General features: G+C 73.3%; 103 protein-coding genes and 1 tRNA gene (2 of these 104 running past the window's edge). 66 read left to right on the top strand and 38 right to left on the bottom strand.

What is annotated here, in order from left to right:
* The 4 genes from J3R08_RS29590 to eccCa all read right to left on the bottom strand — a co-directional run.
* On the bottom strand, positions 1-658 hold the 5' portion of the coding sequence (locus J3R08_RS29590) for a phosphatase PAP2 family protein (protein ID WP_209963585.1). Its footprint begins 68 nt before the window's first position; the window shows 658 of its 726 coding nt (coding positions 1-658); its start codon is at positions 656-658; its stop codon lies off the left edge, out of view.
* A 30-nt stretch (positions 659-688) separates the two neighbouring features.
* Positions 689-1483 (bottom strand): phosphatase PAP2 family protein, encoded by a 795-nt coding sequence (locus tag J3R08_RS29585; RefSeq protein ID WP_209963582.1) that lies wholly within the window; start codon positions 1481-1483, stop codon positions 689-691.
* Between the two features lie 47 nt (positions 1484-1530).
* Positions 1531-2832 (bottom strand): type VII secretion-associated serine protease mycosin, encoded by a 1302-nt coding sequence (mycP, locus tag J3R08_RS29580; protein ID WP_374102414.1) that lies wholly within the window; start codon positions 2830-2832, stop codon positions 1531-1533.
* A 109-nt stretch (positions 2833-2941) separates the two neighbouring features.
* The gene (gene eccCa, locus J3R08_RS29575) at positions 2942-6880 is read right to left on the bottom strand and encodes a type VII secretion protein EccCa (protein ID WP_209963576.1); all 3939 of its coding nucleotides are present in this window, start codon (positions 6878-6880) and stop codon (positions 2942-2944) included.
* Positions 6881-6985: 105 nt separating this feature from the next.
* Here eccCa and eccD point away from each other — a divergent pair, with 105 nt between their 5' ends.
* Entirely contained in the window at positions 6986-8368 is a 1383-nt protein-coding gene (gene eccD, locus J3R08_RS29570; protein WP_209963573.1) for a type VII secretion integral membrane protein EccD, read from the top strand.
* A gap of 57 nt (positions 8369-8425) precedes the next feature.
* On the opposite strand, the gene J3R08_RS29565 is transcribed toward eccD, so the two are convergent.
* On the bottom strand, positions 8426-8932 hold the full coding sequence (locus J3R08_RS29565) for an inorganic diphosphatase (protein ID WP_013288994.1): 507 nt from the start codon (positions 8930-8932) through the stop codon (positions 8426-8428).
* Positions 8933-9226: 294 nt separating this feature from the next.
* On the opposite strand from J3R08_RS29565, the gene dacB reads away from it, so the two are divergent.
* The 3 genes from dacB (at position 9227) to tilS (ending at position 12995) form a co-directional block, all read left to right on the top strand.
* Positions 9227-10732, top strand: coding sequence for a D-alanyl-D-alanine carboxypeptidase/D-alanyl-D-alanine-endopeptidase (dacB, locus tag J3R08_RS29560; protein WP_374102393.1), 1506 nt, complete (start codon positions 9227-9229; stop codon positions 10730-10732).
* Positions 10733-10798: 66 nt separating this feature from the next.
* A complete protein-coding gene (locus J3R08_RS29555; RefSeq protein ID WP_043330860.1) occupies positions 10799-11866 on the top strand; it encodes a zinc-dependent metalloprotease in 1068 nt (355 codons plus the stop codon).
* Between the two features lie 178 nt (positions 11867-12044).
* The gene (tilS, locus tag J3R08_RS29550; protein ID WP_209963570.1) at positions 12045-12995 is read left to right on the top strand and encodes a tRNA lysidine(34) synthetase TilS; all 951 of its coding nucleotides are present in this window, start codon (positions 12045-12047) and stop codon (positions 12993-12995) included.
* A 297-nt stretch (positions 12996-13292) separates the two neighbouring features.
* On the opposite strand, the gene J3R08_RS29545 is transcribed toward tilS, so the two are convergent.
* Complete coding sequence (locus J3R08_RS29545) at positions 13293-14252, bottom strand: GlxA family transcriptional regulator (RefSeq protein ID WP_209963567.1); 960 nt, start codon at positions 14250-14252, stop codon at positions 13293-13295.
* Positions 14253-14402: 150 nt separating this feature from the next.
* Between J3R08_RS29545 and J3R08_RS29540 the strand changes: the two genes are divergently transcribed.
* From J3R08_RS29540 to folE, 4 genes are all read left to right on the top strand, one after another.
* Complete coding sequence (locus J3R08_RS29540; protein ID WP_181373729.1) at positions 14403-14540, top strand: hypothetical protein; 138 nt, start codon at positions 14403-14405, stop codon at positions 14538-14540.
* Between the two features lie 99 nt (positions 14541-14639).
* Entirely contained in the window at positions 14640-15215 is a 576-nt protein-coding gene (gene hpt / locus J3R08_RS29535) for a hypoxanthine phosphoribosyltransferase (protein WP_013288988.1), read from the top strand.
* 377 nt (positions 15216-15592) lie between these two features.
* The gene (ftsH, locus tag J3R08_RS29530; RefSeq protein WP_043327886.1) at positions 15593-17623 is read left to right on the top strand and encodes an ATP-dependent zinc metalloprotease FtsH; all 2031 of its coding nucleotides are present in this window, start codon (positions 15593-15595) and stop codon (positions 17621-17623) included.
* Between the two features lie 86 nt (positions 17624-17709).
* Complete coding sequence (gene folE / locus J3R08_RS29525; RefSeq protein ID WP_013288986.1) at positions 17710-18327, top strand: GTP cyclohydrolase I FolE; 618 nt, start codon at positions 17710-17712, stop codon at positions 18325-18327.
* Positions 18328-18380: 53 nt separating this feature from the next.
* Here the strand turns inward: folE and J3R08_RS29520 are convergent, their stop codons facing one another.
* Together J3R08_RS29520 and J3R08_RS29515 are read right to left on the bottom strand one after the other, a co-directional pair.
* On the bottom strand, positions 18381-19082 hold the full coding sequence (locus tag J3R08_RS29520) for a hypothetical protein (RefSeq protein WP_166457513.1): 702 nt from the start codon (positions 19080-19082) through the stop codon (positions 18381-18383).
* On the bottom strand, positions 19079-21607 hold the full coding sequence (locus J3R08_RS29515) for an FtsK/SpoIIIE domain-containing protein (protein ID WP_209963563.1): 2529 nt from the start codon (positions 21605-21607) through the stop codon (positions 19079-19081). The genes J3R08_RS29520 and J3R08_RS29515 overlap by 4 nt, the downstream gene beginning before the upstream one ends.
* A 213-nt stretch (positions 21608-21820) precedes the next feature.
* Between J3R08_RS29515 and J3R08_RS29510 the strand changes: the two genes are divergently transcribed.
* Positions 21821-22378, top strand: coding sequence for a hypothetical protein (locus J3R08_RS29510; protein WP_113973588.1), 558 nt, complete (start codon positions 21821-21823; stop codon positions 22376-22378).
* Positions 22379-22385: 7 nt separating this feature from the next.
* On the opposite strand, the gene J3R08_RS29505 is transcribed toward J3R08_RS29510, so the two are convergent.
* From J3R08_RS29505 to J3R08_RS29475, 7 genes are read right to left on the bottom strand one after another with little or no spacing between them, the layout of a single operon-like run.
* Positions 22386-22985, bottom strand: a complete 600-nt coding sequence (locus tag J3R08_RS29505; RefSeq protein ID WP_113973587.1) for a hypothetical protein — start codon at positions 22983-22985, stop codon at positions 22386-22388.
* A 10-nt stretch (positions 22986-22995) separates the two neighbouring features.
* On the bottom strand, positions 22996-24171 hold the full coding sequence (locus J3R08_RS29500; RefSeq protein WP_113973586.1) for a M23 family metallopeptidase: 1176 nt from the start codon (positions 24169-24171) through the stop codon (positions 22996-22998).
* Positions 24168-24728 (bottom strand): hypothetical protein, encoded by a 561-nt coding sequence (locus J3R08_RS29495; protein ID WP_113973585.1) that lies wholly within the window; start codon positions 24726-24728, stop codon positions 24168-24170. The genes J3R08_RS29500 and J3R08_RS29495 overlap by 4 nt, the downstream gene beginning before the upstream one ends.
* Positions 24725-26662, bottom strand: coding sequence for an MFS transporter (locus tag J3R08_RS29490; RefSeq protein ID WP_113973584.1), 1938 nt, complete (start codon positions 26660-26662; stop codon positions 24725-24727). The genes J3R08_RS29495 and J3R08_RS29490 overlap by 4 nt, the downstream gene beginning before the upstream one ends.
* Position 26663: 1 nt before the next feature.
* Complete coding sequence (locus tag J3R08_RS29485) at positions 26664-30041, bottom strand: ATP-binding protein (protein ID WP_064446783.1); 3378 nt, start codon at positions 30039-30041, stop codon at positions 26664-26666.
* A gap of 49 nt (positions 30042-30090) precedes the next feature.
* On the bottom strand, positions 30091-30453 hold the full coding sequence (locus J3R08_RS29480) for a hypothetical protein (protein WP_013288977.1): 363 nt from the start codon (positions 30451-30453) through the stop codon (positions 30091-30093).
* Between the two features lie 14 nt (positions 30454-30467).
* Positions 30468-30782, bottom strand: a complete 315-nt coding sequence (locus J3R08_RS29475) for a hypothetical protein (RefSeq protein WP_043327895.1) — start codon at positions 30780-30782, stop codon at positions 30468-30470.
* Positions 30783-31141: 359 nt separating this feature from the next.
* Between J3R08_RS29475 and folP the strand changes: the two genes are divergently transcribed.
* The 7 genes from folP (at position 31142) to J3R08_RS29440 (ending at position 35820) form a co-directional block, all read left to right on the top strand.
* Entirely contained in the window at positions 31142-32080 is a 939-nt protein-coding gene (gene folP / locus J3R08_RS29470; protein WP_280841888.1) for a dihydropteroate synthase, read from the top strand.
* Positions 32077-32436 (top strand): dihydroneopterin aldolase, encoded by a 360-nt coding sequence (folB, locus tag J3R08_RS29465; protein ID WP_043327897.1) that lies wholly within the window; start codon positions 32077-32079, stop codon positions 32434-32436. Before folP ends, folB begins: the two co-directional genes overlap by 4 nt.
* Positions 32433-32960, top strand: a complete 528-nt coding sequence (gene folK / locus J3R08_RS29460; protein WP_064446781.1) for a 2-amino-4-hydroxy-6-hydroxymethyldihydropteridine diphosphokinase — start codon at positions 32433-32435, stop codon at positions 32958-32960. The genes folB and folK overlap by 4 nt, the downstream gene beginning before the upstream one ends.
* Before the next feature lie 85 nt (positions 32961-33045).
* A complete protein-coding gene (locus J3R08_RS29455; protein WP_104114026.1) occupies positions 33046-33534 on the top strand; it encodes a DUF3180 domain-containing protein in 489 nt (162 codons plus the stop codon).
* Positions 33535-33649: 115 nt separating this feature from the next.
* The gene (locus J3R08_RS29450) at positions 33650-34882 is read left to right on the top strand and encodes an ABC transporter permease (RefSeq protein ID WP_043327900.1); all 1233 of its coding nucleotides are present in this window, start codon (positions 33650-33652) and stop codon (positions 34880-34882) included.
* Between the two features lie 60 nt (positions 34883-34942).
* Positions 34943-35245: a hypothetical protein gene (locus J3R08_RS29445; RefSeq protein WP_030502043.1), complete on the top strand. Its 303-nt coding sequence runs from the start codon at positions 34943-34945 to the stop codon at positions 35243-35245.
* Between the two features lie 83 nt (positions 35246-35328).
* Positions 35329-35820, top strand: a complete 492-nt coding sequence (locus tag J3R08_RS29440) for a hypothetical protein (RefSeq protein ID WP_064446780.1) — start codon at positions 35329-35331, stop codon at positions 35818-35820.
* A gap of 2 nt (positions 35821-35822) precedes the next feature.
* On the opposite strand, the gene J3R08_RS29435 is transcribed toward J3R08_RS29440, so the two are convergent.
* On the bottom strand, positions 35823-36815 hold the full coding sequence (locus tag J3R08_RS29435; protein ID WP_043327902.1) for an ABC transporter ATP-binding protein: 993 nt from the start codon (positions 36813-36815) through the stop codon (positions 35823-35825).
* A 2-nt stretch (positions 36816-36817) separates the two neighbouring features.
* On the opposite strand from J3R08_RS29435, the gene J3R08_RS29430 reads away from it, so the two are divergent.
* From J3R08_RS29430 to J3R08_RS29415, 4 genes are all read left to right on the top strand, one after another.
* Positions 36818-37507 carry an ABC transporter permease gene (locus J3R08_RS29430; RefSeq protein ID WP_043327903.1) on the top strand — a complete coding sequence of 230 codons (690 nt, stop codon included), beginning with the start codon at positions 36818-36820 and terminating at the stop codon, positions 37505-37507.
* Complete coding sequence (locus J3R08_RS29425; protein WP_051611574.1) at positions 37504-38226, top strand: ABC transporter permease; 723 nt, start codon at positions 37504-37506, stop codon at positions 38224-38226. Before J3R08_RS29430 ends, J3R08_RS29425 begins: the two co-directional genes overlap by 4 nt.
* Positions 38227-38378: 152 nt before the next feature.
* Positions 38379-39383 carry a glycine betaine ABC transporter substrate-binding protein gene (locus J3R08_RS29420; RefSeq protein ID WP_043327905.1) on the top strand — a complete coding sequence of 335 codons (1005 nt, stop codon included), beginning with the start codon at positions 38379-38381 and terminating at the stop codon, positions 39381-39383.
* A 133-nt stretch (positions 39384-39516) separates the two neighbouring features.
* Positions 39517-41403 carry a hypothetical protein gene (locus tag J3R08_RS29415; protein ID WP_209963558.1) on the top strand — a complete coding sequence of 629 codons (1887 nt, stop codon included), beginning with the start codon at positions 39517-39519 and terminating at the stop codon, positions 41401-41403.
* Positions 41404-41413: 10 nt separating this feature from the next.
* Here J3R08_RS29415 and J3R08_RS29410 read toward each other — a convergent pair whose 3' ends face one another.
* Positions 41414-42583 (bottom strand): NADH-quinone oxidoreductase subunit D, encoded by a 1170-nt coding sequence (locus J3R08_RS29410; RefSeq protein WP_176722867.1) that lies wholly within the window; start codon positions 42581-42583, stop codon positions 41414-41416.
* Entirely contained in the window at positions 42580-43647 is a 1068-nt protein-coding gene (locus tag J3R08_RS29405) for an SAM-dependent methyltransferase (RefSeq protein ID WP_209964491.1), read from the bottom strand. The genes J3R08_RS29410 and J3R08_RS29405 overlap by 4 nt, the downstream gene beginning before the upstream one ends.
* A 192-nt stretch (positions 43648-43839) precedes the next feature.
* Between J3R08_RS29405 and J3R08_RS29400 the strand changes: the two genes are divergently transcribed.
* The 7 genes from J3R08_RS29400 (at position 43840) to J3R08_RS29370 (ending at position 50547) form a co-directional block, all read left to right on the top strand.
* Positions 43840-44769, top strand: a complete 930-nt coding sequence (locus J3R08_RS29400; RefSeq protein WP_140946557.1) for a Rossmann-like and DUF2520 domain-containing protein — start codon at positions 43840-43842, stop codon at positions 44767-44769.
* The gene (gene panC, locus J3R08_RS29395; RefSeq protein ID WP_043327909.1) at positions 44769-45611 is read left to right on the top strand and encodes a pantoate--beta-alanine ligase; all 843 of its coding nucleotides are present in this window, start codon (positions 44769-44771) and stop codon (positions 45609-45611) included. Before J3R08_RS29400 ends, panC begins: the two co-directional genes overlap by 1 nt.
* Positions 45612-45640: 29 nt before the next feature.
* On the top strand, positions 45641-46069 hold the full coding sequence (gene panD, locus J3R08_RS29390) for an aspartate 1-decarboxylase (RefSeq protein WP_043327910.1): 429 nt from the start codon (positions 45641-45643) through the stop codon (positions 46067-46069).
* Positions 46070-46239: 170 nt separating this feature from the next.
* Complete coding sequence (locus J3R08_RS29385) at positions 46240-47133, top strand: septum formation family protein (RefSeq protein WP_043327911.1); 894 nt, start codon at positions 46240-46242, stop codon at positions 47131-47133.
* Positions 47134-47194: 61 nt separating this feature from the next.
* Positions 47195-48886, top strand: a complete 1692-nt coding sequence (locus tag J3R08_RS29380) for an L-aspartate oxidase (RefSeq protein WP_043327912.1) — start codon at positions 47195-47197, stop codon at positions 48884-48886.
* Entirely contained in the window at positions 48883-49779 is an 897-nt protein-coding gene (gene nadC, locus J3R08_RS29375) for a carboxylating nicotinate-nucleotide diphosphorylase (protein WP_043327913.1), read from the top strand. Before J3R08_RS29380 ends, nadC begins: the two co-directional genes overlap by 4 nt.
* Before the next feature lie 9 nt (positions 49780-49788).
* Positions 49789-50547, top strand: a complete 759-nt coding sequence (locus J3R08_RS29370; protein WP_030504826.1) for a type III pantothenate kinase — start codon at positions 49789-49791, stop codon at positions 50545-50547.
* A gap of 52 nt (positions 50548-50599) precedes the next feature.
* On the opposite strand, the gene J3R08_RS29365 is transcribed toward J3R08_RS29370, so the two are convergent.
* Positions 50600-51352: a class I SAM-dependent methyltransferase gene (locus J3R08_RS29365; protein WP_209963554.1), complete on the bottom strand. Its 753-nt coding sequence runs from the start codon at positions 51350-51352 to the stop codon at positions 50600-50602.
* Positions 51353-51445: 93 nt separating this feature from the next.
* On the opposite strand from J3R08_RS29365, the gene lysS reads away from it, so the two are divergent.
* The 3 genes from lysS (at position 51446) to J3R08_RS29350 (ending at position 56462) form a co-directional block, all read left to right on the top strand.
* Positions 51446-52954, top strand: a complete 1509-nt coding sequence (gene lysS / locus J3R08_RS29360; protein WP_209963549.1) for a lysine--tRNA ligase — start codon at positions 51446-51448, stop codon at positions 52952-52954.
* Positions 52955-53076: 122 nt separating this feature from the next.
* Positions 53077-53427: an Lsr2 family protein gene (locus J3R08_RS29355; RefSeq protein WP_166457523.1), complete on the top strand. Its 351-nt coding sequence runs from the start codon at positions 53077-53079 to the stop codon at positions 53425-53427.
* Between the two features lie 497 nt (positions 53428-53924).
* Complete coding sequence (locus tag J3R08_RS29350; RefSeq protein ID WP_064446770.1) at positions 53925-56462, top strand: ATP-dependent Clp protease ATP-binding subunit; 2538 nt, start codon at positions 53925-53927, stop codon at positions 56460-56462.
* Between the two features lie 245 nt (positions 56463-56707).
* On the opposite strand, the gene J3R08_RS29345 is transcribed toward J3R08_RS29350, so the two are convergent.
* A complete protein-coding gene (locus J3R08_RS29345; RefSeq protein WP_064446859.1) occupies positions 56708-57607 on the bottom strand; it encodes an A/G-specific adenine glycosylase in 900 nt (299 codons plus the stop codon).
* 96 nt (positions 57608-57703) lie between these two features.
* On the opposite strand from J3R08_RS29345, the gene J3R08_RS29340 reads away from it, so the two are divergent.
* From J3R08_RS29340 to J3R08_RS29330, 3 genes are all read left to right on the top strand, one after another.
* Entirely contained in the window at positions 57704-58216 is a 513-nt protein-coding gene (locus J3R08_RS29340) for a glycine cleavage system protein R (protein WP_209963533.1), read from the top strand.
* Entirely contained in the window at positions 58213-58776 is a 564-nt protein-coding gene (locus J3R08_RS29335) for a peptide deformylase (protein WP_043327917.1), read from the top strand. Before J3R08_RS29340 ends, J3R08_RS29335 begins: the two co-directional genes overlap by 4 nt.
* A 91-nt stretch (positions 58777-58867) precedes the next feature.
* Positions 58868-59620, top strand: a complete 753-nt coding sequence (locus J3R08_RS29330; protein ID WP_064446769.1) for a hypothetical protein — start codon at positions 58868-58870, stop codon at positions 59618-59620.
* A gap of 8 nt (positions 59621-59628) precedes the next feature.
* On the opposite strand, the gene disA is transcribed toward J3R08_RS29330, so the two are convergent.
* From disA to J3R08_RS29310, 4 genes are all read right to left on the bottom strand, one after another.
* On the bottom strand, positions 59629-60819 hold the full coding sequence (gene disA, locus J3R08_RS29325; RefSeq protein ID WP_030502855.1) for a DNA integrity scanning diadenylate cyclase DisA: 1191 nt from the start codon (positions 60817-60819) through the stop codon (positions 59629-59631).
* Between the two features lie 129 nt (positions 60820-60948).
* Complete coding sequence (radA, locus tag J3R08_RS29320) at positions 60949-62394, bottom strand: DNA repair protein RadA (protein ID WP_069089200.1); 1446 nt, start codon at positions 62392-62394, stop codon at positions 60949-60951.
* Between the two features lie 104 nt (positions 62395-62498).
* Entirely contained in the window at positions 62499-63248 is a 750-nt protein-coding gene (locus J3R08_RS29315) for a hypothetical protein (RefSeq protein ID WP_043330867.1), read from the bottom strand.
* A 142-nt stretch (positions 63249-63390) separates the two neighbouring features.
* Positions 63391-64221 carry a UbiA family prenyltransferase gene (locus tag J3R08_RS29310; protein ID WP_245254834.1) on the bottom strand — a complete coding sequence of 277 codons (831 nt, stop codon included), beginning with the start codon at positions 64219-64221 and terminating at the stop codon, positions 63391-63393.
* A 45-nt stretch (positions 64222-64266) separates the two neighbouring features.
* Here J3R08_RS29310 and J3R08_RS29305 point away from each other — a divergent pair, with 45 nt between their 5' ends.
* The 4 genes from J3R08_RS29305 to J3R08_RS29290 all read left to right on the top strand — a co-directional run bounded on the left by J3R08_RS29305 (position 64267) and on the right by J3R08_RS29290 (position 68022).
* The gene (locus tag J3R08_RS29305) at positions 64267-65022 is read left to right on the top strand and encodes a methyltransferase domain-containing protein (RefSeq protein ID WP_209963525.1); all 756 of its coding nucleotides are present in this window, start codon (positions 64267-64269) and stop codon (positions 65020-65022) included.
* A gap of 42 nt (positions 65023-65064) precedes the next feature.
* Positions 65065-66231, top strand: coding sequence for an acyl-CoA dehydrogenase family protein (locus J3R08_RS29300; RefSeq protein WP_209963522.1), 1167 nt, complete (start codon positions 65065-65067; stop codon positions 66229-66231).
* 105 nt (positions 66232-66336) lie between these two features.
* Entirely contained in the window at positions 66337-67383 is a 1047-nt protein-coding gene (locus tag J3R08_RS29295; protein ID WP_205798899.1) for a type III polyketide synthase, read from the top strand.
* A 39-nt stretch (positions 67384-67422) separates the two neighbouring features.
* A complete protein-coding gene (locus J3R08_RS29290; RefSeq protein ID WP_209963519.1) occupies positions 67423-68022 on the top strand; it encodes a hypothetical protein in 600 nt (199 codons plus the stop codon).
* Between the two features lie 7 nt (positions 68023-68029).
* Here J3R08_RS29290 and J3R08_RS29285 read toward each other — a convergent pair whose 3' ends face one another.
* Positions 68030-68725 carry a hypothetical protein gene (locus J3R08_RS29285; RefSeq protein WP_209963516.1) on the bottom strand — a complete coding sequence of 232 codons (696 nt, stop codon included), beginning with the start codon at positions 68723-68725 and terminating at the stop codon, positions 68030-68032.
* Positions 68726-69053: 328 nt separating this feature from the next.
* Between J3R08_RS29285 and J3R08_RS29280 the strand changes: the two genes are divergently transcribed.
* On the top strand, positions 69054-69539 hold the full coding sequence (locus tag J3R08_RS29280; RefSeq protein ID WP_007073334.1) for a CarD family transcriptional regulator: 486 nt from the start codon (positions 69054-69056) through the stop codon (positions 69537-69539).
* A gap of 53 nt (positions 69540-69592) precedes the next feature.
* Entirely contained in the window at positions 69593-70288 is a 696-nt protein-coding gene (gene ispD, locus J3R08_RS29275) for a 2-C-methyl-D-erythritol 4-phosphate cytidylyltransferase (protein WP_209963513.1), read from the top strand.
* An 8-nt stretch (positions 70289-70296) separates the two neighbouring features.
* Here the strand turns inward: ispD and J3R08_RS29270 are convergent, their stop codons facing one another.
* Complete coding sequence (locus J3R08_RS29270) at positions 70297-71403, bottom strand: hypothetical protein (protein ID WP_197494894.1); 1107 nt, start codon at positions 71401-71403, stop codon at positions 70297-70299.
* Positions 71404-71566: 163 nt separating this feature from the next.
* Here J3R08_RS29270 and ispF point away from each other — a divergent pair, with 163 nt between their 5' ends.
* A complete protein-coding gene (gene ispF / locus J3R08_RS29265) occupies positions 71567-72049 on the top strand; it encodes a 2-C-methyl-D-erythritol 2,4-cyclodiphosphate synthase (RefSeq protein WP_104114853.1) in 483 nt (160 codons plus the stop codon).
* 38 nt (positions 72050-72087) lie between these two features.
* Here the strand turns inward: ispF and J3R08_RS29260 are convergent, their stop codons facing one another.
* Positions 72088-72618, bottom strand: coding sequence for a hypothetical protein (locus J3R08_RS29260; RefSeq protein WP_043327926.1), 531 nt, complete (start codon positions 72616-72618; stop codon positions 72088-72090).
* Positions 72619-72794: 176 nt separating this feature from the next.
* Here J3R08_RS29260 and J3R08_RS29255 point away from each other — a divergent pair, with 176 nt between their 5' ends.
* From J3R08_RS29255 to J3R08_RS29245, 3 genes are read left to right on the top strand one after another with little or no spacing between them, the layout of a single operon-like run.
* Entirely contained in the window at positions 72795-74147 is a 1353-nt protein-coding gene (locus tag J3R08_RS29255) for a BTAD domain-containing putative transcriptional regulator (protein WP_209963511.1), read from the top strand.
* A 50-nt stretch (positions 74148-74197) separates the two neighbouring features.
* The gene (locus J3R08_RS29250; RefSeq protein ID WP_209963509.1) at positions 74198-75286 is read left to right on the top strand and encodes a lipopolysaccharide assembly protein LapB; all 1089 of its coding nucleotides are present in this window, start codon (positions 74198-74200) and stop codon (positions 75284-75286) included.
* A gap of 46 nt (positions 75287-75332) precedes the next feature.
* On the top strand, positions 75333-76373 hold the full coding sequence (locus J3R08_RS29245) for an NAD(P)-dependent alcohol dehydrogenase (RefSeq protein ID WP_280841808.1): 1041 nt from the start codon (positions 75333-75335) through the stop codon (positions 76371-76373).
* A 55-nt stretch (positions 76374-76428) separates the two neighbouring features.
* On the opposite strand, the gene J3R08_RS29240 is transcribed toward J3R08_RS29245, so the two are convergent.
* Positions 76429-77595: a homogentisate 1,2-dioxygenase gene (locus tag J3R08_RS29240; protein WP_043327929.1), complete on the bottom strand. Its 1167-nt coding sequence runs from the start codon at positions 77593-77595 to the stop codon at positions 76429-76431.
* A gap of 94 nt (positions 77596-77689) precedes the next feature.
* Between J3R08_RS29240 and J3R08_RS29235 the strand changes: the two genes are divergently transcribed.
* From J3R08_RS29235 to J3R08_RS29210, 5 genes are all read left to right on the top strand, one after another.
* Positions 77690-78556, top strand: a complete 867-nt coding sequence (locus J3R08_RS29235; protein WP_069089189.1) for a hypothetical protein — start codon at positions 77690-77692, stop codon at positions 78554-78556.
* A 110-nt stretch (positions 78557-78666) separates the two neighbouring features.
* Entirely contained in the window at positions 78667-79866 is a 1200-nt protein-coding gene (gene fahA, locus J3R08_RS29225) for a fumarylacetoacetase (protein WP_209964488.1), read from the top strand.
* A gap of 174 nt (positions 79867-80040) precedes the next feature.
* A complete protein-coding gene (locus J3R08_RS29220; RefSeq protein WP_043327931.1) occupies positions 80041-80250 on the top strand; it encodes a DUF397 domain-containing protein in 210 nt (69 codons plus the stop codon).
* A 114-nt stretch (positions 80251-80364) separates the two neighbouring features.
* Positions 80365-80847, top strand: a complete 483-nt coding sequence (locus J3R08_RS29215; protein WP_209963502.1) for an SRPBCC family protein — start codon at positions 80365-80367, stop codon at positions 80845-80847.
* 67 nt (positions 80848-80914) lie between these two features.
* The gene (locus J3R08_RS29210) at positions 80915-82165 is read left to right on the top strand and encodes a PQQ-binding-like beta-propeller repeat protein (protein WP_187693741.1); all 1251 of its coding nucleotides are present in this window, start codon (positions 80915-80917) and stop codon (positions 82163-82165) included.
* A gap of 106 nt (positions 82166-82271) precedes the next feature.
* Here J3R08_RS29210 and hisC read toward each other — a convergent pair whose 3' ends face one another.
* From hisC to hppD, 4 genes are all read right to left on the bottom strand, one after another.
* Complete coding sequence (gene hisC / locus J3R08_RS29205; RefSeq protein ID WP_043327934.1) at positions 82272-83375, bottom strand: histidinol-phosphate transaminase; 1104 nt, start codon at positions 83373-83375, stop codon at positions 82272-82274.
* Entirely contained in the window at positions 83372-84418 is a 1047-nt protein-coding gene (locus tag J3R08_RS29200) for an RDD family protein (protein ID WP_209963500.1), read from the bottom strand. The genes hisC and J3R08_RS29200 overlap by 4 nt, the downstream gene beginning before the upstream one ends.
* Positions 84419-84533: 115 nt before the next feature.
* Positions 84534-85238 carry an RDD family protein gene (locus J3R08_RS32305; protein ID WP_043327936.1) on the bottom strand — a complete coding sequence of 235 codons (705 nt, stop codon included), beginning with the start codon at positions 85236-85238 and terminating at the stop codon, positions 84534-84536.
* A gap of 10 nt (positions 85239-85248) precedes the next feature.
* Entirely contained in the window at positions 85249-86454 is a 1206-nt protein-coding gene (gene hppD, locus J3R08_RS29190; RefSeq protein WP_043327937.1) for a 4-hydroxyphenylpyruvate dioxygenase, read from the bottom strand.
* Between the two features lie 140 nt (positions 86455-86594).
* Here hppD and J3R08_RS29185 point away from each other — a divergent pair, with 140 nt between their 5' ends.
* The 6 genes from J3R08_RS29185 to J3R08_RS29160 all read left to right on the top strand — a co-directional run bounded on the left by J3R08_RS29185 (position 86595) and on the right by J3R08_RS29160 (position 95664).
* Complete coding sequence (locus J3R08_RS29185; RefSeq protein ID WP_013288920.1) at positions 86595-87083, top strand: Lrp/AsnC family transcriptional regulator; 489 nt, start codon at positions 86595-86597, stop codon at positions 87081-87083.
* Between the two features lie 155 nt (positions 87084-87238).
* A complete protein-coding gene (locus tag J3R08_RS29180; RefSeq protein WP_222949306.1) occupies positions 87239-88639 on the top strand; it encodes a PQQ-binding-like beta-propeller repeat protein in 1401 nt (466 codons plus the stop codon).
* Between the two features lie 76 nt (positions 88640-88715).
* Positions 88716-90383, top strand: a complete 1668-nt coding sequence (locus J3R08_RS29175; RefSeq protein ID WP_030502831.1) for a fumarate hydratase — start codon at positions 88716-88718, stop codon at positions 90381-90383.
* 196 nt (positions 90384-90579) lie between these two features.
* On the top strand, positions 90580-93558 hold the full coding sequence (locus J3R08_RS29170) for an AfsR/SARP family transcriptional regulator (RefSeq protein ID WP_209963496.1): 2979 nt from the start codon (positions 90580-90582) through the stop codon (positions 93556-93558).
* A gap of 44 nt (positions 93559-93602) precedes the next feature.
* Positions 93603-95012: a class II fumarate hydratase gene (locus J3R08_RS29165; protein ID WP_176722885.1), complete on the top strand. Its 1410-nt coding sequence runs from the start codon at positions 93603-93605 to the stop codon at positions 95010-95012.
* A gap of 55 nt (positions 95013-95067) precedes the next feature.
* Complete coding sequence (locus tag J3R08_RS29160) at positions 95068-95664, top strand: GNAT family N-acetyltransferase (protein ID WP_043327941.1); 597 nt, start codon at positions 95068-95070, stop codon at positions 95662-95664.
* On the opposite strand, the gene J3R08_RS29155 is transcribed toward J3R08_RS29160, so the two are convergent.
* Positions 95631-96176 (bottom strand): CGNR zinc finger domain-containing protein, encoded by a 546-nt coding sequence (locus tag J3R08_RS29155; protein WP_069089593.1) that lies wholly within the window; start codon positions 96174-96176, stop codon positions 95631-95633. The two genes, J3R08_RS29160 and J3R08_RS29155, sit on opposite strands and share 34 nt — an antisense overlap.
* A 72-nt stretch (positions 96177-96248) precedes the next feature.
* On the opposite strand from J3R08_RS29155, the gene J3R08_RS29150 reads away from it, so the two are divergent.
* The 3 genes from J3R08_RS29150 (at position 96249) to J3R08_RS29140 (ending at position 99677) form a co-directional block, all read left to right on the top strand.
* A complete protein-coding gene (locus tag J3R08_RS29150; RefSeq protein WP_209963494.1) occupies positions 96249-97205 on the top strand; it encodes a DMT family transporter in 957 nt (318 codons plus the stop codon).
* Positions 97202-97900, top strand: coding sequence for an HAD family hydrolase (locus J3R08_RS29145; RefSeq protein WP_043327944.1), 699 nt, complete (start codon positions 97202-97204; stop codon positions 97898-97900). The genes J3R08_RS29150 and J3R08_RS29145 overlap by 4 nt, the downstream gene beginning before the upstream one ends.
* A gap of 88 nt (positions 97901-97988) precedes the next feature.
* Entirely contained in the window at positions 97989-99677 is a 1689-nt protein-coding gene (locus J3R08_RS29140) for a S8 family serine peptidase (RefSeq protein WP_209963492.1), read from the top strand.
* A gap of 68 nt (positions 99678-99745) precedes the next feature.
* On the opposite strand, the gene J3R08_RS29135 is transcribed toward J3R08_RS29140, so the two are convergent.
* Together J3R08_RS29135 and J3R08_RS29130 are read right to left on the bottom strand one after the other, a co-directional pair.
* Complete coding sequence (locus tag J3R08_RS29135; RefSeq protein ID WP_245254831.1) at positions 99746-100951, bottom strand: hypothetical protein; 1206 nt, start codon at positions 100949-100951, stop codon at positions 99746-99748.
* A gap of 214 nt (positions 100952-101165) precedes the next feature.
* Complete coding sequence (locus J3R08_RS29130; RefSeq protein WP_043327947.1) at positions 101166-101813, bottom strand: IclR family transcriptional regulator; 648 nt, start codon at positions 101811-101813, stop codon at positions 101166-101168.
* 63 nt (positions 101814-101876) lie between these two features.
* Between J3R08_RS29130 and cysS the strand changes: the two genes are divergently transcribed.
* Positions 101877-103292, top strand: coding sequence for a cysteine--tRNA ligase (gene cysS, locus J3R08_RS29125; protein WP_209963490.1), 1416 nt, complete (start codon positions 101877-101879; stop codon positions 103290-103292).
* Complete coding sequence (rlmB, locus tag J3R08_RS29120) at positions 103292-104410, top strand: 23S rRNA (guanosine(2251)-2'-O)-methyltransferase RlmB (protein WP_043327949.1); 1119 nt, start codon at positions 103292-103294, stop codon at positions 104408-104410. The genes cysS and rlmB overlap by 1 nt, the downstream gene beginning before the upstream one ends.
* Before the next feature lie 58 nt (positions 104411-104468).
* Here the strand turns inward: rlmB and J3R08_RS29115 are convergent, their stop codons facing one another.
* Complete coding sequence (locus J3R08_RS29115) at positions 104469-105560, bottom strand: ABC transporter ATP-binding protein (RefSeq protein ID WP_043327950.1); 1092 nt, start codon at positions 105558-105560, stop codon at positions 104469-104471.
* A gap of 364 nt (positions 105561-105924) precedes the next feature.
* Here J3R08_RS29115 and J3R08_RS29110 point away from each other — a divergent pair.
* The 6 genes from J3R08_RS29110 to J3R08_RS29085 all read left to right on the top strand — a co-directional run bounded on the left by J3R08_RS29110 (position 105925) and on the right by J3R08_RS29085 (position 109564).
* Positions 105925-106001, top strand: a tRNA-Thr gene (locus tag J3R08_RS29110).
* Between the two features lie 97 nt (positions 106002-106098).
* Complete coding sequence (locus tag J3R08_RS29105; protein WP_209963487.1) at positions 106099-106926, top strand: hypothetical protein; 828 nt, start codon at positions 106099-106101, stop codon at positions 106924-106926.
* Positions 106927-107208: 282 nt separating this feature from the next.
* The gene (locus J3R08_RS29100) at positions 107209-107880 is read left to right on the top strand and encodes an HNH endonuclease family protein (RefSeq protein WP_209963484.1); all 672 of its coding nucleotides are present in this window, start codon (positions 107209-107211) and stop codon (positions 107878-107880) included.
* Positions 107881-108046: 166 nt separating this feature from the next.
* Positions 108047-108448, top strand: coding sequence for a helix-turn-helix domain-containing protein (locus tag J3R08_RS29095; RefSeq protein ID WP_209963481.1), 402 nt, complete (start codon positions 108047-108049; stop codon positions 108446-108448).
* 35 nt (positions 108449-108483) lie between these two features.
* The gene (locus J3R08_RS29090) at positions 108484-108903 is read left to right on the top strand and encodes a VOC family protein (RefSeq protein ID WP_043327953.1); all 420 of its coding nucleotides are present in this window, start codon (positions 108484-108486) and stop codon (positions 108901-108903) included.
* Between the two features lie 49 nt (positions 108904-108952).
* The gene (locus tag J3R08_RS29085) at positions 108953-109564 is read left to right on the top strand and encodes a histidine phosphatase family protein (protein ID WP_069088749.1); all 612 of its coding nucleotides are present in this window, start codon (positions 108953-108955) and stop codon (positions 109562-109564) included.
* An 8-nt stretch (positions 109565-109572) separates the two neighbouring features.
* Here J3R08_RS29085 and J3R08_RS29080 read toward each other — a convergent pair whose 3' ends face one another.
* Both J3R08_RS29080 and J3R08_RS29075 read right to left on the bottom strand, forming a co-directional pair.
* On the bottom strand, positions 109573-110229 hold the full coding sequence (locus J3R08_RS29080; RefSeq protein ID WP_245254830.1) for a type 1 glutamine amidotransferase domain-containing protein: 657 nt from the start codon (positions 110227-110229) through the stop codon (positions 109573-109575).
* 80 nt (positions 110230-110309) lie between these two features.
* On the bottom strand, positions 110310-110759 hold the full coding sequence (locus tag J3R08_RS29075; protein WP_140946391.1) for a protealysin inhibitor emfourin: 450 nt from the start codon (positions 110757-110759) through the stop codon (positions 110310-110312).
* Between the two features lie 171 nt (positions 110760-110930).
* On the opposite strand from J3R08_RS29075, the gene J3R08_RS29070 reads away from it, so the two are divergent.
* On the top strand, positions 110931-113231 hold the 5' portion of the coding sequence (locus tag J3R08_RS29070) for a M4 family metallopeptidase (RefSeq protein WP_043327955.1). The gene runs 99 nt beyond the window's last position; 2301 of the gene's 2400 nt are visible here — the first part of the coding sequence; its start codon is at positions 110931-110933; the stop codon falls past the right edge of the window.

The following is a 113231-nucleotide window of genomic DNA, read 5'->3' as shown; positions in this document are numbered from 1 at the left end:
GAACCCAGGTGAGCGTGCGGTCGAGCACCGCCCGCGCCATGATTGCCACGCAGGCGCCGCCGTTGAGGAACGAGGCGACCACGTCGCTGGGGTGGTGCATGCCCCGGTACATCCGGGTGAGCGCCACGCCCACCGGCACCAGCACCAGCAGCGCCCACCAGCCCACCTTCACGGGGGTGCTGCGCGCCCGCAGCGCCAGCAGCACCGCGAGACCCACGTAGAGCGCGGTGGCCGCCGACGTGTGCCCGGACGGGAAGCTCGAAGTCGGCGGGGAGGCGTCCATGTGCTCGACGGCCGGACGGTTCCGGTCGATCACCATCGTGGTGAACAGGAAGATCAGTGCCTGCGCGGTCACCGCCGCGCAGAGGAACAGCGGCTCCCGCCAGCGGTGCAGCACCAGCCGCAGCACCAGCGCCGCCAGCACCGTGACCACGACGATCATCTGGGTGCTGGCGAGCGTGCTGAACACCAGCGAGACGTCGTTCCAGCCCGGCGTGCGATCGCCGGCCAGCTCCCGGTTGACCGTGTCCTCCACGGTGAACGGCCAGGTACGCGCCAGCACCCGGGTCACCAGCAGGCCCAGACCCACCATCAGCGCGAAGAGCAGGGCCAGCGGCAGCAGGACACGCCGGGTGACTCGGATCACGACATCGGACATGGGCTCGCCTGTACCCCGTGGTGGCTCCGGCTACGCCCGGCCGTCCTCCGGCCGCTGATCGGCCAGCTCCGGCTCGACGCCCTCGCGGAGCGGACGGGCGGACGGTCGCCCGGATCCGCTGCGCCAGGTGGCGAACGCGGCCGAGGTCGCGGCCACCACCGCCGCCCCGAGCACCCAGCCACCCACCACGTCGCTGGTCCAGTGCACGCCCAGCGCGATCCGGCTGAGCCCGGTCACCACAGTCACCAGCAGCGCGGCGGCCCACAGCATGATCCGGCCGGCGCGGCTGTCCCGGGCGAACGGCAGGAACACCAGCAACAGCACCGCGGCCGCCAGCGCCGCGTTGAGCGCGTGACCGGACGGGAACGAGTAACCGGCCGCCCGGGCCACCGGTTCGAGCAGGTCCGGCCGGTCCCGCCCGACCAGGAGCTTGAGCAGCGCGCCGAGCAGCCCACCGGCGATCATGGTGACGACCACCCAGGCCGCGAGCCGGGACGCGCCGCGCCGGAACAGCCACACCGCCACCACTGCCGCGGCCACCCGCAGCGGGCCGGGCCCGAAGACGTGCGTCCAGACCGTCATCGCCGCGACCCAGGCGGGATGGTCCTGCGCGTACCCGTGGAACGCGTCGGTGATCGAGGCGTCCAGCCGGAGCAGCGGCGACCAGGCGCCGAGCACCAGCAGCGCGAGCAGGGCGAACGGGATCAGCACCAGGAACGCGGCGGCGGTGGCCAGGGAGAGCCGCAGACCCAGTGAGTGGTCCCGGTCGAGGCGGCGGCTCCGCCACGACCGGCGGCGCGTGACAGTCGCCCCGGTGGTGTCCATGGGGGCTTCCCTACCCAGGAACGGGCGCGGTCAGACCGCCGCGTCGGTCAGCGGCGGATCTGCCGGAACCGGCGCACCATCAGCGCGCTGCCGGTGATCAGCGCCACGAACAGCGCCAGGCCGCTCCAGAGCCGCTCCGGGGCGCCCACGACGGTCTGCCCCGCCGGCAGCGCCGACCAGCCCTCCGGCCTACGCCCCAGCGGGTCGCCGCCGCGGCCCGCCGCCGCGGCCCGGGTGTCGCGTCCGTCCTCCGGGGCCGGCCCGAAGCCCACCACGCCGGGAGAGTCGTTGTCGTCCAGCGGGTTGTGACCCACCGACGGCACGTCGGCGGTGAGCGCCGCCACCGGGTCCACCAGGCCGTAGCCGAACCGGTCGTCGCGTCCGGTCGGGCCGAGGTCCCGGGCGGTGCTGATCAGCCGGTTGACCACGTCCCCGGCGGACATCTTCGGGTACCGCGAGCGGACCAGCGCGGCGGTCGCGGCCACCAGCGGCGCGGCGAAGCTCGTCCCCTGCACCCGCCAGTAGCCCCCCTCCGGCCGCGCGCCGTAGAGCGCGGTGGCGGGTGCGCTGAGGACCGTCTCGTGGCCGGTGATCGAGCCGGACCAGAGGTTCTCGCCGGAGCGTTCCAGCCCGGCGACGGCCAGCACGCCGGGCTCCCGGGCCGGATACCAGACCTTGGTGGTCGTCGAGGTGGCCAGGTTGCCGGTGCAGGCGACCACCACCACGTCCCGGGCGAAGGCGTAGTCGAGCGCTGCGGCCAGGGCCGCGCTGTCGCTGCTGCCGCCCAGCGACAGGTTGACCACTCCGGCGCCGTTGTCCACCGCCCAGCGCACCGCCTTGGCGATGATGAGCGCGTCGTCGTAGCGGTTATCGGCGTCGAGCACCCGGACCGGGAGGATCTTGGCGTCCGGCGCCAGCCCCACCACGCCCCGGTCGTCGTCGGCCCGCCCGGCGATCAGCCCGGCCACGGTGGTGCCGTGCCCCACCGGATCAGGCCCGTCCGAACCGTCCGGAGTCACCAGGTCGAGGCCGGGCAGGACCTGGCCGGCCAGGTCGGGATGCGATCCGTCCACACCGGAATCGATCACCGCGACCACCACGCCGCGCCCGGTCGAGGTGCGCCAGGCGGTCTTCGCCCGCAGCTTCTCCAACTGCCACTGCTCGTCGCGGACGTGGTCGCCGCGGAGCACCCGGTCGGGAGCCGCCAACTGCCGCTGAGAGGCGGCGACCGGTCCGCTGACGCCGCCGGCCTGTGCCGGCGGCGTCAGCGGACCGGCGACGACGACCAGCGCCGACGCGACGGCCAGCAACGCGCGCCGGGCGACGCGCCGGGGCGGCCCACCGGGCAGGCCCTGCCGATCCCTGGTCACATTCCCCAGCCGTTCCGTCGCGTCAGACACATGCCGCTCGGAGATTACCGGTTGTCCCGGCCGTCACGGGCCAACTCGGCACTTCGGATCACCCGGGCGGAAGATGCGCCAACTGCACCAGGCGCACCCCCTCACGACGGGTGACCAGACGGGCCCGGCCCGGCGGCAGCGGCCCGGCCTTCACCTGACCGACGAGCGCGCCCTCCTCCGGGCCGCCCGACATCACCAGCCCGGCCGTGGACAACTCCCGCAGTCGCTGCACGATCGGCTCGTACGCGGTCCGTCCCGCCCCGCCGGTCCGCCGCGCCAGCACCAGATGCAGCCCGACGTCCCGGGCGTGCGGCAGGTGCTCCTCCAGCGCGCGCAGCGGGTTCGTCGGGCCGCCGGCCACCAGGTCGTAGTCGTCCACCAACACGAACAGCTCCGGCCCCTGCCACCAGGACCGGCTGCGCAGTTGAGCCGGGGTCACCTCCGGTCCGGGCTGCCGCCCCGCGAGGTAGCCGGCGGCCGACTCGATCAGCTCGGCGGTGTGCGGCGCCGCCGTGCCGTACCCGATCAGGTGTGGAGTGTCGATCACGCCCATCAGGCTGCGCCGGTAGTCCACGAGCATCACCCGGGCCTGCTCCGGGGTGAACCGGTTGACGATCGACGTGGCGAGCGCGCGCAGGAACGACGACTTGCCGCACTCGGCGTCGCCGAAGACCATGAAGTTCGGCTCGGTGGCGAAGTCCAGCACCACCGGGGCGAGGTCCGCCTCCGCCACGCCGATCGGGAACGCCAGCCCGGTTGTCGCGCTCTGGTCCAGCTCGGCGTAGGGCAGCACCGGCGGCAGCAGCCGCACCCGGGGCGCGGGCGGACCGGTCCACGCCCCGGCGACCGCCTTCACCAGGTCGGCGGTCTCGCCGCCGAGCGCGTCGACCCGGGGCACGGCGGTGAGGAAGTGCAACCCGCCGGCGGTGATGCCCCGCCCCGGCCGCTCCTCCGGCACCGTCGCCGCCAGCGCCCGCTTGACCACCACCGAGTCGGCCGGGTCGCCCAGGCGCAGCTCCAGGCGGGAGCCGAACAGGTCGCGGATCGCCGGGCGGAAGTCCGACCAGCGCAGCGCGGTCGCCACCACGTGCACCCCGTACGCCAGGCCGCGGGTGGCCAGTTCGGTGACCAGCGGTTCCAGGTCCTCGTACTCGCCGCGCAGGGTGTTCCAGCCGTCCACCACCAGGAACACGTCGCCGAAGGCGTCGGTCGCGCCCGCCGCCCGGCGCTGTCGCCACGCGGCCATCGACTCCACGCCCGCCTCGGCGAAGCGCCGCTCCCGCTCCGCGAGCAGGCCGGCGACCTCGCCGACGGTACGGCGCACCGCGGTGCCGTCGGAGCGCCCGGTGACACCGCCCACGTGTGGCAGGTCGCGCAACGTGCCCAGCGTGCCGCTGCCGAAGTCGAGGCAGTAGACCTGCACCTCGGCCGGGGTGTGGGTGAGCGCCAGCGCGCAGACCAGGGTGCGCAGCAGGCTGGACCGGCCGCTGCGGGTGGTGCCGACCACCGCGACGTGCCCGGCCGCGCCGTCCAGCGCCAGCCAGAGCAGGTCACGCCGCTGCTCGAACGGCTTGTCCACCACCGCCACCGGCACCTGCAGCGCCCCGTGCAGCTCCGGATTCGCCACCGTGAGCCCGCGTGCCGGGTCGGCGCCGACCGGGCCGAGCAGCTCGTCCAGGGCGGGCGAGGCGTCCAGCGGCGGCAGCCACACCTGGTGCGCCGGCGGGCCCTGCCCGGACAGCCGGTCCACCAGCAGGTCCAGCAGCGTCTCGCCGCTGTCGTCCTCGGCGGGGAGGGCGGCGGGCGTGGCCGGCTCGGGCACCGGCACCAGATGGGTGGAGAAGGCGAGCACCCGCGACTCACCAGCGTCGGGCGCGCCCGCCGGCCCGCCGCGCCGGTGGACCGCGCCGGAGACGTACGCGGCCTTGAACCGCACCAGCGGGTCGGTGCCGGAACGCAGGTAGCCGTGCCCCGGGCTGCGCGGCAGTTCGTGCGCGTCCGGCACGCCCAGCACCGTCCGCGACTCCAGCGCCGAGAACGTCCGCAACCCGATCCGGTACGACAGGTGCGTGTCCAGCCCGCGCAACCGCCCCTCCTCCAGCCGCTGGCTGGCCAGCAGCAGGTGCACCCCGAGCGACCGGCCCAGGCGGCCGATCTGCACGAACAGGTCGATGAAGTCGGGCTTGGCGGACAGCAGCTCGGAGAACTCGTCGCAGATCAGCAGCAGTGACGGCAGCGGCGCCAGCGGCGAGCCGGCCGCCCGGGCGCGCTCGTAGTCGCGCACGCTCGCGAAGTTGCCCGCCCGGCGCAGCAGTTCCTGCCGGCGCATCAGCTCACCGTTTATCGCGTCCACCATCCGGTCCACCAGTGGCAGCGCGTCAGCCAGGTTGGTGATCACGGCGGCGGTGTGCGGCAGCCGCTCGAACGGCGCGAACGTGGCGCCGCCCTTGAAGTCGACGAGCACGAAGTTGAGCTGCTCCGAGCTGTGCGTGGCGGCCAGCCCGAGCACGAGCGTGCGCAGCAGCTCCGACTTGCCGGAGCCGGTCGCGCCGATCAGCAGGCCGTGCGGGCCCATGCCGTCCTGCGCCGACTCCTTCAGGTCGAGGTCGATCGCGCCGCCGTCCGCGCCCACCCCGATCGGCACCCGCAGCCGGTCCCGCGCGGCCCGGGGCGCCCAGCCCTGCTCTGCGGTGAAGCCGTCCGGGTCACCGAGCCCGAGCAGCTCGGGCAGGCCGGGTTCGGCGCCGGGCGGCGCGTCCGGCCCGCGTACCGTGCCGGCGAGCCGCAGCGGCGCGAGCCGCCGGGCCACCGCCTCGGCGTCGGCGGTCGCCAGCGCGTCGGCGGCGCCCACCTCGGCGTGCCCCTCGGCGGAGTGCGAGTGCAGCCGGCCGTCGACCAGGTCGAGCAGGAGGGCGTACCGGTCGAGCAGCCGGGGCGGCGGGGTGTCCAGGTCGAGCACGGTGACCGCGTCGATGCCGCCGTCGCCGGCCAGGTCGGTGGCCCCGGTCAGGTCGCCGCCGTCGAGCACCACCACGACGTGCGGCCCGTCCGTGGCCACGCCGTGCGGACTGAACCGCGACCGGGCGCCGAGCACGTCGTGCAGCAGCCGTTCCAGGTCGGCGGCGGAACTGGTGACCAGCCGCACCGGGCCGAGCGCGTCGGTACGGCTCGGGTGGTGGGCGTGCGGCAGCCACTTGACCCACTCCCAGGCGGCCCGGCGTTCCGGCCCGGAGCAGACCGCGATCAGCAGCTCGTCCGGCGCGTGGAAGACGGCGAGCTGGGTGAGCACCGCCCGGGCCAGCGCCTGCGCGGCGGGCGATCCGGCGCCGCGTACCGGGCCGGCCGGCCCGCGCACGAAGACCCGGGCGAAACTGCGCAGCGACAGCGCCACCGGCAGGTCCGGCACCACCGAGTACGCGTCCAGGAAGCGCCGCAGCGCCCCGGCCGTCATCGGCTCCAGCTCCTCCAGCGGGCGGGTGACCGGCGGAACCAGCGGGGTGGCCAGCGTCTGCGGCCCGACACCGACCCGGACCACGGCGAAGTCCCCGTCGCCGGGCCGCCGTTCCCAGACCCGGTGGCTGTCGACAGTCGACCAGAGTCGCCCCGGATCGGGATGGCGGTAGGACAGGCCGGCCCGCTGCGCGCCGGCGGTCTCCCGTACGCGGCGGCGCAGCGTGGCCAGGTGCCGCAGGTACTCCCGGCGGGCGGCCATCAGCTCGGACTTCTTCGGCCCGGCGCTGCCCCAGGTGGTCACCAGCATCGCCAGCGAGGAGAGGCCGAACATGCCGCCCACCACGTACGAGTAGGCCCCGCCGCCCCGGCCGAACATCATCGCCATGGCCACCGTCCCGCCGAGCATCGGCAGCACCATAAGCGCCTGCTGCCAGCGCCCGCCGGCAGCCACCGGGATCTCCGGCGGCGCCTCGACCGGCAGCTCGCCGACCGGAATCTCCGGCGCCGGGCGGCGTGGCGGCCGCTTGATGACGACAGTGGACACTCACCCTCCCCGGAAGTGGCTCTGGGTAACCCGAGCCTGGCTCATCGTAGGTAAAGTCCTCTCGTCCGTCAGCCCACTGTTCCCGCTCGATATGGAGGTGCCTCGATGACAAGCGGGCTCGCCCGGGTCACCATCAGCGCGCCCCGGCGGCGGGTCGACGTGGCCCTACCGGAGCAGGTCCCCCTGGCCGAGCTGCTGCCCGAGGTGCTCCGGCACGCCGGGGAAGGCCTGGCCGACGACGGGGAACGGCACGGCGGCTGGGTGCTGCGCCGCACCGACGGCGGGGTGCTCGCCACCGCGCAGGCGCTCCTGCCGCAGGGCGTCCGCGACGGCGAGGTGCTGCACCTGGTGCCGGCCCGTGCCGAGTGGCCCGAGCTGGAGTACGACGACGTGGTCGAGGCGATAGTCGACGGGGCCCGGCGCCGGGGCGCCGCCTGGTCGGGCCGCGCCACAAGGGCCGCCGCGCTCGGCGGCGCCGCCGTACCCCTGGCCGTCGGGCTGGTCGCCGTGGTCGCGGCCGGTCCCGGTGAGCGCGGCTGGCCGGTGGCCGCCGCGATCGCCCTGATCCTGGTGCTCACCGCCACCGCGGCCTCCCGGGCGTACGCCGACGGCGCCGTCGGCGCCACGCTCGGCGGGTACGCGCTGCCCTGGGCGGCGACGGCCGGTGCGCTCGCCGTCGCCTCCGGCGATCCGGTCGGCCCGATTCCCGGCCTGCGCTGGGTGGGCGCTCCGGAACTGCTCGTCGGCTCGGTGGCGCTGCTGCTGGTGGCGGTGCTCGGGCTGCTCGGCGTGGCCAGCCGGTCCCGGGTCTTCGTGGCCGGGGTGACGGCGGGCGTGACCGGCGTGGCGTCCGCGTTCGGCGGGCTGCTGCTCGACCCGGCCGGCGCCGCGGCCGTCCTGCTCGCCGTGCTGGTGTTCGCGCTCGGCGGGCTGCCGTTGCTGGCCATCCGGGTCGGCAAGCTGCCGCTGCCGCCGCTCACCCTGCCCAGCCCGGCCGGCACCCGGGACCTGCCGGACCGGGGCCGGGTGCACGCGGCGGTGGCCCGCGCCGAGGAGGTGCTGACCGGGATGCTGCTCGGCCACGCGCTGCTCGCGGTCGGCGCGGTCGCGGTGCTCGTCGCCACCGGCCGGACCGCCGGGCTGCTGCTCGCCGCCGTCGCCTGCGGGGTGCTGCTGCTGCGCTCCCGGCTGTTCGTCGCGGTACGCCACCGGGTGCCCGCCGTCGTCGCCGGGCTGGCCGGGTACGCCCTGCTCGGCGCGGTGCTGGCCGAACGCGCCGGTCCGGCCGGCCGGTTCGCGCTGGCCGTGGGCGGGCTGGCGCTGGCCCTGGCCGCGGTCACCGCGGGCGCCACGTACGCCCGGCGACCCGTCTCCCCGTACCTCGGCCGGCTGGCCGACCTGACCGACACCGCGCTGGTGGTCGCGGTCGTGCCGGTGGCCTGCGCGGTGCTGGGCCTCTACGACCGGGCCCGCGACCTGCTCGCCTGAACACGCGGAGGCCCGGGTCGCGAAGCGCGACCCGGGCCTCCGGCGAAAGCGTGAGCGTCAGTGCAGCGTCTCGCCGCGCTCCTCGGCCTCCTTGGCCCGCCGGTACGAGGCGGCGATCTCCGCCTCGGCCTCGACCCGGCCGACCCAGGTCGCGCCCTCGACCGACTTGCCCGGCTCCAGGTCCTTGTAGACCTCGAAGAAGTGCTGGATCTCCAGCCGGTCGAACTCGCCCAGGTGGTGGATGTCGCGCAGGTGCTCCTGGCGCGGGTCCTCGTAGGGCACGCAGAGGACCTTGTCGTCGCCGCCCTTCTCGTCCGTCATCCGGAACATGCCGATGGTGCGGCAGCGGATCAGGCAGCCGGGGAAGGTCGGCTCGGGCACCAGCACCAGCGCGTCCAGCGGGTCGCCGTCCTCGCCGAGGGTGCCCTCGATGAAGCCGTAGTCGGCCGGGTACTGCGTGGAGGTGAAGAGGGTACGGTCCAGCCGGATGCGGCCGGTCGCGTGGTCTACCTCGTACTTGTTGCGGTGACCCTTGGGGATCTCAACCGTGACGTCGAAATCCATCTCCCACGCTCCCTCGTTTGCCCACGCTGGCTAACGGAACCAGCGGTTCGCCCCCGGCGCGGGGGAACGCCCCCCGTCGGCCTCGGCCGCCGCATAGTGTTCGGACCGAAGTAGTGTCGCCCAAGGCGATTTCGAGCGGGGGAGGAGGGGGCCGTGGGGAGGGAAGATTCACACTACCGCCCCGAGAGGGTTGACGGGTCCGCTTCCGGGGGTTCCGGTTCCGGTGGCGCCACCGGCCGGGTGTCCGTACCGGGTGCGAACGTCCCCCACCGTCCGGCTCCGGGTCCGATCCCGGTGAGCCCGCCGGTCCCGCCGGCCGGCGCCGCGCCGCCCCCGCCCTCCCCGCCTCCGGCCGCGCCGCGTCGCCGCTCCCGGCTGGTCGCGGCGCTCGCGTGCGTACTCGTGCTGGCCCTGGCGGTCGCCGGGCTGGCCGTGTTCCGGCCCGGTCCGGTCGCGGGCTGGCTGGGCGACGACAGTTCTTCGGGTACGGCGGTCGCCGCGCCGCCCGAGCCCACCCCGCCGGCCGTGCTGGCCGGGCCGGACGGCAACGCCCCGCTGCCCACCGAGGCCGGAATCCGCGCCGCCCTGGACCCGCTGGTGCGCGCCGCCGCGCTCGGCGACCGGGTGCACCTGTCGGTGGCCGACGTGAGCACCGGCCAGGCGCTCTACGGCAGCGGCCAGGACACCCCGACGGTGCCCGCCTCGGTGACCAAGCTGGCGACCGGCGTGGCGGTGCTCGCGGCGCGCGGCCCGGCCTACCGGATCCCGACGAGGGCGGTGGCCGGCCCGAACCCGGGCGAGGTGGTCCTGGTCGGCGGCGGTGACCCCACGCTCGCCGTGGACAAGGACGGCTTCTACCCGGGCGCGGCCCGGCTGGACGACCTCGCCGCCCAGGTGCGCAACGCGCTCGGCGGCACCGCGCCGACCAAGGTGATCGTCGACTCGTCGCTGTTCACCGGCCCGGTCTTCGAACCCGGCTGGGACTCCGACATCCCCACCGGCGGGTTCGGCGCGGCGATCACCGCGCTGATGACCGACGGCGCCCGGAAGAACCCGGTGGAGGCGCGCCGCACCGCCGAGCAGACCAACCACGCCGCCGAACGGGTGCCCCAGCCGGACCTGACCGCCGGCCGGCAGTTCGCCAAGCTGCTCGGGCTCACCGGCGGCGCGGCCCAGGTGACCCGGGGCACCGCGCCGGCCGCGTCCGGCGCCACCGGTACGGCGCCCGGCGCCGAACTGGGCACCGTCGAGTCCCTGCCGATGATCCGGCTGGTCGACATCATGATCAGCGACAGCGACAACGTGATCGCCGAGGCGATGGCCCGCCAGGTGGCGCTCGCCAAGGGCAAGCCCGGCTCGTTCGCCGGCGGCGCCGCGGCCACCGGCCAGGTGCTCGGCGAACTGGGCCTGCCGGCGGGCGAGATCAGCCTGGCCGACGGCAGCGGGCTGTCCCGCACCAACCGGATCAGCCCCTCGCTGCTCACCGACCTGATCACGCTCGCCGGCAACGGCAGCCACCCCGAACTCGCCGCCATCTTCGGCGGCCTGCCGGTCGGCGGCTGGTCCGGCACGCTCGACGAGCGCTACCGGGCGGCGGCGACGAGCGCCGGCGCGGGCGTGGTGCGTGCCAAGACCGGCACGCTCAGCGGGGTCAACGCCATCGCCGGCACGGTCACCACCGCCGACGGCCGGCTGCTCACGTTCGCCGTGCTCACCGACCGGACGCAGGGCTCGCTGGACGAGACCCGGGCGGCGCTGGACCGGATCACCTCCGCGCTGGCCGGGTGCGGCTGCCGCTGACCGACGGGCGTCGATCGGCGGGCGCGAGCCCGGGTGGGGGTGTTCCGGCGCGGGTACGGTGGGTTCATGGCGCAGTTCGTGGACTGGGATCTGGCCGCCGCGACAGCGGGGGCGCTGAGCAAGTCGGGCCCCCGGGTGTCGTACGCCGAGGCCACCGACGTGGTCGGCGACCTGCGCCGGCTGACCGAGGAGGCGGCCGGGCACGTCGCCGACTACACCGGCCTGCGGCCGCAGGTCGCCCACCCGCCGGTACGCGTGGTCGACCGCCGGGACTGGGCCGCGGCGAACATCGCCGGGCTGCGTGAGGTGGTGTCCCCGCTCGTGGAGCGCCTCTCCGGCGACAAGCGGCCGGGCGCGCTCACCGAGGCGATCGGCTCCCGCGTGACGGGTGTGCAGGCCGGCACCGTGCTGGCGTACCTCAGCGGCCGCGTGCTCGGCCAGTACGAGGTGTTCGCCGGTGACCCCGGCCAGCTGCTGCTGGTGGCCCCGAACATCCTCGAGGTGGAGCGGAAGCTCGGCGCGAACTCGCGCGACTTCCGGCTCTGGGTGTGCCTGCACGAGGTCACCCACCGCACCCAGTTCACCGCCGTGCCGTGGATGCGCGCGTACTTCCTCGGCGAGGTGCAGGCGTTCGTGGACGCCTCCCAGGGCGGCGAGCACCTGCTGGAACGGCTCCGCCGCGGCGTGGCCACGCTCTCCGACGCGGTCAAGGACCCGGAGAGCCGGGCCAGCGTGCTGGACATCGTGCAGACCCCGGCCCAGCGCGCCGTGCTGGACCGGCTGACCGCGCTGATGACGCTGCTGGAGGGGCACGCCGAGTTCGTGATGGACGGCGTCGGTCCGCAGGTCATCCCCAGCGTCGAGTCGATCCGGGCGGCGTTCAACCGCCGCCGCGAGTCCGGCAACCCGCTGGAGAAGGCGATCCGGCGGCTGCTCGGCATCGAGGTCAAGATGCGCCAGTACGCCGAGGGTCGCAAGTTCGTGCACGGCGTGGTCGACCGGGTGGGGATGCCGGGCTTCAACAAGATCTTCTCGTCGCCACTGACGCTGCCGCGCCTGGACGAGCTGGGCGACCCGGACGCCTGGGTGAACCGCGTACACGGGCCCGCCGGTGCCACCCCGCCCCTCGGCTGACCCGCCCGGCCCGGGTAGTTCGCCCAGTTCGGTCGGTGCGCTGAGTTCGGCTGGCTCGGTCGTGCCGGGCGGTCCCGCCGGCTCGGCGGATCCGGCTGGCTCGGTGGATCGCCCCGGCCGGGCTGATTCCGGCGCGCGATCGCGCCGCTCTCCGTCGCCCGCTCCCGCCGTCGCCGCCGTGCGGCTCGCCGTACGCCGGACGCTGACCGGCCTGCCCGGCGCCGGACCGGTGCTGGTGGCCTGCTCCGGCGGCGCCGACTCGCTCGCGCTCGCCGCCGCCACCGCGTTCGTGGCTCCCCGCCTCGGCCGCCCGGCGGGCCTGGTGACAGTCGACCACGGCTTGCAGCCCGGCTCCGCCGAGCGGGCCGAGGCGGTCGCCGCCTGGGCCCGCTCGGCCGGGCTCGACCCGGTCGAGGTGCTTCCGGTACGGGTGGACGGCCGGCCCGGCGGCCCCGAGGCGGCCGCCCGCGAGGCCCGGTACGAGGCGCTGGTCGCGGCGGCCCACCGGCACCACGCGGCCGGGGTGCTGCTCGGGCACACCCGGGACGACCAGGCCGAGACGGTCCTGCTCGCGCTGGCCCGGGGCGCCGGGCCACGAGGGCTGTCCGGGATGCCGGAAAGTCGTGATCTCGACGGGGTAACCCTGCTGCGCCCACTGCTCGACATCCCACGTGCCGACACCCGGGACGCCTGCGCCGCGCTCGGGCTCGACCCGTGGGCGGACCCGCACAACGCCGACCCCGCGTACGCCCGGGCCCGGGTCCGGTCCGACGCGCTGCCGGCACTCGTCGACGCGCTCGGGCCGGGGGTGGTGGCGAACCTGGCCCGTACCGCCCGCCTGCTCGCCGCGGACAACGCCGCGCTCGACGCGCTCGCGGACGCCGCGCTGGCCGACGTCCGGGCCGACGGCCGTGCGCTCTCCGTCGACGGGCTGGCCGGGTTGCCGGCCGCAGTGCGTACCCGGGTGCTGCACACCTGGGCCCGCGAGCTGGGCGCCGCGCCGGCCGCGCTGTCCCACAGTCACGTGGCAGCGCTGGACGCCCTGGTCACCGATTGGCGCGGCCAGGGCCCGGTGCACCTGCCCGGCGGCCACCAGGTACGCCGCCAGGCCGGTCACCTCCTGCCCTGACCGGTGATCCAGCCGGGTTCGCGCCGCCACTCCGGCGGCCTGGCGCCCCGCGGCGTCTCGCCCCTCCCGCCTCGCCTCGCCTGGCAGTGATCAAGGACTTTGTGTCCACTTCACGCCTCCGGCAGCCCGCAAACTCCTTGATCACGGGTGCGGCGCGGGAAGCGGGCCCACCCGGGGGCGGTGATCATGAGGTTGACGGGGAGGAAACGGACGAAATCCACGGTCAACTTCATGATCGCCGGGCCGGGCCGGGCCGGGCCGGGGTGGGCCGGGGTGGGCCGGGTGGAGCGGGGAACGTCAGGCGGTGGTGCGTTCGCGGAAGGTGGTGCGGTAGGCGAGCGGGGTGGTGCCGACGCGGCGGGTGAAGTGGTGCCGCAGCGCCGCCGCGTCGCCGAAGCCGGCCTGCTCGGCGACGCCTTCCACGCTCAGCGTGGTGTCCTCCAGCAGGTGCCGGGCCAGCAGCACCCGCTGGTTGGTCAGCCAGTCGTGCGGGGTGGTGCCGGTCTCGGCGCGGAACCGGCGGGCGAACGTGCGCGGGGCCATGCCGGCGCGCGCGGCCAGCTCGTCCACTGTCACCGGGCGGCGGAGTTGGCCCATCAGCCACTCCAGCACCGGTTCCAGGGTGGGCGCCTCGGGGGCCTTCGGGATGGGCGCCTCGACGTACTGGGACTGGCCGCCGTCGCGGTGCGGTGGGACGACCATCCGGCGGGCCAGCCGGGTCGCCACGGCGGAGCCGTGCTCCTGGCGTACCAGGTGCAGGCAGGCGTCGATGCCGGCGGCGGTGCCGGCGCTGGTGAGCAGCCGGCCGTCCTGCACGTAGAGCGAGTCGCACTGCACCTGGGCGGCCGGGAAGCGTCGCTGGAGCTCGTCGGTGTAGCGCCAGTGGGTGGTGCAGGCGCGCTCGTCGAGCACGCCGGCTTCGCCGAGGACGAACGCGCCGGCGCAGACGCTGAGCAGCCAGGCTCCGCGGTCGGCGGCGCGGCGCAGCGCGGCGAGCACCGGTTCGGGCACCGGGGCGCCGTCGGCGTGCGCGGGCACCGCCACCAGGTCGGCGTCCTCGACCACTTTGAGGTCGGCGGTGGGGGCGAGCAGGAATCCGGAGCGGCTGCGGACCGGGCCGCCGTCGGCGGTGCAGACATCGAACCGGTAGCTGGGGAAGCCGTCGGCGGTGCGGTCGGTGCCGAAGACCTCGGCGAGCACGCCGAGCTCGAATGCGGCGACCTGGTCCATGACGATGACGGCGACCGAGCGGAGCATGTGACGAGGGTAACCCGACCGGTGGCAGTAAATCGATGCCCAATGACATTCCTGCCACTGTCCGTATCGGTCGGTGGCTCGCAGAATCAATGGTGTCCGGTGCGCACCGGCGGCGAAAACCGTCTCAACCATGCGAAAGCGAGCGCCGCCATGACCGTTCTGACGTTCCTGCTCTTCCTGCTTCTCCTCGTCGGGGCCAGCGCCTTCGGGCTCACCGCCGACACCCGCGACTCGGCCGACTGGAAGCCGAGCGACGACGGGCAGCGCTGGCGCTCCCGTACCTGCTGAGGTGATTAATCCAGATCGCGCCGAAAATCCCCGGCGGGACCGCGCCAAAAGGAGCGGCCCCGCCGACGGCCGCCGTGGGGCGTACGGCAGGCTAGGAGCATGGCTGACGGCTCCTGGTACGACGCCGACATCGACCACGTGATCATCTCGGAGGCCCAGATCCGCGACAAGACCGCGGAGCTGGCCAAGCAGGTCTCGGCGGACTACGCGCACGTCGAGGACGGCCTCCTGCTCGTCTGCGTGCTCAAGGGCGCGGTCATGTTCATGGCCGACTTCGCCCGCGCGCTGGGCCGCCAGGGCCCGCCCGCCGAGCTGGAGTTCATGGCCGTCTCCTCCTACGGCCAGGGCACCACCTCGTCCGGCGTGGTCCGCATCCTCAAGGACCTGGACCGGGACATCGCCGGCCGGCACGTGGTGGTGGTCGAGGACATCGTCGACTCCGGTTTGACCCTGTCCTGGCTGCTGCGCTACCTGGAGTCGCGCTCCGCGGCCAGCGTCGAGGTGGTCGCGCTGTTCCGCAAGCCGGACGCGGTCAAGGTGCAGGTTCCGGTCAAGTACGTCGGATTCGACATCCCCACCGAGTTCGTCGTGGGCTACGGCCTCGACTTCGGCGAGCGCTACCGCGAGGTGCCCTACGTCGGGGTGCTCAAGCCCGAGGTGTACGCCCGGGCGTGAGTTCCGCCGAGCCCTTCGTCAGCGGACATTCAGCGGGCTCTCAGCCTTCCGGTCTACGGTAGGGGCCGGTGACGTGGAGGCACCCTCCACGCCCGACCCCTCGAACCGCTGACCGTGCGGTATGGGTGGGCCGGGTGCGGAGCTCCCCGCCACGCCGGCCCAAACCCGGGTTCGCCCTGCGCGTAAGTGACGGGCTCGCAAGCTCGCTCGTCGCGCGTACGGTGTACCGTCGAATGACCGTGGTGCGGCAGTTTGCGTGCCCCGGGGGTCGGGCCGGCCCGCACGGCGGCCCCGGCCGCCGCTCAAGGCGGCGACACCATTCAGACGGTCAGGACGTCGATCAGGAGGATGCGGGCGCCTCGGCACCCGACAACAGCATGGAACGTACGCGTTTCTTCCGCCGACCGGTGGTCTGGATCATCCTGGTCATCCTCGGCGCCGTTGTGCTCAGTCAACTGTTCACCGCTGGTCCCAGCTACCACCGGGTGGACACGTCCGTCGCGCTCGACCAGCTCAACAAGGGCGGCATCGAGAAGGTCGTCTTCCAGGACAAGGAGCAGACGCTCCAGCTCGACCTGAAGGACAAGGCCAAGTTCGGCGACGACACCACCACCGACAAGATCGAGGCGCAGTTCCCGTACGAGGTCGGCGGCCAGGTCTGGAACCAGGTCCGCGAGGCCGAGGCGGCGGACCGGATCACCGGCCCGGTCGACACCAAGGTGTCGTCGGACAGCATCTGGGTCAGCCTGCTGGTCAACCTGCTTCCCATCGCGCTTCTCGTGCTCCTGCTGCTGTTCTTCATGTCGCAGATGCAGGGTGGCGGCTCGCGGGTGCTCAACTTCGGCAAGTCCAAGGCGAAGATGATCACCAAGGACACGCCGAAGACCACCTTCGCGGACGTGGCCGGGGCCGAGGAGGCCGTCGAGGAACTGCACGAGATCAAGGACTTCCTGCAGAACCCGGCGAAGTACCAGGCCCTCGGCGCCAAGATCCCGAAGGGCGTGCTGCTGTTCGGCCCGCCCGGAACCGGCAAGACGCTGCTGGCCCGCGCGGTCGCCGGCGAGGCCGGGGTGCCCTTCTACTCCATCTCCGGCTCCGACTTCGTCGAGATGTTCGTCGGCGTCGGCGCCAGCCGTGTCCGCGACCTGTTCGAGCAGGCCAAGTCGAACGCCCCGGCGATCGTCTTCGTCGACGAGATCGACGCGGTCGGCCGCCACCGTGGCGCCGGCATGGGCGGCGGCCACGACGAGCGGGAGCAGACGCTCAACCAGCTTCTGGTCGAGATGGACGGCTTCGACACCAAGGGCGGCGTGATCCTGATCGCCGCCACCAACCGGCCGGACATCCTCGACCCGGCGCTGCTGCGCCCGGGCCGGTTCGACAGGCAGATCCCGGTCGACGCCCCCGACATGGAGGGCCGCAAGGCCATCCTGCGGGTGCACGCCAAGGGCAAGCCGTTCACGCCCGACGTCGACCTCGACGCGGTCGCCCGGCGTACCCCGGGCTTCAGCGGCGCCGACCTGGCCAACGTGATCAACGAGGCCGCGCTGCTCACCGCCCGTAAGGAGCAGCGGGCGATCACCAACGACTCCCTGGAGGAGTCGATCGACCGGGTGATTGCCGGTCCGCAGCGCCGGACCCGGGTGATGAGCGACCAGGAGAAGAAGATCACCGCGTACCACGAGGGTGGGCACGCGCTGGTCGCCTGGGCGCTGCCGCACGCCGCGCCGGTGCACAAGGTGACCATCCTGTCCCGGGGTCGCTCGCTGGGTCACACGCTCGTCCTCCCGACGGAGGACAAGTACACCCAGACCCGGGCCGAGATGATCGACACCCTGGCGTACGCGCTCGGTGGCCGGGCGGCGGAGGAGCTGGTCTTCCACGAGCCGACCACCGGCGCCGGCAACGACATCGAGAAGGCCACCCAGCTGGCCCGCGCGATGATCACGCAGTACGGCATGAGCTCCAAGCTCGGTGCGATCAAGTACGGCACCAGCGGCGACGAGCCGTTCCTCGGCCGCAACATGGGCCACGAGCGGGACTACTCCGACGCGGTGGCCGCCGAGATCGACGGCGAGATGCGCGCGCTGATCGAGCTGGCCCACGACGAGGCCTGGGAGATCCTGGTGGAATACCGGGACGTCCTGGACAACATGGTCCTGGAGCTGATGGAGAAGGAGACCCTCTCCACCGCCGACATGGCCCGCATCTGCGCCCGGGTGGTCAAGCGCCCGCCGATGGCCCCGTACCACGGCTTCGGCAAGCGTCAGCCCTCCACCGAGCCGCCGGTGCTCACCCCGGCCGAGAAGGAGGCGCTGGCGACGCAGGCCCGCGCCGACGCGGCCGCCTCGATCGGTGGTTCCAGCTCGATCGGTGGTTCCAGCAACAACTCGGACGGTACGCACTGAACAGCGATCCGACGACGGCCGGCTCCCCGCACAGGGAGTCGGCCGTCTCCGCGACCGAGCCCGACGGCGACGACGCGCTCGACTACGTGGCCGCACGCCTGATCAGCGGAAAGCTGACAGGCGGCCCGGTGGAGGACAGCGTCGACCTCGCCCGGATCGAGAAGGCGGTACGCGAGATCCTCATCGCGGTCGGCGAGGACCCGGACCGCGACGGCCTCCAGCAGACCCCGGCCCGGGTCGCCCGCGCGTACGCCGAGCTCTTCGCCGGCCTGCGGGTCGACCCAGCGCAGGTGCTGCGCACCACGTTCGAGGCCAACCACGAGGAACTGGTGCTCGTCCGGGACATCGACGTGATGAGCCTCTGCGAACACCACCTGCTGCCGTTCCGGGGCAGCGCGCACATCGGCTACATCCCCGGCCCGGACGGCCGCATCACCGGCCTGTCCAAGCTGGCCCGGCTGGTCGAGGTGTTCGCCCGGCGGCCGCAGGTGCAGGAGCGGCTCACCTCGCAGATCGCCGACCTGCTGATGTCCAGCCTCGCCCCGCGCGGCGTGATCGTGGTGCTGGAGTGCGAGCACATGTGCATGGCGATGCGCGGCATCCAGAAGTCCGGCGCGAAGACGATCACGTCCGCGGTGCGCGGCGGCCTGCAGAACGACGCGAAGTCGCGGGCCGAGGCGATGGCGCTGATCATGGCCCGCTGACCCTCGACCGACACCGACGGCCGCGTACTCCCGCCCGGGAGACGCGGCCGTCGTCAGCTCGGCAGCATGGCCAGCAGCAGGCCGGCGGCGGTGAGCACCGCCGGGATCAGGCAGACCAGAGCCCCGAACCGGGGCGTGCGGTCCACCCGGTCGGTCGGACGCGGACGGAAGAGCCGCCCCACAGCGAGCCACCCCAGCATGAACGCGACAGCCGGCAGCGGCAGCCCCACCAGCAGCGCCAGCACCGTCACCGCCCCCGGCCCGGCCACCGCGTACAGCACGAGCTGGAGCAGCGGCACCACGAGCGCCAGCGGCCCGTACACCAGCAGGTTGCGCGGCCGGGACGGCCACCGCGCCAGCCGGGGCAGGCCCCGCGCGGCTAGCGTGTCGTCCGCCGCGTCCGCCCAGTCCCCGGCGGCGCGCAACGCCGCCAGCACCGCCGACGGCCCACCCGCCATCGACCGGGCCGCCTCGGTCACCTCCGGCGGCGTCGGTACCAGCGACAACGCCGGTACGCCCAGCTCACGCAGCCGGGACTGCTGCGGCGCCAGCCGTTCGCGTACCGCTGTCAGCTCCTCGCGGGCCGCCGCCACCGACCGCGCCTGCTCCCCGGCGGCGGTGGCCGCCGCCCGGCGTACGCCGTCGAGCGCCCGTGCGGCCGCGACGTACTCCGTCCAGGCCGACTCGGCGGGTTCCGCCACTGTTGTCGGTCCGCCGTTGCGGGGCCCGGGCACGGTCGTGCCGGTCTCGCTCATGCCGAACCCTCCCCGGCGCCGAACGGCACGAAAACGGTGCCCTGCTCGTCCGGGCCGTCCCAGAGCATCGCGCGGCCCGGCCGGGGCCGCCACCAGACCGGACGGTCGAAGAGCTGCTCCAGCCGCCCGCCCGGCACGTCGGTGACCGCCACGGCGGTGAGCTTGTCCAACTCGCCCTCCGGGCCGAGCAGCCCGGCCAGCGGCGCCGGCGTCCGCCACCAGCCGAGCAGGTGCCGCCCGGCCGGCGGGCCCTCCAGCAGCAGCGACCGCAGCAACTCCGGCGGCAACTCGGTGGCGTCCGGCACGTCCACCCCGAACACCACCAGGTAGCCGGGCTCGTCCGACGCCATCGCGGTCCGCAGCCCGGCCGCGTCGACGGTCTCCACCCGATGCCGCCCGGCCAGTTCGGCGGCCAGCACCCCGGCCGGCTCGGCCGACCCGTTCGCCAGCGGCGCCAGCACGAACCGGGCCGCGCCCGGATGCGCCGCCGCCGCGCTGCGGACCGCCGTCACCAACAGCCGCTCGGCCTCCTCGTCCCGGCCCAGGACGGCCAGGTTGCGCCCGGCGCCCGGCCCGAGCGGCACCGTCACTGTGGAGCGCCGCACGTCCACCCCCCGGCCCAGCAGGGCGGCGGGAGCGTGGGCCCGGCCGGCCAGCGCGGCCCGGTGCCGCGGGTCGTTGGCGAGCAGCGGGCGGGCGTACCCGGCGAACACCACCGGCGGCGTCGCCGACTCGCCCCGCGCCTCCCAGAGGCGTCGCCGCAGGCCGGCCAGGACCTCCGGATCCTCGTACGGGTCCGGGAAGCGGATCATCCGCTCATGCCCGCGGGTCGCGCCGCGCGGACCGCCCAGACCGCCCGCCGTGTTCACCACCGCGCTGCCCACCGGCAGCCCGGCCGCCGAGTCGTTCGCCGGCTCCAGCACCGCCGAGCCGCCGGGCAGTGCCACCCGCACCGGGAACTGGCCGAGCAGCGGATCCCGCGGGCCGCCGATGCCCAGGTCACCCTCGCCCGCGAGGACCAGGTGGATGCCGTACGACCGGCCGGCGCGGGCCAGCGCGTCCAGCCGGGCCAGCAGGTCGGCGGCGAGCCGGTCCCGCTCGCGCAGCACCAGCGGGAAGTTGTCGATCACGCAGACGATCCGGGGCAACGGCTGGTGCTGCCGCAGCTCGGCGTAGCGCTGCCCGCCGGCCCGCCGGGACGCCTCTTCGCGGCGGCGCAACTCCGCCTCCAGCTCGCCGAACAGGTCGGCCACGTACTCCCGGTCGGCCGCCATCGCGGCGGCGCGCACCTGCGGCACCCAGGAACGGTCCCGCTCGGTCTGCAGGAACTCCACGAAGGACTCGCCGTCGGCCAGGTCGGCCAGGTAGAGCGCCAGCTCGTCCGGGCCGTACCGGGCGGCGAGCCCGAACAGCGCGTCGGTCAGGAACGCCGACCGGCCGGCCTGGCCCCGGCCACTGACCAGCCAGTGCGGGGTCAGCTCGGTGAAGCCGAGGCTGACCGGGCGCCCGGCGGCGTCACCCACGGTGGTGCTCAACCCGTCCGCCGAGCCGTCGGTCCAGAAACCGTCCGCCGGGAGCAGGTCACCCAGCGAGAGGCGGGAGCCGTCCTCGATCTGCCGGACCAGCCGCGCGCACACAGCGGCGACCAGTTCGGCGGGCGGGTCGTCGTCCAGGAACACCGGCGAGTTCAGCCCGCCCGGCGGCTCCGCGCCGGGACTGCTGAACCCGGCGCCGGGCGGGTCGCCGACGAGCGCGTACGCGGTGCGGACCGTGATCGCCGTGGCGCGCGGCAGCGGACCGCCGTCCGGCCAGCCGGCGACCACCAGATGCAGCCCGGCCCGGGGCCCGCCCTCGGCCAGGCCGGCGAGCCGGTCCAGGTCGGCAGTGGTAGTACCCTCCGGCAGCGCGGCCACCACGAGCAGCAGCGTCCGGTCGTGCGCCCGCTGCCGGGCCGTGCCCGCGGCCACCCACTGCTCCGCCTCGGCCAGCACCGCGCGCATCCCCGCGAGGTCGGTGGCGGGCGGGGGCAGCAGGCCGGCGTCGGCGAGCGGCGCGTACCCGGCGAAGGTATCACCGGAACCGCCGTCCACCGCGCGAGCCAGCAGCGCTCCCGCCGGCGTCGCCGCGAACACGCGCAGCAGCAGCGCGCGGAGCAGCCCCGCCACCCGAGGGTCCGAGGCGTCGGCGTCGAGGCTCACGTGACCGCTGCCGAACAGGGGCGCGAGCGCGGGGAACCGGGCGTCGTCGAGCGGCGCGGCGGTGCCCATCCGGACCAGCGGCGGCGGGCCGTCACCGGGTGGCGTCGCCGCGGTCAGCGTCTCCAGCGGACCGCCGGCCCAGCCCGGCGCGGCCAGTTCAGCAGCCGCCCGCAGGCGCTCGGCCAGCTCGTACTGCCGGTGATGGTCGGCCGGCGCGGGCCGGATCTCGTCGAGGATGCCCGCCGCCGCCGTCGCGGCGGCCTCGGCCCGGCGGTGCAGCGCGGCGGCCCGGCCGGCGCGCGCCTTCGGAGTCGCCACCGCGTCCACCTCTCTTCCCGAGGCCGACATGTCCTCCCCGAGGTGTGACGGTAACCCAGCCGGGGGCCGTCCACCGGGATGTCGGTCGGCGCGGTGAGCTGGTCGGCGGTGAGCAGCCTCACCCCGCCGCCGGGCGGCCTCCGCCCGGCGGTTCGCCACGATCCGCCGGTTCCAGGCATTGGGTACGCGACGCGCAGCCGATAGCCTCAGGAGGTGGAATCAGTGCAGCCCCCCGCCGGTTCCCAGGTGTCCCGAGTACCGGCGCAGCGGACCCCGCCGGAGCAGTTGGCGCCTCCCGCGCCCGCTCCCGCGCCGGTACGCCCCAAGCGGTCGCTGCGGACGGTCGTCGGCGTCGTCGCGGGGGTGCTGGCGCTGCTGTGCACGGGTGGAGCGGTGGCCGGATTCGTGCTGTACGACCGCGCGACAGCGCCGGACCGAAGCGCCCCCGACGTGGTCGTGGCCAACTATATTCAGGCATTTCTGGATGACCGGAACGACACAAAGGCACAAGAGTTCACCTGCGCAAGGCAGACCGGGCTGGATGGACTACGAGCGCTTCGCGACGACCTCGTATCCCGGGAACAGCGCTTCAACACGACGATCTCGGTGAGCTGGGGCCCGCTGGCCATCCAGGAGTCCGGCGAGGTCGCCATGGTCGAGGTCGAGCTGATCATCTCCGCCTCAGTCGAGGGCATTTCGCAGAGTGAGCGGCAGAAGTGGCGGTTCGAGACGCGGCGCGACGATGGCTGGGGCGTCTGCTCTGCGCAGCGTGCCGACTGACTTCCGGCTACTCCAGCCATAGCAGGTGCACCGGCACCTCCAACGTGGTCGGTGCCTGACCGCGCCAGGCCCACCGGTACCACTCCAGTTCCGGCGTGACCCGCACGCAGATGTCGCCGTCCGCCCCGGAGTAGGTCTCGGTGACGGCGCGCAGGTCACGCCGTTCCACGCCGTTGTCCACGTGCACCACGCGCCGGCCGGTCACCGCGTCGGCCTCGAACACCGGGGTGGGCGGCCGGCGGTTCGGGGCGTCCAGCGAGACCAGCCGGATTCCCGAGGGGGCTGGTGAGGTCGGCGGGGGTCGCTCGCCGATCGTCTCCACCCAGACCCGTTCCACGGGCACCAGCGGGGCGAACACCTCCACCTGCTCGGATTCGGCCCGGTACCACTCGTGTTCCGGGATCACAGGTACGTAGGTGCGGCTGCCCTGCACGACGCGCTCGTCAGCCCGCAGGTCCCCGCGCCAGCCGAGGCCGGGAAGGCCGACGAGTACCCGCCGGCCGCGCAGCTCGGTTCCGCTCGTGGCGGGCACCGTCTCGACCGGCCGGGGCGGCAGTGGTGCCCAGTCCGGCCGGTCGGCGAACGGGTCGGGCAGGGGGTTGCTCATCCGCCCGGCCTCACCCGGTCTCGCCGAGGGGCGCGCCCCGCTTGCGCATGAAGGGCACCGGGTTCTCCGCCCCGTTGCTGGACCGGTCGCCATTGCGGTGCACCTCGAAGTGCAGGTGCGGGCCGGACGAGTTGCCGCTGCTGCCGGAGAGCCCGATGACCTCGCCCGCCGCGACCGACTGACCCGGCACCACGCGGGGTCGCTCGACCATGTGGCAGTAGCGGGTGATGAATCCGCCGGCGTGCAGGATGTCCACGAACCATCCGCATCCGCCCTTGTTCGGCCAGCCGTCCCGGTCGCAGTCCTTCCGCCCGGCGCTGTCGGGATCGCAACGGGCCACCAGCACCCGGCCCGCCGAGGCGGCGTGGATCGGCGTGCCCTTCGAGGCAGCCAGGTCCACGCCGTGGTGGCTGGGACGGGCGGTGGTCCGGAAGCCGGAGACCACGCCGCCGGGCAGCGGCGCGGTCCAGCCGGAGGCGGCGATCCGGTCTCCGGCCGCCGCGTCGCACACGGCCTTGCCGGCGATCTCCACGGTCCGGGCGGCGCCGCCGGCCAGCGCGTCGACGATGCGTCCGGCCAGTTCCTCGTGTTTGGCGTACGCGTCGGGGTAGGCGCTCACCTGGACCTGCTGGGCCACGACGGTGAGCGGGCGCTGCTGCCAGTTCGGCACCTTCTCCATCTTCTGGTAGAACTTGCGGGCCGCGTACGAGGGCGTCATCCGCTGCTCGACGCTGCCCCATCCGGGCCGCTGCTGGAACAGGCCGAGCGAGTCGTGGTCGGCGCCGACCCCTTCGTGCGGCAGCGCCAGCGATGCCGGCACCGTGCTGTTGGCGAGGTTGCGCAGCGCTGATTCCTGCATCGCGGTGGCCAGCGCGATCACCCAGCCGCGCGCGGGGAGCTTCATGTCCTGGCCGACCTTGATGATGACCGCGGCGTTGCGCAGCTGACGCTCGCCGTACTCGGCGAAGCGCGGCATGTCCCCGGTCAGGTTCACCTGGTAGGTCGGGTCGCAGCTCAGGGCGGCGAGCTTCGGGTCGTCCCCGTCGCCGCCCAGTTCGGTGAGGAAGAAGGCTCCGGCGCCGCCAACGCAGCAGAGCAGGGCGAGTGCCGCCGTGACAGCGGTGGCGAGCACGCCGACCCGCAACTTCCGGCGGACCTGTCCGGCGACGGCCGGGCCGGCGGTCACGACCGCTCCCAGTCGACGGCGTCCACCAGCCAGGGGCCGTCCGGCGCGACGAGTTCGAGCCGGAGCGTGCCGTTGTCCAGCGGAACGAGCGCCTCCACGAACGACTCGGTCCGGGGCCGGAGAGTAGGTGCGCCTGTCGTCTTCCGCGCCGGCACTGTCTCCGGGTCGGCGTCTGTCATCTTCTCCGCCAGCGCGGGGGTGGCGAGCGGTCGGAGCCGGGCCTGCCAGGCGTCGCCGGTGCTGCCCGGGCCGCTCAGCCACGCGGTGGTGAACCGCCCGGCGACCTGCTCCGGCGTGGCCTCGCCCGGCCGGGTCTTCGGGGCGACAGCGGTCGGCGGGCTGGCCAGCACGCCGTCGTCACCGGCCTCCGGGTCCGCGGTGCTGATCGGCTGGCTGGGCCGGCTGGTCAGGCCGAGCCCCGAATCGCCGGGCCCGCCGACCAGGCGGGCCGCGCCGATCACACCGAAGACCAGCACGGCGATCACCAGGGCGATGCCGAGCCTCGACCGGAGGACCCGGGTGAAGAGGAACTCCAGCGCGCGCCGCACCGGACTCACCGGGCCTCGGAGCGGATGCGCGGCGCCGGCCGGGCCGGGGCGGTGCCGCGGCCCGCCGAGTCCGGCCGGTAGACGGCGTAGGACGGTACCTCCTCCGGCACGTCCGGCTCGGTCCAGGTCGACGGCGCGCGCCGGGGTCGGGGCGCACCGGCCGGACTCCCGCCCGGCCGTCCGCTCGCGGGCGCCCCCTCCGGCCGTTCCCGTCCGTCCGGTCGCTCCCGTTCGGCCGGTGTGGCGCTGTGCGCCGGATCCTCGTGGCGGGCCTCCGGCCGGAGGCTGCGCTGATCGGCGGTGACGGTACGGCGTCTGCCGATGGTCGGCTCGTTGGTGCCGCCGGGCTCGGCCACGTCCAGCCGGGCGGCGATCCGCATGTCCCGGAAGAACCGGCGGTGCCAGGAGCCGGCCGAGCTGACCGCCTCGCTGCTGTCCTTGCCGCCGAGCTGGGTGATGCGGCGGTACGGCCGCAGGAGCAGCCAGCCGACCACGCCGCAGAGCCAGACCAGGACCACCTGGAGCCAGCCGGGCAGCGTGGCGGTGTTCATGATCAGGTCGACGGCGAAGAGGTAGATGGCCGCGCCGGTGCCGAAGATAGCGATGTTGAAGACGGCGGCGACCACCGCGTTCGCCAGCCGCCGGAGGCCGGCGCTGGCCGGGCGCATCAGGCCGACCGTGCCGAGGATCGGCGCGGCGATCACCGCCCAGCGGAAGATCAGGAAGCCGAGCAGCACCAGCAGCGACGCGGTGAGGTCGAACATGGCGAACAGCACCGAGGCCAGCACCGCGATGAACCCGGCACCGATCCGGTCCATGTCCTTGGTGCCCTTGAGGTACTCGTACGCCTCCGGGTCCTCGGTCTTGATCTGCTCGGCGACCTTCGCCCACTGCTGCTGCTTGGCCTTGATGACAACGTCGCGGGTGGCCGGGTTGGAGCGGATTGACTCCGCCTCATCCCAGGTCAGCGCCTTCGCGTCGTATAGCGCCTGGCCGTACTTCTTGGCGGTCTCGCTGTCCGCCGAGCCGAGCACACCGCGCAGCCAGTTCCGGTAGAGCATCGTCTCGGTCGCCGTGTCGCTGGCGCGCACGGCGGGTGGACGCTTGTCGACGCAGGCGCTCGGGTTCGGCAGCGCGCACTTGTCCGGCGGAACGGTCTTGGCGGACGGGCCGACCGCGTCGTGCACCACGCCCAGTGTGGTGATCAGCGTGCTGTCGGCGATGTTCGCGGACTTGACCGGCCAGGCGGCCAGCGCGGTCACCGCCACCATCACCAGCAGCGCCCAGCCCGCAGTGGTCATCGCGTTGCTCATGTCCGACTGGCGGGACCGCCAGAGCAGGTAGAGGCCGACCACGCAGACCGTGATGATGCCGAAGACGCTGAACACCTTCTGGTAGACGGCCTTCGTGGCCTGCTCCACCAGCGGGTCGGCCCAGCTCCACATGGTGCGCGGATCCCAGGCGCGCTCCCGCAGCGCGTTGGACGCGCCGATCACCGCGTTGGCGAACATGAACTCGCCGTTGGCGACCATCGTGGTGAAGCGGTAGTCCGGATGCAGAACCGAGGAGGCGCAGCCCCCGTCGACGTCGTACGTGTTGTAGCTGTAGCCGGCGTACCCGTAGTCGCTGTAGAGGCCCTTCGGGCCGGGCTCCTTCGCCGAGTCGGGCCGGGACGCGAACCAGCCGGCCAGGCCCGAGTCCGGCGCGGCGGGCACCGGCGCGTTGCGGCACTCGACCTGGTCCTCGCTGACCGCCTTGAGGCGGCCGACGCAGGCGCGGAAGTCGGCCTGCCACTCCTTGGTGCTGCACAACTCGGCCCGCGCCTGGGTGACCGGCGCGGCGGCGTACGCGGGTGTGGCCGCACCGATCACCGGCCAGGAGATCGTGGCCCCGGCGAGTACGCCGAGCGCGAGGAGGAGCGCCGCGATCCGTGCCCTCGCCATGTCACGCCTCCAGGTCAGCCAGGACGGTCGGCAGTATCCCGGCGGCCTGGGCGACCGCGGCGGGGGTGGTGTCCAGGTGCTCCAGCAGCCCGTCGACGTACGACACGTCGACCCGGACCTTCTGCACGCGCCCGTCGACGTCGCGCATGACGAACTCGCGGAAGCCGAGCCGGTTGGCCGATCCGCTGTCCGCCTGGGAGAGCGAGGCGAGTGTGGCCTCGTAACCGTCGTCGACGGGCACCCGCAGCAGGCGCAGCGCCTCGGAGGCGATCTCGCTGTCCTCGGCGATCCGGCCGACGAAGACGGTGGAGACGAGGTTCTGCACGTCGAGGCCGAGGATGTCCTTCGGGTTCTGCGAGGCGACGAGCGCGGCGAGGTTCCACTTGCGGGAGTCGCGGGCGAGCCGGACCAGGAACGACCGGCCGGAGCGCCAGCCCTCCATGAAGTGGGCCTCGTCGAGGCCGACCAGTTTCCGGGAGGACATCGACCCGCCGTAGCAGCGGCGTACGGCCAGCCGGTGCGCGGTGTGCAGCATCGGCAGCGCGAGCGCCTCCTCGGCCGACCAGTACTCCCGCTCGATCTTGAGGTCGGGGAGCCGCAGGCCGGCCATGGTGATGACGGTGAGCGCGGCGTCGGCGCCGAGCAGCCCTTCCGGCGGCCGGCCGAAGAAGAGCATGGCCAGCGGCATCTCGGCGGTGTCGAGCAGCAGGTGGGCCAGCTCGCGCCCGGCGTCGTCGTCGAGCCCCTGGAGGCAGGTCACCACGTCGTCGAGCGTGGAGGTCTCCTCCGCGGGCACCTGGCGTACGGCGTGCCGGAACAGCGTGGCGGTGGACGCCTCCCGGGCCACCTGCGGCGGCACCAGCATCATGCAGATGTCCTGCACGAGCATCCGGCGCTCGGCGCGGGCGTTCGACACGGCGATCTCGAACTCGCGGTCACCGGCCGCCCCGGCGCCGAACTCGGTGCGCAGCGGCGTCGGGATCAGCGCGTACGGCGCCAGCGTGCCCTGCTCCGAGCCGGTCAGGTTGAGCACCCGGGAGTACGGGGCGAGTTCGGGCATGGCGCAGAGCCGGGCCAGCGGGCCGGACGGGTCGAGCAGCGTCACCTGCGCGCCACGGCGCGCTGCCAGGTAGCCGAGCGCGCCGAGCAGCGTCGACTTGCCACCACCGGGTTCGGCGACGAAGACGGCGAGGCCGGAGCGTTCGCGTACCTCCATCGGGAAGTGCAGGTCGAGGAAGACCGGACGGCGGCAGGTGCCGGCGGTACGCCCGATCAGGTCGCCGCGCCGGTCGCCGACTGTGGACGCTGCCTGCGGCAGCGCGGCGGCGAGCAGGTTGACCGGCATCCGCCGGACGTAGCCGGTGTTGGCGATCGGCTCGCCGGGGATGAACTCGCGGGCCAGCCAGTCCTGGTTCTTCGGGTGCTGGAGCGAGATCCGCAGCTCACGGGAGTAGAGCTGGATGAGCCGCCGGGCCCGCTCCAGGCACTCCTCCCGGGTACGGCCGCCGACCGCGATGCGGTGCCAGCCGTGTGCCCGGGCCGAGTCGACGGGCAGGCCGGTGGTCATCTCGTCGCCGATCACCAGCGCGCGCTTGGCCAGGCGTTCCAGCTCGGGCGGCGCGTCGATGCCGTGCTCGGCGTAGTCGAGCTGCTGGGAGCGGATCATCCGCAGCCGGTGTTCGAGGTTCCGGAACGAGTCGTTGGGGCCGAGGATGTCGACCCGGGTGGACAGCTCCATCGGCCAGGGCAGCCGCTCGTGGAAGTGCAGCCAGGGCTCGTGCCGCTCGGGGATCTCCAGCGGCTCCATCCGGCCGACCGCGAGCACCGCGACGTGGCGTTCCTCGCCGGTCATCCGGTTGACCAGCTTCACCGTCGAGCCGTATGGCGTGCGGTAGCGCTCCACCTGCTCGGTGAGGGCCAGCAGGTCGCCGCGTTCCCACCGGCCGTTGGTGATCGGGGACAGGACGCCGGGCGGCGCCATGCACAGCGCCACCGACCGGTAGAGCAGCCATTCCAGTTCGGGCGCGGTGACCCGCCGCCCGCGCATGCCGAACGCGCCGAGGACCTCGTCGAACTGCTCGACGGTACGGCTCAGCCGGCGCCGCTCGCCGTCGGCGGTGCCTCGGCCGAACGTACGCAGGAGGCGTTCGGTGAGCGAGTCGCCGAGCGACCGGCGGGCGAACGTGACGCCGAGGTAGGTCTGGCCCTCGGCGTGGTTGACCGCCATCAGGTGCCGCTGGGCGGCGACCAGGTGGTCGGCCCAGCCGGTGGTGCCCGGTACGTCGGGCAGCGGGGCGGCGGTGTGCGCGTCGATGGTGCGGGCCCACTCGTCGGCCGGGAAGGGCCGGGTGGTGCGGCGCAGGTGCAGCCGGAACCCGGCGAGTCCGGCGTACTGCTCGGAGATCGCCGAGAGCAGTGCCTCGCGTTCGGCGTCGGGCCGGAACGCCCACCGCACCTCGGGCAGCCAGTACCAGGCGGTGACGGTGTTGGGGGTGAAGGTGAGGTGGCCGGCGATCTCGGTGATGGCCAGCTCGACCGACGGGTCCCGGTCACCGAACTTGATCTTCGGGGCGCGGACCCGGACCGGCTTGGTCGGCCGGTTGCGGCGTTCCGGCGTGCGCTGCCGGGGCGGCGCGACCTCGCGGTGCGCCGGACGGCCGACCTCCCGCGACGGCGCGGCGCCGGTCGCGAGCGGTTCCGCCGGCGCGAGATCCGGTTCCCGGTACTCGGCGGGCGCGGGTCCGGGCGCGGCGATCTGCGGGGGCGGTGGGAGTGCCGGCTCCGGCTCGGTCGGGGGCCGGAGCGCGGGCAGCCGGTCACCGGCCTGCTGCGGCACCCGGCTCCGGGACGGCGGGGGCGAGGCGAGCGCGGCCGGCGGGTCGGGCAGGGCCGGCTCGGCCGGCAGCGGTGCGGCGCGTGCGGGCTCGGGACGGGGGCGTCCGACCGCGCGTACCCCAGGGGTCTGCTCGCGGGCCGGGGGTTCCGGCTCGGCCCGCGGCGCGGGCTCGACCGGCGCGGCGTGCTGGTGCGGGATCGGCAGGGGCTCACGGCCGACGCCGCGGCGGGGCGGCGCCACCACCGGCTCGACCGGCGGGGGCGGGGTGGGGGCGGGTCGCCGGACCCGGGGCTGCGCGCCGCCGAAGAGGTCGAGGAAGGGCGAGTCGATGTCGCCGTCGGGGCGTACCGGCTCGCGGGGCGTGATCGGTCGCGGCGGTTGGAAGACACCGACCCGGCTGTGTCCCGGGCTGGTGACGAGCGCGCCGTCCAGGACGACCTCGTCCAGATCCTCGTCCGGTGGGTAGTCGAACGATCGCTGACGGTTACCATTCGGCCCGGCCGGACGCCCGGCCGGGGAACCCGGCGTGGAAGAGCGACTCATGCGACCGCCTCACCCGCGTCGTTCGTCTGCACGGTTGTCGTACGCCCGGTCATGCCAGTTCCTCCCGGATCCTGATCCGGCTCGCGACGAGCCGCGGATCCCGCTGCTCGGTGGCCGGTTCCCGGGTGCGTCGCCAGTCGGTCAGCGCGGTCCGGATCACCATGCGCGCGGGCCGGTCCGGGTCGACGTACCGGAAGATGAACGAGGTCGTCACGATCGCCAGCGAGATCTCCCAGGCGGGGAAGAGCTCGACCTGGAGCGTGAACAGCCAGTGGATGAACATGTAGAGGGGTACGAGCAGCATGAACAGGCCGTACTGGGCGTACGGCAGGTGAACGGGAAGGGTGTACCCGGGCGGCCCCAGGTAGACGAGGCGTGCCCGGTAGATGTCGTCGTCGGTGCGCAGCCGCATCGTCGCCCAGCGTCCTACTCGAAGATCAGGTTGATCAGGTAGTCGCCGACGAAGAAGAGTGTGGCGGCGCCGGCGATGAAGGCCAGGCCGATGATGGCGATGGCCGAGCTGGTCAGCACCTTGGAGATCTCACCCCGGCTGGCCCGGCCGATGAAGATCACCCCGAGGACGGCGAGCAGGATCGGTGCGATCTTGCTGGCGAAGAAGGTGACGACGTTGTCGGTGTCGATGCCCTTCGGAGCCGGCTCGGCGAGTGGAGTCGACGCCAGGGTGTGGAGCGCGTGGTCGACGGCGCTCGACGCCGCTGCCATGAGCTCGATGGCGATCACTGGAAACCTCCCCAAGGTCGCGGCCGGCGGTGCCGCGTTGGTGCAAGTAGGCAAGCCTGGCGGGATGGTGCTCGGCGGACACGGAAGTGGTCAACGCTGTGTCCGTGACCCACCACGCTGGGTGGTGAGTTTTGGGCGGATTCTTCCCGCTTCGGCCCTCCCTCCAGGCTTCGCCATCTCGATGCTGGGCAATTCCAAAGCGTACGGCCCGGCCACCTTTGCGACAAGCCGCGAAGAGTCGACCGTGAATCGCCCGGAAGACCGATCGTACACCTGTTCCAATCCGCATGTCAGGGCTGCTGCGTCGGCGGCTCGCCCGGTCGCCGGAAGCCCCGCCCGCGAGCGGTACTGTCGGCTCCGTGACCGATCTGGTACGGGCGGAGACCCCGGTGGTGATGGGCGTCCTCAACGTCACGCCCGACTCCTTCTCCGACGGCGGCAGATACGCCGATCTGGACGCGGCAGTCGCACACGGGGTGCGACTTCGCGCCGACGGCGCCGACCTGATCGACGTGGGCGGCGAGTCCACCCGGCCCGGCGCCGAGCGGGTCGACGCGGAGACGGAGACCGCCCGGGTGCTGCCGGTGGTCCGTGAGCTGAGCGCCGCCGGCATCGTCGTCAGCATCGACACCAGCCGGGCCCGGGTCGCCGAGGCGGTCCTCGCCGCCGGCGCGTACCTGGTGAACGACGTCTCCGGCGGCCTCGCCGACCCGGACATGGCCCGGGTGGTCCGCGACGCCGGCTGTCCGTGGGTGCTCATGCACTGGCGGGGGCACTCGCGGGAGATGCGCGAGCTGGCCACGTACACCGACGTGGTGACCGAGGTCCGGGACGAGCTGAGCCGGCGGGTCGACGCCGCGCTCGCCGCCGGGGTGGCCGCCGACCGGATCGTCGTCGACCCGGGTCTGGGCTTCGCGAAGACCGCCGCGCACAACTGGGCACTCAGCGCCCGCCTGCCCGAGCTGGTCGACCTGGGCTTTCCGGTGCTCTTCGGGGCCAGCCGCAAGTCCTACCTGGGCCGGTTGCTCGCCGACGCGGCGGGCGAGCCGCGGCCCACCGCCGGGCGGGAGGCCGCGACCGTCGCGACGAGCGTGCTCGCCGTCGCGGCCGGCGCCTGGGGGGTACGCGTGCACGACGTCCGCGGCACCGCCGACGCGCTCGCCGTCTGGCAGGCCACCGGCAGCCCCCGTCTCGCCACCGCGACCGGCAGGCGGCCCGCGACCGCGCCGCCGGCCGAAGCGGTCACCCGCAGCCGTCAGGCGGAAGCGACCACCGGCGCGAGTGGAGGCGACAGGTGACCGACCGGATCGAGCTGACCGGCCTGCGCGCGCACGGCCGGCACGGCGTCTACGACTTCGAGCGCGCCCAGGGGCAGGAGTTCGTGGTCGACGCGGTGCTCGAACTGGACCTGGGCCCGGCCGCCCGCTCCGACGAGGTGACCGACACCGTGCACTACGGGGAACTCGCCGAACGGCTGGTCGCGGTGATCACCGGCGAACCGGTGAACCTCATCGAGACACTCGCCGACCGGCTGCTCGCGGTCTGCCTGGCCGAGCCGCTGGTCGCCGCGGCGACGGTGACCGTGCACAAGCCGGAGGCACCGATCCCGCACGCGTTCCGGGACGTCGCCGTCACGATGAGGCGTACCCGGTGACCCGGGCCGTGCTGTCGATCGGCAGCAACCTGGGCGACCGCCTCGGCCACCTGCGCGGCGCGGTGGCCGCGCTCGGCGACCGGGTCCTGCTGGTCTCCGGTGTCTACGAGACTCCACCGTGGGGGGACGCGGACCAGCCCGCGTACCTGAACGCGGTGGTGATGGTCGCGGACCCGGCGGCGACGCCGGAGGACTGGCTGGCCCGCGCCCGGGCCGCGGAGGCGGCGGCCGGGCGGGCCCGCGACCCGGAGCGGCGGTACGGGCCGCGCACGCTCGACGTGGACGTGATCGCGGTCTGGGACGACGGCGGCCAGCCGGTGCTCCGCGACGACCCCGAGCTGACGGTGCCGCATCCCCGGGCCCACCTGCGCGCGTTCGTGCTGCGCCCGTGGATCGACGTCGAGCCGCACGGCCGGCTGCCCGGGCACGGCTGGCTGACCGATCTGCTCAACGCCGAGCCGCTGGCCGGTGACGCCCTGGAACTGAGCCCACGACCCGATCTGACGCTAGAGTCGGACACATGACCCGCAGGAGCGTGGCCCGGCAGTGGCGAGCTGAGGAGACGCGGTGAGCACCGACCGCTCCCCGCAGGGGCCCGACCGCTTCCGGATGGGGCCGACCCGGGCCTCCACGCTCGTGGTGGCCGGCCTGGCCGCCGCCGCGGTGGCCTGGCTGCTGATCAGCGGCTTCTACTACGACTTCGCGCCCGACCTGCCCTGGCTGCCGGTGATCACGCTGGCCGGCCTGGCCGTGCTGGAGGGCTACGCGGCGGTGAACACCCGCAGCCGGATCGAGCGGCGGCCCGGCCGCGAGCCGGTGAACCCACTGCTGGTCGCCCGGTTCGTGGTGCTGGCCAAGGCGTCCGCGCTGGCCGGTGCCATCTTCGCCGGCTTCTACGCCGGCCTGACCGGCTGGCTCTTCGTGGAACGGACCAATGCCGCCCAGGGCGACCGGCCCGCCGCGCTCGGCGGTCTGATCGCGTCGCTCGCGCTCGTCGCCGCCGCGCTCTGGCTGGAACGCTCCTGCCGGGTGCCGGAGCAGGAGGACGACGAGGACCGCGAGCCGGGCGACCGCGAGACGCCGCGCGGGCGTCTCTGATCCGGGGTTCCCCACACCCCGGCCCGGCGGTACCGTCCCTGGCGACCGGAGAGCGACGGCCGCCACGGTCCGCCCGCCCGTGGGCCGGACGCGGCCACCTGGGAGGCGCGGGTCTATGGCGTACGACGACGCGGGTCGGACAGCGCCGCCGGAGACATCGTCCGGCGTGCCCGCCGCCGTACTGGAGCACGTCTTCGACGACCCGGCGCACGGCGAGCCCGGCCGGGACCGCATCGCGGTGCACGTGCTCTGGGAGTTCGTGCTGCTCGCCGCGCTGGTCGCGGTGACCTGGCTGCTCTGGCGGGAGAACGCGGACGCGCTGCGCGGCGGCTCCCTGAAGACGCTGCTCGTCGACGTGGCCGCGCTCGGCCTGCTCACCCTGGCCGCCGGCCTGAGCCTGCGGGCCGGCGCGGTGAACCTGGCGGTCGGCCCGGTCGCGCTGGCCGCCGCGCTGCACTTCGCCGAGCAGGGCGACCGCGGCATGCGGGAGGCGCTGCTGCCGGCGCTCGCGGTGGCGGCGGCGGCCGGGCTGGCGCTCGCGCTGGCCGTGGTGGTGCTGCACGTGCCCGGCTGGGCGGCGAGCCTGGCCGGGGCGGCCGGCGTGATCGTCTATCTGGAGCGCCGGAGCGTGCCGGTCGCGGTGCAGAGTGACTACGACCCGCGCCGCAACGCGCTGTACCTCTTCGTGGGCTTCGCCGCGGTGGCCGTCCTCGGTGGCCTGTTCGCCGCGATGATGCCGGTGCGCCGGCTGATCGGCCGGTTCCGGCCGGTCGCCGACCCGGCCCGGCGGCGCGGCGCGGTGGCCGCCACGGTGACCGCGCTGGCGCTGGTCGCGTCCACCGTGCTGGCGGCGCTCGGCGGCGTGCTGATCGCCGCGAACGGGGACGGCGCCGTCGCGCCCGGCACCGGCCTGGACTGGACCGTGCTGGCGGTCGGAACGGTGATGCTCGGCGGCACCAGCGCGTACGGCCGTCGCGGCGGCATCTTCGGCACCCTGCTCGCGGTATGCCTGGTGGTGGTGTTCCTGGCCTGGACCGTGCCGCAGGGCTGGTCGGTCGGCCGGTGGGCGCTGGGCGGCGCCACGCTCGGCGCGGGGCTGCTCGTCACCCGGCTGGTGGAGACGTTCGGCCGGCCCCGCCCGGCGCCGCCGGCGACTGTGGGACCGGTTCCGGTCCGCCCGCTGCGGGACGGCGCGACGAGCGGCGGTTGGGGGATGACCCCGGCGCCCGAGCCGGCCGACACCTGGCCGTCGGTGCTGCCGGTACGCCAGAACGACACCCCGGTGGAGGCGTGGGAGGCCCCGCGCTGGGAGAGCGAGCCCCGGCGCTGGGACGCCGACGAACGCTGACCCGACCGTGGCCGTGCGTCCGGCGCGCCGGAGCTGATCTCGCCGGTTAGGCTCGGCGGCATGAGCGAGACTCCTGCCCCCGGCGGCCGCACCTTCGACGAGCTCGACAAGCTCTCCACCGAGGAGTTGCGCGAGCAGGCGTTCAACCTGGCCCGCGAGCGTCGCGACGTGGGCTTCTTCTGGTCGGTCCTGCGGCACCTGCCCAACGCCGACGAGGCCGCCGCGCTGGACGGCGCGCCGAACTCGATCGGCCCGACCATCGACGAGGCGAACGCGCTCTGGCGCGAGCTGACCGGGCACGGCTACGAGGAGTCCGCGCCGTTGCTGCGCGCCGCCTTCATCGACTACCTGATGAAGCACTGACGTCGATGACGACCCGCCGGCCGGCGACGGCCGGACGGTTGCGCAGGTTTGCCCGGCGCGACCGGCCGGGAACTGACCGTCGCATGGCTCTGAGCAACCGCCCCCGCGCCGTCTCCCGGTACGGCACGGCCGCCGGCACCGGCACCCTCGCCGCGTTCCTGCTGGTCGCCGTCGGCGGCAGTCCGATGTACGTGGACTGGGCGCAGCGCGCCACCGACCCGACCGGGGCGGGCGGCTGGTTCCTGCGGCTGCTGGCCTGGCCGTCCTGGCGGTGGCACGCCGACGAGGGCGTGTTCGCCACCAACCTGCGCGCGATCCTGCTGATCGTGCTGGCCGCTGCGCTGCTCTACCTGCTGCCCGGCCCGCAGGTCGACCGGGTGGCGTCCTCGGGCAGCCAGTTCCTCTCCGGCTGGGGCGCGTACGTGCTCGCCGCCGGGCTCAGCGCCCTGCTCGCCACGCTCCTCGGCCCGCACGGCTCGCTGTTCGCCGCGTTCCAGTCCGCCAGCACCGGCGTCACGTACGGCTTCTTCGCCGGCTGGATCGTCGGGCTGGCCAGCCTGGGCGGCCGGGCCTGAGCTCAGTCCACAGCGCCCAGCGCCAGCACCCGGGTACGGGCGAGCAGGCCCACCGCCCGGCCCTCCTCGGTCACCACGGCGTGCTCCGCGCCGGAGGTGAGCAGCGCGCCGAGCGCGTCGTACGCCGAGTCGCCGAGCGCCACAGTGGGCAGGCCGGCGCCCCCGTCGGCCGGGAGCGGGTCGAGGACGGCGCGGGTCACCGGGGTCACGGCGAGGCGCCGGATGCCCCGGTCGGCGCCGACGAACTCGCGGACGAAGTCCGAGGCGGGTGACCCGAGCAGCGCGGCGGGCGTGTCGTACTGCTCCAGCCGGCCGCCCTCGGAGAGCACCGCGATCCGGTCGCCGAGCCGGACCGCCTCGTCGAGGTCGTGCGTGACCAGCACGATCGTCTTGCGTACCTCGGCCTGCAGGCGCAGGAACTCCTCCTGCAGGCGGGTCCGGACGATCGGGTCCACGGCGGAGAACGGCTCGTCCATCAGCAGCACCACCGGGTCGGCGGCGAGCGCCCGGGCCACCCCGACCCGCTGCCGCTGCCCGCCGGACAGCTCGTGCGGGTACCGCCGGCCGAACTGGGCCGGGTCGAGGCCGACCAGCTCCAGCAACTCGCCGACGCGGGCGCGGGTGCGCTGCTTCGGCCAGCCCAGCAGTCCCGGCACTGTCGCCACGTTCGCCGCGACGGTCTGGTGCGGGAAGAGGCCGACGTTCTGGATGACGTACCCGATGCGGCGGCGCAGCGCCACCGGGTCGACCCGGGTGACGTCGTCGTCGCCGAGCAGGATCCGCCCGCCGGTCGGCTCGATCAGCCGGTTGATCATCCGTAGCACCGTCGACTTGCCGCAGCCGGACGGGCCGATCAGGACCACCAGCTCACCGGCGCCGACCTGCAGGCTCAGCTCGCGTACCGCCTCGGTGCCGTCCGGGTAGCGCTTGCGGATGCGTTCCAGCGTGATCGACGCCGCGCCGTGTCCGGCAGCGTCCCCCGGGGTACCGTCCACCTGTGTCCCTCCACCTGAGCTACCGGGCCGACCCGGGTAATCCGTGGTTCTCCTGGCAGTACGTGCGGGACAACTCTGACACGATCCTGGCCGCGCTGCGTGAGCACACCTGGCTGACCGCCCGGGCCGTGGTGATCGCCGCGCTGGTGGCGCTGCCGCTCGCGGTGCTCGCGTACTGGTTCCGGTCGTTGTCGGCCTCCATCCTTGCGCTGACCGGGGTGCTCTACACCGTCCCGTCGCTGGCGCTGTTCGCCTTCCTCGCGCCCTACCTGGGCATCGGTGCGATCACCGTGCTCACCGTGGTGGCGCTGTACGCGCTGCTGGTCATCGTGCGCAACGCGCTGGCCGGGCTGAACCAGGTGCCGCCGGAGGTGCGGGAGGCCGCCGAGGGCATGGGGTACGGCCGGTGGGGGCGGCTGTTCCGGATCGAGCTGCCGCTGGCGCTGCCCGGCATCCTCACCGGCGTACGGCTGGCGACGGTGTCGACTGTCGCGCTGGTCACGGTGGGGGTGGTGGTCGGCCGGGGCGGGCTCGGCCAGCTCATCTTCGCCGGCTTCCAGAACAACTTCTACAAGGCACAGATCATGACCGGCACGGTGCTGTGCGTGCTGCTGGCGCTGGTGCTGGACCTGGTGCTGGCCGGCGTGGGCCGCCTGCTCACCCCGTGGCTGCGCGGGAGGTCCGCCCGGTGAACCCCGTCGAGCAGGCGGTCGTCTGGCTGAACGACCCGCTGAACTGGACCAATCCCGGCGGCGTGCTGGACCGCCTCGGCGAGCACCTGAGCATGTCCGCCCTGGCGGTGCTGCTCGGATGCCTGGTGGCCTGGCCGATCGGCCTCTGGCTCGGGCACAGCGGCCGGGGCGGCGGGCTGGTGCTGCTGGTCTCCAACGTCACGCTGGCGATCCCGACCCTGGCCCTGCTGACCATCCTCCCGCTGACCTTCCTCGGCTTCGGCCGGCCGGCGGTGGTGGTGGCGCTCGCGGTCTTCGCGGTGCCGCCGCTGCTGGCGAACGCGTACACCGGGGTGCGGCAGGCCGACCCGGAGGCGCGGGACGCGGCACATGGGATGGGGCTGTCCGGCGGGCAGGTGCTGCGCCGGGTGGAGCTGCCGCTTGCCGTGCCCTACCTGGCGGCCGGTTTCCGTACCGCGGCCGTGCAGGTGGTGGCCACCGCCGCGCTGGCCTCGTTCGTCAACGGCGGCGGGCTGGGCCAGATCATCCGGGCCGGCTTCGGGCTCGACATCGCCGCCGGCGGCGGCCAGATCATCGCCGGCGGGGTGCTGGTCGCCGGGCTGGCGCTGCTCGTCGAGGGGCTGCTCGCGATCGTGGAGCGGCTCGTCACGCCGCGTCCGCTGCGCCCGGTCCGCCGCCGGGCGAACCGCCGCGCGACGGCTGCGACGGCCGGAAGTTGAGCCGCCGGTGACGATCGGGTGACGAAAACCGCTCCGAGTTTGTCGGTCGGGTCCGGAGGATATTGGCTGGAGTCGCGGGTGGCCGTCCGGTTCGCCCGTCGGACACGCGGCCGGCCCGACGGGTCGCGCCGGGACACGGAAGGCGGGCACTCATGCGTGCGCGTACACGACTGGTCGCGGGGGCGTTCGGCGCACTCACCGCGGCCGCTCTCCTCACCGGCTGCGGCGACGCCGGCTCGTCCGGCACCGACGCGCCCGAGCAGGGCGCCTCGGGGGCCGGCTGTGCCCCGGTGGCGGGCGACCAGCTCGTCGTCCTGACCGACGACAAGAAGCTCCAGAACACCGACAACGTCATTCCCGCGATCAACGCGAAGGCGGCCACGCCGCAGCTCGTCGCCGCGCTGGACAAGGTCTCCGCGAAGCTCGACACCCCGAAGCTGATCCAGCTCAACCGGGCGGTCGACGTCGACCGCAAGACGCCCCAGGCGGCGGCGAAGGAGTTCGCGTCCGCCAACGGCGTGACCGACGGGATCGAGAAGGGCCCGGGCGGCCAGATCACCGTCGGCGCCGGCAACTTCAGCGAGAGCCAGACCATCGCCGAGCTCTACAAGATCGCGCTGGAGGCGGCGGGCTACCAGGTCAAGGTGCAGACGATCGGCAACCGGGAGCTGTACGGCCCGGCTCTGGAGAAGGGGCAGATCCAGGTCGTCCCGGAGTACGCCGCCACCATGGCGGAGTTCCTCAACACCAAGGCCAACGGCAAGGACGCCCAGCCCGTCTCCTCACCGGAGCTGGACAAGACGGTCGCCGCGCTGAAGACCGAGGGCGACAAGGCCGGCCTGGTCTTCGGCCAGCCGTCCCAGGCGCAGGACCAGAACGCGTTCGCGGTGACCAAGGCGTTCGCCGACAAGTACGGCGTGTCCACGCTCTCCGAGCTGGCCGCGAAGTGCTCCGGGCAGGCCACCGTGCTCGCCGGTCCGCCGGAGTGCCCGCAGCGGCCGAAGTGCCAGGCCGGTCTGGTCGAGGTCTACGACTTCAAGGCGGGCTCGTTCAGTTCGCTGGACGCGGGCGGCCCGCAGACCAAGAACGCGCTGAAGACCGGCGCCGCGAGCGTCGGCCTGGTCTTCTCCTCCGACGCCGCGCTGGCCACGAGCTGACGCGCCGCGGTCGGCCGGCGCCACGCGCGCCGGCCGGCCGCGCACCCCGGGCGGTTGCCTGCTCAGCAGGCCCGCACATCGAGTCACGCCGACCCGTTCCCCTCAGGTGGAACTCTCGGTACTGTGCTCAGCCATGCCCGCCTCGGTCGCTCCTGCCGACAAGCGCAACCCCACCCCGCTGACAGTCCTGTTCTGGGCCGGTGTGGGGTTGGCGCCGCTGGCCGCGCTCATCCTGCTGATCGCCGACGGCAACGGCTCGCTCCGGTTCGGCGCGGTCCTGGCGATCCTCGCTGTCGTGCTGATCGGCCTGTCCATCGCGCTGCGGCCGGAGGGCGGTTCGGACGGCGCGGCGTCCGAGGAGTTGCGCAAGGAGCTGGAGCAGGTGCGGCGGGAGCTGCGGGCCGAGATAGTGGCCGCCGCTCAACGCGGCAACCAGGCGCTGGACCAGGCACGCCGGGCGGAGGAGGCGGCCGGGGCGGTGCGGCATCGGCTCGACGCGGCGGCCGCCGGGCTGGCCTCCGCGCCCGCCCAGGATCGCCCGAGCGGCGCGGCCCGGGTGCCGGCCGCCGGGGCGTACGAGGCGGATCGGGGCCACCCGGCCGGTCGCGACGAGGACGAACCGGCTCGTCCGGCGTACTCCGGTGGCCGCTACGGCGGCGAGCCCGACGGCGAACCGCCGCGGGCGGGTCGCCACGACGCCGAGCCGGCGCGGGCGGCGGTACGCCCGCCGGACCGGCCCGGGAGCGGCGTGTACGGGTCGGCGCGCGTGTCCGAACCGGCCGCCCGGCCGGAGTCCCGCCCGGTGGGCGTGGTCCACCACACCGAGACCGTGCACGTCACCACCCGGCACACCATCGTCGGCGGTGGCGCCGAGCCGACCGGCTCCCGGTACGGCGGATTCCCCGGCGGTTGGTCGGACGAGGACCGCTCCCGGGGCGGCGACCCGGCCGATCACCGGGGCGCGGGGCAGCGTGAGCGGGGCCGCGAGGACCGGGCCGACGCGGGATGGACCGGCACGGACGACAGCGGCTGGGGTGCTCCGGCGGGTGGCGAGCGCTCCGGGTACGGCCGCCGGGTCGGGAGTGCGCGGGACGACGGCTTCGGGCCGGGTGACGGGCACTCGCATGCCGACGCCGGACGCGTGGGCACCGAGCATCCGTGGGCGGGCGTCGGCGGGGAGCAGGGCTGGTCCGTGGGTGGCCGTTGGTCGGACGACCAGGGCCGGGCTGCGGCCCAGGAGCAGCGACAGTGGTCGGGCGACGACCGGGCCGGCTGGGCGCCGGGCGGCGCGGCCGACGTTCCGGCCTGGCCACCGGCCGCGCGGCACAGCGAACCCGCCGCGCGGCACAGCGAACCGGCCGTCCGGCACAGCGAACCGGGCGCGTCCGGGGCCCTGGACGCGCGGGAAGGCCGGGACCGGGCGGACGGCGATCACTGGTCCGAGCTGCGTGCGAGTAACCGCTGGGCGGCGGTCCGCGACGACGACGCGGGCCGGGAGATCCGCCTCGGGGAGCGACGGGCCGCGATGCACGCCGACAGCGCCGGCACGGAGTACCGGATCGAGGACCGATGGGCGTCGGTGCGCGGCGGCAGGGCGGACGCGGGTGGGCCGGGTGACGGCCACCCGGCGTTGCCGGCCGGCGGGGTGCCGGTGCCGGACGAGTGGCGGCCGCCGACCCAGCGCAGCGGCCAGCCGGAGTGGCGCCAGCCGCCCCCGGAGTGGCGTCAGCCCGAATCGGCGCGCCGCGAGCCCGAGCCCGAGCCGCAGTGGCGTCAGCCGGAACCGCAGTGGCGTCCGCCGGAGCCGGAGTGGCGTCCGGCCGATTCGCAGCGCCGCGAGCCCGAGCCGGAGTGGCGTCAACCCGAACCGGAGTGGCGCCAGGGCGAGTCGCAGTGGCGTCCGGCCGAGCCGGAGTGGCGTCAGCCGGAACCGCAGTGGCGTCAGCCGGAACCGGAATGGCGAGGCTCGGAGCGCGGCGCCCACGGCCAGCAGCGGGACACCGCCGACCGCTGGCGCTGAGCGCCCACGATCACTTGTCGATGTCGCCGACCACGAAGAACATCGAGCCGAGAATGGCGATCAGGTCGGGCACCAGGCAGCCGGGCAGCAGCGACGACAGCGCCTGCACGTTCGCGTACGAGGCGGTGCGCAGCTTCATCCGCCACGGCGTCTTCTCGCCCCGGGACACCAGGTAGTAGCCGTTGATGCCGAGCGGGTTCTCGGTCCAGGCGTACGTGTGCCCCTCCGGCGCCTTCAGCACCTTCGGCAGCCGCGTGTTCACCGGCCCGCTGATCCGGTCCACCCGGTCCAGGCACTGCTCGGCGAGGTCGAGCGAGACGTACACCTGGTCGAGCAGCACCTCGAAGCGGGCGTGACAGTCCCCGGCGGTCTTCGTCACCACGGGCACGTCGAGCTGGTCGTAGGCCAGGTACGGCTCGTCGCGGCGCAGGTCGAGGTCGAGCCCGGAGGCGCGGGCGACCGGCCCGGACGCGCCGAACGCGGCGGCGTCGGCGGCGGAGAGCACGCCGACCCCGACGGTACGGGCCAGGAAGATGTCGTTACGCCGGATCAGGTTGTCCAGGTCGGGCATCCGGCGGCGTACCTCGGCGATGGCGGCGCGGGCGCGCCCGGTCCAGCCGGACGGCACCTCCTCCTTCAGGCCGCCGACCCGGTTGAACATGTAGTGGATCCGGCCGCCGGAGACCTCCTCCATCACGGCCTGGATGGTCTCCCGTTCCCGGAACGCGTAGAACATCGGCGTGATCGCGCCGATCTCCAGCGGGTACGAGCCGAGGAACATCAGGTGGTTGAGCACCCGGTTCAGCTCGGCCAGTGCCATCCGCAGCCAGGTGGCGCGTTCCGGCACCTCCATGCCCATCAGCCGCTCGACCGCGAGCACCACGCCCAGCTCGTTGGAGAACGCCGACAGCCAGTCGTGCCGGTTCGCCAGCACGATGATCTGCCGGTAGTCGCGTACCTCGAAGAGCTTCTCCGCTCCCCGGTGCATGTAGCCGACGATCGGTTCGGCGGCGACCACCCGCTCGCCGTCGAGCACCAGCTTCAGCCGCAGCACGCCGTGCGTCGAGGGGTGCTGCGGCCCGATGTTGAGCACCATGTCGGTGCCGAGCTGCTCACCGCCCGCGCCGGTGCCGACTGTGAGCTCGCGGAGGTCGGCGGCGTCCGTGGTCATGCCCGTCATCGTGCCACGACCGCGTCGAGCGCGACGCCGACCGGCTGCCGCAGCCACAGGTGCCCGCCGAGCCCGGCCGGGTCGGTCAGCTCGGTCGCCGCCGACGCCGCGGCGAGCGCCCGCAGGTAGCCGGCCGGGTCGCGGGAGGCCAGGCTCAGCGGCGGTCGCCCGCCGTCGGCCCCGAGCGCCCGCAACGCCTCCCGCTGAGAGACCAGGGAGTACGCGCACCGCGCGACCCGCTCACCGGCGGAGGCGACCGAGTCCATGGCGACGTGCGCCGTCACGTCGCACGACCCGTCCGGAACCGGCGGCACCTGCCGCCCACCCCGATACCCGGTCAACGTCCCGTCCAGGGGACGCGAGTCCCGCAGATGCCCGTAGTCCACCGCAAGCGCCAGCCCCCGCGCCACCTTTCCGACGGCCCCCGCCCAGGCCAGATCCCGCCCCACCCCGATCTCCGCCCGCCCACCGCTGCTGCCGCCCCCACCAACGGCGTTGATCAAGGAGTTTGTGTCCTGATCCGAGCTCTCCACGTCCGCAAACTCCTTGATCAACGGGGCGTTGCGCGGGAGGGCCGGGGGCCACCAGTGGGTCAGCCAGGTGGTTTCGGTGGGGGACGGGGGCGGGCCCAGCGTCTCCTCGCCGGTTCTCGGGTTCACCAGGAGGAGGCGCCAGCCTGCCTGGGTGTGGACCGCCACGTCCACCGGGACGTTGTCCAGCCATTCGGTGGCCAGGAGCAGGCCGGTGATGCCGTCGGGGATGTCGGTTCGCCAGTCGATCTCCGGAGGCAGGTCCGGCGGGCGGGTGGCTCGTTCCACTGCCACCGGGTGGATCCGGGCGGACAGCTCGGGTGCGGCCCGGGCCAGCAGGGCCCGGAGCAGTTCGCCCCGGCCCGCGCCCACGTCCACCACGTCCAGCCGGTCCGGGTGGCCCAGCGCCGCGTCCACCGCTTCGAGTTGCCGCAGCAGGCAGGCGGCGAAGACGGGTGAGGCGTGCACGCTCGTGCGGAAGTGCGCGGCTGGGCCGGCGCCGGAGACGAAGAACCCGTCCGGCCCGTACAACGCCTGCTCCATCGCGTCGCGCCAGCGCAGCGGGGTGGTCACCCGCCGACCCTACGGGACGTACCCGAAAGTGCGGTTTGCCCGCCACCGCAGCGGCCTCTTCGGGCGGCCGGTGAAGGTTTTCACACCTTCTTGTTTCCGGTCTGTCACCCGGGCGCATACTTGCCATCGACCGGTACCCCCTTCGAGGACTGGATCGCCGCCATGAGCGCACCGCTGCGCCACCGGGCCACCGCTGCCCCGCTCGTCTTCCCGCGTACCCTCGCCGTCGGCGTGCTCGGCGCCGGCCGGGTCGGCGCCACGCTGGGCGCGGCTCTCGCCGCCGCCGGCCACCGCGTGGTCGCCGCGTCCGGCGCCTCGGGCGCGACAGGGGCCCGGCTGGCGCTGCTGCTGCCCGAGACCCCGCACCGCTCCGCGTCCGAGGCGGCGCGTGCCGCCACCCACCTGCTGATCGTCGCCGTCCCCGACGACGCGCTCGCGGGCGTGATCGCCGACCTGGCCGCGAGCGGCGCGCTGCGCCCCGGCCAGGTGGTGGCGCACACGTCCGGCGCGCACGGGCTGGCCGTGCTGGCCCCGGCCGCCGAGGCCGGCGCCCGGCCGCTCGCGCTGCACCCGGCGATGACCTTCACCGGTACGCCGGACGACCTGTCCCGCCTGCCCGGCATCTCGTACGGCGTGACCGCCCCGGCCGAGCTGCGCGCGTTCGCGGCCCGGCTGGTGGCCGACCTGGGCGGTGTGCCGGAGTGGGTCGGCGAGACCGACCGGCCGCTCTACCACGCGGCGCTCGCGCACGGCGCGAACCACCTGGTGACGCTGGTCAACGAGGCGTCGGACCGGCTGCGTGACGCCGGCGTGGAGCGGCCGGAGAAAGTGCTCGCCCCGCTGCTGCGGGCCGCGCTGGAGAACGCGCTGCGGTTGGGCGACGACGCGCTGACCGGCCCGGTGTCGCGGGGCGACGCGGGCACCGTACGCCGGCATCTGGACCGGCTGGCGCGGACCGCGCCGGAATCCGTACCCGCGTATCTGGCGTTGGCACGACGGACGGCGGACCGCGCCGTCGCGGTCGGCCGCCTGCGCCCGGCGGACGCGGCCGCCCTCCGGGACGTGCTGGACGGAATCGAGGTGGCGGCCTGATGGCCGAGGTGCTGCACACGCGCAAGGAGCTGGCGGCCGCCCGCGAGGCGATGACCGGCACGGTCGGCGTGGTGATGACCATGGGCGCGCTGCACGCCGGGCACGAGATGCTGCTGCGGGCCGCCCGCGAGCGGGCCGACCACGTCATCGTGACGATCTTCGTGAACCCGCTGCAGTTCGGCCCGAACGAGGACTTCGACCGCTACCCGCGCACGCTCGACACGGACCTGGAGATCTGCCGCCGGGTGGGGGTGGACGCGGTGTTCGCGCCGCCGGTGGCCGAGATGTACCCGGAGGGGCAGCCGACGGTACGGCTGAACCCGGGGCCGCTCGGCGAGGACCTGGAGGGTCTGAGCCGTCCCGGCTTCTTCCACGGCGTGCTCACGGTGGTCATGAAGCTGCTCCAGCTCACGCAGCCCGACCTGGCCTTCTTCGGCGAGAAGGACTACCAGCAGCTCACCCTGGTGCGCCGGATGGTCCGCGACCTCGACGTGCCGACCGAGATCGTCGGCGTGCCGACCGTACGCGAGCCGGACGGCCTGGCCCTGTCCAGCCGCAACCGTTACCTGTCGGCGGCGGAGCGGGAGGCGGCGCTGAGCCTGTCCGTAGCGCTGCGGGCCGGGGCGGCGGCGGCCGAGCGGGGCGAGGACGCGGGCGCGGTGCTCGCGGCCGCCCACCGGGCCTTCGACAACCCGGCCGCCCGCCTCGACTACCTGGTGCTCACCGACACCGAGCTGGAGCCCGGCCCGGTCACCGGCCCGGCCCGGCTGCTGATCGCGGCCTGGGTCGGCGCCACCCGCCTGATCGACAACACGGCGATCCACCTCGCGCCGCGTCCCTGACCCCACCACGAATGCGGAAAGGCACCCCGATGTTCCGGACCATGCTCAAGTCGAAGATCCATCGCGCCACCGTGACCCAGGCCGACCTGCACTACGTCGGCTCGGTGACTGTGGACGAGGATCTGCTCGACGCGGCGGACCTGCTCCCCGGCGAGCAGGTGGCGATCGTGGACATCACGAACGGCGCGCGGCTGGAGACGTACGTGATCCCGGGGCGGCGGGGCAGCGGCGTGATCGGCATCAACGGCGCCGCCGCGCACCTGGTGCACCCCGGTGACCTGGTCATCCTCATCTCGTACGGGCAGATGGACGACGCCGAGGCCCGCACGTACCACCCGAAGGTGGTCCACGTCGACGCCGACAACAGGGTCGTGGACCTGACCGCCGACCCGGCCACGGCCGCCCCCGGCACCGCAGGCGCCCCCGTCCCCAACCCCCTCGCCGCCTCTCCCCGTTGATCTTGCAGTCGCGGCCCCTCCGCCACCCCTTTTGGGCGGTTTGTCGAGGCGGTTAGTGCAAGATCGACGGGGCGGAAGAGCGGGGAACGCGGTCTGTCACCGGAAGGTCATTTTCGGCTACCCTGGGCGGACCGTCGGGGATCGACGGTCGTCGGCTGGGGGAGGCCGCGATGCGCCGTGCGATGAGCTTCCTGGTCGCCGCGATGGTCGCGAGCGCCGCTCTGACCGGCTGCGCCGGCACCGGCGGCCTGGACGGCGACCTCGCCGACGACTGGCCTGCGATGGCCGCACCCGGGCCGTTCACCCCGGCCGCAGAGGTCTGCCAGGTCGCCGACTTCATCCCGAGCGTCGGCCTGTCCGCGTACGCGCCGGTCGGCTGCGAACTGCCGCACCGGGTGGAGACCGTGCACGTCGGGGCGTTCACCGCCGACCGGCCCGCCCCGCCGGCGCTCGCCTCACCGGAGATGCGTACCGCGTTCGCCGACTGCGACAAACGGGCCAGCGGGTACGTGGGTGACGACTGGCGCGCCGGACGCCTCCGGCTGGCGGTGGCGGTGCCGACCGCCCTCGGCTGGACGGCCGGCTCCCGCTGGTACCGGTGCGACCTGACCGAGCTGACCACGGTCGAGGCGGCGGCCACCGTGGTCACCCGTACCGGCAGCCTGCGCGACGCGCTCAAGCCGCCCTCCCCGCTGCGGCTGGGCTGCCAGCGCACCACCCGGGAGGCGGGCCGGGTGCAGCGGCTCACCCCGGTCGACTGCGCTGTCGCGCACGACGCCGAGTTCGTCGGCGTGTGGGCCGCGCCGGACCGCCCGTACCCGAAGAAGCCGGAGGACTGGGTTCCCCTCTACGACGGCTGCTTCGCCGTGATCGCCCGCTACACCGGGGTGCCCGCCGACGCGTTCCTGCGCTACCGCAGCGACGTGGTGGTCCGCCCGCCCGCCGCCGGTCGCTGGGCGGTCGGCGACCGGGGCGTGCGCTGCTACCTGTGGCTCAGCGACCGTACGGTGACCACCTCGCTCAAGGGCGCCGGACCGGCTGCCCTGCCGCGCCGGACGAGGTAGCCGAGGGCACTCGTCACGCCCCCCGCGCCCGAGCCGAGTTCGCTTCGGGTTGACTGTGCTCATGGACCTACCCACCGTCGACCTGCCGACGCTGCCCCGGCTGCTCGCCGCGCCCGCCCCCGGGTGGGTGGAGACGACAGACGTGATCGTGGTCGGCTCCGGCGTGGCCGGGCTGACCGCCGCGCTGCACCTGCGCGAGGCGGGTCTGCACGTCACTGTGGTCACCAAGGTCGACATGGACGAGGGTTCGACGCGCTGGGCGCAGGGCGGCATCGCCGCCGTACTGGACCCGGCGGACACGCCGGACGCGCACGCGTACGACACCGAGGTGGCCGGCGTCGGCCTCTGCGACCCGGCGGCGGTCCGCGCGCTCGTGGCCGAGGGCCCGACCCGGCTGCGCGAGCTGATGCGGATCGGGGCGGAGTTCGACCGCAACGCGGACGGGTCGCTGATGCTGACCCGGGAGGGCGGCCACCGCGCCGACCGGATCGTGCACGCCGGCGGTGACGCCACCGGCGCGGAGGTGCAGCGGGCGCTGCACGACGCGGTACGCCGCGACCCGTGGATCCGGCTGGTCGAGCACGCGCTGGTGCTGGACCTGCTGCGCGCCCCCGGCGACGGGCCGGGCGGGCTCGGCCCGGCCTGCGGCATCACGCTGCACGTGCTCGGCGAGGGCAGCGAGGACGGCGTCGGCGCGATCCTCGGCCGCGCGGTCGTGCTGGCCACCGGCGGGATGGGGCAGATCTTCGCCGCCACCACCAACCCGGCGGTCTCCACCGGCGACGGGGTGGCACTGGCGCTGCGCGCCGGCGCGGCCGTCACCGACGTGGAGTTCGTGCAGTTCCACCCGACCGCGCTGATCGTGCCGCCCGGCGGGCCGGGCGCGGGGCTGGCCCAGCAGCCGCTGGTCTCCGAGGCGCTGCGCGGCGAGGGCGCGCACCTGGTCGACGGCGACGGCAAGCGGTTCATGGTGGGCCAGCACGAACTGGCCGAGCTGGCGCCCCGGGACGTGGTCGCCAAGGGCATCCACCGGGTGCTGCTCGCGTCCGGCGCGGACCACGTGTTCCTGGACGCCCGGCACCTCGGCGGTGACTTCCTGGCCCGGCGGTTCCCCACCATCGTCGCGTCCTGCCTGGCCATCGGCGTGGACCCGGCGACCGACCTGATCCCGGTCGCGCCGGCCGCCCACTACGCCTCCGGCGGCGTCCGGACCGACCTGCGCGGCCGTACCTCAATCCCCGGCCTGTACGCCTGCGGCGAGGTCGCCTGCACCGGCGTGCACGGCGCGAACCGGCTGGCCAGCAACTCGCTGCTGGAAGGGCTGGTCTTCTCCCGCCGGATCGCCGAGGACATCGCCGCCGGGCTGCCCGAGCAGGCCCGCCCGGCGGAGACCGGCGCCTGGATCGGCGGCCCGGGCGCGCTGGTGCCGGCGTCCGGCACGGCGGAACTGCAACGGGCGATGACGCGGGGCGCGGGAGTGCTCCGGTCGGCGCGGACGCTGGAGGCCACCGCCGCCGCGCTCACCGGGCTGGGCGCGGGGCGGGGCGTGCCGCGTACCGCCGACTGGGAGGCGACGAACCTGCTCACCGTGGCGTCGACGCTGGTCGCGGCCGCGTACGCCCGGCAGGAGACGCGGGGCTGTCACTGGCGGGAGGACTTCCCGACGGCCGACGAGCGGTGGCTGGGCCACCTGGTGGCCGAGGTGGGTACGGACGGCCGGGTGGCCGAGCGCTGGGAGGAGAAGCACTCATGAGGGAGTCGACGGAGCAGGCGCTGCGCGACGGTGGCCTGGACCCGGAGCGGGTCCGGCGGATCATCCTGGACACGCTGCACGAGGACCTCGGACCCGACTTCCTCGACGTCACGAGCGTGGCCACCATCCCCGACGAGCAGCAGGACACGGCCGATCTGGTGGCGCGCGCCGACGGCGTGGTGGCCGGGCTGCCGGTGGCCGCCGCCGTGTTCGAGCTGGTCGCCGACGTGACCGGCGCCGGGCGTACGGTCGAGGTCGAGCTGGTGGCCCACGACGGGCAGCGGGTGGCGCGCGGCGACGTGCTGGCCACTGTGACCGGCCCGACCCGGCTGCTGCTGACCGCCGAGCGGACGGCGCTGAACCTGCTGTCCCGCATGTCCGGCGTGGCGACGCACACCCGGGCCTGGGCCGACGAGCTGGCCGGTACGAAGGCGACGGTGCTGGACACCCGCAAGACCACGCCGGGTCTGCGGGCGCTGGAGAAGTACGCGGTCCGGGCCGGTGGCGGCACCAACAAGCGGATGGGCCTGTACGACGTCGCCATGATCAAGGACAACCACAAGGTCGCCGCGGGCGGGATCAGCGCCGCGTTCCGCCGGGTCCGGGAGGCGTTCCCCGACGTCCCGGTGCAGGTCGAGGTGGACACGCCGGCCGAGGCGGTGGAGGCGGTGGAGGCGGGCGCGAAGTTCCTGCTGCTGGACAACATGACCCCGGCACAGCTGCGCGAGGTGGTGGCGTCGGTGGGCGACCGGGCGGAGCTGGAGGCCACCGGCGGGCTGACGCTGCCGATGGCCGCCGAGTACGGCGCGACCGGCGTCGACTTCCTCTCCGTCGGCGCGCTCACCCACTCCTCGCCGATCCTGGACATCGCCCTCGACCTGCGCGACGTCTAGGCTGCCGCTGTGCTGCTCTGCATCGACATCGGAAACACGAACACCGTGCTGGCGACCTTCGACGGCGACAAGCTGGTGCACTCGTGGCGCATCAAGACCGACGCCCGCTCCACCGCGGACGAACTGGGGCTGATGTTCCGCGGGCTGCTCGCCGGTGACGCTGTGGAGATCACCGGGGTGGCCGCCTGCTCGACAGTGCCGGCCGCGCTGCGCTCGTTGCGCACCATGCTCGACAGGTACTACGCCGACCTGCCCAGCGTGATCGTCGAGCCCGGCGTCCGCACCGGCGTCCAGCTCGCCATCGACAACCCGAAGGAGGTGGGCGCGGACCGCGTGGTGAACACGCTTGCCGCGTACACGCTCTACGGCGGGCCGTCGATCGTGGTGGACTTCGGCACCACCACCAACTTCGACGTGATCAGCAGCCGGGGGGAGTTCCTCGGCGGGGCGTTCGCGCCGGGCATCGAGATCTCCTTCGACGCGCTGGCCGCCCGCGCGGCGCAGTTGCGCAAGGTGGAGGCGACCCGCCCGCGCTCGGTGATCGGCAAGAACACCGTCGAGTGTCTCCAGGCCGGGCTCTACTTCGGCTTCGCCGGTCAGGTGGACCGCATCGTCGAGCGGATGTCCGAGGAGCTGGGCGGGGTCAAGGCGGTCATCGCCACCGGCGGCCTGGCGTCGCTGGTGCTCGGCGAGTGCCACACCATCACCCACCACGAGCCGATGATCACGCTGATCGGCCTGCGGATGGTCTACGACCGCAACACCTGAGGTGCAAGGAAGGGCCCCCTGTTAACGCCTCCGGTAGAGGAGGGGCCCCTTTTTAACGCCGCCGGGCCCGGAGCACCATCGTGCGGTAGGGCAGCTCGACCGTCGCCCGGCCGGCCAGGTCGGGGTGGGTGGCGAACAGCTCCGCCAGCTCCGCGTCCACCCGTCGCCGCTCGTCCGCGTCGGCGGTCAGCCAGAACGAGCGGGTGTGCAGCATGCTCACCACCTCGTCCGGCGTGAGCGTGGTCGCGTGGGCGAACTCGCCGATCTCGACAGCGGTGAAGGCGGCGCCGAAGTCCGCGTACCGCTGCGTCACGTCGCCCGCGTTGTCCCCGAGGTGCGCGATCCGGGTCAGCTCCGCCACCCACCCGACCCGCTCGTCCCGGATGTTCCAGACCGGCGCGAACGTGCCGCTCGGGCGCAGGACGCGCGCGGCCTCGGCGTGCGCCCGCTCCCTGTCGAACCAGTGGTAGGCCTGCCCGACCAGCACCGCGTCCGCCGACCCGTCCGGCAGCGGCACGGCCTCGGCGCTGCCCGCGAGCGCCGTCGTGCCCGGCGTGGCGGCGGCCAGTTGCGCCCGCATCCCCGGATCCGGCTCCACGGGTACGACTTGAGCCACCGTCCCGTCCGCGGTGAGCGCCAGCAGTCCCCGGGTGAGGATGCCGGTGCCCGCGCCGAGGTCGACCACCCGGGCGTCGTGCAGCCCGTCCAGTGCCCAGCGCAACGCGGCCCGGGGATAACGGGGACGGAACCGGTCGTACTCGGCCGCGGCGGCGCCGAACGAGAGCGCCGCAGTGGGGTCGGTCATGACGGGCAGGTTATCCCGTAACGGCCGCCAGGCCGCTTGAGTACGCTCATGTGCTGACCCCGCCGATGTTCCCAAGGCCTGAGGAAGCGTGCCGTGACCGAGCAGAACGCCCTGCCAGCAGACCCCGCCGACGACCTTCCCGAGCAGATGAAGGTCCGCCGGGAGAAGCGGGACCGGATGCTCGCCGAGGGCACCGAGCCGTACCCGGTGGGCTTCCCGCGCACCACGACGCTCGCGCAGCTGCGCGAGCGCTACGCCGACCTGCCCACCGACACCGCCACCGGCGACCGCGCCTCGGTCACCGGCCGGGTGATCTTCATTCGCAACACCGGCAAGCTCTGCTTCGCGACGCTTCGCGACGGCGACGGCACCGAACTCCAGGCGATGCTCTCGCTGGACCGGGTCGGGCCGGAGCGGCTGGCGGACTGGAAGCGCCTGGTCGACCTCGGCGACCACGTCGGCGTGACCGGCGAGGTGATCACCAGCCGGCGCGGCGAGCTGTCCGTGCTGGCCGAGGAATGGGCGGTCACCGCCAAGGCGCTGCGCCCGCTGCCGGTGGCGCACAAGCCGCTGAGCGAGGAGTCCCGGGTCCGCCAGCGCTACGTGGACCTGGTGGTCCGCCCGCAGGCCCGGCAGATGGTCCGCACCCGGGCCACCGCCGTCCGCAGCCTGCGGGACACGCTGCACGGGCAGGACTTCATCGAGGTCGAGACCCCGATGCTGCAACTGCTGCACGGTGGCGCGGCGGCCCGCCCATTCGTGACCCACAGCAATGCGCTCGACACGGATCTGTATCTGCGAATCGCGCCGGAACTGTTTCTCAAGCGCGCGGTGGTCGGTGGCGTCGACCGCGTCTTCGAGATCAACCGTAACTTCCGTAATGAGGGCATCGACTCTTCGCACTCGCCGGAGTTCGCGATGCTGGAGGCGTACCAGGCGTACGGCGACTACGACACGATGGCCGAGCTGACCCGAAATCTCGTACAGCAGGCCGCGATCGCGGTCGCCGGATCGACCGTGGTGACCCACGCCGACGGGCGTGAGTTCGATCTGGGTGGCGAGTGGCGCTCGGTGACACTGTTCGGTGTCCTTTCCGAAGCGCTCGGTGAGGAGGTCACCGTCCGCACCGAAAGGGCGCGGCTGGTCGAGTACGCGGACAAGGTCGGTCTCTCCGTCGACCCGAAGTGGGGACCGGGCAAGCTGGCCGAGGAGTTGTTCGAGGAACTCGTGGTGCCGTTGCTTCAGGCGCCCACGTTCGTCCGCGACTACCCGGAGGAGACCAGCCCGCTGACCCGGGCCCACCGCAGTGAGCCGGGCCTGGCCGAGAAGTGGGACCTGTACGTGCTGGGATTCGAGCTGGGTACCGCGTACTCGGAGCTGGTCGACCCGGTCGTGCAGCGGGATCGGCTGGTCGCCCAGGCGCAGCTCGCGGCGCGCGGCGACGACGAGGCGATGCGGCTGGACGAGGATTTTCTCCGAGCGATGGAGTATGGAATGCCGCCGTCCGGTGGCATGGGAATGGGAATCGACCGCCTGCTGATGGCGCTGACCGGGCTGGGAATTCGGGAAACGATCCTGTTCCCGTTGGTCCGGCCGGAGTAGGCGCTCCCGCAAAGCTTCTCCGGCTCGTTACCCCGTCCTATTGACGGAACAAGCGCCGGACGGGTTATTGTGCTCTTGCGAGTATTGCAGGAGCAGCACCCTGCTCGAAAGGAATGTGGGACGTGGCCAAGCAGATCATTCACAAGCTGGTCGATGACCTGGACGGCGGGGACGCTGACGAGACCGTCAAGTTCGCGCTCGACGGCGTGCAGTACGAGATCGACCTCTCCGCATCCAACGCGGAGAAATTGCGTGACGTATTCGCGCCGTACATCGCGAACGGAACGAAGGTCGGTCGCGGGGGTGTGGTCGTGGGTGGCCGGGCCGCTCGGGGCCGGGGCGGCGCGACCGCCGACCGCGAGCAGAACCGGGCCATCCGCGAGTGGGCCAAGAAGGCCGGCAAGGACATCTCCGACCGGGGCCGGATCCCGCAGGAGATCGTGGACGAGTACCACGCGAAGGCGGGGCACTGACCCCACCTTCGTCACGGGCGACGCGACGCCGGGCCGGAGTGCGACTCCGGCCCGGCGTCGCCGTTTCCGCCCCCGTTGTCACGCTCGCGGCCGGCGTCCCGCCGAGTGGCGGATGTCCGATCCGCCTGGCCGCGAGGCGGGGTGGGGTGGGAAGAAATCTCCCCCCGGGGAAGTTGTCCACAGGCGGTGGAGATTCCGTCCACAGGTTGTGGACAAGCGCGGCGGGTGTGTGACGCCGCCCAGGTCTGCTCGGCCGGCCCTCTGCCGCCGGTCGAATTTCGCTCTGCGCGTACAGGCAGGGGTCCCGGAACACCTCCTGAGCGTGGACGGTTGTCTGAAACGACGTCGGAACGAGCATTCGCGGGGCCACACGACCTCAGCGGAGACGGTCCGCGGCGATAGAGTAAGGAGGCACGGACGCCCGTCCCGGACGTCCGCGCACCGGCCCCGCCGAGATCTGACCATCAAGGCGCACGGCACGTGAGGAGCACGAGGGCATGTTCGAGCGGTTCACCGACCGAGCGCGACGGGTTGTCGTCCTGGCCCAGGAAGAGGCCCGGATGCTCAACCACAACTACATCGGTACGGAGCACATCCTGTTGGGCCTGATCCATGAGGGTGAGGGTGTCGCGGCGAAGGCTCTGGAGAGCCTCGGCATCTCCCTGGAGGGCGTGCGTCAGCAGGTCGAGGAGATCATCGGCCAGGGTCAGCAGGCGCCGAGCGGGCACATCCCGTTCACGCCGCGGGCGAAGAAGGTGCTGGAGCTGTCGCTGCGCGAGGCGCTGCAGCTGGGCCACAACTACATCGGCACGGAGCACATCCTGTTGGGCCTGATCCGTGAGGGTGAGGGCGTCGCCGCCCAGGTCCTGGTGAAGCTGGGCGCTGACCTGAACCGGGTGCGTCAGCAGGTGATCCAGCTGCTCTCCGGCTACCAGGGTAAGGAGCCGGCCGCCGCCGGTGCGGCGCCGGGTGAGGCCGCGCCGTCGACCAGTCTGGTGTTGGATCAGTTCGGCCGGAACCTGACCCAGGCTGCCCGGGAGGGCAAGCTCGACCCGGTGATCGGGCGGGAGAAGGAGATCGAGCGGGTCATGCAGGTGCTGTCCCGCCGCACGAAGAACAACCCGGTGCTGATCGGCGAGCCCGGCGTCGGCAAGACCGCCGTGGTGGAGGGCCTGTCGCAGAAGATCATCAAGGGTGAGGTGCCGGAGACGCTGAAGGACAAGCAGCTCTACACGCTCGACCTCGGTGCGCTGGTCGCCGGTTCCCGCTACCGCGGTGATTTCGAGGAGCGTCTGAAGAAGGTGCTCAAGGAGATCCGCACCCGCGGCGACATCATCCTGTTCATCGACGAGATCCACACGCTCGTCGGTGCGGGCGCGGCCGAGGGCGCGATCGACGCCGCCAGCATTTTGAAGCCGATGCTGGCCCGTGGTGAGCTGCAGACCATCGGCGCCACCACGCTCGACGAGTACCGCAAGCATTTGGAGAAGGACGCCGCTCTGGAGCGTCGTTTCCAGCCGATCCAGGTGGGTGAGCCGTCGCTGGCGCACACCATCGAGATTTTGAAGGGTCTGCGGGACCGGTACGAGGCGCACCACCGCGTCTCCATCACCGACGCCGCCCTGGTCGCCGCCGCGACGCTGGCCGACCGGTACATCTCCGACCGGTTCCTGCCGGACAAGGCGATCGACCTGATCGACGAGGCGGGCGCTCGGATGCGGATCCGCCGGATGACCGCGCCGCCGGACCTGCGCGACTTCGACGAGCGGATCGCGCAGGTGCGCCGCGACAAGGAGTCCGCGATCGACGCGCAGGACTTCGAGCGGGCCGCGCAGCTGCGGGACACCGAGAAGCAGCTGCTCGGGCAGAAGGCGCAGCGGGAGAAGGAGTGGAAGGCCGGTGACCTGGACGTCGTCAGTGAGGTCGACGACGAGCAGATCGCCGAGGTCCTCGGCAACTGGACCGGCATCCCGGTCTACAAGCTGACCGAGGAGGAGACCTCCCGGCTGCTGCGCATGGAAGACGAGCTGCACAAGCGCGTCATCGGCCAGGAAGACGCGGTCAAGGCCGTCTCCAAGGCGATCCGGCGTACCCGGGCCGGCCTGAAGGACCCGAAGCGCCCGTCCGGGTCGTTCATCTTCGCCGGCCCGTCCGGCGTCGGTAAGACCGAACTGTCCAAGGCGCTCGCCGAGTTCCTGTTCGGCAGCGAGGACGCCCTCATCCAGCTCGACATGTCGGAGTTCCACGACCGGTACACGGTGTCCCGCCTCGTCGGTGCCCCTCCCGGCTACGTCGGCTACGACGAGGGCGGGCAGCTGACCGAGAAGGTGCGCCGCCGGCCGTTCTCGGTGGTCCTCTTCGACGAGATCGAGAAGGCCCACCCGGACGTGTTCAACACGCTCCTGCAGATCCTGGAGGACGGGCGCCTCACCGACGGCCAGGGCCGGATCGTGGACTTCAAGAACACGGTCATCATCCTGACCACCAACCTCGGCACCCGCGACGTCGCCAAGGCGGTGTCGCTGGGCTTCCAGGCGTCTGAGGACTCCGAGTCGAACTACGACCGGATGAAGCAGAAGGTCAACGACGAACTCAAGCAGCACTTCCGGCCCGAGTTCCTCAACCGCATCGACGACACCATCGTCTTCCACCAGCTGCGCGAGACCGAGATCCTCTCGATCGTCGACATCATGATCCAGCGCATCGAAACCCAGCTGCGCAACAAGGACATGGGCCTGGAACTGACCGACAACGCCAAGAAGTACCTCGCGAAGAAGGGCTTCGACCCGGTGCTGGGCGCGCGGCCGCTGCGCCGCACGATCCAGCGCGACATCGAGGACAACCTGTCCGAGCGGATCCTGTTCAACGAGCTGACCCCGGGTCAGATCGTGGTCGTGGACTGCGAGGGCGACCCGGAGAACATCGACAAGTCCAAGCTTGTCTTCCGGGGCGCGGACCGGCCGGACGCCGTGCCGGACGCGGTCCCGGCGGACCTCGGCGGCACCGCCGCCACCGGCGCGGACGACGCCGCGTAGGCAAGAACAGTTCGAGGGCGACGGCCCCGGTAGGCGAAAGCCACCGGGGCCGTCGCCTTTCCGTGCCTACCCACCACGCCCTCCTCGCCCCAGCCCCGCCGTGGTCGATCATGAGGTTGACCGCACTTGGTGCCCGATTTGTCGCCGCTAACTTCATGATCAACGGGGCGAGCCGAGGGCGAGTCGAGGGCGAGTCGAGGGCGGGCGGAGGCGGGGTCGGGGTGGGAGGGGTGGGGTGGGGGCGGTCAGGGGAGGGGGACGGCGGGGCCGTCGCCGGCCAGGCGGAACGACTCCTCGCCCACCGGTTCCACCAGGCCGTCCGTGACCAGGCCGGCCAGCGCTCGCGCCCGCTGCACGTCGTCGTGCCAGACCTGGTCCAGCCGCTGATGCGGCACCGGCCCGGTGGACTCCCGCAGCACGGCGAGCAGCAGCCCGCGTACCTGCCGGTCGGTGCCGGCGTAGCGCTGCGGGCGGCGCGTCGGTCCCGTGGGGGCCGCCTGGCCGGACGCCCGCCAGGCGCAGCTCGACTCGACGGGGCAGATCGCGCAGCGCGGGGCGCGGGCGGTGCAGACGACCGCCCCGAGTTCCATGAACGCGGCGCTCGCCAGCGCGGCGGCGGCCGGCTCGATCGGCAGCAGTTCCTCGGTCGCGACCAGGTCGGCCGGGCGGGTCGTCGGACCGGCGTCGGGTTCACCGGCGATCGCCCGGCACACCACCCGCCGGACATTCGTGTCCACCACGGGGTGCCGCTGCCCGTACGCGAAAGCGGCGACCGCGCGAGCCGTGTACGTGCCGACGCCGGGCAGCGCCAGCAGATGATCGAGCCGGTCGGGTACCACGCCGCCGTGCCGCTCCACGACGGCCACCGCGCATTCGCGCAGGCGTACCGCCCGGCGGGGGTAGCCGAGCCGTCCCCACATCCGGATCGCCTCGGCCGGGGTGTCCTCGGCGAGCGCGCGCGGATCCGGCCAGCGGGCCAGCCACGCCTCCCAGGCGGGCACCACCCGGACCACCGGCGTCTGCTGGAGCATGACCTCGCTGACCAGGATCGCCCAGGCGCCGATGCCCGGCTTGCGCCAGGGCAGGTCGCGGGCGTTGCGCTCGTACCACCGGCTGACCTGGGTGGCGAATGTGGGCTCGGACATCGCGCCGCCGATCATGTCACGGCTGTCTTTCCCGCAGGTTGGGCGGGGCGGGTGGCCGGGCGCGATCGATCATGGGCGACGGGGCAGAATGTCCGAATGAACGAGCTCGCGATCACCGTCATCGGCCGGGACCGGCCGGGCATCGTGGCCGACGTCGCGGAGGTCCTCGCCCGGCTCGGCGCGAACCTCACCGACTCGACTATGACCCGGCTGCGTGGACACTTCGCGATGACCCTGATCTGCGTGGGCCCGGCCGCCGCCGACGTCGAGGCCGCGCTGGCCCCGCTCGCCGCCGACGGACATCTGCTGGCCACCGTACGCGCGGTCACGCCGGACGGCGGCAGTGAGCCCACCGGGGAGCCGTACGTGCTGGCGGTGCACGGCGCCGACCGGATGGGCATCGTGGCGGCGATGACCCGGGTACTTTTCGACGCGGGCGGGAACGTGACCGACCTGAGCACGCGGTTGACCGGTTCGCTCTACGTGGTGGTCGCCGAGGTCGAGCTGCCGCCGGGCGTCTCCGACGAGGTGGCCGGCCGGCTCACCCGCGTCGCGGCGGAGCTGGGTGTCGGGGTCAGCCTCCGCCCGGCGGACACGGATCTGCTGTGACCGGGCCGGAGTACGCGGGCCTGGGCGGCTGGACCCCGGAGAAGCTCGGCGTCCCCGGCGAGGTACGTCCGGTGGTCACCGCCCCGGAGCCGGTGCTGAGCCAACCCGGCCCGGAGGTCGACCCGACGTCTGCCGAGGTGGTACGCCTCGCCGCCGACCTGGTGGCCACGATGCGGGTCTCGCCCGGCTGTGTGGGTCTGGCGGCGCCGCAGGTGGGGGTGAGCGCGCAGGTGTTCGCGGTGGACGTCACCGGGCACCCGAAGGCGGTCACCGTGCACGGCACGTTCGTGCTCTGCAACGCGCGGGTGGTGGAGGCGAGCCGGTGGAAGGCCGGCCGGGAGGGCTGCATGTCGGTGCCGGACCTGACCGGCGACGTGAAGCGGGCCAGCCGGCTGGTGGTCGAGGGCGTGCTGCCGGGCACCGGGGAGCCGGTCCGGCTGGTGACCGACGGTTTCGAGGCGCGCGCGCTCCAGCACGAGATCGACCACTGTGCCGGGTTGCTCTTCCTCGACCGGGTGGCCGGCGCGCACGCGATCTACCAGCGCAAGGTCTACCTCTGACGGTGGTGGCGGCTATCCGGTGTGGACGGAGGCGGGTTCCCGGCGCGTCGGACCGGCGAGCCGTGCGCCGCGCGGCTACGGTAGGCGCATCATGCGTCTGACGGTCGGCCCCCTGCCCCCTGCCGTGTACTGGCGGCGTCGTGCCGTCGTGCTCGGAGCGGGCCTGCTCTTCCTGATTGTCCTGCTCTACTCGTGCACCGGCACGGACCGCAACACCGGCGCGCCGGGCACGGACCCGTCGCCGACCGGTTCCGCCGGGGCTGAGCCGGCCCCGTCCGGCTCGGTGCTGACCCCGCAGTCGGGCAGCCCGTCACCGACGGCCGGTGACGCGGGCGGCGGCAGCACCGGCGGCGGTACGGGCGACGGTGGCGGCAACACCGGCGGCGGCGCGAACAACGGCGGCGGCACCGGTAACGGCGGCGCGAACGGGCAGCCGGTCTCGGACGACGGCAACTGCACCGACTCGGAGCTGCTGGTGACGCCGGTCGCGGTGCCGGCCACCGCCCAGCGGGGCACTGTGGTCACGCTGCGCCTCAAGGTCAAGAACGTGTCGAACCGGACGTGCAGCCGGGACGTGGGCGCCGATCTGCAGGAGCTGTACATCAAGGCGGGCGCGGAGAAGATCTGGTCCTCGGACACGTGCGGCACCGGCAAGGGCTCGGATCCGCAGTCGTTCACGCCGAACTTCGAGCGCTCCTACGAGCTGGGCTGGAACGGCCGGGTGGACAACCGGTGCGCCAACGGGCTCGCGAACGGTGAGTTCGCGGCGATCGGCGCGTACCAGGTGTTCGCCCGCGTCGGCACCAAGATCAGCGAGCCGGTGAAGCTGACCATCACCGGCTGAGCGGTCGGTCAGACGTACCGTTCGAGGATGGATGCCTCGGCGAGCCGGGACAGGCCCTCGCGGACCCCACGGGCGCGGGCGTCGCCCACGCCCTCGACCGCCTGGAGGTCTTCCACTGTCGCGCCGAGCAGCCGCTGGAGGCTGCCGAAGTGCACCACCAGCCGGTCGACCACGGCGACCGGCAGCCGGGGCACCTTGGCGAGCAGGCGGAACCCGCGCGGGCTGACCGCCGCGTCGAGCGCGTCGGAGGCGGACGGGTAGCCGATCGCCTTGGCGACAGCCACGAGATCGATCAGCTCGGTGGCGCTGAGCAGGTCGAGTTCGACGAGCGCCTCGTCCAGGGTGCGCGACTTGCGGCCGACCGGCAGGTAGTCGCGGATGACCAGGGTGCGGTCGGCGTCCACGCCGGCCATCAGCTCGTCGAGCTGAAGGGCCAGCAGACGGCCGTCGGTGCCCAGCTCCACCACGTAACCGGCGATCTCGTCGGCGATGCGGCGGACCATCTCCAGCCGCTGCACCACAGCCACCGCGTCGCGGACGGTGACCAGATCCTCGATCTCCAGCGCGGAGAGCGTGCCGGAGACCTCGTCCAGCCGCAGCTTGTAGCGCTCCAGCGTGGCCAGCGCCTGGTTGGCGCGGGACAGGATGGCCGCCGAGTCGTCCAGCACGTGCCGCTGGCCGTTGACGTAGAGGCTGATGATCCGCATCGACTGGCTGACCGAGATGACCGGGTAGCCGGTCTGCCGGGCCACCCGCTCGGCGGTGCGGTGCCGGGTGCCGGACTCCTCGGTCGGGATCGACGGGTCGGGCATCAGGTGCACGCCGGCCTGCACGATCCGGGTGCCGTCGCTGGAGAGGACGACAGCGCCGTCCATCTTGCACAACTCCCGGACCCGGGTGGCGGAGAACTCCACGTCCATCGGGAAGCCGCCGGTGCAGATCTGCTCGACCACCTTGTCGTAGCCGAGCACGATCAGCGCGCCGGTGCGGCCGCGCAGGATCCGCTCCAGGCCGTCCCGCAGGGCGGTGCCGGGAGCCATCAGGGCGAGGTTGGCGCGCAGCGGGTCGCCACCGGCCCCGCCGCCGACGCTTCCGTTGACGCTCACGCTGATGGCACGAGCGGGGTTGCCGCTCACGGCGCCGGTACGGGCGTGCGGCGTCGCCGTTGCGGGCTTGGTGGCATCGCGGTCGATCGGCACGGGCACAGTCTACGGACTGCCGTGCGGTGGGTGCTCTCGTGGTTACTGTGATGTGTCACGATGCCCGGCTCGGGCGGCTCTTCACGGGCTGCGCCGCGTGTCCGGGAACGCCCGGCGGATCCCACCGTGTCACTCCGCCGATGCGCGGGCGGCGGTCTGGAGGGCGGCCCGCACGTCAGTGACCTCGATCACGCGCATGTTCTCCGGCCCGGCGCCGCTGCTCTCCGGCCCGCACCCGGGCGGCACGAGGGCCAGCCGGAAGCCCAGCCGGGCCGCCTCGGACAGCCGGCGGGGCACCGCGCCGACCCGGCGTACCTCGCCGGTGAGCCCGACCTCGCCGATGGCCACCAGATGCGGGTTGAGCGCCAGGTTGAGCCCGCCGGAGGCGACCGCGAGCGCCACCGCCAGGTCGGCCGCCGGCTCGACCACCCGGATGCCGCCGACAGTGGCGGCGAAGACCTCCCGGTCGTGCAGCGTGAGCCGCTCGGTCCGGCGCTGGAGCACCGCGAGAACCATGGCGAGCCGGGCGCTGTCGAGGCCGGAGACGGTACGCCGGGGCGAACCGGCGACGGTGGCCCCGATCAGCGCCTGCACCTCCGTCACCAGCGCCCGGCGCCCCTCCATCGCCACCGTCACGCAGGTGCCCGGCACCGGCTCGGAGTAGCGGGTCAGGAACAGGCCGGACGGGTCGGCCAGGCTGCTGATGCCGCCCTCGTGCATCTCGAAGCAGCCCACCTCGTCGGCCGCGCCGAAGCGGTTCTTCACGCCGCGCACCATGCGCAGCGAGGAGTGCTTGTCGCCCTCGAAGTGCAGCACCACGTCGACCAGGTGTTCCAGCACCCGGGGGCCGGCCACCTGGCCGTCCTTGGTGACGTGGCCGACCAGCACGGTGGCGATGCCGCGCTCCTTGGCGACCGCGACCAGGGCGGCGGTGACCGCGCGGACCTGGGTGACGCCGCCGGGCACGCCCTCGGTGCCGGTGGTGGAGATGGTCTGCACCGAGTCGAGCACCAGCAGGCCGGGCTTGACCGCGTCGAGGTGGCCGAGCACCGCCGACAGGTCGCTCTCGGCGGCCAGGTAGAGCTGGTCGTGCAGGGTGCCCATCCGCTCGGCGCGCAGCCGCACCTGGCTGACCGACTCCTCGCCGCTGACCACCAGCGACGGGCTGCCGGCCCCGGCGGCCCACTGCTGGGCCACGTCGAGCAGCAGCGTCGACTTGCCCACGCCCGGCTCACCGGCGAGCAGCACCACCGCGCCGGGAACGAGGCCGCCGCCGAGCACCCGGTCGAGCTCGCTGACGCCGGTGGCCCGGGCGCGGGCGGGCGCGGCGCTGATGGTGGCGATCGGCCGGGCCGGCTCGGCCGGCATCCGCGAGCTGACCACCCGGCCGGAGACCAGCGGGCCGGTGATCGTGGACTCGACCACCGAGCCCCACTCGCCGCACTCGGGGCACCGGCCCACCCACTTCGGGGGCTGGTGACCGCAGGCGTCGCACTCGTAGGCCGGACGGGGCTCGCGAGCGGCGCGACCGCGGCCGGCGCCGGCACGGGAGGGGGTCGATCGGGGCGTGGTCACCACAGGACGCTAACCGTCCCGTACGACGAAAGCCCACCGGAAACGGCGACACCGCCGGCGTGGCGCTGGCCACGGCGGCGGTGCCGACGGAAGGAGGACGGGGGTCAGTGGCCGCCCTCGACGCCACCGTCCTCGGCCCCGTGCTCACGCGGGTTGACGATCTTGGACGGGGTGGGCTCCGCGGTCAGCGGGATGCCGATCGGCGCCGGGGTCGTGATGACCTTGCCGTCGCCGAAGTCGAAGGTCAGGTTGACCTGCTGGCCGACGAGCAGCTTCTGGTTCAGGCCGACGAGCTGGAGGAACCGCGGGTTGTCGGCGTTGAGCTGGGCGTAGCTGAGCGCCGGGATCTCGATCCGGGCCGGCTGACCGGCGGGCGCGGACCCGGTCTCGCTCGGCGACGGGCTGGCCGACGGCGACTCGGACGTCCCCAGCGACTGGCTCGGCGACGCGCTCGGGTCGCTCGCGGTCGGCGAGGCGGTGCCCGGCTCGGTGGGCGAACCGGTCGGGGTGGCGGCGCCGCTCTCGCCCGCGCCGGAACCGGTGAGCACGATCTCCCGGGCGCTGTCGGTGGTGACCGTCACGGTCACCGGCTTCTCGCTGTCGTTGTAGATCACCACGTTGACCGGCGCGTTCGACCCCGCCTCGTAGCCCTTCGGCCCCGGCGTCCGCACGTAGAGACCGCGCACCTTGTACAGGTTGTCGGAGGTCTGGACGTTGACGCCCTGTACCGACGGGATCTTGTTGGCGGTCTCGGAAATCTGCCCGGTGCCGCACCCGGACAGCAGCAGGCTCGCCGCCGCCGTGCCGGCCAGCAGCAGGGCCGGCCCCCGGGAACCCCTGATCGAGCGCGTCACGTCGGTCCTCCTCGTCACGATCCCCGCCCGGTCGACCACCGGGCACGGGGTGGCCATACCCGCGCAGACCGCGCTCCAGGGTAGTTGGAGCTGATCGAGGCCCGCACGCGGACCCGGCAATGCCACCCGGCGAGGGAGACCGTCAGACCACCCGGCCGCTCGTCACCAGCAGCAGCACATCGATGAGCGCCACCACCAGCACCGCCCGGAAGGCGCTCGCCGAGCGTCCGGCGGCGGCGCGTCCCGCGTACCAGCCGAGGGCCGGCACGGCGACGGCGGCGGCGACGGCCGACAGCCCGGCCCACGACGGCGGTCCCGGCGGGCCGAAGACCAGCGCGACGGTGGCCGCCAGGAGCAGCCCGGCGGCGGCGAGCCGGCTGCCGGCGGGGCCCAGCCGGTGCGGCAGGCCGCGCACCCCGGTCCGGGCGTCGTCGGCCAGGTCGGGCAGCACGTTCGCGAAGTGCGCGCCGGCGCCCAGCAGCGCGGCGGCGGCCACCAGCCAGGCCGGCGGCGCGGGCGAGCCGGGCAGCGCCAGCACCACGAACGCGGGCAGCGCGCCGAACGAGACCGCGTAGGGCAGCACCGACACCGCCGTCGACTTCAGCGGCCGGTTGTAGAGCAGCGCGGAGACCAGGCCCAGCGTGGCGCAGGCCGCCGCGGCCGGGCCGCCGGCCAGCGCCAGCAGCGGGGTGGCGACGACTGCGACCACGACGGCCCGGGCCAGCGCCGGCCGGCTGACCGCGCCGGTGGTCACCGGTTTGTCGGTACGCCCCACCGCGGCGTCCCGCTCGGCGTCGATCAGATCGTTGCTCCAGCCGACAGCGAGCTGGCTGGCCAGCACCGTCAGCGCCACCGCCGCGACGCCGGCCGCGGAGTGCCCGGCGCCGGCGGCGAGCAGCGCGGCGACCACGGTGACCGCCGCAGCGGGTTCCGGATGGCTCGCCCTGACCAGCCCTAACACCCGTGTCGACATAAGGGAAGTCTGGTCGTTACCGGGCAGTCGTGCCACGCTCGACGCATGCCTGACGTGCCCGGGGTGTCCACTCCGCACCGGGTGCTGCCGCCGAACGACCCCCGGCAGTACGACGATCTGGCCGACGAGTGGTGGCGGCCGGACGGCGCGTTCGCGATGCTGCACTGGCTGGCGCGGGCGCGCGCGGCGCTGGTGCCACCGGCGTCCACGCCGGACGATCTGCTCGTCGATCTGGGTTGCGGCGCCGGGCTGCTGGCCCCGCACCTGGCCGGCAAGGGCTACCGCCACGTCGGGGTGGACCTGACCCGCTCCGCGCTGGACCAGGCCGCCGACCACGGGGTGACAGCGGTCCAGGGCGACGCGACGGCGGTGCCGCTGACCGACGCCTGCGCGGCGGTGGTCTCCGCCGGAGAGGTGCTGGAGCACGTGCCGGACTGGCGGCGCGCGGTCGCCGAGGCGTGCCGGCTGCTGCGGCCCGGCGGCCTGCTGGTGCTGGACACGCTGAACGACACGCTGCTGGCCCGGCTGGTCGCGGTGGAGCTGGGCGAACGGCTGCCCACAGTGCCGCGCGGCATCCACGACCCCCGGTTGTTCGTCGACGCCCGCGCGCTCGTCGCCGAGTGCGCCCGGCACGGCGTGTCGCTCGAGGTACGCGGGGTCCGCCCGGAGTTGGGCGGCACGCTTGCCTGGTTGCTGCGCCGCATGCGCGGCGGCGACCGTCCGGCGAGGACCGAGCCGCGCATGGTGCCGACCTGGTCGGCGGCGGTGCTGTACCAGGGCTGGGGGCGCCGGGGCGGGTAGCCGGGGCCGCCCGGGGTAAAGGGACGCCGAGAAGGGGGCGACATGACTGTGCACGCGCTGGAGGCGGCCCGCCGGTTGGCGCCGCGACTGGCCGCCCGCGCGGCCGGGCACGACCGCGACGGCTCGTTCCCCGTGGAAGACTTCGCGGACCTGCGGGCGGCCGGGCTGTTCGGGCTGATGGTGCCGCCCGAGCTGGGTGGCGCGGGCGCGAGCTTCGCCGAGTACGCGGCGGTCGCCACCGAACTGGCCCGGGGCAACGGCGCGACCGCGCTGGTGTTCAACATGCACGCCTCGGTCACCGGCGCGCTGGGCGCGGTCACCGAGGAACTGGCCGAGGCGCTCGGCGTACCGGATGAGGCGCTGGCGGCGCGGGACCGGCTGCTGCGCGCGGCGGCCGACGGCGCCTGGTACGCGGTGGCGATGAGCGAACGCGGCGCCGGCGCCCGGCTGTCGCAGCTCAGCACCGTCTACGAGCCGGTCGAGGGCGGCTGGCACATCAAGGGCAGCAAGACGTTCTGCTCCGGCGCCGGCCACCCGGACGGCTACCTGGTGGCTGCCCGCAGCGCCGCCGACCAGTCGGTGGTGTCGCAGTTCCTGGTCCCGGCCGGGGACGGGATCACCGTGGCGCCCACCTGGGACTCGCTCGGCATGCGGGCCACCTCGTCGCACGACGTGCACCTGGACGTGACGGTTCCGGCCGACCGGCTGCTCGGCGGCGTCGAGGGGCTGGCTCTGGTGGTCGCGCAGCTCATGCCGCACTGGCTGGTGGCGAGCTACGCGGCGGTCTACGTGGGCGTGGCCCGGGCCGCGATCGACGCGGCCGCCGAGCACCTCAACGCCCGCAACCTCGCCGGGCTGCCCGCGGTGCGGGCCCGCCTGGGCCGGGCGGACGCGGCCACCGCCGCCGCCGAACTGGTGGTCGCCGAGGCGGCCCGCCGGGTCGACGAGGCGCCCGGCGACGCCGAGACGAACCGCTGGGTGTGGCGGGCCAAGCTGCTGGCCGGCACCACCGCCGCCGAGGTCGCGGCCTCGATGCTGGAGGCGGCCGGCACCTCGGCGACCCGGCGCGGGCATCCGCTGGAGCGGCTCTACCGGGACGCCCGCTGCGGTTCGCTGCACCCGGCCACGTCCGACGTGTGCGCCGACTGGCTCGGCATCGCCGCGCTCGGCGGCGACCCGGACCGGGACAGCGCGCTCCCTCGTTGGTGAAGCGCGAGGAGCGAGCCGGTTTTGCGAGCCCCGCAGTCGCGAACGAAAGGCTGCCGGGTGACCAGGGTTGGTGCGAGAGATGAGGGAGGGGTGGGGGACGTGGGCATGCCGGTGATCGCGGGCCTGGGTACGGCGCATCCGCCGGGCGCGGACCAGGACGAGCTGTGGACGGGTTTCTTCGCGGGGCACTTCCAGGGGAACACCCGGGCGCTGGCGCAGCGGATCTTCGCGAACTCGGGCGTCACCCGGCGGCAGGCGGCGGTCAACCCGCTGCTGGAGGACGTCTCGGAGTGGCCGACCGAGCGCCGGATGCGCCGCTACCAGGTCGAGGCGCTGCCGCTGGGCAAGGAGGCGGTCAGCCGGGCGCTCACCGCCGCCGGCCTGGACGCCGCCGACATCGGGATGTTCATCGTCTGCTCCTGCACCGGGTACGCCACCCCGGGGCTGGACATCCTGCTCGCCCGGGACCTCGGCATGTCGCCGAGCACCCAGCGCATGTTCGTCGGGCACATGGGCTGCTACGCGGCCCTGCCCGGGCTGGGCGCGGCGAGCGACTTCGTCACCGCCCGGGGGCGTCCCGCGCTGCTGCTCTGCGCGGAGTTGACCAGCCTGCACATCCAGCCGCCGGGCGCCCGGGTGGACACCCAGCAGATCGTCTCCCACGCGCTGTTCTCGGACGCCGCGGTCGCCGCCGTGGTCGTCCCCGGGGGCCGGGGGTACGCGCTGCGCGAGGTCACCTCGGTCACCGACACCTCCACGGCCGACCACATGACGTGGGACGTCACCGACACCGGCTTCCGGATGGGGCTGTCGCCCAAGGTGCCGCAGGTCCTCTCCCGGCACGTGCGGACCCTGGTCGACGAGCTGCTGGCACGGCACGGGTGCGAACGCTCCGACGTGGACGGCTGGGCGGTGCACCCGGGCGGGCCGCGGATCCTCAACGTGGTGGAGCGTGAGCTGGCGTTGCCGCCGGACGGGCTCGCCGCCTCCCGGGGGACGCTCGCCGAGCACGGCAACTGTTCGTCCCCGACGACGCTGCTGATCCTGGACCGGCTGTGGCGTACGGAGCCGTCGCCGCCGCGCTGGGTGGTGATGCTCGCGTTCGGGCCGGGGCTGACGCTCTACGCGGCGCTGCTGGAACGCGTGGGCTGACGGGTCGCCCCGGTCGCGTCGCGCCGATACGCTGCCCGCATGGCCTCCGAGGAGCGGGACGGGCGGGCGTTGCTGGCCGGCCTGACCGTCCTGGCGCTGTTGCTCGGCTCGGCCTGGTGGCGGTCGGCGGCCCCGCAGCCCGGCCCGGCCACGTCGGCCGCGCCCGCGAGCGTGGATCTGGCCCCGCGCAACTGGCGGGTCGACCCGTCGACGGGCGCAGCGCGTCCGGTGCCACGCGCCGGGCGCGAAGCGGCGTTGGACAACCGCCGCGTGCCGCGTGCCGAGCCGGACCGCTCGGTGGTGATACGGGTGGAGGACGACGGCACGGCGCGTCTGCTCCAGGTGTCGCACGTCGTGTGGCGGGAGAGGTCCCGGCTGACGCCGGGCGGGCCGCCTGTCGTCCGGCAGGTACGGCCCACGCGGGGCGACAACTACCGGCTGTCGGTGAGCTGCGTCGGTGACGGGCTGGTCGTCGTACTCGTCTCCGGCCTCGGGGACGACGAGTTCCGGCGGGCGCTGCGCTGCGGCGGGCAGCTGGACGTGCCGGTGGTGGGCGGCAGTGGCGAGCTGGTGCAGATGCGGTTCGTCGCGATAAGGGGCCGGGCCGACCTGGACGCCCGGCTCGAGGCGCTCTACTGACGGTCGGTCAGCCGGCCAGCCGGGCCAGGTCGGCCCGGTAGTCCGACAGCGGGCCCAGCTCCGGCACCACCCGCACCAGCGAGCCCTGCCGGTCCACCAGCAGCGCCGGGGCGATGCCGGGCTGGGCGGACAGGTGCAGGTAGGAGCGCAGCCCGCCGGCCGGGTCGCCGAGTGGGCGTACCCCCGGGACGCTCGCCGAGCCGGCCCGCCGGCCCGCGGTCACGGTGACCACCGTGACGCCGGGCGGGGCGGCTCCGGCCGCCGCGGTGACCTGCTCGGAGCAGGCGCAGGCGTCGGTCAGGATGATCATGGCGGGCAGCATGCTGCGCAGCGGCACCGGCACGTCGTCTGCGCCGACCAGGTCCAGCGCGGGAAGCGGGCCGACCGGTTGCGGGGCTGCGCCGCCGCCGTGGGGGAGCACTGTCGGTGCGCCGGACCGGGTGGCGCGTGGCCAGGTGACCGCCGCGAGGCCGGCGAGTGTGATCAGCACCGATACGAGCAGGATCAGCGCCGGTAGTCCGAGGCGGAGCGAGCCGGTGCGGCGGCCGGCGGCCGTTCGTGCCCGCCGTAGCTCCCGGCGGACCTGCCGGGCCTCGTCGGCGAGCGCCGAGGCGTCGTCCGGGACGACCACGCGGCCCCACTCCGGGGGCAGGCCGGGGAGCCCGTCCGGCGGCCCCTGGCCGTCAGCGTCAGGCACGCCCATCGGACCCCCAGGAACGTCTCGGTGAGCGGACGTCGCGTCCTCTCCCAGCGTCCCGCACCGGCCGCCGTAACGCCACACCTGGGCGCGGACGGACTTGCGGAGCTACCATGGAAGGAGCGCATTGCCCTAGATCTGGACGCTCCCGTCACCCCTTACCGGGTTGTCACGTGATCCTCACGGAGCGTGTCGAAACCATCGGTTTGGCCGCCTGTCAAGCTGAAGAAATACCTCTCACAGGGCCCCTGAGCTGCGCCAACGGTCAGGACAGCGGTGAGACATCGGTGCCTGAGCGTGTTACCCTAGACACAGCGAAAGGGGTTTCGAACCTATGGTTTTCAGTGTCGGCGAGACCGTTGTTTACCCCCACCACGGGGCCGCACTCATCGAGGCAATCGAGACTCGGGTCATCAAGGGCGAGCCCAAGCAATACCTCGTCCTGAGGGTCGCACAGGGTGACCTGACGGTCCGGGTTCCCGCCGAGAACGCCGAGATCGTGGGTGTGCGCGAGGTGGTTGGCGAAGAGGGCCTGGGCAAGGTCTTCGACGTGCTCCGTGCACCACACACCGAGGAGCCGACCAACTGGTCGCGGCGTTACAAGGCGAATCTGGAGAAGCTGGCCTCCGGTAACCCGCTGAAGGTGGCCGAGGTCGTCCGCGACCTGTGGCGCCGGGAGCGGGAGCGGGGCCTGTCGGCGGGCGAGAAGCGGATGCTCGCCAAGGCTCGTGACATTCTCGTCGGCGAGGTCGCGCTGGCCGAGAAGAGCACCAAGGACGAGGCCGAGACGCTGCTCGACAAGGTGCTGACCGAGGCCTGATCCACACCTCTGCCTCTACCCACCCCGCAGCGAACGAATCCGAGGACCGCGACGTGACCGCGCAGCTCAATCCGCGCGGTGACGTCGCGGTCCTCGTTCCTGCGGCCGGTGCCGGCGTACGCCTCGGACCCGGCGCCCCCAAGGCGCTCCGCCCGCTCGCCGGTGAACCACTGCTCGTGCACGCCGTCCGCCGGGTCGCCGCCGCGCCCTCTGTGCACACGATCGTGGTGGCCGCACCGGCCACCGAGGTCGAGGCGGTACGCGCGATGCTGGCGCCCGTGGCGCCGGTGACAGTGGTGCCCGGTGGCGCCGAGCGTCAGGCGTCGGTGGCGGCGGCTCTCGCAGCGGTGCCCGCCGGTCCGGAGATCGTCCTGGTGCACGACGCCGCCCGTGCGCTCACCCCGCCGGGCCTGGTCGAGTCGGTGGCGGCGGCGGTCCGCGACGGGCACGACGCGGTGATCCCGGTGCTGCCGGTGGTCGACACCGTCAAGGAGGTCGACGCGGCCGAGCGGGTGCTCGGCACCGTCGACCGGTCCGCGTTGCGGGCGGTCCAGACGCCGCAGGGCTTCCGCCGCTCGGTACTGCTCGCGGCCCACCGGTCGGCGGGTGACGCGCTCACCGACGACGCCGGGCTGGTCGAGAAGCAGGGGATCGCGGTCACCTGCGTACCCGGCTCCGAGCTGGCCCTGAAGATCACCCGCCCGTTCGACCTGTCCCTGGCCGAACACCTGCTGTCCACCGGCGTCTGACGTACTCCTCACAGGTCGGCGGTGGATCGAGCCCGGCGCAGGCGGTCTCGGACGACATACCGCTGACCCTGGGTGAAGGCGCTACCTCTGCCTCGGCTGTGATGCGGGATGGGCGTCGGTAGCGTCAGGTGGCCAGCCGAACCTGGCGCGGTAAGGCCGAATACCTGATAGCGCCCTTCGGTCCACCCCTGCTTGCGGCTGACCTCGATGATGTCGGCGAGGAGGGCGTCGCGCCGTTCGCCCGTCGCTCGGAGCCGGTTCACCTCACCGACTGTCCAATCGACGTTGTCGAGCCGAAAGAGAATCTTGGGCACCTCTGGAAGGATCTGGCGCTGAGAGTAGAAGGCCAGATGATCCACAGGTTGAAATGATCTGCCCGCCTGGCAGACGTACGCTCGCGTCGACTGATAGAGCCCCCATGCGTTCCTGGCGGGGACCACCACGGTGTCGTTGCGGGCGGCTGGGCGCAGTCGGTGCACCTCGGTCACCCGCTCGATCCTCCTGAGCCAGCGGGCGGCGTCCGGGTCCGCCCACGCGACGACATCGATCATCTGGCTGAGGCGGAACGGCACGTCGGTGGCGAGAAGCGAATCATGATGAGCCAGCCGATTGCGGAACACCCGGAGGGCATTCATCGCGCTGGCGACATCGTGGCGCTTGCCGGACGAGTAAGGGAAGGCGCGGTGCAGGGCCTCCCGCCAGAGTTGCTCGTGCTCCGAACCCAACATCGAGACCCAGAAGCCGAAACTCAAGCCCGCGATGATTTGGTCGCGGGTTTCCTTCTGGGAGTGCTCTCGACGCAAGCGCGCGCGGACCTCGGAGACGTTTCGATCGATTCCATCCTGCACCTGGCGCTTACCGCTGACCGTCAGAAGGAACCATGGGATACCGCGGCCCGGCTCGTTGAGGTGCGCCCTCATCTCCCGATCTATCGCGTTGCGGGTGACGACCTCGACGTAGTGAAACGCCTCGAACGACGCGCCCGTCAGGGCGACGCTCCACTCGTAAAGCTCACAGGCCTTGCTCTCGTCGCCACCGGCGGCAGCCAGATAGGGATGGAACCTGCCGAGGGAGATCCAGTGATGCACGGTTCGCGCATGGGGGTGTGGCGTCACGGGCTGGATGCTAAGCGTGACGATCGCGGCGGATTGTCCGGCGCGCCGACGGCAAGAAAGAGCCCCAGGCGCATGCGCGAGGCAGAGGCGACACTGGGGCGTACAGAAACCAAGCTAACCACAGCCCGGGCGGCCGTCAAGGCGCAGCGCGTACCCTCTGGTCATGATCGTTCCTCGGGTGGCCGTCGGCACCGATGTGCACGCGTTCGCGGCCGGGCGACCCTGCTGGGTCGCGGGCCTGCACTGGCCGGACCAGGACGGCCTGGCCGGTCACTCCGACGCCGACGTGGCGGCGCACGCCGCCTGCAACGCGCTGCTCTCCGCCGCCGGCCTGGGTGACCTGGGCGCGAACTTCGGGGTGGACCAGCCGGAGTGGGCCGGTGCCTCCGGGGTGGCGCTGCTGACCGAGAGCGCGCGCCGGGTACGGGCGGCGGGCTTCCAGATCGGCAACGTGTCGGTGCAGGTCGTCGGCAACCGCCCCAAGATCGGGCCGCGCCGGGAGGAGGCGCAGCGGGTGCTCTCCGAGGCGGTGGGTGCCCCGGTGACCGTCTCCGCCGCCACCACCGACGGCCTCGGCTTCACCGGGCGTGGGGAAGGACTGGCCGGGATCGCGGTGGCCCTGGTCTACGAGGCCCCGGCCGGCTGACGCGGTGACCGGGGGACGCCGGTCACCGCGTCACCCGATCAGTCAACGTCGGTGCAGACGTTGTGGGTCGTGCCGTGGAGCATCGTGATGGTCTTGTCGTAGGTGGGGGAGAACTCCACCCGGAACTGGCCGTCGACGATCCACAGCCCCTTCGGCAGCGTGCCGGCGTTCTCCCGGAAGCCGAGCAGCACCGGCCCGGTCACGTACCAGGTCATCGAGCCGTCGGTGCGGTAGTCGACGAGCGAGGTGCCGCTCGCGTCAGCGGTGGACGTGGCGCCGGTCTCCAGGTTCGTCACCCGGTTGATCAGGGCGCCGGTGAACAGTTCCCGCTTCGGTGCGCCGTCCGGATACGTGGCGAGCGTCAACTTGCGCACCTCGTCCACGATCGGCTCCACGCGTACCGCGAACTCGCATCGCGCGCCGGCGGGCAACTCGAATGGCGCCTGCGGGGCCGGCTCCCAGGCGCCGACGCCGTGGTGCCGGTCCGGCGCGGCGGTCGCCGAGCCGGGTAGCGCCGCGACAACCACTGCCACAACCGCCGCCACCGCGACGCTCATCCTGAAACGCATGTCCGCTCTCCATCTCGTCGGTGGTCAGGGCGGTCAGGATCGCCGGGCCGGCTCACCACGGGCTGACCGCACTGTGCGGAGCCGTTCCGAGCGGGCGGACCGGACGACCGGACGGCTGACCATGCGATCACCGCCGCACGGCAACCTCCGGCCCGGATCGACCGGTCCTGTTCGGTATGGAGTTCCGCCTGCTCGGGCCGTTCGAGGCCCGCCACGACGGTCGGCCGGTCGAGGTCGGCAGCCGACGCCAGGAGCGATGCCTGCTCGGGATGCTGCTGCTCGACGTGGGGCGCGTGGTGCCGACCGACCGCCTCGTCGACCTGCTCTGGAACGGCCGGCCGCCGGCCGCCGCCCGGGGCGTGGTGCAGACGTACGTCGGGCGGCTGCGGGGCTCGCTCCACGCGTACGGAGTGCGGATCAGCACCCGGGGCGAGGGCTACGTGGTCGAGGAGGACGGGCACCGGGTCGACGTCGACGAGTTCGCCGAACTGGTCCGGAGTGCCGGGCGAGCCGCCGATCCCGCCGAGCGGGTGCGGTCGCTCGACCGGGCGCTGGCTCTCTGGCGCGGGCCGTTGCTCGCCGACGCGGCGGACGACGAGCTGCGGCACCGGCTGCACGGCACTGTCGAGGAGCTGCGCCTGGTGGCCGTGGAGCTACGGGCCGAGGCGCAGCTCGCGTTGGGCCAGCACACGCGGGCGATCGCCGAACTGCTGCCGCTGGCCGCCGAGCACCCGACGCGGGAACACCTCGTGGCGGTCCTGATGACCGCCCTGTACCGGGGTGCCCGGCGGGCCGACGCGCTGCGCCTCTACCGCGCCACGCGGGACCTGCTCGTGGCCGACTTCGGTGTCGAGCCGGGCCCCCGGCTCCGCGAGGTGCAGCGGCGGGTGCTCGCGGGCGACGACCGCCTGGACCGGGTCGGCCGGCCGATGCACGAGATCCGGGTGAACGACGAGAGCCTGCCGTGGAGCGTGGGCGGCCACCCGGCCCTGGACTTCTGCAACACCCTCGCCGGTTGGGGGCGCGAGTCCCCGTTGCCCGGCGCCGAGTGGCTGCGCGGCTATCGCACCCTTGCTGTCTGGGCCGGCCATGTCGGGCTGGTGGACGAGGTGTCGATGAACCGTCTGCTTCACCTCGCCCGGCGCGATCCCGGCACGGCGGAGGTGGTGCTCGACGAGGCCCGTACGCTCCGCGCCGCGCTCTACGCCAGCCTGGTCGACCCGGACGACGGCCCGGCCTTCGAAGCGGTCGCCCGGGCCGCCGAGGCCGCCGCCCGTACGCTCGCGTTCCGGCGCGCGGTCGACGGACGCGGTCGCTGGTGGCCGGACCTCGCCGCCGGCCTTCGGGTGCCGGTGCACGCCGCCGCGTTCAGCGGCGCGCAACTGCTCGCCGATCCGGCCCGGTTCACCGTGCGGGCCTGCCCGGACCGGAGCTGCGGGTGGTTGTTCCTGGACGAGAGCGGGCTGCGCCGGTGGTGCAGCCTCGGGACGTGCGGCGGCCGGGCGGGCGTCGCCTGCCGGAGTTCCTGACGACGGGAGCTGTCGGCAGCTGGTGGGCCGGGGCGGATACGCTCGCCGGGATGCCGAGTGACGCCGCACCCGACCAGTCCGCCGCCGACGGCTACCTGCAACGCGCCCATCTCCTCGCCGAGCTGGGCCGCTACGACGAGGGCATCGGCGAACTCACCGCGCTGCTCGCGGACGAGCCCGGGCACCTGCCCGCGTTGACCATGCTGGCCCGGATGCACCTGGCCGCCGGCCGCCCCGCGGAAGCGCTGGCCGTCGCCGAGACGGCCGTGACCCCAGTTCCGGACGCCGTGACAGCCGACGGCGAAACGTCCGCCGTCGAGCCGCCCACTGCCGCTGAGACGTCCGGGACGCGTGCCGCCGAAGCGGCCGGGGGTGTCCTGCCGGTGCTCGTGGCCCGTGGCTTCGCGCTGCTCGACCTCGAACGCTGGAAGCCCGCAGCGGCCACCGCCGACGAGATCCTGGCGCGCGGTCCGGGCGACGCGTACGCGCAGCGCAGCGCCGCCGCCATTCTCTCCGCGTCGCGCAACGGGCAGGCGGCGCTGGACGCGGCGTGGCGGGGTGTCGAGCTGGCCCCGGAGGAGCCGGAGGCGCACCTGGTGCTGGGCCTGGTCGCGGTGCGGCTGCAACTGTTCGACCTGGCCGAGCGGGCCTACCGGGAGGCGTTGCGGCTGGACCCGGAGCTGGGCGAGGCGGGGCAGGACGTGGGTGTGGCCCGGCTGGAACGGCGTCGCTACGCCGAGACGCTGGAGCACCTGACCGCGCTGGCTGACCTGCCGGTGGCCCGGCCCGACCCGGTCCGGACCGTGGACGACGGCATCCGGCGGCTCCTGCTGGCGGTGGCCGGCTGGTCGCTGCTCGCGAGCCTGCTGGCCGGCGTCCTGGCCCCGGCCTCGTCCGGCGCGTCCCGGCTGTTCGCGGCGCTGTCGGTGGCCGGCGTGGCGGTGCTGCTGCGGCGTCCGGCGACGTGGCGGCCCGGCCTGCGGGAGGCGATGTCGCGCGGCCTGGCCGTGCCGGTCTGGGCGGCCGCCGCCGCGGTGCTGCTGCTTCTCGTGTACGCGCTGGTCGGCAGCCCGTGGCCGCTGGCCGGGGTGGTGACCGCGTCGGTGGTGGCCGGACTCACCGCGTTCGCTCGCCGGTGAGAGGGTAGGAGGACCGGAAACACCGGCTCAAGGAATGCGGGGACCCGTGCTCACCGTCAATGCCTACGCGGCGACGTCCGCGACCGAACCGCTCGTCCCGACCACCATCGAGCGGCGGGATCTCGGCCCGGACGACGTTCTCATCGACATCAAGTTCTCCGGCATCTGTCACTCCGACATCCACACCGCGCGCAGCGAGTGGGGCCCGACCCGCTACCCGATCGTGGTCGGCCACGAGATCGCGGGCGTGGTGCGTGAGGTCGGCTCGGCGGTCACGAAGTTCGCCGTCGGCGACCGGGTCGGCGTCGGCTGCCTGGTCGACTCCTGCCGGGAGTGCGACAACTGCCGCAAAGGGCTGGAGCAGTACTGCCTGAAGGGCAGCACCGGCACGTACGGCGGGGTGGGGCGGGACGGCAAGCCGACCCAGGGCGGCTACTCGCAGGCCATCGTGGTCACCGAGGACTTCGTGCTGCGCATCCCGGACGGCATCGAGCTGGACGCCGCCGCGCCGCTGCTCTGCGCCGGCATCACCACGTACTCGCCGCTGCGGCACTGGAACGCCGGGCCGGGCACCCGGGTTGCGGTGATCGGCATGGGCGGCCTCGGCCACATGGCCGTGAAGCTGGCCCACGCGATGGGCGCCGAGGTGACTGTGCTGTCGCAGTCGCTGAAGAAGCGGGAGGACGGGCTGCGGCTCGGCGCCGACCACTACTACGCCACCTCCGACGAGGACACGTTCCGTGAGCTGGCCAACTCGTTCGACCTGATCATCAACACGGTCAGCGCGACCCTCGACATGGACGCGTACCTGCGGCTGCTCGCCGTGGACGGGACGCTCGTCAACGTGGGCGCGCCCGAGGATCCGCTGTCGGTGCACGCGTTCTCGCTGATCCCGGCCCGCCGGTCGTTCGCCGGGTCGAACATCGGCGGCATCGCGGAGACCCAGGAGATGCTCGACTTCTGCGCCGAGCACGGGCTGGGCGCCGAGATCGAGGTCATTGGAGCCGAGAAGATCAACGAGGCGTACGAGCGGGTGCTCGCCTCCGACGTGCGCTACCGCTTCGTCATCGACGCGTCCACGTTCTGACGACCGCGTGCGAAGGGGCCGCGTCCGTGCCGGGCGCGGCCCCTTCTCGCGTACGTCAGGGCTTGCGTGCCCAGGTCCAGGCGTAGCCGTCGTCCTCGCAGTCGGCGGCCGCGTCGCAGAGGTCGAGCGGGCGGAACGTGTCCACCATGACCGCCAGCTCGTCGAAGAACTCCGCGCCGATCGAGCGTTCGGCCGCGCCCGGCTGGGGGCCGTGGGTGAAGCCGGACGGGTGCAGCGAGATCGAGCCCTGCTCGATGCCGGAGCCGCGCCGGGCCTCGTAGTTGCCGCCGGTGTAGAACAGCATCTCGTCGGAGTCGACGTTGTGGTGGTTGTACGGCACCGGGATGGCGGCCGGGTGGTAGTCCACCTTGCGCGGCACGAACGAGCAGATCACGAAGTTCGGGCCCTGGAACGTCTGGTGCACGGGCGGCGGCTGGTGGATCCGCCCGGTGATCGGCTCGAAGTCGTGGATGGAGAACGCCCACGGGTACATGTGCCCGTCCCAGCCGACCACGTCGAACGGGTGGTTGGCGTAGACGTACCTCGTCCACCCGCGGCGGTGCTTGACCAGCACCTCGACCTCTTCGCCGTCGACCAGCAGCGGCGTGTCCGGTCCGCGGACGTCGCGCTCGCAGTAGGGCGCGTGCTCCAGGAACTGTCCGCGTACGGAGAGGTAGCGCTTGGGCGGGCCGATGTGGCCGGACGCCTCGACGGCGAGCAGCCGGGTCGGTTCGTCGCCGGTGGGCACGAGGCGGTGGATGGTCGAGGTGGGGATGACGACGTAGTCGCCGGCGACCGCGTCGAGCACGCCGAACGGCGACTCCACCCGCATCGACCCGGCCTCCAGGTAGAGGCAGTGGTCGCCGGTGGCGTCGCGGAACAGCGGTGACGGGCGGTCGGCGAGCACGTACGCGATGCGTACGTCGTCGTTGGCGAGCAGGTACTGCCGGCCGAGCACCGGGTCGGCGCCGGTGCCGTCGAGCTTGTGGGTGCGCAGGTGGCGCGGCTTGAGCGGCAGGTTCGGCACCCGCGTGACCGTGGGCGGGGCGAACTCCTCGGCGGCGAGGATCGCGGTCGGCGCGTGGCGGTGGTAGAGCAGTGACGAGTCGGAGGAGAAGCCCTCCTGGCCGACCAGTTCCTCCGCGTAGAGCGTGCCGTCGGGCTGGCGGAACTGGGTGTGGCGCTTGCGCGGCACGTCGCCGACGCTGCGGTAGTACGGCATCTCGCCTCCCGATATGTCCCGTTCTCCGGCCGGTGGCGTCCGATAATCGGACGCTGTTGTCCGTTCCTCGTAGCGTCCCGTACATTCTTGTCTCGTGTCAACGCAGGTGCCCCGCCTCCTCTCCGGCCTGGTGGACGACGCCGCGGTCTTTCCGCCCGGAAACGCCGCGCTGCCCGACGCGGTGACCGCGCACCGCACCCACCGCGCCGCCTGGTACGCCGACATGGTCGGCCCGCTGCTGCTGCCCGCCTCGGAGATCCAGCGCGGGTCGCTGTCCGGGCTGGTGGACCCGGCCGAAGGGCTGGTCATCGGGCTGATCGGCGACACCGGCCTGGACCAGCTCCCGCAGGCGCTGGACGCGCTCGCGCCCGACGGGGTGACCGCCCGGCAGATCGAGGCGCCGGTGGCCAAACGCGGTGAGGACCCGCAACCCGGGCTGTCCGAACTGGTCGCGCTCGCCGACCGGCTCGACGGCACCGCCGTCTACGCGGAGATCCCGCTGACCTTCGGGCTGATGGGCGCGCTCGACACGCTCGCCGAGGCGCGCGCGGGCGGGCTGCCGGTGGCCGCCAAGTTCCGTACCGGCGGGCTCGCCGCCGAGCTGTTCCCCACCCCGGTCGAGCTGGCCGCGGTGATCTGCGCCTGCCGGGACCGTAAGCTGCCGTTCAAGCTCACCGCCGGGCTGCACCACGCGATCCGGCACCGCGACCCGGAGACCGGCTTCAACCACCACGGTTTCGTCAACGTGCTGGGCGCCACGCTCGCCGCCGTCGGGGGCGCCGAGGTGGACGGCGTGGCCGAGCTGCTCGCCGCCACCGACCCGGTCCGTGTGGTCGAGCCGGCGCGGGCGCACCGCGACGCCGAGCGCCCGCTCTGGGTCGGGTACGGCTCGTGCAGCATCTCCGAACCACTTACCGATCTGATCCGGCTGGGGCTGGTGAACGGAGGCTTCGAGGCATGACCGAACGCACCGAGCGGAGCGAGGGCCGTGAGGGTGTGCCCAGTCTGCACGGCATGACCGAACGCACCGAGCGGAGCGAGGGCCGTGAGGGCGTGCCCGGCCGGCACGGTATGACCTGGGTACCAGGGGCGGCGGGGTCGCCGTACGGGGTGACGAACCTGCCGTACGGCGTGTTCCGGCACGGCGAGGGCGAGCCGCGTATCGGCGTCCGCATCGGTGACTTCGCGCTGGACCTGGCCGGCGCGGAGGCCGCCGGTCTGGTGCTGGCCGGCGGGGCGCTGGGCCGGCCGACGCTCAACGCCTTCATGGCGCTCGGCCGCCCGCAGTGGACGGCGGTCCGGCAGCGGGTCGTCGAGCTGCTCACCGAACCGGAGCACCGGGCGGCGGTCGAGCCGCTGCTGGTGCCGCTGCGCGAGGTCGAGATGGCGCTGCCGTTCGAGGTGGCCGACTACGTCGACTTCTACTCCTCCGAGCACCACGCCTCGAACGTCGGGCAGATCTTCCGGCCCGGCCAGCCGCCGCTGCTGCCGAACTGGAAGCACGTGCCGATCGGTTACCACGGCCGGGCCGGCACCGTGATCGTCTCCGGCACCCCGGTGATCCGCCCGACCGGGCAGCGCGCCAGCGCGCAGGGCCCGACCACCGGCGCGTCGGTACGGCTGGACATCGAGGCCGAGGTGGGCTTCGTGGTGGGCGTGCCGAGCCGGCTGGGCGAGCGGGTGCCGGTGGCCGACTTCGCCGACCACGTCTTCGGTGTGGTGCTCGTCAACGACTGGTCGGCCCGGGACATCCAGGCCTGGGAGTACCAGCCGCTCGGGCCGTTCCTCGGCAAGTCGTTCGCCACGTCCGTCTCGGCCTGGGTGACGCCGCTGGAGGCGCTCGCCGACGCGTTCGTACCCGCGCCGGACCAGGACCCGCCGGTGCAGGACTACCTGCGCGACACGCCGCACCTCGGGTTGGACCTGACGCTGTCGGTGCAGTGGAACGGCGAGCGGGTCGCCGAGCCGCCGTTCGCCGGCATGTACTGGACCCCGGCGCAGCAGCTCGCCCACCTCACCGTCAATGGCGCGTCGCTGCGTACCGGTGATCTCTATGCCTCCGGCACCGTCTCCGGTCCGGAGCGCGGCCAGGTCGGGTCGTTCCTGGAGCTGACCTGGGGCGGGTCCGAGCCGGTCAAGTTCGCCGACGGCAGCGAGCGGACGTTCCTGGAGGACGGCGACACGGTGACGATCACCGCCACCGCGCCCGGCCCGGACGGCACCACTGTCGCGCTGGGCGAGGTCACCGGGACGATCCTCCCGGCCCGCTGAGTTCTGCCTTCCCGAACGGCCCCGGTCGCACCCGATGTGCGACCGGGGCCGTTTCCTTCCGCGTTTATCGCTCCGGATCACGTACGCCCCGGACGGCGGCTCCCGGCCGGAACGGAGCCGCCGATGGTGCCGGGTCGGGGGGCGTACCCGGGTAGCCGAACAGGAAGGACGAGCATGACCGAGTTGACCGGCGCCGTCTGGCGCACCAGCAGCCGCTCGAACGATCAGGGCCTCTGCGTCGAGGTGGCGACGAACGTGGTCGCCGCGCACGGCGTGGTGGGCGTACGCGACTCCAAGGACCCGGACGGCCCGGCGCTCGCGGTGAGCCCCCCGGGCTGGGCCGCGTTCGTCACCGCGCTGCGGGGCGGTTCGTTCCGCGGCTGACCGTCAGTGCCACACCCCGGTGCCCCGACGATCGGGGCACCGGCGGTGGAAATGTCACAGCGAGGCTCCCCGTTTCCCGTCACGGCCCGTACCGTGTACGACACGGGAGGTGCCATGTCGACGGTCACGGTGTCCGCATTCATCGAAGCGCAGGCCGCCGACCTGTGGCGCCTGCTGACCGACCTCCCGGCCCGCGCCGACTGGCTCTCGGCGGTGAGCGCGGTCGAGGTCCTCGGCGGCGGCGGGTTCGGGCCCGGCTCGACCTGGCGGGAGACCCGCGTCCGGCCGGACGGCGGCGCCGAACCGGAGGAGTTCGCGGTGATCGAGGCGGTCGCCCCGAGCCGGCTGGTGCTCGGCTCGCGCGGCGCCGGCGCGGACTACCGCATCACCTGGACGTTGCGCACCGTCGAGCGGCGACGCCGCGGCTGCACCGAGGTCACGGTCGAGCAGGAGGCGGCGCCGACCCGCCCGTACGGCCGGGTGCTGGCCCTGATTCTCGGCGGCCTGGCCGCCCGCGCGGTGGAGGGCGCGCTCCGGCGCGACCTGGCCGACCTGGCGTCGGCCGCCGGACCGGCCCGGTCCTCCGAGGCCGCCTGAGCCGACCTGGCCGCTCGCCGCGCCCGGCCCGGACCTGGCCGGTAGGGTGCCGGGTCGGAGGTGACGGATGGCGAAGGCCGCGAGGCGGCGGGCCGTGGTGGCGCTGGTGGCGGTACTCGCCGTCGCGGCGACGGTCGCCGTGGTGGTCCGGGTGCTGGCGCCGGCCGAGGTCGAGACCGTCGCCCGGGAGCCGTACCCGGCGGCGCCCGCGCCGACCGCCGGGGTGATCGGGCGGCTGCCGGTGGCGCCGCTCGTCGTCGACGGCCGGCTGCGCGTCTACGCGGGCGCCCGTCAGGTGTACGCGGACCAGCCGGTCACCGGGCGGCACCGGGTCACCCCGTTCTGGTCGTACCGTCGCTGGCCGGCCACGTTGACCGCGGTGCTCGCCCAGGACACCACTGTGGTCAGCCGCTGGTCCGACGGGAAGCTGGTGGCACTGGACGCGCGTACCGGACGGGTCGCCTGGCGGGCCGACGGCCCGGAGCCGGGGCCGGTGCCGGAGCCGAGGCGGACCTACGCCGGCACGGTCTGGGACCCGGCCGGGCTGCACGTCGCTCGTGCCGCCGGCCGATCCGTGCTGGTGTCGGCGGGTCCCGGCGGGGTCGGCGGGTACGACCTCGCCGACGGGCGCCGGCTCTGGCGCGCCGACCTGCCCCGCGACTGCCGGGCCGACGTGGGTACGACAGCCAGCGGCGAAGTGGTCGGGGTGGACAGCTGCGAGGGGCCGGCCGTGGTCGAGCTGCGGGACGCGGCGACCGGTGCGGTACGGACCCGCTGGCGGCCGCCGGACGCGCCGGAGCAACTCGTCGTCACGCCTGTGGGCTGCCCGCACGGGCACTCCGGTTGCCGCGGGCTGCGTACCGCCGGGCCGGACGGCGCGGGCAGCCGGGGCTGGCTGGTGACCGACCCGGGCGAGCCGGCCGCCGCGCCGGGCCTGGACCACCCGGACACGGTGCTGGACGGCGAGCGGGCGGTGGACACGTCCGGCCCGGTGGTGGTCGGGCGCTCGGCGCGTACCGGCGAGGAGTTGTGGCGCCGGGCGGACATCCATCCGGCCCGGGTGCTCGCGACCGAGCCGGGGCGGGTGCACCTGCTGACCGACCGGCGGGAACTGGTCACCGTCGACCCACTCACCGGCGCGACCCGGTCCAGTTTCGTGCTCGACGTCGGGCGGGACGGGATCGGCTGGCGGCCGGGCCGGGCGTACGCGGTGGACGGCTACGTCGCCGTGGAACGGCTGCGGGAGAGCGCCACGCCGGAGGACGACGACCAGGGCTACTTCCTGATGGCCGAGCCGGTGCTGCTTGCCGCCACCTGACCGGCGGTTCGGCCTGCAAAACGGACAAAAGCCACTATTGTTGTCGGAGGAGACGCCCAGGGCCGGTCCGTAGGGGGTTGACGGACCGGCCCCGGGCGCGCCCCGGTCAGGCCAGGGCGGACTCGGCCACCGCCAGGAACGCGTCGTTCTCGGCGGGGGTGCCGATGGTGACCCGGACGCCGTCGCCCGGGAACGGGCGGACGATCACGCCGCGCGCCTCGCACGCCCGGCCGAACTCCACCGCCCGCTCGCCGAGCGGCAGCCAGACGAAGTTGGCCTGGCTCTCCGGCACGTCCGGGACGAACTTGCGCAGCGCCTCGGTGACCCGGTCCCGCTCGGCCACTACCAGCGCGCAGCGCCGCTCCACCTCGTCGGCCTGCGCCAGCGCGGCCAGCGCGCCGGCCTGGGCGGCCATGCTGGTGGAGAACGGCGTGACCACCTTGCGCACGGCGGCGGCCACCTCCGGCGCCGCGACCAGCCAGCCGATCCGCAGGCCGGCCAGGCCCCACGCCTTGGACAGCGTGCGCAGCACCGCCACGTTCGGCCGGTCCAGGTAGGTCAGGCCGTCCGGCACCTCCGGGTCGGTGACGAACTCCCGGTACGCCTCGTCGATCACCACGAGCACGTCGTCCGGCACCGCGTCGAGGAAGCGGTCCAGCTCCGCCCGGCGCACCGCCGTACCGGTCGGGTTGTTCGGGTTGCAGACCAGGATCATCCGGGTCCGGTCGGTCACCGCCGCCGCCATCGCGGTGAGGTCGTGACCGTGGCCGGCGTCGTTCGGCACCCGCACGCTCGTCGCGCCGCTGGTCGCCGCGATGATCGGGTACGCCTCGAAGGAGCGCCACGAGTAGAGCAGCTCGTCACCGGGCAGGCAGGTGGCGCGGACCAGGTGCTCGGCCAGCGCCACCGAGCCGCAGCCGGTGGCGATCCGGTCGGCGTCCACGCCGTACCGCTCGGCGAGCGCCTGACGCAGCGCCACCACGCCCATGTCCGGATAGCGGTGCGAACCCGCCACCGCCTCGGCGACCGCCTCCACCACGCCGGGCAGCGGGCCGTAGGGCACCTCGTTGCTGGCCAGCTTGATCGCCTCGGGCAAACCCAGCTCCCGGGCCAGGTCGGCCGGGCTGCGGCCGGGCACGTAGTTGGGCAACGCGTCCAGGTCGGCGCGGGTGAGCCGCAGCGGAGGCTGGTGGCGTCCGGTCTCGGTCATGGGGTGTCTCCCGGGGTGTCGGCGCGGTCGCGCGGGGTGGTACGGGGGTCGGGCCGCTTACGGGGAAGCTGGACCACCACCGTCTGCGCCCGCTTGTCGTGCAGGGCCTGGCGCAGCGGCTGGTCGAACAGGGGCGAGACCGCGTCGATGAGCTGCAGCAGCAGACCGAGCCCGCAGCAGTACCAGAGCAGCGTGGGCAGGCCGAGCGTGCTCCAGCGCCGGGTGGCCCGGCCGAAGCCGAGCGGCTGGTCCGCCTCGACCGGCAGCGCGCGTACGCCCATCAGCCGCTTGCCGAACGTCTGCCCGCGCGCCGCCATCGACGGCACCTCGTAGGCGTACCAGAGCGCGGTGGCGATCACCAGGATGGCGATCTGGAGGCCACCGGCCTGGTCGTCGATCTGGGGCAGCCCCTCGGTGGAGGTGTCACCGTTCATCGCGCGGCGCACCGACTCACGCAGGTACGGCGCGACGGCCTCGAAGTAGCGCCAGACGAACCAGCCGTTCACCACCGCGTTGAGCAGGAACACCACGCCGAAGTCGATCAGGCGGGCGACCAGCCGCGCGCCGTACGAGGCGAGCGGCAGCCCGTGCGGGCGCGGAATCGGCTGTGCGCCCGGCCAGTGCGGGTACGGCCAGCCCGGCGGCGGTCCCTGCGGCGCCGGCCCGGCCTGACCGGGCTGCCGCGGCCACGGGCCGCCCGGCCCCGGCTGTCCGGGCTGTCCCGGCTGCCCCGGCTGTCCGGGCCAGGGACCGGGCTGTCCGGGCTGTCCGGGCCAGGGGCCGGCCTGACCCGGCTGGCCCGGCTGGCCCGGCCACGGTCCGCCCGGCTGGGCGGGCGCGCCGGACGACGGGGCGACCTCGGACCCGCTACCCGTCCCGGCACCGGGTGTCGCGGCGGCGGCCGGCTCGGGTTCGGGGGGCGGTGGACCGTCGGGCGGGGTGACGTCGACCGGGATCGGCGCGCCGATCCAGCCCTCGCCGTCCCACCAGCGGCGGGTCTCCGGGTCGGCGGGGTCGACGTACCATCCAGGTTCCAAGCTCACAGCGCCGTCCTTGTTCCCGACTGCGGGGCTCGCAGGCCCGGCTCACTCCTCGCGCTCACAGTGCTCCCCTCAGTTCGCGACTGCGGGGCTCGCAGGCCCGGCTCACTCCTCGCGCTCACGGGCCAACCTTAACGACGACCGTTCCGGCGAACTTGTCGTGGAGGCACTGCTGCCAGGGCTTGTCCCACAGTTGCCAGAAACCGTCGAGGTAGTTGAGGAACGGCACGAACATCCCGCCGGCGAACTCGACGGCCCAGCGCTTGCCGAGCATGCCCCGGCTCAGCGCGGCGTCCGGCTGCACCGGCACGATCCGCAGCTTCATCACCTTCTTGCCCAGCGTCTGGCCGGTCCGGCGGGCGTACTCGACGTGGTAGACCCAGTAGAAGACGAGCATGAGCAGCAGGACCCCGAGCTCGGCGGCGAGCAGCGGCAGGAACACGCCGGTCCAGAGTTCGGCCGGCTCGGGACCGTTCGGGCCCGCCTGCTCGATCTCGTCGATCATCCGGACGAAGACGAGGGCGAAGACCGGCAGGAACAGCACCATCGTCACCGCCATCGCGACGGCGGTGTCGATCAGGTAGGCGAGCAGCCGGTCACCGAAGCTCGCCAGCGGCTGCCCGTTCGGCGCCACCGGGGGCGGGACGGGCCTCGGGGCGTACCCCGGTGGGGGGTAACCGGGCGGCGGGTAGCCGGGCGGGCCGGCGTACCCCGGAGGAACGTGCTGCGCGGGCACCGCGGGCCCGGTGGGCGGCGCGAAGCCGCCGCCCGCGGGTGCAGGCCCGGCAGGCGGCGGCGTCGGGTTCGGGGGAGGCTGGGTCACGCCGACAGTGTTACAGGTTGCCGCGCTTCTCCTGCTCCCGCTCGATCGCCTCGAACAGGGCCTTGAAGTTGCCCTTGCCGAAGCCGAGGGAGCCGTGCCGCTCGATCAGCTCGAAGAAGACGGTGGGACGGTCCTGCACCGGCTTGGTGAAGATCTGGAGCAGGTAGCCGTCCTCGTCCCGGTCGACCAGGATCTTGCGGGACTGCAGCTCCTCGATCGGCACCCGGACGTTGCCGATGCGGGCGCGCAGCTCCGGGTCCTCGTAGTAGGAGTCCGGGGTGTCCAGGAACTCGACGCCCGCCGCGCGCATGGCGTCCACGCTGGCCAGGATGTCGTTGGTGGCCACCGCGATGTGCTGGGCGCCGGGGCCCTGGTAGAACTCCAGGTACTCGTCGATCTGCGACTTCTTGCGGGCCACGGCCGGCTCGTTGAGCGGGAACTTCACCTTGCGGGTGCCGTTGGCGACGACCTTGCTCATCAGCGCCGAGTAGTCGGTGGCGATGTCGTCGCCGATGAACTCGGCCATGTTCGAGAAGCCCATGACGCGCTTGTAGAACTCGACCCACTCGTCCATCCGGCCCAGCTCCACGTTGCCGACCACGTGGTCGACGGCCTGGAAGAAGCGCTTCGGCTGGAGGCCGGCGTCGATCATCGGCTGCCGGTCCACGATCGGGCCGCGGGCGACGAATCCGGGCAGGAACGGGCCGGTGTAGCGGGACCTGTCGATCAGGCTGTGCCGGGTGTCGCCGTACGCGGCGATGGACGCCATCCGCACGGTGCCGTGCTCGTCGCTGACGTCGTGCGGCTCGACCAGGCCGGTGGCGCCCTGCGCGACGGCGTGCGCGTACGCGGCGTCCACGTCCGGCACCTCCAGTGCGATGTCGGAGACGCCGTCGCTGTGCTTCGCCACGTGCTCGGCGCCGTCGGCGTCCGGGCGGACCGCGCCGGTCAGCACGAAGCGGGCCGAACCGCTGGTCAGGACGTACTGCGCGTGGTCGCGGTAGCCCTGCTCCGGCCCCCGGTACGCCACGCAGGTCATGCCGAACGCGGTCGAGTAGTAGTGCGCGGCCTGCTTGGCGTTGCCGACCAGGAAGTGGACGTGGTCCATGCCCTTGACCGGGAACGGGTCGCGGCTGATGTCGTGGTCGACGGCGCCGACGAGAGCGTCGACGTCGACCTCCTCGGTCGACTGGGGTCGGTCGATCGCCTGGGTCATGGTGGCCTCCCTCGCGTACCGGCCGGCCTCGTGGGCCGCCGTGGATGTGCTCTTCCGGGGAGGATCTACGGCCCACGGTGAGTTGGGCAACAGTTGGCGTTATTCCTGGTCAGGTTGTGCATTCGGTACCGTCGGACACCATGAACACTGGTCAGGATGTACAGCTGGACGAGCTGGACGCGCGCTTGATCGAACTGCTGGCGGAGGAACCGCGGATCGGGGTGCTGGAGTGCTCCCGGCGGCTCGGCGTGGCCCGCGGCACGGTTCAGGCCCGGCTGGACAAGCTGGTCGGCCGCGGCGTGGTGACCGGGTTCGGGCCGGACATCACGCCCGCCGCGATCGGCTTCGGGGTGACCAGCTTCGTCACGCTGGAGATCAGCCAGCGGCACGGCCACGACCAGGTCACCGCGCACCTGGCCGCGATTCCCGAGGTGCTGGAGGCGCACACCATCACCGGCTCCAGCGACCTGCTCTGCCGCATCGTCGCCCGGTCGAACACCGACCTCCAGCGGGTCATCGACCAGATCGTCGCCTCCGAGGGGATCCGGCGCGCGTCCACCATCATCGCGCTGGCCGAGCAGATCCCGTACCGCACGCTGCCGCTGGTCCGCTCCGCCGCCCGGGGGTAAGGAAGGGCCCCCTGTTAACGCCTGCGGAGGTGGAAGGGCCCCTTATTAACACCTGCCCGGGCAAGAAGCGCTGCGACACGCCCCGCGCGCGACCCGGGGGACCGGTGATCGTCGCTACCGTGTGCGGTGTGAAGGGCCTAGGGGTACGCGGCTGGTTGCTGCTCGGGCTCGTCACCGTGGTCGTACTCGCCGCGACAGGCGTCTGGAACCCGTTCCCGGCGCTGTGGGACTGGGTCGACCGCAGCAAGCCGATCTCCGAGCCGGACGTGGTCTGGCAGCAGCGCGTCGGCGGCACCCCGCGCAGCGTCACCATCGCCGGTGACACGGTGATCGTCGAGCAGCGCACCCGCGTCGAGGCGCGCAGCCTCGCCGACGGCCGCCAGCTCTGGGAGCGCAAGGCCGACTGGTCGGCGGTCGCGGGCGGCGACCGGGACCCGGTCGTCGCCGTGGGCAAGCTGCTGGACAAGGGGTACGAGGTGCTCGACCCGGTCAGCGGCGTGACCCGGCGTCGCGACGATCGGGCGATCGCCGTCTGGACGTACCGGAACCTGCTGCTGGACGCCTACTGCGTGCGGGCCACGGACTGCACGTTGCGGGCCTGGGAGCCGCGCGGCACCGCTCCGCTGTGGAGCGCGTTCCTGCCCGGCGTGCACAGCGGCGTGCTCGCCGACAACCCGGAGCTGCTCGGTACGCGGCGGCTGGGCGCCACCCGGATTGACGGCGGGGTGGCCGGGCCGGAGGCGGTACCGCCGCTGCTCGGCTTCCCGGTCGACGGCCGGGTGCACGTGGTGGACACCGCGACCGGCCGGGTGCTGCAGAACGTCGAGCCGGGCCGGGAGGAGCGGCTGGCGGTGGTCGGCGGCCGGCTGCTCCGGATCGCGGCCACCTCCCGCGACGGGAGCTGCTACTACACCGTCACGGCAGTCGACCCGGCGACGGGTCAGCAGGTGTGGCGGCGGACCGGGATCAACCTGCGTACGGCCGACTACGCCGGCTGCGTACAGCGGGAGGACCCGCAGGGCGCGCGCAACGTCCTGATCGGTGTCGCCCCGGACGGGCGCGAGGCGGTGCTCGACGGGTACGACGGCCGTCTGCTCCAGGTGGGCGCGGACGGTGAGAAGCTGCTCGCCGTGGACGACCGCTACGCCGTGGTGCGCAGCGCCGACAAGGAGTCGCTGCTGGGGCGGGAGCTGTCGGCGGACCGGACCCGGTGGACCCGGCCGGCGGGCGGTAAGAGCGGCGCCGCGCTCACCCCGTACGCGGCGCTGATCAGCGAGGAGAAGCCGTCTCGGCTGATCGCGGTCGAGCCGCGCGAGGGCCGCGTCCTGGTCGAGCTGCGGACCGCGGCGAACGCGCTGGCGGTCGGCCCCAACGGCATGATCATCGGGGAGGGCCGGGAGATCGGGTACGTCCGCTGGGGCGCCGGCACGACCGGCGCGCCCGGGCCGGGCCAGGGCGACGCGCCGGTGGCGCCGAACCCCGGGGGCAGCTCGCAGCCGCCCGGCGACCAGGGCAGTTGCGGCCCGAAGCGGGAACTCTGCGTCGACGGCAAGTGACAGCGGGTGAGAGGTCGGGTCACGACCCCACCTGCGGGTGTCACCGATCGACGGCTCTGCCCTAGGCTTTTCGGTCATGAGCAGTGCCGCCGCCTTCTCGTACGCACCCCTGCTGCCGACCGGCCCCGACCTGACGGAATACCGCCTGGTCACCGATGAGGGCGTGGACGTCGTCAACGGCCCGGGTGGCCGCCGGTTCCTGACCGTCGATCCGGGCGCGCTCACCGCGCTGACGGCCGAGGCGATGCACGACATCGCCCACTTCCTGCGCCCGGCCCACCTGGCCCAGCTCCGCTCGATCATCGACGACCCGGCGGCCTCGCCGAACGACCGGTTCGTCGCGCTCGACCTGCTGCGCAACGCCAACATCGCGGCCGGCGGTGTGCTGCCGATGTGTCAGGACACCGGCACCGCGATCGTGATGGGCAAGCGCGGGCGGCACGTGCTCACCGACGGCACCGACGCGGAAGCGATCTCGCGCGGCGTCTACCAGGCGTACACCCGGCTGAACCTGCGCTACTCGCAGCTCGCCCCGCTGACCATGTGGGACGAGCGGAACACCGGCAGCAACCTGCCCGCCCAGGTGGAGCTGTACGCCGAGGACCCGGACGGCCACGCCGACGCGTACAAGTTCCTCTTCATGGCCAAGGGCGGCGGCTCGGCCAACAAGTCCTACCTCTACCAGGAGACCAAGGCCCTGCTGAACCCGACGCGGATGATGCAGTTCCTGGAGGAGAAGCTCCGGCTCATCGGCACCGCGGCCTGCCCGCCGTACCACCTGGCCATCGTCATCGGCGGCACCTCGGCCGAGTACGCGCTGAAGACCGCCAAGTACGCCTCCGCGAAGTACCTCGACGCGCTGCCCACCGAGGGCTCGATGAGCGCGCACGGCTTCCGCGACCTGGAGCTGGAGGCCGAGGTACTGGAGCTGACCCGTAACTTCGGCATCGGCGCGCAGTTCGGTGGCCGCTACTTCTGCCACGACGTACGGGTGGTCCGGCTGCCCCGGCACGGCGCCTCCTGCCCGGTGGCGATCGCGGTGTCCTGCTCCGCGGACCGGCAGGCGGTGGCGAAGATCACCCCGTCCGGCGTCTGGCTGGAGCGCCTGGAGACCGACCCGGCGCGCTACCTGCCCGACGTGACCGACGAGACGCTGGAGACCGAGGAGGTCGTCCGCGTCGACCTGAACCGGCCGATGGACGAGATCCGGGCCGAGCTGTCGAAGTACCCGGTGAAGACCCGGCTGTCGCTGACCGGGCCGCTGGTCGTCGCGCGGGACATCGCACACGCGAAGATCGCCGAGCGGCTGGACGCGGGCGAGCCGATGCCGCAGTACCTGCGCGACCACGCGGTCTACTACGCCGGCCCGGCCAAGACCCCCGAGGGCTACGCCTCCGGCTCGTTCGGCCCCACCACGGCCGGCCGGATGGACGCGTACGTGGAGAAGTTCCAGGCGGCCGGCGGCTCGATGGTGATGCTCGCCAAGGGCAACCGGTCCGCCCAGGTCACCCGCTCCTGCCAGGCCCACGGCGGGTTCTACCTCGGCTCGATCGGTGGCCCGGCCGCCCGCCTCGCCCAGGACTGCATCAAGCACGTCGAAGTGCTCGAATACGCCGAGCTGGGCATGGAGGCGGTCTGGAAGATCGAGGTGGAGGACTTCCCCGCCTTCATCGTCGTCGACGACAAGGGCAACGACTTCTTCGCCGAGGTCACCAAGCCGGTGCTCACCGTCGGCCGCCGCTGAGTTCAGACGCACAGACATCGGTGCGCCTGCCCGGTCGGACCACCGGACAGGCGCACCGCCCCCGTCGGATGCCGTCATCGGCAACCCGCACCGAGTCTGTGCGCCGCCGCTATCGGATCGCTATCGCCTCGGCGCGGCGCTCGGTGACCGCCGGGCTACGCTGCTGCAGGGTTGATACGGCGGTCGGGGGAGCGCGGTGCGGTTCGGAATCTTGGGGCCCCTGCGGGTCGGCGGCGGTGAAGCCACCGTCACCGCGGGTCGAGATCGAATCGTCCTCGCCATGTTTCTGCTGCGTCCGGGCCTGGTGGTGCCGACCGAGGACCTGATCGACGCCGTGTGGGAGGACCGCCCCCCGGCGACCGCGCGGACCCAGCTCCAGATCTGCGTGTCTCGACTGCGGCAGCGGTTCGCGGCGCTCGGCCTGCCCACCGTGACCATCGTCACCGACCCGGCCGGATACGGCATCCGGATCGAGCCGGGCGACCTCGACGCAGAGGTGTTCGCCAACGGTGTGGAGGCGGCCCGCCGGAACGCCGAAGCGGGCCGGCTGATCGAGGCGCGTCAGAACTACCGGGACGCGCTGGCGTTGTGGCGTGGGCCGGTGCTGGCCGGCATCCCCGCCCGTAGCGTGCGGCGGCGGGCGCAGGCGCTCGACGAACAGCGGCTCGCCGCGCTGGAGGACTGCGTCGACATCGAGTTGCGGCTGCGCCGGGCGCCCGAGCTGGTCGACGAGCTCACCGAGGCGGTCGAGCGCGAGCCGCTGCGGGAACGGTTGCGGGGGCAGTTGATGCTGGCCCTGTCGGCGGTCGGCCGCCACGCGGACGCGCTGGCTGTCTACCGGGAAGGGCGGCGGATCTACGCCGAGGAGCTGGGCATCGAGCCGGGCGCCGCGTTGCAGGAGCTGCACCAGCGGATACTCGCCGGCGACCTGGCGCTGAGCGGCCCGGAGAGCCGGGTTGCCGCGCCGGTGCGGGCGCTGCCGCGCGCGATCAGCGACTTCACCGGGCGGCAGCAGACAGTGGCCCGGCTGGTGCGGGAGGTCGAGGAGGGTAGCCGGGTCCAGCTCGTCGACGGCATGGCGGGCAGCGGCAAGACCACGCTCGCCGTGCAGGTGGCGACCGCTGTGGCCGGCCGGTTCCCCGACGCGCAGCTCTTCATCGACCTGCACGGGCACAGCGACCGCAGCCCGCTCAGTACGACAGTGACCGCCGCCACCCTGCTCCGGCAGCTCGGCGTGCCGGCTGAACGGGTGCCGGCCGACCCGACGGACCGGCTGGCGATGTGGCGTTCCGAGCTGGCCGGGCGTCGGGCCGTGGTGGTGCTCGACAACGCGGCCGACGCCGGCCAGGTCGCACCGCTGCTGCCCAACGGTCCGGACTGCCTGATACTGATCACCAGCCGTCGTCGCCTGATCGGCCTGGACTCGGGCCGCCCGTCCTCGCTGCCGGTACTCGACGCCGACGAGGCGGTCGAGCTGCTGGCCCGCGTGGCCGGCGCGGAGAGGGTGGCCGCCGAGCCCGAGGCGGCGATGGAGGTGGCCCGCCGCTGCGGACACCTTCCGCTGGCCCTGCGGCTGGCCGGGGCCCGGCTCGCGCACCGGCCGCGGTGGCGGGTGGCCGACCTGGCGGAGCGGCTGGCCGGCGCGTCCGACCCGCTGGCCGAGCTGGTCGCGGGAGAGCGGTCGGTGGCCGGCGCCTTCGCGTTGTCGTACGAGCAGGTGTCGCCGCTCGCGCAGCGGGTCTTCCGCCTGCTGGGCCTGCACCCGGGTCAGTGTGTCGACAACCGGGTGCCGGCCGCGCTCGCCGACCTGCTGCTGCCGCAGGCGCAGGACGCGCTCGACGAACTTGTCGACGCGCACCTCGTCGAGGAGGTGGAACCGGGCCGCTACCAGCTGCACGACCTGATCCGCGAGTACGCGCGCACGCTCGGCGCCGGACGCGAGACCGCCGACGAGCGGCGGGCGGCGGTGGGCCGTCTCATCGACTTCCATCTTCAGGTCACCGCGTCCATCGGGCGGTCGCTGGAGACGGGCGCCGAGCCGTCCCTGTTCGACCTGCCGGAGCCGGCGCGGCCCGACCTGGTGGCAGCCACTGTCGGCCTCGGCCGAGCATGGTTGGAGGAGAACCGCTCGACCCTGACGGCGCTCGTCCGGCTGGCGGAGAACGAGGGTTTTCTCCGGCAGAGCTGGCAGTTCGCCCGGGTCGCCTGGGTCAGCAACTTCTACGGCGGTCGCCTGGACGACCTGATCGAGACGCATCAGATCGGTCTGCGGGCCGCCGAGCGCCTGGGCGACGAGGAGGCCGTGGCGACGATGCTCAACTATCTCGCCTCGGCGGACTACCGCCGGGCGCGGTTCGCCGAGGCCATCCGGCGGCTGGAGGCGGTGGTCGGCATCTACCGCAGGCTCGACCGGCCGGGCGAGCTGCGCAAGGTGCTGGGCAACCTCGGCACCGCGTACGCGGTCGACGGGCAGCACCAGCGGGGTATCGAACTCCTGACCGAGTCCGCGGCGATCGCCCGCCGGTCGGGCGAGTCGTCGTGGTTGTCCAACCTGCTGAACAACCTCTCGTTCACCCTGATCTCGCACGGCCGGTACGACGAGGCTGTGCGGATGTGCCGCAACCAGATGGCTGTCGCACGGCAGGCCGGCGACCTGCGGCAGCTCGGCAACTCGATCGGGCACCTCAGCATGGCGCGGCACCGGCGCGGCGAGCACGGGCCCGCGCGCCGGCTCCTGCTTGTCGGCCTGAGGCTCAAGCGCCGGGTGGGCAACCGGTACGGCGAGGGCGAACTGCTCAACGAGCTGGGCATGATGGAGCGCGAGGAGGGCCGGCCGGAGCTGGCCGCCTCGCTGCACCGGGACGCCCTCGTGGCCATGATCGACGCCGGGGATCTGGTCGGGCAGTGCGCCTCCCGGAACCTGCTGGCCCGGACGATCTTCGACCAGGGTGACGTAGCCAGCGCGCTGGACCTGCACCGCCGGGTGCTAGCCGACGCCGAGCGGCTGGGCCTGCGCTACGAGCAGGCCCGCGCCCTGGACGGCCTCGCGCGATGCCTGCGCCACGACGACCCCGACCAGGCCCGCCGGTACGCCGGGCGTGCGCTGGCGCTGTTCCGTCAGGTCGAGACGCCGGACCAGCGGGACACCGAGAAGCTGCTGGTCGAGCTGGGCTGAGGGGGCCGCCACTTTCCCTGCACTCCGACCGGCGGCGCGGCAGGATGGTAGGCGTGACGACTCCAGAGGCGACCGGCTACCGGATCGAACGCGACTCGATGGGCGAGGTGGAGGTGCCCGCCGAGGCACTGTGGCGGGCGCAGACCCAGCGCGCGGTGCAGAACTTCCCGATCTCGGGGCGCGGGCTGGAACCGGCCCAGATCAAGGCCCTGGCGCAGATCAAGGGGGCGGCGGCACTGGTGAACGGTGAGCTGGGGGTGATCGACGCGGACGTGGCGCAGGCGATCGCCACCGCCGCCGCGCACGTCGCCGAGGGCGGCTACGACGACCAGTTCCCGGTGGACGTGTTCCAGACCGGCTCCGGTACGTCGTCCAACATGAACACCAACGAGGTGATCGCCACCCTCGCGAGCCGCGAGCTGGGCCGCGACGTGCACCCGAACGACCACGTCAACGCGTCGCAGTCCAGCAACGACGTGTTCCCCACCTCGATCCACCTGGCCGCCACGCAGTTCGTGGTGGAGGACCTGATCCCGTCGTTGAAGCAGCTCGCGGGCGCGCTGGAGGAGAAGGCGGCCGAGTTCGAGACGGTGGTCAAGGCCGGGCGTACCCACCTGATGGACGCCACGCCGGTCACGCTCGGGCAGGAGTTCGGCGGCTACGCGGCGCAGGTCCGCTACGGCGTCGAGCGGCTGGAGTCGGCGTTGCCCCGGCTGGCCGAGCTGCCGCTGGGCGGCACCGCCGTGGGCACCGGCATCAACACGCCGCTGGGGTTCGCCGAGCGGGTGATCGGCAAGCTGCGGGAGTCCACCGGGCTGCCGTTGACCGAGGCGCGCAACCACTTCGAGGCGCAGGGCGCCCGGGACGCGCTGGTGGAGACCTCGGGCCAGCTCCGTACCGTCGCGGTCGGTCTCTACAAGATCGCCAACGACGTGCGCTGGATGGGTTCCGGCCCGCGCGCCGGTCTGCGTGAGCTGCGCATCCCCGACCTCCAGCCCGGCTCGTCGATCATGCCCGGCAAGGTGAACCCGGTGGTGGCCGAGGCGATGCGGCAGGTCTGCGCCCAGGTGGTCGGCAACGACGCGGCGGTGGCGTTCGCCGGGTCGCAGGGCGACTTCGAGCTGAACGTGATGCTCCCGGTGATGGGCCGCAATCTGCTGGAGTCGATCAAGCTGATCGCCGCGTCCAGCCGGCTGTTCGCCGAGCGGCTGGTGGCCGGCCTGGTCGCGGACGCCGAGGTCTGCCTGGCGTACGCGGAGGGCTCGCCGTCGATCGTCACCCCGCTCAACCGCCACCTCGGGTACGACGAGGCCGCCTCGATCGCGAAGGAGGCGCTGGCCAAGCAGGTGTCCATCCGCGAGGTGGTGATCTCCCGGGGTCACGTCGACTCGGGCAAGCTCACCGAGACCCAGCTGGACGAGGCGCTGGATCTGCTCCGGATGACCCACCCCTGAGGCCGGCGCCGGTAATTGCCTCGACCCGTCACCGTGGGCGCGGCATGATCCGACGGTGCGTGACGACGGCGGGGTGCTGCTGGAGACCGCGCGGCTGACGCTGCGCCGGTTCACGATGGACGACGTGGACCGGTTGGTGGCGCTGGACGCCGACCCGGAGGTCATGCGCTTCCTGACCGGCGGCGTGCCGACCCCGGCCACGACATTCCGGGACGACGTGCTGCCCCGGGTGCTCGCGCAGTACACCCGGCACCCCGGGCTCGGCCGCTGGGCGACGCTCGACCGGTTCACCGGCGAGTTCCTCGGCTGGCACTCGCTCGACCCGTCCGACGACGGCGCCGAGGCGGAGCTGGGCTACCGGCTGCGCCGCGCGGCGTGGGGGCACGGGCTGGCCACCGAGGGCGCGCGGGCGCTGGTGCGGCACGCGTTCGACACGGTCGGCGTCCGCCGCGTGTGGGCGCAGACGATGGCGGTGAACGACCGCTCCCGGGCGGTCATGGCCCGCGCCGGGTTGCGCTACGTCCGCACGTTCCACCTCGCGTTCGACGACCCGATCCCGGGTACGGAGCACGGCGAGGTGGAGTACGAGCTGTCCCGGGAGGACTGGCCCGCGACCCGTCAGGACTGGGACGCCGCCCTGCGGGCCCGGTAGGCGCTCACCGCGGCCCGGTTGCCGCAGCCGGCGTCGCAGAACCGGCGGGAGCGGTTCCGGGACAGGTCGACAAGCACGTTGTCGCAGTCGGGGTGGTCGCAGTGCCGCAGCCGGCTCAGCTCGCCCATGCGTACCAGGTCGGCCATCGCCATCGCGGCCTCGACCGCCATCCGGGTCGCCAGCGGCGCGTCCCGCGGCACCGCGTGCAGGTGATACGGCTCGTCGTCGTGCCGGACGAGTTGCGGCAGCGCGTGCGACTCGCGCAGCAGCCGGTTGACGATCGCCACCACCTCGTCGGTGTCGGCGTACCAGATGCGGCGCAGCCGGGGCCGCAGCGCGCGGACCTGGCGTAGTTCGGTCTCGGTGTGCTCGTGCCGGCCGCTCCACCCGTGGGTGGTGAAGAAGGCGTCCAGGGCGGCCACGTCGGGCAGCCCTTCCCGGTCGCCGTCGGCGGTGTTCACCAGTGCGGCGGCACCGACCAGCGCGCATTCGGTGTCATGAGCGAAAAGCAACTTGACTCCTGTCAGGGGCTCCGCCTAGCGTCATCAGCATAACCGTCCTTCACTCATGACCTGGAGCTGTCGATGCGTGAACGATCCGGCGTCGGGCTCGGTCTGGCACTGCTCTCCGCGATCACGTTCGCGACCTCGGGCACCTTCGCCCGCCCGCTGATCACCGGCGAGTGGTCGGCGGTCGCGGTGGTGGTCGCCCGGGTCGGCATCGCCGCGCTGGTGCTCGCCGTGCCCGCCCTGCTGGCCCTGCGCGGCAAGTGGTCGGTGCTGCGGCGCAACGGCGTCACGGTGCTGCTGTTCGGGCTGCTCGGCGTCGCCACCGCGCAGGCGTGCTTCTTCAACGCGGTCCGCTACCTCCCGGTCGGTGTGGCGCTGCTGCTGGAATACCTCGGCATCGTGCTGGTGGTCGGATGGATGTGGCTGGTCCACGGGCAGCGTCCGCGAGCGCTGACGGTGGCCGGCTCGGTCACCGCCCTGTGCGGGCTGGCGCTCGTCCTCGACCTCACCGGCGCCGGCCGCCTGGATCCGGTGGGCGTGCTGTGGGGTCTCGGCGCGGGCGTCGGGCTGGCCGGATACTTCGTCATCGCCGGCCGGATCGACGCCGAACTGCCGTCGGTGGTGATGGCCAGCGGCGGCATGGCTGTCGGCGCGGTGGCGCTGCTCCTGCTCGGCGGCATCGGCGCGCTGCCGCTCGCCGCCGGCACCGCCGACGTCACCTTCGCCGGGCACCAGGTGAGCTGGCTGGTGCCGATCGCCGGGCTGTCGCTGATCGCCGCCGTGGTCGCGTACCTGGCCGGGGTCGCCGGCACCCGGCTGCTCGGGGCCCGGCTGTCCTCCTTCGTGGGGCTGACCGAGGTGATGTTCGCGGTGCTGATCGCGTGGCTGGTGCTCGACGAACTGCCCAGCCTGATCCAGCTGGCCGGCGGGGTGCTCATCCTCGGCGGCGTCGCCCTGGTCCGGGCGGACGAACTGCGCGGCACACCTTCGGCGGCCACGTCCGCCGAGCCGGTGCTGGCAGGCGACCGGTGAGCGGGCCGCGCAGCGCTGTCGTCTTCGACGCCGACGAGACACTCGTCGACCTGCGCCCGGCGGTCACCGGCGCGCTCGTCGCCGTACTGGAGGAGATGCGGCGGCGGACCCCGGCGGCGGCCGCGGTGTCGCTCGCGGACCTGGAGGAGGACTGGGGTGCGGTCTTCGGCGCGCTCAGCGCCGCCCCGGTGCAGGAGATCCGGCGGGCCGCGCTGGCCCGCTCGCTGGCCCGGGCCGGGCTGGAGACGGAGCTGGACGAGTTGGCGGAGTTGTTCTTCGCCCGCCGGTACGCGTTGAGCCGGCCCTTCCCCGACGCGCTGCCCGCGTTGGCGGCACTGCGCCCGCACCACGTGCTGGGCTTCGCCACGAACGGGAACAGCCGCGCCGAACGCTGCGGCCTCGCCGGGCAGTTCGCCTTCGAGTTGTACGCCCACGAGGGCGGCCTGCCGAAGAAGCCGGCCGGGGAGTTCTTCGCGGCCGTGGTGGCGGCCTGCGGGCTGCCCGCCGCGCGGATCGTGCACGTGGGCGACTCGCCGGAGCACGACGTGGTCGCCGCCCAGCGGGCCGGACTGCGTGCCGTCTGGCTCAACCGGGGCGGGCTTCCCCGGCCTCGGGGCCTCGAACCGGACGCCGAAGTGTCCACGCTCGCCGGACTGTCCACGGTGCTCAACACCTTGACAAGCGCGAATGCCTAGTTGCGGCCGATAACGGACGTCGATCTGGCGGAACCCGCTCCCGTGATGTGGGATGACACCACGTCCCTCAACGAGAGGATCTGATGTGGTGAGCAAGCGCTTCACCGTCGGCGCGGTCGCGGCTGCGGCCTCGCTGGCACTCACGGTGACCGGCCTGGGGATCCCGGCGAACGCCGCGCCGTCGGACACCCGGACCTTCACCGTGCTGGCCGAGAGCGGTGTGTCCACCGACGCCGCGATCGCCGCGATCACCGCCGCCGGCGGCACTGTCGTCGCCCGTACCGACGATGTCGGCCTCTTCCAGGTCACGAGCGACCGGGCGGACTTCGCCAGCCGGGCCACCGCCGCCGGCGCCCTGGTCGGCGCGGCCGAGGAGAAGGCGATCGGCCGCAAGCCGAAGCTGGACCGGGTCGAGCAGGAGCACCTGCTGGCCGCCGCGGCGACCAAGGGCAAGGCCGCCAAGAACAACGGCAAGAAGATGGACCCGCTCGACGACAAGCTCTGGGGTCTGGACATGATCCGGGCCGACAAGGCCCGCAAGATCGAGCCGGGTGACCGCCGGGTGACCGTCGGCATCCTGGACACCGGCGTCGACGCCAGCCAGCCCGACCTGGCACCAAACTTCAACTGGACACTGTCGCGCAACTTCGCCCCGGACATCCCCGAGGTCGACGGCCCGTGCGAGGTGGCCAGCTGCCTCGACCCGGTCGGCACCGACGACGGCGGGCACGGCACCCACGTGGCCGGCACCATCGGCGCCGCCGCCAACGGCTTCGGCCTGTCCGGCGTGGCCCCGAACGTCTCCCTGGTCGAGCTGAAGGGTGGCCAGGACAGCGGCTACTTCTTCCTCAACCCGGTGGTCAACGCCCTGGTGCACGCGGGCCGCTCCGGCCTGGACGTGGTCAACATGTCCTTCTACGTCGACCCGTGGCTCTACAACTGCACCGCCAACCCGGCCGACTCGCCGGAGGCGCAGGCCGAGCAGCGCACCGTCATCGAGGCCATGAAGCGGGCGCTCAACTTCGCGCACCGCAAGGGCGTCACGCTCGTCGGCTCGCTCGGCAACAACCACGAGGACCTGGGCGCGCCGCGCACCGACGTGAGCAGCCCGGACTACGGCGCCGACCCGTACCCGCGCCCGATCGACAACGCGACCTGCTGGGACCTGCCGGTCGAGGGCCCGCACGTGATCGGCGTGTCGGCGGTCGGGCCGTCCGGCAAGAAGTCCGACTACTCGAACTACGGCACCGAGCAGATCTCGGTGGCGGCGCCGGGTGGCTGGTTCCGGGACGGCTTCGGCACCGACACGTACCGCACCGACGCCAACATGATCCTCTCCACGTACCCGAAGAAGGTGCTCCAGGAGGAGGGGTCGGTCGACGAGAACGGCAACATCGTCGCCGGCTTCGAGAACTCGGTGTTCAAGCAGTGCACCGCGAAGGGTGAGTGTGGCTACTACACCTACCTGCAGGGCACCTCGATGGCGTCCCCGCACGTCTCGGGCGTGGCGGCGCTGATCGTCAGCAAGCACGGCAAGAAGGAGGGCCGCAACGGCTACGGCATGGCGCCGAACCTGGTCGAGCAGCACCTCTACCGGACGGCGGCCGAGCACGCCTGCCCGGAGCCGCGGCTGCAGAGCTACACCAACGAGGGCCGGAGCGCCGAGTTCGACGCGTACTGCGCGGGCTCGCTGAACTTCAACGGCTTCTACGGCTACGGCATCGTCGACGCCTACGCCGCGGTGAAGACCCCGGTCAAGCCGAACGTACGACCGTAACGACCGTTTCCCCGAGGTGGCGGTGTCCGGATCACCCGGACGCCGCCACCTCGGCGTTCCGGCGGGTGTCACGGGCGCCACCCCCGGGCCACCAGGGCGGCGCGGATCTCCCGGACCAGGGCGGGGAACTCCTTGCGCAGGCGGCGGCCGGTCACGTGCAGCACCAGCCAGCCGGCCGCGACGAGCTGGTTGAGCCGCCGCCGGTCGAGGTGCATCCGGTCCGCGTCGGAGTGCCACTGACCGTCGTACTCGACCGCGACGCGGAACTCCGGCCAGGCCAGGTCGGGGTGCAGGATCAGGCCGGTCGACACCCGCACCGGATACTGGGCCACCGCGCGGGGCAGGCCGGCGAGGGCGAGACGGACCCGCAGGTGGGACTCGGGCGGGGACTGGGCCAGCCCGTCGGTCAGGCCGAACACCCACGCCGCCCGCCGCCCACCGGGTCGGCAGGCGTTCCGGGCCGCCTCGCTCGCCAGCGCCGACCGGTTCACCGAACCGGTACGCAGCAGCCCGTCGATGATGCCGACCGCCTTCACCGGATCGGCCCAGACCGCTGTCTCCCAGGCACAGGCGGCCGGCTCGGTGCGTGGCGGCGGCCCGGCCAGGGTCAACGCCGCGCCGGGGGACGACTCTGCGAACGGGCTCGATGTGGCTGAGTTCTGCGGGTCGGCCGGGCCGGGCGGTCCGGGGCGGTTGTGGGGGTGGGCCGGATCCGGCGATCTGGTCCGGCCCGGTGTGCCCGGGAGGCGGTCCGCCACAGGCGGTGCTGCTACGGGCGACCTGGTGCCGGTGGCAGGGCGTGTGCCTGCGGATGGGCTCGTGCCGTCGGGTGGGCTCGTACTGGCGGGCGACCTCGTGCCGGTGGGTGGGCTTGTGCGCGCGGGTGCGGCGGCGCCGACGGGGACCAGGAGGCCGCTGCGGGTGCTCGACATCGGGGCGTGGTGCACCCGGACACCCGGCTGGGAGTCGGCCCGGACCGTGGCCGGCAGCAGGACGTGCACGTCGTCGGTGAAGCCTGCGGCGTGCTCGACCCCGTGCAGGTAGGCCGCCGAAGGGCCGGCGATCGCCGCGCCGGGTGGCAGGCGCAGCAGTGCCGCGCGGCAGGCCAGCGCGTGGTCGCGGTCGAGCCGCGCGTCGGCGTAGACGTCCTGCCGGAGCCGGACCCAGGACGCGCCGCGCAGATGGTGCCGGGACAGCAGCCCGTGCCGGATCGCTTCCGAGCCCCGGAAGACCTGCCAGGCCAGCTCCGGTGGGCGATGAGGATGAGGTGGCATGTGACGAGCGTGGCGGCGCACGGGTCGAGATCGATACCCCTGTGGACAGCCGCAGCCGTGCCGCCCTTCGCGCCCTGTGGACAACCCCCGCGCGGCCTGTCCGCGTGCTATGACCCTTGGCCTGTGGATGATCCACTCCACCTCGGGGAGGTGGTGGTGTCCGGGCCGCTTGATGCAGCCACCTCGCCGAGCTGGCGTAAAGGGCGCGCGCGGGTCAGGAGAGCGCGGTGGCGACCGCCTCGGCGGCGGCCGTCACCTGGGCGCCGATGTCCGCCACGTCGAGCGGGGTCAGCGACACCACCCCAACGCTGCCCTCCAGGCCGGGCACACCCAGCACCGGCGCCGCCACCCCGTACGCGCCTGATTGAAGCTCACCGCTGGTGCTCACCGGCCCCGGATCGCCGGCCCGCCCGGCCAGCACGGCCCGGCCGGCGGCGCCCCGCTCCAGGGGGTGCCGGGTGCCGGTCCGGTACGCCACGTGGAAGGACGTCCAGCTCGGCTCGACCACCGCGAGCGCCACCCCCTCGCCGCCCTCGACCACGGTCAGGTGGGCCGTCGCCCCGGTGCCCTCGGCGAGGCGGCGCAGCGCCGGCAGCGCGCCCTCGGCGAGCAGCGGCTGGGCGCGGCGGGCCAGGTGCAGCACGCCCACGCCGATGCGCAGCCGGCCCTCGCCGTCGCGCCGGAGCATGCCGTGGCCGGTCAGCGCGCCGACCAGCCGGTAGACCGCGGCGCGGCCGATGCCCAGCCGGTGCGCCGCCTCGGTGACGGTGAGCCCGCCCGGCGCGTCCGCGACGAGGTGCAGCAGGCGCAGACCCCGGTCCAGGGTCTGTGCGGTCTCTCCCGTGCGCGCCGCCGTGTCCACAGCACGCAGCGTACGACCCGGCTCCGGCCAACCTCGAAATGTGCGGACGGCTACCCTTGTGAGGTGACGCTACGCCTGTATGACACCGCCACCCGATCGGTGCGGGACTTCGTCCCGCGGGAAGCCGGCAAGGTGGGGGTCTACCTGTGTGGTCTCACGCTCCAGGCCCCGCCACACATCGGCCACCTTCGCTCCGGCGTCAACTACGACGTGCTGCGCCGCTGGCTGCTCGACAAGGGCTTCGAGGTCACGTTCATCCGCAACCTGACCGACATCGACGACAAGGTCCTGGCCAAGGCGATGGAGCAGGACCGGCCGTTCTGGTCGATCGCGTACACCAACGAGCAGATCCTCGCCGCCTCCTACCGGGCGCTCAACGTGCTCCCGCCGACGTACGAGCCGCGGGCCACCGGGCACGTCCCGGAGATGCACGAGCTGATCGCCCGGTTGATCGAGACCGGTCACGCCTACCCGGCCACCGACGGCTCCGGCGACGTCTACTTCGACGTGGCCTCCTGGCCGGCGTACGGCTCGCTGTCGGGCCAGTCCCCGGCGGACATGCAGCCGGCCGGTGACGCCCCCGACCGGGGCAAGCGGGACCCGCGCGACTTCGCGCTCTGGAAGGGCGTCAAGCCGGACGAGCCGGCCGACGCCTCGTGGCCGTCGCCGTGGGGTCGTGGCCGGCCCGGCTGGCACATCGAGTGCTCGGCCATGTGCTGGCGTTACCTGGGCCCCGAGTTCGACATCCACGGCGGCGGGCTCGACCTGACGTTCCCGCACCACGAGAACGAGATCGCCCAGTCGCAGGCCGCCGACCTGCCGTTCGCGCGCTACTGGGTGCACCACGGCCTGCTCGGCATCGGTGGCACCAAGATGGGCAAGTCGCTGGGCAACACGCTCGACCTCGACTACGTGGCTTCGCTCGGGGTGCGCCCGGTGGAGCTGCGCTACTACTACGTCGCCGCGCACTACCGGTCCCGCATCGACTACTCCGAGGACGCGCTGCGCGAGGCCGCCGTGGCGTACCGGCGGGTCGAGGGCTTCGTGCAGCGGGCGGCCGAGCGGGTCGGCGGCGGCCGGACCGGCGACCTGCCGGCCGCTTTCGTCGCCGCGATGGACGACGACCTCAACACCTCGGCGGCGCTCGCGGCGCTGCACGAGGTGGTCCGCGACGGCAACACCGCGTTGACCGCCGGTGACGATGTGACCGTCCGCACGACGCTCGCCTCCACCCGGGCGATGCTGGATATCCTCGGCGTCGACCCCCTGGACCCGGCCTGGACCGGCGGCGGCCGCACGGACGACCTGCGCGGCGTGGTGGACTCCCTGATCGCGCTGGCCCTGGAGCAGCGCGCGCAGGCCCGCGGCCGCAAGGACTGGGCCGCCGCCGACGCCGTACGCGACCAGCTCAAGCAGGCCGGCGTGGTCGTCGAGGACACCCCCCAGGGCCCGCGTTGGACTATTGGAGAGCAGGACTGATGGCCGGCAACTCACAGCGCCGAGGCCGGCGACTGGCACCGAAGGCGGGCGCCCCCAAGGGCACCGGCGGCAAGAACAAGGACTCCCTCGCCGGGCGTGGGCGCACGCTGCCCGCCGACGAGCGGCCGTGGCACAAGGCGTACTCGGGCACCGAGAAGCTGCCCCAGCGCACCGCCTGGAAGCAGGAGAAGGAGCGCCGCGCCGCCGCCGAGGAGGGCCGCGCCCCCAAGATCGGCCAGCCCGGCACCAAGGACACCACCTGGGGCAAGGGCGGTGGCCGGGGCACGCCCACGACGAAGGGGCGGGGCGGAAAGCCGGCCGGCCGGGGCGGCCCCCGGGTCGCGCCGGGCCGCAAGGCCAACCCGGCGAAGGACAGCCCCGAGCTGCTGGTCGGGCGCAACCCGGTGCTGGAGTCGCTGCGCACCCAGGTGCCGGCGACCGCCCTCTACACCGCGCAGGGCATCGACGTCGACGACCGGGTCAAGGAGATCGTCCGTACCGCCGCCGACCGGGGCATCGCGATCCTGGAGGTCAGCCGCGCCGAGCTGGACCGGATGACCGGCGGGGTGCTGCACCAGGGCGTCGGCCTCCAGGTGCCGCCGTTCGCCTACGAGCCGTTCGACGACCTGGTGGCCGCCGCGCTGGAACAGGCCGCCCCGCTGCTCGTCGCGCTGGACGGCGTCACCGACCCGCGCAACCTCGGCGCGGTCATCCGGTCGGCCGCCGCGTTCGGCGCGCAGGGTGTGTTCGTACCCGAAAGGCGTGCCGCCGGGATCACCGCGACCGCCTGGCGGACCAGCGCCGGCGCGGCCGCGCGCGTGCCCGTCGCCCAGGTCACCAACCTGACCCGGTCGCTCAAGGCGTGCAAGGACGCCGGCTTCGTCGTGGTCGGCCTGGACGCCGACGGGCAGACCGACCTGTACGACCTGGAGGCCGCCGTCGGCCCGCTCGTCGTGGTGGTCGGCTCGGAGGGGCGCGGCCTGTCCCGCCTGGTCGGCGAGACCTGCGACCTGACCGTCAGCATCCCGATGGTCTCCGACGTGGAGTCGCTCAACGCGAGCGTCGCCGCCGCCGTCACGCTGGCCGAGGTCGCGCGCCGCCGGTCCGTCGAGGTCTGATCGAGAGTACGAAAAAGGGGCGGTCCGCCGTGGCGGGCCGCCCCTTTTCTCGCGTACGTCAGATCCGCTGGCCGGTGGCGGAGTGGAAGACGTGGCTGCGGCCGGTACGCGGCTTGACGAACACGGTGTCACCCATGTTCGGCATGCTGCGCCGGTCGGTACGGACCACGAACCGCTCGTTGTGGCCCTCCAGCGCGGCGTGGCCGTAGACGTTGGCGTCGGAGCCCAGGTCCTCGACCAGCTCGACCACCACCGGCATGCCGCCCTCGGACGGGCTGACCAGGTCGCAGTCCTCCGGCCGGAAGCCGACGGTGACCTTGCCGTCGCCGCCCTCGGCGCTGGCCGCCTGGACCTGCTCGCGGGTCAGCGGCACGATCATCTCGGCGAACGCGCCGCCCTGCTCGGTCAGCTTCACCGTCTTGATGTTCATGGCCGGGGAGCCCATGAAGCCGGCGACGAAGACGTTGGCCGGGGTGTCGTAGAGCGCCCGCGGGGTGTCCACCTGCTGGAGCACGCCGTCGAGCATGACCGCCACCCGGTGACCCATGGTCATGGCCTCGACCTGGTCGTGGGTGACGTACACGGTGGTGACGCCCAGCTTCGCCTGCAGCGAGGCGATCTGGGTACGGGTCTGGACACGCAGCTTGGCGTCGAGGTTCGACAGCGGCTCGTCCATGAGGAAGACCTGCGGCTCGCGGACGATCGCGCGGCCCATGGCGACACGCTGGCGCTGACCACCGGAGAGCGCCTTCGGCTTGCGGCTGAGGAACTCCTCCAGCTGGAGCAGCCCGGCCGCCTCCTTGACCCGCCGGTCGATCTCCGACTTCGAGGTCTTGCGCAGCTTGAGCGCGAACGCCATGTTCTCGTACACCGTCATGTGCGGGTAGAGGGCGTAGTTCTGGAAGACCATCGCGATGTCGCGGGCCTTCGGCGGGAGGTGCGTGACGTCGCGGTCGTCGATGTAGATCGCGCCGTCGTCGACGTCCTCCAGGCCGGCGAGCATCCGGAGGCTGGTGGACTTGCCGCAGCCGGACGGACCGACCAGGACGAGGAACTCCCCGTCACCGATCTGGAGGTCGAGCTGGTTGACGGCGGGGCGCTCGGTGCCCGGGTAGATCCGGGACGCCTTCGCGTAGGTGACCGTAGCCATGATGGAGCGCTTCCTTTCACCGGCAGGAACGTGCCGGACGATCCGAGTGAAGGAGCGACCGGCGCCCAAGGCACCGGCCAACGGGGTCGTCGCTCAGGCAGCCGAAGCCCGCCGGAGTGTCGTCCGTGTCACTGCACGGTAAACGGCTTTCGCGATCGTGCCAAGACGTGTCGCTCCGGGTGGGATGGACGGCATACGCATAACGGTCAGTCGGGCACTGCGAGGCATCAATCTCCCCGCTGGGAGCGCGCCCGGGCGATGATCCATCGGCCGCACCGGTCGGGATGCCGACGTTTTCCGTGCTCGGGAGCCCTGCGAGGCGGGATTTCCGGGGCTCAGTCGCTATGCTGAGCCCGACGCACGCGCCCCTGTAGCTCAGCTGGCCAGAGCACTCGCCTTGTAAGCGAGATGTCGCCGGTTCGATCCCGGCCGGGGGCTCCAATTCCACAAGGCATTTCGCGGCGGCAGCCGCTGCGATCTGGCCGGATGACAGCAACGAGGGTCACGACCGCCCGTCACAGGCCCTAGCCTGACGGCCATGACTCTTGATCTCATCCTGCTACCCGAGCCCGTCGGACAGCCCTCGCTGAAGGCGTCGGACGGCGAACGGAAGGGTGCGGGTGAGCCGTCCGACTCGCAGGCATGGGACGCCATCGTTTCCGGCGTACGGGACGTCGTCGGCGAGGTGGTTCTGGGCGAGGACGGCCCGAGCCGCACGCTGACGCACCAGCCCAGCGGCATTACGGTGCGCTACCGGTCCGGTGAGACGGCCATCAATCTGCCGTTCTGGCACAGTGGCAGTGACGTGGATGCTGAAGGGCTCGTCCGGACCATGTACCGGATCGGGCACGTGGTGGCGGACGCGACGGGCCTGGTCGCCCATGTTTCGCAACTGGGTGTGCCGCTGACCGAAGCTGAGTCCAGGATCGACGCCGCGGTCGATCTGCTGTTGGACGATCCCGTTTCGTCTCACCTCTGGCCGCGCGATGGGTTCCGGGTCTACTTCACCGGGTCCGTCACCCTTGCCGACGCCGTGCAGCGCCTGAAGTCGATGGTGGTGGCCGAGGAGAGCGAGCGATTCACCGTCCAATGGTCCGATGGTCCCCAGCTGGAGGTGACCTTCGACGCGGGGCCACGGATTGTCGCTGAGGCCGCTGAGGTCGCCGAGGACTATGGCATCCCCGAGATGGCTACCTACGACCGCCGGTTCCAGGTCACGTTCGACGATCTCGACGAGGTGCTCCAGGAGATCAACACCCTGATCGAGGTCAACCGGCAGCTCCAGGACCTCACCGGAGGTTACGTGAAACGTTCCTGGAACGACGAGGTGTCGCCGCCGTACGACGACCCGGTGGACGGCAGCTAACGGACCTGTACCTCGCACTCCGGACAAGATGCCGACAACACCGCAGGTCAGCTGACCTGCCCTGGTCCGTGAGGAACATGCCGGTCACGCCCACCACGGTCAGGGCCACGGCGACCGTCACGCCGCCGCTGCCCTGAGTGACGCCGGCGGAGTCGGCACGTCGGCGGTGCGGGGCGGCTCGATGCTCGACAACCGGACAGCTGTTCTTTACAGGGACGCCGATCGATAGACATGATCGTCAGGGAAGGTTGCTGTCACTTTCCTCGACGAAGGGTCGCCGTCATGCCGATCACGTCCGTCACCCTCACCCCGCGTGCCTGGCGCCGTGCCGCCGCGATCACTGTCGCCGCCCTCGCAGCCGCCGTTCTCGCCGCCGTGAACGCGCAGCCGGCCTCGGCCACCCCGCCTGGCATCCCCTCCCGGGCAACGGCGCAGTCGCAGCTCAACGCCCTGACAGTGGCAGCACAGGGCTCGATGGCCGGCTACTCGCGGGACCTGTTTCCCCACTGGATCACCATCACCGGCGCCTGCAACACCCGCGAGCAGGTCCTCAAGCGTGACGGCACGTCCGTCGTGGTCGACAGCTCCTGTGCCGCTACGTCCGGCCGCTGGTACAGCCCCTACGACGGTGCGACCTGGTACGCCGCCTCCGACGTCGACATCGACCACGTCGTGCCCCTGGCGGAGGCGTGGCGGTCCGGAGCCAACTCCTGGACCACGAGCCGTCGGCAGAGCTTCGCCAACGACCTGACCCGCCCGCAGCTGATCGCGGTCACCGACAACGTCAACCAGGCCAAGGGCGACCAGGACCCCTCGATGTGGCAGCCGCCGCTGACGTCGTACCGCTGCACCTACAGCAAGATGTGGATCACCGTGAAGTACAACTGGGGCCTGACGCTCCAATCATCCGAGAAGTCCGCCTTGCAGAGCATGCTCAACACCTGCGCCTCGTGATCGCAGGAGCCGTCGCTCGGGCCGGATGACAGCAGCGCGCACACCAGGGTCGCCCCGGACGGTGTCTTCCACTGGGCGGGGCGGCCGACAACGGGTGGCACGGGTCAGGGCGCCTCGGCCGTGCTGACGATCGACGTCTCGGTAGGCTGGCCGGCGGGGGGACGGCGTGAGCAGAGCGGTCGAGGAGTCCAATCGGGCGATGCTGCGGGCCCGCGACGCGATGGACCGGGCGTACGCGCAGCCGCTGGACATCGCCGCGCTGGCCCGGATCGCCCACGTGTCCGAGGCGCACTTCATCCGTACCTTCCGGGCCACCTTCGGCGAGACCCCGCACCGCTACCTGCAACGCCGCCGGGTCGAGCGGGCCATGGCCCTGCTACTGGAGACCGACCGCGACGTCACCGACATCTGCCTCGCCGTCGGCTTCAGCAGCCTCGGCACGTTCAGCCGGACGTTCCACGGCATCGTCGGTGCGTCGCCCTCGGCCTTCCGGCGTCGCCGGGCCGCGCCGCCGGACGTGCCGAGCTGCTTCGCCAAGTCCTGGACCAGACCGAGCAGTTTTGGATAAGCAGCAGGTCAGGCCGCTGCTCTAGCGTCGTCGGCATGACGATGACTTCGACTTCCCGCTCGCAGATCTACGTGCTCGACCAGGACGAGGCGCTCGACTTCTACGTCGGGAAGCTGGGCCTGGAGGTCAGCACCGACCAGGACCTCGGCTTCATGCGCTGGCTCACCGTGAACGTGCCGGGGGACCCGGGCCGGGAGATCCTGCTGGAGAAGCCGGGCCCGCCGGCCCTGGACCCGAAGACCGCCGAGCAGGTCCGGGAGCTGCTGACCAAGGGCGCCGCGGGCGGGTTCCTCTTCTTCACCACCGACGACGCGCACAAGACGTACGCGGATCTGGTCGCGAAGGGTGTGGAGGTGACCGACGAGCCGACCGACCGGCCGTACGGGATCGACTTCGGCATCCGTGACCCGTTCGGCAACCGGATCCGGATCGGTCAGATGCGCCAGGGGCAGTGAACGGCGCGGCGGCGGGCTAGTCTCGCGGTCCCCGACCGTGGAGGCGCCGATGCCCAGCCGCCTGCTCTACCTGGTCCGCCACGGCGAGCAGGACCGCGCGGAGGAGGAGGCCGACACCGGCCTGTCCGAGCGCGGCCGGCGGCAGGCGACGCTGCTGGGTGAGCGGCTGCGCGGCACGCGCTTCGCCGCCGTACACCATGGGCCGGCCCGCCGGGCCGCGGAGACCGCCGCGCTGGTCGCGGCGTCGCTGCCGGGTGTTCCGGTACGCGAGGACGACCGGGCCGGCGACCACGTGCCGCACGACACCGACCCGGCCGGCCTGCCCGAGCGGTACGCGGAGTTCCTGGCCGGGTTCACCGAGCGGGAGCGGCGCGACGGGCCGCGTGTGACCGCGGAGGCGGTGGCGCGGTTCGCCGCCGCCCCCGCGGAGGGTGACGTACGCGAGTTGGTCGTCACTCACAACTTCCTGGTCGCCTGGCTGGTGCTGCACGCGCTGGAGGCGCCGCCGCACCGCTGGATCGGGCTCAACCACCAGAACTGCGGGCTCACGGTGATCCGGTACAGCTCGGGTGGCCCGCCGACGCTCGTCGCGCTGAACGACGTCGCCCACCTGCCGCCCGAGCTGCGCGCCACCGGTCTGCCCGACGACTACCGGTTCTGATCCGGCGCTCAGGGGATCAGCTTCACCACGGCGTCGGCGACGGCGCGGGCGGACTGCGGGTTCTGGCCGGTCACCAGGCGCTCGTCGACCACCACGTGCTCGGTGAAGTCCGGCGCCGGCACGTGCTGCGCGCCGGCCTCGGTGAGCTTGTCGGCGAGCAGGAACGGCACCTCGTCGGTGAGGCCGACGGCTGCCTCCTCGCTGTTGGTGAAGCCGGCGACCCGCTTGCCGGCGACGAGCCGGGAGCCGTCGGTGAGCGTGAGGTTCACCAGCGCCGACGGGCCGTGGCAGACGGCGGCCACCACACCGCCGCGCTCGTAGACCGAGCGGGCGATCCGGGCCAGGTCGGGGTCGTCGGGGAAGTCCCACATGGTGCCGTGTCCGCCGGCGAAGAGGATCACGTCGTACCCGGCCGGGTCGACGTCGGCGGCCTTCGGGGTGTCGGTGACGCCGGCGGTGGCGAGGAAGTCGTTCTGGGTGGTGTCGTTCTCGTCCCGCCCGTCGACGGGCGGCTCGCCGCCGGCCACGGAGACCAGGTCGACGTCGTAGCCGGCGGCCCGGAACACCTCCCACGGCTCGGCGGCCTCGCCGACGTAGTAGCCGGTCGGGCGGCCGGTGCGGCCCAGCTCGGAGTGACTGGTCAGGGCGATGAGTGCGCGAGTCATGCCTTCCATGCTGGCCCCGCCGCCGGCCGGCCGGCCATAGGCCGATGTCACAGCCGGAACGGGTTTGAAGTCGGCGCCGGTCAGCCGGTGGCGCCGTTGAGCAGGTCCACCACCTGCGCGGTGACGGCGGGCGGCGTGGCCTGCGGCGGGCAGTCCACGTAGCTGACCTGGTTGGGCCCGACGGTGAGCCGGTAGCTGAACGCGTCGGCGCACATGGTCGCCGGTGCGGTGACGGCGGCTTCGGCGGCCAGCCGGGGGTCGGCCGCGAGTTGCCGCAGCCGGGTGAGCTTCTCCGCGGCGAGCTGCCCCTCTCGGGAGGCGCCGGCGCGGTCGGTGCGGGTCCAGTGGCCGTCCGGCCCGACCCGGACGGTGTCGGTCAGCCCGGCGATGCCGCCCGACTTCACGAGCACGACCTCGGTGGCCAGCGGCGAGGGCCCGTCCGTGACGACGGGTGGCGCGTCGGTGCGGGCGCAGCCGGCGAGCGGGACGAGAAGGGCGGCGACGGCCGCCACGGCGGGGGCAGCTCTCATACCGGTTCGGACGCGCGACGGGACCACCCGGTTCCGGTCCACCGGTCCTCCTCATCCGTTCGGTCAGTGTCTCCGGCGGGTTCCCGCCAGCCTCTTTCACGTTCGTCGATGTATCGCTATATCTACATCAGTGACTACCCCCGTCACAACATTCGCCTTCCAGGAGGGCCCGTGAAAAGATCCGTCGCCGCCGTCAGCGCAGCGCTGCTCACCAGCAGCGTGCTGGCCTGCGTCACCACCTCGGCGCAAGCGGCAGCGCCAACCGCCCCCAGCCCCGAGACCTCGGCCGCGGCCAAGGCCGCGAGCCTGCTGCGCGCCAACCCCGGCGTCGTCAAGGGCGCCGGCGGTGAGGCCTATCAGGCCGTCCGCACCAAGGTCGACCCCTCCGGGGCGGCGCACACCCGGTACAGCCGGACCTATCAGGGTCTCCGGGTGTACGGCGGTGACTTCGTCATCCACACCGCCCCCAACGGCACCATGACCAGCGCGTCGGTCAGCCTCGACGCCCCGCTGACCCTGAGCACCACCGCGAAGGTCGGCGCGGACGCGGCCAAGGCCAGCGCCCGCAAGACGTTCTCCGGCTCGCTCACCTCGGTCGGCACGCCGGAGTTGTTCGTCGACGCCAGCAGCGGCAAGGGCCGCCTCGCCTGGGAGACCGTCGCGACGGGCTGGAAGGCGGACAAGCAGACCCCGTCGAAGCTGCACGTCGTCACCGACGCCACCACCGGCAAGGTGATCGGCTCGTACGACGAGATCGAGACGGTGGCCGGCACCGGCCAGGGCATCTACACCGGCTCGGTCACCATCGACACCACGCTCTCCGGCAGCACGTACCAGATGATCGACCCGGTACGCGGCAACGGCCGTACCTGCGACATGAACAACGGGACCTCCACCTGCACCACGTTCACCGACGCGGACAACGCGTGGGGCAACGGCGCCACCTCGAACCGGCAGTCGGCCGCCGTGGACGCCCACTTCGGCGCCGCCAAGACGTTCGACTACTTCAAGAACGTGCACGGCCGCAACGGCATCTTCGGCAACGGCCAGGGCGTGCCGAGCCGGGTGCACTACGGCAACAACTACGTCAACGCCTTCTGGGACGGGGCCCAGATGACCTACGGCGACGGCTCGGGCAACTCCCGCCCGCTGGTCTCGCTGGACGTCGCGGGCCACGAGATGAGCCACGGCGTCACCGAGGCGCTGGCCGGGCTGGTCTACTCCGGTGAGTCCGGTGGCCTGAACGAGTCCACCAGCGACATCTTCGGCAACATGGTGGAGTTCTACGCCGCCGCGCCGAGCGACCCGGGCGACTACCAGGTCGGCGAGAAGATCAACATCAACGGCAACGGTACGCCGCTGCGCTACATGTACAACCCGTCGCTGGACGGCTCGTCCGACTCCTGCTGGTCCACCAGCACGAAGAACAAGGACGTGCACTACTCCTCCGGCGTCGGCAACCACTTCTTCTTCAACCTCGCCGAGGGCACCGGCGCCACCGCGTACGGCACCTCGCCGGTCTGCGGCTCGGCCCCGGCGGTCACCGGCATCGGCCGCACCAAGGCGGAGAAGATCTGGTACCGGGCGCTCGACGTGTACTTCACCTCGAACACCTCGTACGTCAACACCAGCAACCCGGCCAACACCGCCCGCGCGTACACCCTGCGGGCCGCCACCGACCTGTACGGCAACTGCTCCACCGAGTACAAGACCGTCCAGGCCGCCTGGACCGCGGTGAACGTCGCCGGTAACGACGCGCCGTGCAGCTCCACCGGCAACGACTTCTCCGTCTCGCTCTCGCCGACCGCCGGTTCGGTCACCGCGGGCGGTTCGGTCACCGCCACCGTCGCCACGGCCACCACCAACGGCAGCGCGCAGACCGTGACGTTCTCCGCGTCCGGCCTGCCGACCGGCGCCACCGCGTCGTTCAGCCCCTCCTCGGTGACCTCGGGCGGCTCGTCCACGCTCACCATCTCCACCAGCTCCAGCACGCCGACCGGCACCTACTCGGTGACCGTCACCGGCAGCGCGGCGTCCGGCACGAAGACCGCCACGTTCTCGCTGACGGTGAACGGCACCGGCGGCGGCTGCACCGGCGCGGGCCAGAAGCTCGGCAACCCGGGCTTCGAGTCCGGCAACACGGTCTGGACCTCCACCTCCGGCGTGATCGGCCAGTACGGCTCGCAGGGCCAGCCGACCCGCACCGGTACGTGGAACGCCTGGCTCAACGGCTACGGCACCACCCGCACCGACTCGCTGTCGCAGTCGGTGAGCCTGCCGAGCGGCTGCTCCACGTACACCTTCTCGTTCTGGCTGCACATCGACTCGGCCGAGACCACCAGCAGCGTCCAGTACGACAAGCTGAACGTGCAGGTGCTCAACTCCTCCGGTTCGGTGCTGGCCACGCTGGCGACCTACTCGAACCTGAACAAGGCCAGCGGCTACAGCCAGAAGTCGTTCTCCCTGGCGTCG

Origin of the sequence: Micromonospora sp. HB375 (assembly GCF_017872985.1) — a bacterium.
Taxonomy (GTDB): domain Bacteria; phylum Actinomycetota; class Actinomycetes; order Mycobacteriales; family Micromonosporaceae; genus Micromonospora; species Micromonospora chalcea.
The sequence above is the reverse complement of the archived record's forward strand: the minus strand, read 5'-3'. Positions and strand labels throughout refer to the sequence as shown.

Excerpts from the sequence above, each read along its gene's own strand:
- J3R08_RS29340 (WP_209963533.1), top strand. The coding sequence starts at position 57,704 with ATGAACGAGCTCGCGATCACCGTCATCGGCCGGGACCGGCCGGGCATC.
- J3R08_RS29415 (WP_209963558.1), top strand. The coding sequence starts at position 39,517 with ATGCCCGCCTCGGTCGCTCCTGCCGACAAGCGCAACCCCACCCCGCTG.
- J3R08_RS29135 (WP_245254831.1), bottom strand. The coding sequence starts at position 100,951 with ATGCCACCTCATCCTCATCGCCCACCGGAGCTGGCCTGGCAGGTCTTC.
- J3R08_RS29085 (WP_069088749.1), top strand. The coding sequence starts at position 108,953 with ATGCCCAGCCGCCTGCTCTACCTGGTCCGCCACGGCGAGCAGGACCGC.
- J3R08_RS29280 (WP_007073334.1), top strand. The coding sequence starts at position 69,054 with ATGGTTTTCAGTGTCGGCGAGACCGTTGTTTACCCCCACCACGGGGCC.
- J3R08_RS29545 (WP_209963567.1), bottom strand. The coding sequence starts at position 14,252 with ATGCTCCGCTCGGTCGCCGTCATCGTCATGGACCAGGTCGCCGCATTC.
- J3R08_RS29350 (WP_064446770.1), top strand. The coding sequence starts at position 53,925 with ATGTTCGAGCGGTTCACCGACCGAGCGCGACGGGTTGTCGTCCTGGCC.
- J3R08_RS29555 (WP_043330860.1), top strand. The coding sequence starts at position 10,799 with ATGGCGCAGTTCGTGGACTGGGATCTGGCCGCCGCGACAGCGGGGGCG.
- rlmB (WP_043327949.1), top strand. The coding sequence starts at position 103,292 with ATGGCCGGCAACTCACAGCGCCGAGGCCGGCGACTGGCACCGAAGGCG.
- J3R08_RS29220 (WP_043327931.1), top strand. The coding sequence starts at position 80,041 with ATGACCGAGTTGACCGGCGCCGTCTGGCGCACCAGCAGCCGCTCGAAC.
- ftsH (WP_043327886.1), top strand. The coding sequence starts at position 15,593 with ATGGAACGTACGCGTTTCTTCCGCCGACCGGTGGTCTGGATCATCCTG.
- J3R08_RS29490 (WP_113973584.1), bottom strand. The coding sequence starts at position 26,662 with ATGGCGAGGGCACGGATCGCGGCGCTCCTCCTCGCGCTCGGCGTACTC.
- J3R08_RS29565 (WP_013288994.1), bottom strand. The coding sequence starts at position 8,932 with ATGGATTTCGACGTCACGGTTGAGATCCCCAAGGGTCACCGCAACAAG.
- J3R08_RS29420 (WP_043327905.1), top strand. The coding sequence starts at position 38,379 with ATGCGTGCGCGTACACGACTGGTCGCGGGGGCGTTCGGCGCACTCACC.
- J3R08_RS29255 (WP_209963511.1), top strand. The coding sequence starts at position 72,795 with ATGGAGTTCCGCCTGCTCGGGCCGTTCGAGGCCCGCCACGACGGTCGG.
- J3R08_RS29310 (WP_245254834.1), bottom strand. The coding sequence starts at position 64,221 with ATGTCGACACGGGTGTTAGGGCTGGTCAGGGCGAGCCATCCGGAACCC.
- J3R08_RS29330 (WP_064446769.1), top strand. The coding sequence starts at position 58,868 with ATGCGTCTGACGGTCGGCCCCCTGCCCCCTGCCGTGTACTGGCGGCGT.
- ispF (WP_104114853.1), top strand. The coding sequence starts at position 71,567 with ATGATCGTTCCTCGGGTGGCCGTCGGCACCGATGTGCACGCGTTCGCG.
- J3R08_RS29260 (WP_043327926.1), bottom strand. The coding sequence starts at position 72,618 with ATGCGTTTCAGGATGAGCGTCGCGGTGGCGGCGGTTGTGGCAGTGGTT.
- J3R08_RS29075 (WP_140946391.1), bottom strand. The coding sequence starts at position 110,759 with ATGAGAGCTGCCCCCGCCGTGGCGGCCGTCGCCGCCCTTCTCGTCCCG.
- J3R08_RS29505 (WP_113973587.1), bottom strand. The coding sequence starts at position 22,985 with ATGAGCAACCCCCTGCCCGACCCGTTCGCCGACCGGCCGGACTGGGCA.
- J3R08_RS29115 (WP_043327950.1), bottom strand. The coding sequence starts at position 105,560 with ATGGCTACGGTCACCTACGCGAAGGCGTCCCGGATCTACCCGGGCACC.
- fahA (WP_209964488.1), top strand. The coding sequence starts at position 78,667 with ATGACCTGGGTACCAGGGGCGGCGGGGTCGCCGTACGGGGTGACGAAC.
- J3R08_RS29520 (WP_166457513.1), bottom strand. The coding sequence starts at position 19,082 with ATGAGCGAGACCGGCACGACCGTGCCCGGGCCCCGCAACGGCGGACCG.
- J3R08_RS29295 (WP_205798899.1), top strand. The coding sequence starts at position 66,337 with ATGCCGGTGATCGCGGGCCTGGGTACGGCGCATCCGCCGGGCGCGGAC.
- hppD (WP_043327937.1), bottom strand. The coding sequence starts at position 86,454 with ATGACCCAGGCGATCGACCGACCCCAGTCGACCGAGGAGGTCGACGTC.
- J3R08_RS29185 (WP_013288920.1), top strand. The coding sequence starts at position 86,595 with ATGAACACTGGTCAGGATGTACAGCTGGACGAGCTGGACGCGCGCTTG.
- eccD (WP_209963573.1), top strand. The coding sequence starts at position 6,986 with ATGACAAGCGGGCTCGCCCGGGTCACCATCAGCGCGCCCCGGCGGCGG.
- J3R08_RS29210 (WP_187693741.1), top strand. The coding sequence starts at position 80,915 with ATGGCGAAGGCCGCGAGGCGGCGGGCCGTGGTGGCGCTGGTGGCGGTA.
- J3R08_RS29290 (WP_209963519.1), top strand. The coding sequence starts at position 67,423 with ATGGCCTCCGAGGAGCGGGACGGGCGGGCGTTGCTGGCCGGCCTGACC.
- J3R08_RS29300 (WP_209963522.1), top strand. The coding sequence starts at position 65,065 with ATGACTGTGCACGCGCTGGAGGCGGCCCGCCGGTTGGCGCCGCGACTG.
- panC (WP_043327909.1), top strand. The coding sequence starts at position 44,769 with ATGGCCGAGGTGCTGCACACGCGCAAGGAGCTGGCGGCCGCCCGCGAG.
- J3R08_RS29215 (WP_209963502.1), top strand. The coding sequence starts at position 80,365 with ATGTCGACGGTCACGGTGTCCGCATTCATCGAAGCGCAGGCCGCCGAC.
- nadC (WP_043327913.1), top strand. The coding sequence starts at position 48,883 with ATGAGGGAGTCGACGGAGCAGGCGCTGCGCGACGGTGGCCTGGACCCG.
- hpt (WP_013288988.1), top strand. The coding sequence starts at position 14,640 with ATGGCTGACGGCTCCTGGTACGACGCCGACATCGACCACGTGATCATC.
- hisC (WP_043327934.1), bottom strand. The coding sequence starts at position 83,375 with ATGACCGAGACCGGACGCCACCAGCCTCCGCTGCGGCTCACCCGCGCC.
- J3R08_RS29250 (WP_209963509.1), top strand. The coding sequence starts at position 74,198 with ATGCCGAGTGACGCCGCACCCGACCAGTCCGCCGCCGACGGCTACCTG.
- J3R08_RS29365 (WP_209963554.1), bottom strand. The coding sequence starts at position 51,352 with ATGACCGACCCCACTGCGGCGCTCTCGTTCGGCGCCGCCGCGGCCGAG.
- J3R08_RS29080 (WP_245254830.1), bottom strand. The coding sequence starts at position 110,229 with ATGACTCGCGCACTCATCGCCCTGACCAGTCACTCCGAGCTGGGCCGC.
- J3R08_RS29400 (WP_140946557.1), top strand. The coding sequence starts at position 43,840 with ATGAGCGCACCGCTGCGCCACCGGGCCACCGCTGCCCCGCTCGTCTTC.
- J3R08_RS29100 (WP_209963484.1), top strand. The coding sequence starts at position 107,209 with ATGCCGATCACGTCCGTCACCCTCACCCCGCGTGCCTGGCGCCGTGCC.
- J3R08_RS29585 (WP_209963582.1), bottom strand. The coding sequence starts at position 1,483 with ATGGACACCACCGGGGCGACTGTCACGCGCCGCCGGTCGTGGCGGAGC.
- J3R08_RS29540 (WP_181373729.1), top strand. The coding sequence starts at position 14,403 with ATGACCGTTCTGACGTTCCTGCTCTTCCTGCTTCTCCTCGTCGGGGCC.
- J3R08_RS29405 (WP_209964491.1), bottom strand. The coding sequence starts at position 43,647 with ATGGAGCAGGCGTTGTACGGGCCGGACGGGTTCTTCGTCTCCGGCGCC.
- J3R08_RS29285 (WP_209963516.1), bottom strand. The coding sequence starts at position 68,725 with ATGGGCGTGCCTGACGCTGACGGCCAGGGGCCGCCGGACGGGCTCCCC.
- J3R08_RS29345 (WP_064446859.1), bottom strand. The coding sequence starts at position 57,607 with ATGTCCGAGCCCACATTCGCCACCCAGGTCAGCCGGTGGTACGAGCGC.
- J3R08_RS29240 (WP_043327929.1), bottom strand. The coding sequence starts at position 77,595 with ATGCCGTACTACCGCAGCGTCGGCGACGTGCCGCGCAAGCGCCACACC.
- J3R08_RS29440 (WP_064446780.1), top strand. The coding sequence starts at position 35,329 with ATGGCTCTGAGCAACCGCCCCCGCGCCGTCTCCCGGTACGGCACGGCC.
- J3R08_RS29105 (WP_209963487.1), top strand. The coding sequence starts at position 106,099 with ATGACTCTTGATCTCATCCTGCTACCCGAGCCCGTCGGACAGCCCTCG.
- J3R08_RS29480 (WP_013288977.1), bottom strand. The coding sequence starts at position 30,453 with ATGCGGCTGCGCACCGACGACGACATCTACCGGGCACGCCTCGTCTAC.
- J3R08_RS29165 (WP_176722885.1), top strand. The coding sequence starts at position 93,603 with ATGGTAGGCGTGACGACTCCAGAGGCGACCGGCTACCGGATCGAACGC.
- J3R08_RS29175 (WP_030502831.1), top strand. The coding sequence starts at position 88,716 with ATGAGCAGTGCCGCCGCCTTCTCGTACGCACCCCTGCTGCCGACCGGC.
- panD (WP_043327910.1), top strand. The coding sequence starts at position 45,641 with ATGTTCCGGACCATGCTCAAGTCGAAGATCCATCGCGCCACCGTGACC.
- J3R08_RS29380 (WP_043327912.1), top strand. The coding sequence starts at position 47,195 with ATGGACCTACCCACCGTCGACCTGCCGACGCTGCCCCGGCTGCTCGCC.
- J3R08_RS29485 (WP_064446783.1), bottom strand. The coding sequence starts at position 30,041 with ATGAGTCGCTCTTCCACGCCGGGTTCCCCGGCCGGGCGTCCGGCCGGG.
- J3R08_RS29090 (WP_043327953.1), top strand. The coding sequence starts at position 108,484 with ATGACGATGACTTCGACTTCCCGCTCGCAGATCTACGTGCTCGACCAG.
- J3R08_RS29455 (WP_104114026.1), top strand. The coding sequence starts at position 33,046 with ATGGGGCCGACCCGGGCCTCCACGCTCGTGGTGGCCGGCCTGGCCGCC.
- J3R08_RS29385 (WP_043327911.1), top strand. The coding sequence starts at position 46,240 with ATGCGCCGTGCGATGAGCTTCCTGGTCGCCGCGATGGTCGCGAGCGCC.
- J3R08_RS29450 (WP_043327900.1), top strand. The coding sequence starts at position 33,650 with ATGGCGTACGACGACGCGGGTCGGACAGCGCCGCCGGAGACATCGTCC.
- J3R08_RS29445 (WP_030502043.1), top strand. The coding sequence starts at position 34,943 with ATGAGCGAGACTCCTGCCCCCGGCGGCCGCACCTTCGACGAGCTCGAC.
- J3R08_RS29150 (WP_209963494.1), top strand. The coding sequence starts at position 96,249 with ATGCGTGAACGATCCGGCGTCGGGCTCGGTCTGGCACTGCTCTCCGCG.
- J3R08_RS29305 (WP_209963525.1), top strand. The coding sequence starts at position 64,267 with ATGCCTGACGTGCCCGGGGTGTCCACTCCGCACCGGGTGCTGCCGCCG.
- J3R08_RS29410 (WP_176722867.1), bottom strand. The coding sequence starts at position 42,583 with ATGACGGGCATGACCACGGACGCCGCCGACCTCCGCGAGCTCACAGTC.